Raw genomic sequence first — 115,343 nt, forward strand, 5'->3', positions numbered from 1 at the left:
ATCCATTGGAGTATTGAAATGAGTAAATTCTACATTCTCTTTTTTATCAATATACTGAAAGAAATTAGGCTTTTTACCTTCAAATTCATCATTAATTATTTCACCGATATATTTTTGAATTTTCCTTAACTCACTGCCAATCTTAATTTTATAACTTCTTTTAGCATTATCAATGGAACACATGCTTAGAATTGTAAGAATATCAGTTTGCTTGTAAATATCCTCTCTTAGTTCTCCATCATTGTAATAATGCCAATACAGTGAGTTGCAAAGCTGCCCCTGATTCACTATACTACCAATTTCAGTGGTCGATCTTCCTAGAGTGTGATCCAGTTTGGCCGCACTATGATTTGATAATGTATAGGCTGTTTTATCAGCTTCTAAATCCATTACACAAATGTTGTATTTCCCATAACAATTGTTGGCTAGTCCTAGAAGCTTATCATCGAAAAATACAGCAACAGCATCCGAGTCCATATCTGCCCCAGACAACCGATTCATTACATTTTCTTTAACTGTATTGAATACAATTACATTTGGAGATAAGTTAAAATATTTCTCAATTTCTGCATTGTATGTATTTTTACCAATCCAAATATTTGATGCTGAAGTGTGAGGGTTCCGACAAATTGTAAACTCTTTCTCGAATCCTTCTTTACCGAATAATGTTGTATATACTTCATTACCTTTAAGCACTTCTACACCATCGATTGTTAAATCGTCATTAAGTTTGTCAATTGCATGATACAGATATTGGACTGGGCAACTAAATAATGTTGCGTAATCTCCGAATGTTCTCACATGACCCCTTTTAATATCCTTCACATAGTTGCTAATGGTGTTAGTTCTAAACTTTTTAAATGCACTGTTATGTATAATTTCTTTGTCCAATTCATAAAGCTCAATGAACATCTTATCGGATGAAAAGAAATCGATTCTATTATCCTTGGATTCTTCTTCCTCATCATCTTCAATCTGATCTTTATCATTCAGCTTCGATTTAACATGCTCAATGAATTTATCAGGGTTATTTTTTAAGTCCATGATATAATCCACTTCAAATTGTGTTAACTCTTTAATATCCTCTGGTGATTTAACCTCAAAACTATTTACCATCTGATACGATAGCCTTTGTAACGGCATATTGTTAACTTCACCTTTGCGGTTTGATTTATCATGTTTACAAACACCCCAAATATTTCCGGCATCAATGACAACTTGCTTCCAATGTTCCCACATTCTAGCTTGCCATAACTGCTCATGATCCTTCTCGTTCTCACCTTCCTGTTTGAATAGGTAACTAAACTTGAGTAATTTGATACAAGATTGGTTTAGAATCATCTTCACGTCTTTCAGATAAACATCTTTGTTGAAGACGTCCTTAACAGTCCAAGATTCATAATCAATACCATGCTTTTCAGCATATTCACGGAAAAACAATTGTAAATTTGTAGAGAAACAAGCTACCTTTGTGAAATGGTTACGTAACAATAGCATTGATTGACCTTCATCATAAAATTCACTACTTAGCAATCCCTCACCATCAAAAATACTGTTTTCAATTTCATGATTTTCAGTAGGAACGCTATCAACCTTTTCAACTACTTTATTATTAACAGTCTCTGGTACTACTTTAATAACATTAACTACTTCTGACTCTTTCCAACGTGAGAATACTTCATCTACGACAAGAATCGAATTAGGATCAATTACTTTCACATTTTCAATACTAGAAGTGACCAATGATTGATATGCGGAAAGTGATGCCAGGTCAACTGATTCACCTTCTTCAAACGGTAAAAACATTCTACTCCACTCGATCATATCATCATACAGACTATCCTTGATAAAGAGGCACTGACCTTTACGACTCTTGCTGCTTGATCTCTTGTACATTTTGTAAACATCCTCAGTAATCTCACCTGTTTTCTTATCTACACGTGTGATTGTGAATCCATCCTCATATAATTCATGTCGTAATTTTTCCTTGCTTACACTTTTCAAATTATCAGGTAAATTTCCTAAAAGTCGCTTCCTGCTATACTTGTAAGAATATTCCTTCTTGATCTTCTCAATTTGACTTAATTTTTCCTTATCAGACCATTCATCCCTATTATCCCAATATTCCTGCGTAAGTTTATTTACTTTCTTACTAACATCATCCAACTGTTTTGTGTACAATTTTTTATATTGCTCAGAACTTTTAACCACATTATCAAACTTCACATTGATGACATCACGAGATAGTAGTTTATTTGGACTTCTATTTGATTTAAATGTGGAAAATTTAGGATGATTGATGCTAGACTAAAAAGTAGACACAGATTGTTATAATAAAATAAACAACAATAATGGGGTGTCTACATGACCAAAGGTACTGGTAAACGTTATGATGAAACATTCAAAAAAGAAACAGTGAAGTATATTCTTGAGAACAATAAACCAGTCGCACAAGTGGCTAGAGAAACTGGAATCAATATAAATACTTTACATGGATGGGTCAAGAAATATGGTGAACAGCCCGAGGTAAAGGCTGTACAAACATTTTCATCTCCAGAAGCCGAACTAAAAGCATTACAAAAACAATTGCGTGATCTGGAGGAGGAAAACGAAATTTTAAAAAAGGCGATGCACTACTTCGCGAAAAGCCCTCGGTAAAGTATGATTTTATTCATCATCATCACTCCCAATACCGAGTGGAGAAGATGTGCAAAGTCCTGGGAGTTTCTAAAAGCGGCTATTTCAAATGGATAAAACGACCAAAGAGTAGCCGACAGAAAAAGCATGAGGAACTGTCTCAACAGGTCTTGAAAACTCACATTGAATTCAAGCAACGCTATGGAAGCATAAAAATTACAAAAATGCTAAACAAGCGAGGAATAAAAGTAAGCCAGCGTACAGTTTCACGCATCATGACAAAGAATAATTGGAAATCTTGCACAACCAAAAAATATAAAGCTACGACCAATTCCAAGCACCATCATCCAATAAGTGAAAATGTGTTAAATAGACAATTTAAGGCGGACAAGCCCAACCAGTCGTGGGTTACAGATATTACGTACATCCCGACAAATGAGGGGTGGCTTTATTTGGCAAGTGTCATGGATTTGTATTCCCGCAAAATTGTCGGATGGTCTATGGATAAAACGATGACAAAGGAGCTAGTGATGAATGCTTTAAAAATGGCGTACCATCGCCAGAAGCCTGGTAATGGGCTTATTCATCACTCCGATCGTGGCGTCCAGTATGCATCAACTGAATATCAGAAACTATTAAAACAATATCAGATGATTGGCAGCATGAGCCGCAAAGGAAACTGTTACGACAACGCTTGTATCGAGTCCTTTCACGGTATTCTTAAACGTGAACTCGTTTATCAAACAAGATACAGAACAAGAAATGAAGCCAGAAAATCGATCTTTGAATATATCGAATTCTTCTATAATTCAAAGCGAATTCATTCAACTCTTGACTATCACACACCTAATGAATTCGAGAAAATGTATGTTCAAACAGTGGCATAAAATTTTCCTGCATAAAAAAGTTTAAAAATGGTTTTCTTTTAAACTTTTTTGTGCAGGCCACCAAGCGATAGCGCGGTAGAAAATCTGTGTCTATTTTCTTGACATAGTATCAGATTATCTAACTGTCTTAATTCTAGTGAGTATGGTAAAAATCCGATGTAATCACTTTTAATTTCACGGTTCCTATTCATGTGTTCCCAAATGTCACAACCTTCAATACTAGGAATATAAACACCATTTTCAATTTTATTTTCAACATTAACATTAACATTAGTCATTTATATCATTCTCCTCATTATGTGATTAATTGATTAAATTCGATATGGTATGTAAAACTAAAACTTAAATTATGTAATCGTAAAACTTAACACTGACAATTGAGATGAAGAAAAAAGAGATTCCAATTCGATAAGCAAAGTGGGTTTCTTTGCGTTCGACACCTAGCAACTAGTTTGCGTTGGTGAGAAGATTCTAACGAATCTTCTTGATTATCTTCTTATATTCTTCTTCCAACTCTTCTATTAACTATTAATTAATCTATTAGTATAACTATTATGTAAACTCTTATATTAACTCTTATAGCCGATGTCGAAGCGTCCTCATCCTTACAGCCTCAATGAGTTTGAAACTTCATTTTTCAACCCAATTCCAATTATGTAATATTGATTTCCTATTTAGTAAAATTCATTTCCGTTTATCCAAAAACGTTTTCCAATTCTAAAGAATCTATTTCCTCATTTCGAAAACTCATTTCCTTATTTTCAGAACCAGTTTCCGATTCATTAAAACTCATTTCCTCTTTTTTAGAATCCATTTCCTCTTTTCCAAAATTCATTTCCGACATTTTTAACGGATTGAATCTTGGAATGTATCTAGATGACGGTTCTTCACCTTTTAATATCTGCAATTCATAATTATTTGGTCTGGTTTCTTCTAATAAAGGAACGTCATTTATTTTTACTGACAACAATTTCTCAACATGTTTATGTACAGTTTCAACTAATCTATAATTTAATGCTTCTGCGATGGTGCTTAATTTCCAGTACATCTGCGATCCATCTCGTGTGCCATATTTATAGGTTTTAAGGAAGAATAAATACGTGATAAATTCATTTCTGCTTAATACTCCATTAGTAAGTAAATCAAAGTCCTCAATCGTAACCATGAAAAAGTTTATTGGGACTAACGTTTCGTTCACCCCTTTCTTCTTCACCTGATAACTAGGAATGTAATTTGTGTACCAATGTAATGTCTTTACATTTTTCTTTATTTTAGGGTTGTATGCCACATGCTCTTTTTCAGAAATTAATCTTACTTCTCGTTCCTCAACAATTTGCACCTTGTCCTCATATGGAGAATATTTTGCATTCGTGCTTCCTTTGAAATTCCAAAGTCTTTCTAATGACACTTTTAACTGTTTGGAGCTACATCCTATATAGTCTGCAATTCTCTGTTGCTTTAATGTGAATTTATTTACCATCATAAATTGGAGAAAAATGTATACAACCATATCTAATTCAGTAAATTTCATTTGTCCTTGTTTTAATTCTGTCTCATCTGTTCCCTCGAGCTCTTTTTGAATATAAAGGTGGTCAAAAACTCCATTGTTTATGAGGACATATTTCATTCCATTTTCTTCAATAAGTGTTCTAACCTCATTTCTCATTTCTTCTTTACTACCTTTAATTAAATTTCTTTTTTGACGTGTTCTCATTAATAATCTCCCCTCTGAGTAATTGCTTAAAGTTATGTATTAGCCATTTTGTTTAACATGCTGCTGAATTACTTCATTGACCTGTTCTGTGCGAAAATAAAGCCAGAATCTTTTTTGGTCATTAGATATTGCCGTAGTAACAAAGCGAACCCCATTTGCTTTGAGCTTACGTTGTAACGAAAAATCATAACAGAAAAATAGATGATCCTTTGTTAGTTCCATTCCTCTTCACTCCTTTTAAATCAAATAGTTATTTATTTAGTTAATATAAAATTTCTTAACGGTATATTTCTAAGAAAGGAACAGCAGTTAAGCTGCTCCCTTGATATGTACTTACGCATAATCCCTTGCTATATGTTCCAAGTCCCCATAGATTCCATCGGTATCTTCCTTCATTAATTTCTGCAAAAAAGAATAAAATTGAGACTCTAATTTATGAGTAAATACAAAGTCATAAATAAGGGTGCTGAGTCCGTCCCTTTCCCAGTCAATTCGCTCCTTTTCATCAACAAACCAATCTAACTCATCTTTCCATAGTGTCACTGTTTGGCGATTTGGATTACTTGCGATAGATAATGCCTCTTTGTATTCAGCAGGATACTCCTTTGATGCCCATTTAACGATTGCTTCATGATTGACTTCACCGTTAAAGTGGATTGCTGCTTTAAAGCTTAAATCTCTGTCTCGTACAAGGATGCTGTAGATTGTTTTGTAATTTGGTAAGTTAATAGTGTTTGTTGTCATTGTTTAATCTCTCCCTATAATTTATTTGATTAATGTGTACCAGCGACCAAGTGACAGAGCAACAATTACTAGCGCAGTAAGCAACACTCCCTTCAATTTAATTTGCAAAACGTGCCAATTTTTTAAAAATGAAAAATTGGATCGAAAAATGCTTTACATTGACCATATGTGACTGTATAATGGGCATATAGGTTTTAAAGATAGGTAGATAGTATTTATTGAAAAAGAGAATAAAAAGCCAAGTCATGCTTCAATTGCTATTTTTACGAGCAACCAAAGCAGGACTATTTGTGTTTTTAGAGATACACTCTATATAATATCGGTTGGTTATTACCGATGTTTAGATTTTTGGTAGATTTAATATGGTGGTAGTTGATTTATTATTTTTCTCCGTATATTATTTTTACCTCTATGCTTTATTATATCTTTTTTCCTACTTTCGGCAATTATGATTTTACTAGGTATAGTCCGTGTTTTCGACATATATTCTACTTAACTATCATATAAGTTGTGTTATATACAAGTAAACTTTGTAGAAATTTGTCGCACGATTACCTATCAATGCTCACATTAATTCTTGCCAATCAAATCTGCACTCATTTACAATAACTGATGTTAGATTGTGATTAATGTCCTCCAAGCAGTATGTATTAAGGTCTGTTCCTGTGAACAACCTACTTGCCTCTTCAAAAGCTTCTTCCTCATCATCTGAATTCGGTTGATAACTAACTGCAACAGAAACATTGAAAGTATTATCAGCAATTTGATTTATGAAAATATCTTGTTCCTTCAAAATTACATGGTTGATCAAAAGCTCTTGATTTGGAACTAACCACTCATCACAAATTACCTTGTTTGATTCAACTACCAAATTCATTTGTCCGTATAAAGCTGCCATTCTAATCTCTCCCTTTTTAATTTAGATTTGTTTAGTTTTATCCATCCCAACGAATAATCCGACAACGAATGTAAAGCAAGAAAAGCCAATTAGCAATACCTCAGTCATTCTTGTTCCTCCTCCTGCCTTTCTCCTTCCACTTCGACACACACTTTCAAGATAGCTTCAGCAAACGCTCTAGCATCCTCAATGCTAACACTCACAACTGCATCAATTTCATGACCTTCTTCGTTGCGATGCCCCATTACAAACGATATAGCATCATTTTTCCCTTTTCCTTCCTGTGCATTAATATATTCCGGTTCAACTTCAAGATAAAAAATGACATTATTATCGATTTGTGCAATTCTCATCAATAACCCTCCTTCCTAATTTGTTCGTGCATGAGCTTTTTGTATAATTTCAAACGCTCATTTCTGAATGTGTGGGAACGAGGATGTTTTTTGCTAGGATGGATAGAACTTTTTAGTGCAACTTTTTTTAAATAATACGAAATCCTGTGAGTAACATCCTTTTGCATTCGGTTTCACTCCTTTTCTTAAAATGACAACGTTTTGTTGTTACCCTAATAATACTATATACAACTTTTCGTTGTCAACAACATTTTGTAGTTGTTTGTGAATATTTTTTTTGATAAAATTAAAGTATAGAAAGGAGTGATTTACTTGGCGAAAAGAGTTAAATCTGAACTTAAAAAAATCCTTGATGAAAGAAACATTTCAATACGCCAATTAGCGGAAATGACTGGTCTAAAATTTGAAACAGTTAGAAGACTTTACCATGATGATACAAAGCAATACCAAAGAGACAGTATTGGATTAGTCTGTGAAGCTTTGGAAATTGAGTTATCTGAGTTACTAGTTTTAATAGACGTTAAAGAGGACAGCGAATAAGCTGTCTTTTTTTATTTGTAAGTATACAGATGAGCATTTCCTTTAATCGTTGCACTGTGCAATGATTGAATTTCATCAACTGTTTTTTGTTTACCTGTTGATGGGATGGCATGTTCTTTATTTCTTTCTTCTTCTGGTAGTTTGGATATTAAATATAAGGCATTAATACCTAATTGGTAACCCGAATTTCCATTTGAAAATTCATTGAAAACTTTTACATACTTATTTGCACCCGAGAGCAACTTTGAGTCTCCTAATTCCTCTGCTATTCTGATACGTTCATTCATAAAGTCTCTGTCGATTTTCCAAAAATCCTTACAATAGCTATCAAAGTTGGTGGTTAAGAATAACCGATCATTTTGATCGTACTATGTCGTCACTATTTCAGTTACGACTAAGGAAAGGTCGTAAGATTTTCAATTACGAGGGTATGAGACAGTTTGTCCTAGACATCAAACACACTGAGAAACAGATTGTTCAATTGTTCTCGCTTAAATAGCTTCTTACACACACCGTTATAATAGCCCCTGAGTGATTTAACCTTACCTTGCTTAATTTTATACACCAATGTCTTTAAAGCTTCCACAGCAACGTCTGAGATAGTTTTAGACGGTAGTTTAGCAATTCGCCCATGTATTGTAGCGATACGATAGAGTTCGATAATGTCACTTGAATTATGAAAATAGAAATTTGAAACCCTAGCGAATTCTTTATCAATCCCATTTGGTAATAGATTGGTAAATTGTTCAGTTGATTGATTGCTAGATTCTACGGATTCTGTACGTATAGTATTATTATTTTTAATATTGCTAGATTTAGAAAGATTAATAGTTTTATTATGCTGGTTCAATTTTTCCTCTTTAGGTGGTTCAGTTTGTTTGGAAATAGGAGAATTCTCAACTTCCAGATTTCGGGAATGCGATTGCTCTACACCAGACGTATAGCGATTAAACACATAAACACTATGCCCCTGTTTACCGTTCTTAAAAGTATTATGTACTACTAATAAGCCCACTTCTTTTGCTTTAGTGAGCATACGTTTAAAAGTCGATCTTGAGATTCCGATACCGTTTTGATGGGTAGTTGCAACCAAAGTTCCAATCTTGGCATAGCAAACGCCAGCAATAGATGCTGAGAAGCGTACAAGGCGTTTTAGAGCTATTAGCTCGCTCTTAGTAAACTTATCCTTTAAATCAATCATGTGTTGCTCAAATTGATTGTTAAAGTCGTTTAAATCCTTAAATTGTGATAGTTGTTTGTATTGGTTAATATCTCCCGATTGCATAATAAATAGTCCTCCCTAATTTGAAGGACAATGACCGTTTTTTGGGTATAGTTAATAAGCCTATCTGTTGAAAAAATTTTTCAGATGGGTTATATTGTACTTAACGAATATACGGTATGTCCTTATTGGATGTACAAGGGGTTAGGTCTTTGCCGAGACTTAGCCCCTATTTTTTTTTGGTTATTTTTATATATCTAAATTATTCAATGGCGAATGTTTCTGATATTTTCTTGCCACTTCTTGATCTGTAAAATCCAAGTATGCTTTCATTGTTACATCTACAGAGCTATGCCCAAGCAATCTGCTTAAAGTTGCAAAGTCACCATTACCCTCAATCAGGTAATACTTCGCAAAGTTATTGCGTAGTAAATGCGGATGTATATTAACCCCCACTTTTTCACCTGCAAGCCTCAAGGTTCTTTCGAAGTTTCTGACGTCTAATTTAGTCCCTCTAATAGTCGGAAATAGGTAATGGCTATCTGAGTATCTATCCCTATACTGCATCCATCTCTTGAGGTCGTTAGACATTTTAAATCCAAAATAAACGAATCTTTCTTGATTATTCTTGGGATTTTCAATCAGAATTGACTTATTTTTAAAGTCAATATTTTCTGGAAGTAAATCACAGCACTCTCCTGCTCTTATTCCAGTATCTAAAATAAGTCTTGTCTGAATCCACGATCTATACGAATGGAATTGTGTTAAATCAAAAGTGTCTAAAACCATTTTTAACTCTTCAGGAGTCAATAAAGATTTCTTTTTTCTTTTTGGTTTTATATTCTCGATGTTCTCAACTGGATTTACCTTTATTTCACGTTCACTAAAAAGAAAATTAAAGAACACCTTAATGTTACGTAAATAATTAGCTATCGTTGTATCACTGATTTGCTTATTAAAATCATGTCGGTGATCTGGATGATTAACTTCTTTTGATTTCTGTTTAACAACAACGGTGTATTTACCCCTTTCACGTAAATATTTAATGTAATGTCGGATATGAGAAGATTTTACTTTAACTGCATCTTCAATTTTAAATTCATCTTTTAGATATAGTGCAAAAAGCTTTAGAGTCTGCTCATAACTAGATAAAGTTTTCTTGGACAAATGCTTGGAATCACAGTAGAGCATAAATGAGTCGATTTGTAGTAGGATTTCCGACAACAAAAAACACCTCCAAAATATCAGATTTTTTACAAACCCGATAAACTGTAGGTGTTGAAAATTCAACGGTTTAATTTTAAATATTAGTACACATCCAAAACCTATTTATTGGTCACTTGTGTCAGTGTTCCAATTTATAGGAATCAGCTTCAAACCCAGTCTCACCAACGTTTCTAACTCTTTCAAGAAGCTTTATGTTCCAACCTTAATTTATCAGCGACCATCGCAATAAATTCACTATTCGTTGGCTTTGCTTTTGACATACTCACTGTATATCCAAATAATGATGAGATCGAATCAATATTTCCTCTGCTCCAAGCAACTTCGATAGCATGCCGGATTGCACGTTCAACTCGGCTTGCAGTTGTATTGTATTTCTTTGCTATATCAGGATATAAAACTTTCGTGATCGAACCAAGTAGCTCGATATCATTGTAAACCATGGAAATTGCTTCACGAAGATACATATAGCCCTTAATATGTGCAGGGACACCAATTTCGTGAATAATACTCGTAATGCTTGCATCGAGATTTTTTGGTTTTGATTCCACTTGAGGTCGATAATTTGAGGTTGTAGATTTCCTCATGACCGGATTTGATTTTCCACTTACTTGTCGGATATGGTTACCGAGATTTTCCATATCAAATGGCTTTAAAATAAAATATGATGCACCTAAATCAACCGCTTTCTTTGTAACATCTTCCTGTCCAAAAGCTGTTAGCATAATTACATTCGGCAGACGTGTCTTTTTCATATCGCGCATTTTACCAAGAACAGCAAGGCCATCTAAATGAGGCATAATAATATCCAACACTAGGACGTCTGGATCCTCATGCTCTAAAATATCCAAGCACTCCTGTCCGTTATGCCCCACCCCTATTATCTCCATATCATCCTGAGATGATATATATTCCTCTAAAAGCCCGACTAGCTCTCTATTGTCATCAACTACACAAACTTTAATCTTCTTCACGAATACTTCCTCCTCAGGTCCATTGTGTTCTCTTTACCATCTATTTTTATTCTAAATGAGAAATTCGACAATGCAACTGAAAATCCTTTAGTTTTTTTAAATTTTCTCAAAAATAGGATAAAATCATTAATTTTCTCATATTTACTTTACTATTCGACTTTTTCCGCTAATAATAATAAAAACTCAAATAGATTTGTCGAAATTTTTTTTATATATGATATCATAATCTTTTCAAAAAAAAGAAATCGACTATACGCCGATTTCTTCGAATACCATATTAAACCTCATGAGGCCTTTTCTTTTTGTTTTTCATAAATATCTATTCCAGCTTCATTTAACATCCATTCAATGTGAACGCCGTAGCCTGAAGTTGGATCATTAACAAAGACATGTGTGACGGCACCAATTACCTTGTTATTTTGGATAATTGGACTACCACTCATTCCTTGGACTATTCCTCCTGTTTTGGCTAAAAGCTTCGGATCTGTCACCTTTATGACCATTCCTTTAGTAGCAGGAAATTTTTGAGGAATTGTGCTAACAATTTCAATATCAAAAAGATTTACTTTATCATCATCTACCACTGTTAAAATTTTTGCTGGGCCTTCTTTTACTTGATGTGATAAAGCAATCGGCATCGGCTTATCAAATATGCCATTTTTTAGATTCTGGTTCAGCTCACCAAAAATTCCGAATGGGCTATTTCTAACAATATTTCCGATAACTTCTTTGTCTTCAGAAAAACGCGCAAGCTTTTCGCCTGGATTCCCATTACTTCCTTTTTCGATTGAAGTAACGGTTGAGCGAACGATTTGTCCATCTTCCACAACTATTGGTTTTTTTGTATCCATATCAGATATGACGTGACCTAATGCCCCATACTTTCTTGACTCAGGATGATAAAATGTCATTGTACCTATTCCTGCTGCTGAATCTCTTATATACAACCCTAGCTTATACGAGCCCTCAGTCTTCTCTTTAAGAGGTGTTAATTTTGTTGTAAAATAATTATTTTCACGATTTACGACAATAGTGAGGGGATTTCCAGCTTCCCCCGCCTCTTGTACGAATGGAGCAATATCTAACATTTTTTCAATTTTCTTGCCATTAATTTCTGTGATGATATCGCCAATCTTTATTCCGGCAATTTCGCCAGGTGATGATTTACCATTAATTGTATTTATTTGATGGTGGCCAACTACTAACACACCAACTGTATTTAGTTTTACTCCAATTGACTGCCCACCTGGTATGACTTTAAAATCCTTTAACACATTAACATCGACTTTTTTAATTGGAAAACCTGCTAATTCTAAGAACATTTCATTTTCCCCGCGTTTTTTCGCATTTAGGGATACTGAATGATTGTCTTGCTTAAGTGAAATACTTGAATTATCTGAAGACATCTTTGCTGTTACCATTTCTGCTTTAGCTAAGTCAAACTGCTGACCTTCAAAAAGAGTAATGGATGTCGGAATTTCTATATATTCTTGAAATGGTTTTGAAAAACCAATTGCAATTAATGAAACAAGGAGAATTCCACCAATTATTTTTCTTAAAGCATCTATTGTCAAAATTTTCACTCTCCTCGCTTCTAATCCACTAACGTCAAATGGCTACACCTTTAATTTTGCCTTCAAAGCGAGCATTTATAACCTGTTTGGTGATAAAAAAAGCTATCCTCCTTTGGATAGCTTTTCAATGTATTTTATTTAATCACTTTTGAAGCTTTAACTTGTTCGCAAGCTGAAGAAGCTCTTTAGCATGTTCTCTTGTTAAATCGGTAATTTCCACACCAGATATCATCCTGCCAATTTCTTTTATTTTTTCAACTTCATTCAAAGGCTTGACAGATGTTTTAGTCCTTCCATTTTTAATATTTTTTGCAATAAACAAATGGGTATCGGCCATTGCTGCAACTTGCGGTAAATGAGAAATACATAATACTTGAGAATCAACTGCTACATGATGAATTTTTTCTGCAATCGCCTGCGCGACTCTACCACTAACACCAGTATCTACTTCATCAAAGATGATAGAGGTAACACCTTGATGCTTTGAAAAAATACTCTTTAATGCAAGCATAATTCTTGAAAGCTCCCCTCCGGAAGCAATTTTAGATAAAGGCTTTGAGGGTTCGCCTGGATTCGTTGAAAGGTAGAACTCAACTCGATCGATTCCACTTCTCATAAAGCTCTCAGAATCCGTCTGAAACATTACTTCAAATACAGTCTTTTCCATATATAGTTCTTTTAATTCTTTATGGATTAAACTTGTTAAATTCTGGGCTGAAATTTTCCTCAATTTACTTAATTCCTCTGCCTCAATACGCATGTCCTTTTTAAGTGAGGATATTTCTTTTTCGAGCTTATCAATATGCGTTTCTTTATTTTGTAAAGTTTCGATTTCTTCCTCAATTTTTGAAGCATATTCAAGGATTTCAACAATTGATTTGCCGTATTTTCGTTTTAACTGTTGAATTTCATTTAATCGATCCTCAATGCTGGCCAGCCTCTCTGGATCATATTCAAGAAAATCAAGTTTGTTTCGTAAAATACTAGCTGCATCTTCAAGTTGATAAAAACAATTTGATACATTTTCTGCAAGCTCTTTATAGGACTGATCAAGTCCAGCTGCTTCCTCTAAATGACCCATAACTAAGCCAATCCAATCCAGTCCTCTTTGTTCCCCTTGAAGACCTGCATAGCCTGACTGTAAGGAATCAAATATACGTTCAAAATTACTCAATTTTCTTTTCTCTTCAAGAAGCTCTTCATCTTCATTTAGTTTTAAATTTGCCTTTTGAATTTCATCGTATTGAAATTGAATTAAATCTAGGCGATGCGCCATTAATTGATCATTTTCACTTAAACTTTTCAAGGTTTTCAATATTTGCTCATATGATTGAAAAACTTGCTGGTATTCCAAAAGGGCAGTTGAAATCTTTGCACTACCAAATTGATCAAGTAGACTAATATGCATCGTATCATCCATTAATTCCTGATGCTCGTGTTGTCCGTGAATATCAATAAGCGTACTGCCAACCTCTCTTAAAATCGATATGGTCACAAGCTTTCCATTTATCCTGCAAATGCTTTTTCCAGACTTTGAAATATCTCTTCTAAGTACGACCATTCCGTCCTCAAGTTCTATACCAAATTCAAAAGCTTTTTTGTAAACAGGATGGTTTGTGTCGTCTATTTGAAATAGTCCTTCAATTTCTGCCTTTTCCTCGCCATGTCTAATAAATTCAACAGAACCTCTACCACCGACCAATAAATGAATAGCATCAATGATAATCGATTTCCCTGCACCTGTTTCCCCACTTAATACAGTTAAACCTTTATCAAACGATATAGAAAGGGCTTCAATAATAGCAAAATTTCTAATTGAAAGTTCATTTAGCAAAATAATTCATCCCCACTTACAACATTTCAAGAAAGCGATTTGATATTTCTTCGGTTTCTTCAGGAGTTTTACAAATGATTAAGCAAGTATCGTCTCCACAAATTGTTCCGAGAATTTCTTCCCAATCCAAATTATCAATAAGAGCCCCAATTGCCATCGCATTACCAGGAAGGGTTTTCATAACAAGAAGATGTCCTGCTGTATCAATACGAACGAATGCATCCATTAAATTTCTTCTTAGTTTTTGTAATGGGTTAAAGCGCTGATCTGCAGGAAGACTATATTTATATCTACCGTCTAAAAGGGGAACCTTAACAAGATGAAGTTCTTTAATGTCACGAGAAACGGTTGCTTGAGTTACATTGTAACCAGCATTTTTTAATTCATCGACAAGATCATCCTGTGTTTCTATTTCATTATTTGCAATAATATCTCGAATCTTTATATGCCTCTGACCTTTTGTCATAATGAACACCTCTATATAAAAACATTTGACATACTACCTTTTATGTTAGCCGATTTTACCTATATTGTACATTTTTTCTTTAATAAAATTACTTCTTTCTTCCTCTAATTCGATTAGAAAAATTTTTGTCAAAAAACTTCATCCATTATAAAAGGAACAAGCCGCAGCTTATTCCTCATGGTTTTGTTTTGTTTTCAGTTCTAAATGTGCTTCCTTCACAATTGTATAAGGATCAAACGAAAGCATATTTTCTCCTATTTCTTTTTCACCTGTCCAAAAAAGATGCAGTAAAAACTCAATATTTCCATCTCCACCAGTAATCGGTGAAAACGAAAGGTTCTTTACATCGTAGCCAAGTTGAAGAGAGAGAGAAACCATTTCATGAAGAACGAACTCATGTACTTTAGGATCTCTAACAATTCCTTTTTTCCCTACCTGTTCACGTCCTGCCTCGAACTGTGGCTTCACCAATGCTACGATATCACTTTTAGGTACTAACAAAGTTTTCAGGACAGGCAATATTAGCTTCAACGAGATAAAAGAAACGTCAATGGAAGCAAAATTAGGCATCCCTTTAGTAAGATCCGCTGGCGTTACATAACGGAAGTTTGTCCGCTCCATCACAACTACACGCTCATCTTGTCTCAATTTCCATGCTAACTGATTATAACCAACATCTAGGGCATAAGACATCTGTGCACCATTTTGCAATGCACAATCAGTGAATCCCCCAGTTGATGCACCAATATCAAGGAGGAGCTTATCCTTGACGTCTAGATCAAACATCTTTAATGCCTTCTCAAGCTTTAGGCCTCCTCGGCTCACATATGGCGTGACCTTACCTTTTACTCTTAATGGAATATCACTGTTTACTTTTTCACCTGGCTTATCAAGACGAGTTTCATTGCTGAAAACAAGACCAGCCATAATGGTACGTTTTGCCTTTTCCCTCGTTTCTGCTAAGCCTCTATCTACTAATAAGACATCTAAGCGTTCTTTCTTTATTTTCATTATTTTATGCCCTTTTTTGTTTCTTTCCAACAAGATTACTCATTCGATCGACTACATCACCAGTTGTCATCCCGATTTCTTCCAAAAGCTTATCGACGCTTCCATGTTCAATAAAGTGATCTGGAATTCCCATTCGCTCTATTTGGGCTTGGTGATAGCCTTTTTCATGAGCAAATTCTATAACTGCACTACCAAAGCCACCTTGAAGAACTGCCTCTTCGATTGTAAAAATTGGAAGGTTTTCTTTGAATAGCTCGAGAAGCATTTTTTCATCCAACGGTTTTATAAATCTTGCGTTGATTACCTTTATCGATATTCCTTTTTTCTCTAAAATTGCCGCAGCTTTCATTGCCATAGGGATTGTTGTACCAAATGTTAAAATAGCTGCATCTGAGCCTTTTTTCAATACTTCCCATGTGCCAATTGGAATCGTATTTAATTTCTCATCCATTGGAACACCAATTCCATTTCCACGTGGAAATCTCATTGCAATTGGTCCATCATCATACTTAATTGCTGTGTAAACCATATGCTGTCCTTCATTTTCATCCTTCGGCATCATTAATACAAGATTTGGAACATGTCTTAAAAAGGCAATATCAAATACTCCTTGATGTGTTTCCCCATCCGCTCCTACAAGTCCTGCACGATCAATTCCAATAAATACATTCAAATTCTGACGGCAAATATCATGTACAACCTGATCGTATGCTCTTTGCAGGAATGTAGAATATATTGCGAGAAATGGCTTCATATTTTGTGTTGCTAAACCAGCTGCGACTGTTGCAGCATGCTGTTCTGCAATCCCGACATCATACATTCGATCAGGAAATTCGTTTGCAAAGCCTTCCAGCTTAGATCCAACTGGCATGGCTGGAGTAATCGCTACAATCCTCTCATCTTCTCTCGCTAATCTCCGAACCGTTTCACTCACAAGCTTGCTCCAAGCAGGTGGAACATTTACAGGTTTAACGAAGGCTCCTGTTTCAATTTTATATGGACCTGTTCCGTGCCAAGTACCTGTGGTGTCATTTTCTGCAGGATTATATCCCTTACCTTTTTTAGTAATTACATGAAGAAGGACTGGACCTTCTGATTTCTTGGCATAGCTTAAATTTTCAAATAAGCTTTCAAAATCATGTCCATCAACAGGACCTAAGTAGGTGAAGCCCATTTCTTCAAAAAACATTCCGGTAACGAAAAGATATTTTAAGCTGTCCTTTAATCTTTCAGCTGTAGAAGCAAGCTTTCCACCTACAGCTGGGATTTTCTTGAGAAAGAGTTCTAGTTCATCCTTTACCCAATGATACTTTCCAGCTGTCCGAAGTCTGCCAAGGACATTGTGCAACGCTCCAACATTAGGTGCAATGGACATTTCATTATCATTTAATATAACGATCATATTCTTTTTTTCGTGACCAATATGGTTTAACGCCTCTAAGGCCATTCCACCTGTCAGGGCACCATCCCCAATAACTGGGATAACATAGGAGTTCTCTTTTTTTAGGTCACGTGCAATTGCCATCCCCATAGCTGCAGACAAGGATGTAGAGCTATGTCCTGTTTCCCAAACATCATGCTCGCTTTCAGCCATTTTTGGAAAACCGCAAAGTCCTTTATATTGGCGCAGCGTATCAAATTGACTTGCACGACCGGTTAGAATTTTGTGTACATATGATTGGTGACCAACATCCCAAATGATTTTGTCCTTAGGGCTGTCAAAGCATTTATGCAATGCAATCGTTAATTCCACAACACCTAAGTTTGGACCTATATGGCCTCCTGTATTTGATAATCTTTCAATCAGGAATTTACGAATGTCCTGACTTAATTCTACTAATTCTTTATTAGAGAGCCCTTTTAAAAAAGAAGGGTCTTCAATTTTCAATAGATCCATTCAGTGGATCACTCACTTTCATTTCATTGTCATATATGTTCTATACGAAGTCTTATGATTTATTATAACAGTATGAAAGAAATCCTCAAGAAAATGCATTATTATCCTATCTCACAGAAAATTAATGATCCCGCGTTTCAATTAGATCTGTAATTTCTTCGAGTAAGGATGTATTAAGCCTCGTTTCTTTTAGTTTGCATTTTGCTTGTTGAATATGTTGATGTAAGGATTTCTTCGCTCCCTCTAATGACAAGAGTGACGGATAAGTACTTTTGTTATTAGAGGCGTCACTGCCAACTGGTTTCCCTATAACATCTTCTGTTCCTTCAAGATCAAGAATATCATCCCTAATTTGAAAAGCTAGTCCGAGATGGTAAGCAAATTCAGCAAGTATTTTAATGGTTTCTTTGTCTGCTCCGGAAAGGATCGCCGCAGAAATGACACTGCATTCGAGCAGCTTTCCTGTTTTATGAATATGAATATACTCCAATTCATTTAAAGATAACGCTTTCTCTTCCCCTCTAATATCAGCAACCTGACCGCCAACCATGCCTTCAGCACCAGCTGCCTTCGACAATTCAGCCATTAGATTGAGCTTCATTTCTGCATTTGCCCATTCTGCTGGCGTTTCAGTGATGATTTGGAAGCTATACGTTAATAGTGCATCTCCTGCTAGAATAGCATAAGCATCTCCGAAAATTTTATGATTCGTTGGCTTCCCACGACGTAAGTCATCATTATCCATACTTGGCAGATCATCATGTATTAGCGAATAAGTATGAATCATTTCAATCGCCGCTGCAGTTTGAAGTCCTTTTTTTGTATCTGCACCAAAAGCAGCTAGTGTCGCAAAAAGAAGCATCGGTCTAATTCGCTTTCCACCAGCCTCTAATGAATAGAGCATCGATTCTTTAATTATAGAAGGAGCATTCAGTCGACTAATACTTTCCTTAAGCTCTTTTTCTAATAGTGTTTTATGAGTGTTGGCAAATGATGGAAAGGTTACTTGTTGCAAGATTACTCCTCCTCGGAAATGACGAAATTTTCTTTTCGCCCATCTTCTGTCAATATTTGAGTAAGCTGATTTTCCACACTTTTCAGCTTATCATGACAGAGCTTAGATAGCTCCATACCCTGCTTATATATATTTATAGCCTCTTCTAGAGGAACATCTCCCTCTTCAAGCTTTTCAACGATTACTTCTAATTTCTCCATCGCTTCTTCAAAAGTAAGCTTCTTCTCTGAAGTCAATGTAATCACTCCTCTATATCCGTTACGTAACAATGTATCGTCCCATCGGATACCTTTACTTTAATTTGATCATTAGTATTCACATTATTAACTGAGTTAATGAGCTTATTCTGTGCTGTATAAATAAGACTATAGCCTCTATCCATGATCTTTAGTGGGCTTAATGCTTCCAAATTAGCAATTTTATGTAAAAAATCCTTCTCTTTCTCAGAAAAAATTTGAGCCATCGCTTTATTTAGTTGTTTATGCGCTTTTTCATGCTGCTCTTTGGACGCTCGAATTAATTCATTCATAGACTTTCTTTGCATGCGCTTATGCATAAGTTCCCATTGATTGATTTTCAAATCAAAAAGCTTCTTTGATCCTTTTGCTAACTGTTCTGAGAGACGGTCCACTTGTTCGAGCTTTTGTTCATATAATTTTTGAGGGAAGCGGAATGCATATGATTTTTGGATTCTCGAAAGTCTTTCTTTCCTTAAAGAAATATGTTCCTTTAGCGACCTAATTAAACGCGACTGACGTACAAGCACTTTTTCAGTAAGGTCCTCTATATGAGGAACTGCCAACTCCGCTGCTCCGGTTGGTGTAGGGGCGCGTAAATCAGCAACAAAATCAGCTATTGTAAAGTCTGTTTCATGACCAACAGCAGAAATAATTGGAATTTTCGAGTTGAATATGGCTTTAGCTACTTCCTCTTCATTAAACGCCCAGAGTTCTTCAATTGATCCTCCGCCACGTCCAATAATGAGCACATCTGCATCATTCAATTGATTTGCTATATTTATTGAGTTCACAATAGAAGGTGCTGCGTGTACGCCTTGAACAAAGGCTGGAAAAATAAGGATATCCACTACAGGGTAACGCCGTCTAATAGTTGTTAATATATCCCTAATAGCTGCACCTGTAGGTGAAGTAATAATCCCGACAGTTTTCGGAAATTTCGGGAGAGGCTTTTTATTTTGAGGAGCAAATAAGCCCTCCTTTTCAAGCTTCTCTTTTAGTTGTTCGTATGCTAAATATAAATCCCCAATTCCATCCGGCTGCATTTCCTTAATATAAATTTGATATTGACCAGACGGTTCATAAACTGTGAGATCTCCGCTTATAAGCACTTTCATTCCGTTTTCAGGAGAGAATTTCATCGAACGATTATAGCTCGAAAACATAACAGCAAGAACGCGCGCCTTTTCATCCTTTAATGTAAAATACATATGTCCGCTCGAATGTTGTTTAAAATTAGAAATTTCTCCCTTAACCATTACATCCTGTAAGTGTGGATCAGCATCAAATTTTCTTTTAATATACTTTGTTAGAGCATTCACCGTTAAATAGCGCTGTTCTTTCATGTTATTCTCCTTCTAAATTATGCTTTAACAAATTCACTTTTTTATAAAAACTTGGCGTTCGTTAAGTCCTTTCAGCGAATGCATTCGTTTTACTAATGCGATCTTTTTTTGCAAAGACTTTAACGAAACTTAAAGTCCAGTTATGAACGCTAATAAACTTAAATTTTTTTTATCCAAGCAAAACTGCCCCTTCCATTATAGATATAGAGTCTCAATCCGTCACGTAATATACGCTTTAGGAAAAAAGTCTATAATCAAAAATGGAAAAGGCAGAGTGATCAGAACAGCTTAGCTTTTTAAGAAGGCTCTGTTAAACGTTGTTGTTGATTTCCGCTGCAGGTGCTTAGCGATCGCGGGCGGTCGGGGATCCTCCTCGTCGCTAACGCCCTGCGGGGTCTCCCCTGAACACGCATTTCCCGCAGGAGTCTCGCGCCTTCCGCTACAATCAACAAATGTAAATATCAGCATTAAGCTTTAACAGAGCCTTTAAGAAAATTATGAATGATTATAAATTCTGTTTTTGTCGGATTGATTTAGCAGCTTTTAACGTATTAAACATAAGCATCGTAATCGTCATTGGGCCGACTCCGCCTGGGACTGGAGTGATATAGCTCGCTACTTCTTTCACATTATCAAAATCCACGTCCCCACAAAGTTTGCCTTCATTATTTCGGTTCATACCTACATCTATTACGATGGCACCTTCTTTAACATGGTCTTTTGTTATTAAATTGACCTTTCCTACAGCTGCAACAAGGATATCTGCTTGCCTCGTATACTGCATTAAATCAGTTGATTTGGAATGACAATATGTAACTGTTGCATTTTTATTTAAAAACAATTGCCCAGCAGGCTTTCCAACAATATTACTTCTTCCAACAACTACTACATGCTTACCAGAAATATCTGCATTAATATAGTCAAGCATCTCTATTACGCCAAACGGTGTACAAGGTAAGAAGGCATCCTGACCAGTCATCATTCTTCCGATATTAACCGGATGGAAGCCGTCAACATCTTTATCTGGAGAAATGGTTTCAATGACTTTAATTTCACTAATATGTATTGGTAATGGCATTTGAACAAGGATACCATGAATGTCAGGATCAGCATTTAATTCCATCACCTTCTCCAATAGCACTTGCTCACTAACATCTTCTTCTAGTTCTATTAAAACGGAATGCATGCCAAGCTCTCGACATGTTCTTTCTTTATTTGTTACATAAGTTTTTGATGCTGGGTTATTGCCAACTAGAATAACAGCAAGTCCAGGAACAATACCCTCTTTTTTAAATTTTTCCACTTCTTCTGCAATAAAAGATCTTTTTTGTCTTGCAATTTCTTTCCCATCAATCAAATTCATTGCCATACCAATTTCCTCCTCATGAATTGTGAAAGGAACCGATTGCTGAAAAAATGTTCATAGCTGTTGTTTAATCTTTGAAAGAACTCCATTTATGAACTTGCTTGATTGGTCATCTCCATACCGTTTTGCAATTTCAATTGCTTCGTCAATCGCTACATTTGGAGGCACATCCTCTTTGCAAAAAAGAAGTTCATAAACAGCGGATCTTAATAAATTTCGATCTACGGTCGCCAATCTTTCAATTGTCCAATTTTCAAGATTCTTTTTAATCGTTTCATCAATATAATCTTTGTTTTCTACAACACCATTTACAAGCTGATTTAAATATGCGTCATTTGGTTTATCTTCTAATACATGTTCAATAGCAGAGCTTGGTTCTACTTGACTTACATCAATTTGAAATAATGCTTGCAATGCCTTTTCTCTTGCTGTTCTTCTTTTCATTCTATTTATTACTCCTTTAACAGGGAAAATTTCAGATATTTACTTACGTCCATTCATTTCCTTTTGCATGAATTTCAGTATAATCTTTATCATTTATACCACTTAAATTTCCAAAAATACATTTTAAATAATAACATAAGAAAATGTTGAGCGCATTGATTACATGAAAAATTCTCCTTGTTAAGACAATAACTTTAAAAATTGCTGCATTAACTTAATTATATTTTGTAAAAAAGCCAAAGACAAACTGATGTCTTTGGCTTCTTGAAGTTCTTTTACATTTCTTGCTCGTATTCCACTACTTGTTTTTGATTTTCAAAAACGATTCCGACTACGTGAATATTCACTTCTTGTGCATCTAATGCAGTCATATTCAATAATGCCTGGCGGATATTATCTTGAATTTTTTGCGCAACACTCGGAATAGAAATGCCAAATGTCATTGAGCAATAAACATCTACTATAATACCCTCTTCAGAAAGTTCTACTTTTACACCTTTGCCATGATTTTTCTTACCAAGGCGCTCAACCACTCCTGTTGCGAAGTTCCCGCGCATTTGGGCTACGCCTTCAACTTCTGATGCTGCAATGCCTGCAATAACTTCAATTACTTCTGGTGCAATTTCGATCTTACCAAGCCCCACATTATCATGATTCATTTCCAGAATATTTTCGCTCATCATTACACCCCCAATTAGTCTTCTATTTTCATCACATTATACATTTCTAAAAACTTCGTATTAAATTGACCATCAATAAATTTGTCATGGCTAAGAAGCTTTAAATGAAACGGAATCGTTGTATGAACTCCTTCGATCACAAATTCACTTAATGCTCTCTTCATCCTTGCAATCGCTTCATCCCTTGTAGCTCCGTAGGTAATCACTTTTGCGATCATGGAATCATAATAAGGTGGAATCATATAGCCAGGATAAGCAGCTGAATCAACACGAACCCCTAAGCCACCAGGAGGAAGGTACATTTCAATTCTACCAGCAGATGGCATAAAGTTTTTTTCAGGATTCTCTGCATTAATCCGACATTCGATTGACCAACCGTTAAAAGTAACATCCTGTTGATTAAAATTCAGCTTTTCTCCTGAAGCTACTTTTATTTGCTCTTTAATTAGGTCAACCCCTGTTACCATTTCAGTAACCGGATGCTCCACTTGAATCCGTGTGTTCATTTCCATAAAGTAGAATTTACGTTTGTGATAATCATAAATAAATTCTATCGTGCCAGCGCCTGTATAATCAACTGCTTTAGCAGCTTTTACAGCAGCATTTCCCATTTCTTGACGAGTTTCGCCATCAAGAGCCGGAGAAGGAGTTTCCTCAAGCAGCTTTTGCAAACGTCGTTGGATCGAACAATCTCTCTCGCCAAGGTGAACGACATTTCCATGCGTATCTGCAAGAACCTGAATCTCAACATGACGGAAGTCTTCTATATATTTTTCAATATAAACGCCTGGGTTTCCAAAAGCCGTTAAAGCCTCCTGTTGAGTAATATTAATTCCCTTAACAAGCTCTTGTTCATTCCGTGCGACCCGAATACCTTTTCCGCCGCCACCGGCTGTAGCTTTAATAATAACGGGGTATTCTATTTTATTTGCAAGCTCAATTGCTTCATCAATATCCTTAATAATGCCGTTCGAGCCTGGGACAATTGGAACGCCCGCTGCCTTCATCGTTTCTCTTGCTATGTCTTTTGTTCCCATTTTCGTAATTGCTTCCGGAGTGGGACCGACAAAAATAATATTACATTCACGGCAAAGCTCAGCAAAGTCAGCATTCTCTGCTAAAAATCCATATCCTGGATGGATAGCGTCACAATCTGTAAGCTTAGCAACGCTAATAATATTTGTAAAATTCAAGTAGCTATCTTTTGATGCTTTCGGTCCAATACAATATGCTTCATCCGCAAGCTGTACATGAAGAGCTTCTCGATCAGCCTCAGAATAGACAGCGACAGATTCAATCCCCATTTCGCGGCAAGCACGTATAATCCGAACAGCGATTTCTCCTCTGTTTGCAATTAACAGTTTTCTTATCATCCTGTTACCGCTCCTTACTCAGCTTTTACTAAAAATAGTGGCTGTCCGTATTCGACTAATTGTCCATCCTTTACAAGTACTTCAACAATTTCCCCATTTACTTCAGCTTCAATTTCGTTAAATAGCTTCATTGCTTCAACAATACAAACGATGGAATCTTTTGAAACTTTGGACCCAACTTTTACATATGCTTCCACATCTGGAGATGATGCTTGATAAAAAGTTCCTACCATTGGTGAAACAATCTTATGTAAATCTTTTGTATCTGCTTCAATTTCCTTAATAGGAGCTTGAACAGCAGGCTCAGTAGCAACCTCCTGCTTAACCATTGCAGGTTGAACAGCTTTAGGTGTTGGAACCTCTTCCATTACTGTCATTACAGGCTTTACAACGACTTCTTCTGCTGTTTTCTTTTTCATTTTAATTTTAGAGCCATCTTGCTCATATACAAACTCATCAATATTTGATTGATCAACAAGCTTAATCAGCTCACGAATTTCTTGGACTTTTAACATTTCAGCACCCCTTGTTTTCAATGAGTTAATTTTTTCATCTTATATTTTTGAACCAAAGATAAAAAATAACACATCAATTAATTTATGACTAGATACTAATATCATACGATAAGATCTTATTGAAATTCAATATTTGATTATGAGGATGAATAATATTTCTGTATTTCTAGCCTTTCGAGTTCAGAAAAAAAGGGGAATTTTGATTTAAAAAACTAAAATGGACTAATGGTTGGGGGGTGAAAATAGGATATGAGTTAAATTGATAAATTAATAGAATTAAACCAAAAATAGCGGGAGAGCTCCCGCTATTTTTCAGATTTGACAAGGCGAATGCCAAGTTTTTCTCATTATTTTGGTGCTTTAAATTCCACTGTTACTGCATGCAAACCGTTAATTTCATTGTTTACTTCTCGAATAATATCATTGGCATCTGATTTGGAAAGTTTTTCTGCTTTCACAGTTACTTTGACATTTTTCCCTTCGGCACGGACAAGGACATCCTCATAGTTCATTGCTCTTATTAGCGTTTCAAGCGTATATTCTTTTTGTGCTAGTTCATTTAGTTCATTAATTTCATCCTGAGCTGCACTAATTTCTTCAGCAGGTAACTCTGTTGAAGCCAGTTTTGTTTCCAATTCTTCTATTTTCCTGCTGCGCTCATCATTTAGCTCCAAACGTAATGCTTCAAACATTTCATCGCCTGCTGCATTTGTAATGACGGCACTATCATCTAAATTCTCTGTTCCAGCCTCTTCCTTGAGCTGGTCTGTTTTTTCCTCCACATCTGCTAAGTTTTGACCTTTTTGTTCTGGTGAGGTAATGTAATAAACTGATAATACTACGACTAAGCTAAGCATTGTTAATAACCAGACAGTTTGTTTTTTTAATAGCATCTATTATTCCCCCTTAGTTTTTTTAGGCATAACAGCCACTCTATGGCTTGGAACATCAAGTACTCTTGATACCGCTTCTATAATCCACTTCTTTACTTGTATATTATCAGCCCCTTTTGCAACGACGAGGACTCCACTAATTTTAGGTTTCCTCGTTTCTATTTCAATAGGAACCTCTTTTTCTCCATTTCTCGTGATAACGAGCTGCTCTTCAATTGACTGATCTTCGACTTTTCTCTTACCGCCTTCTCGATCGGTTTCATCGGTAATTTGTGTTTTATTGGTTCTGTTTTTCTCGAGAACCTTTTTTTCTGTTCCTTCAACGTTAACAACGACCGTCACATCGTCTACACCGATTATGACATCTAGTGCTTCTTTGAGCTTAGCTTCATATGCCCTTTCATAAGCAGCAATCAAGTCATTGCCTTCCTTCTGCTTATGTCCAAAAGCTTCTATATCTTCCTCATTATTCGCCTTTTCTTGATTCTTTAACACTTCTAAGCTTGCATTAGATGGCTCATCCTTAAAGAAAATATTACTTACTAGCATAATAGCAGCGCCAAAAAGGAGGACGAGAAGCAAATACTGATATTTCCCTGGCTTTTTGTCAGTGTGATCTTTTTTAGAAAGCCATTTTTTCAATAAATTTAAAGGCCCTTTTTCTTTATCCATTGTTATTTATCTTCCCTCCTTCAACAAGAACTTCGATTTTTTCTTCATTTACATTCCATTTTTGGGCAAGTAGAGAAGCAACTTTTTCTGTATCTTTGTTTGGCCTATTCGAAGGAAGAGTTTCTCGGGCATTAATTTCTACTTTTTTGACCACCTCAACAGCCTCTGCTTCTTCATCTTTCATTTTTAATTGAACCATTACCTTTTGTAGATTTTCTGGGAAGTCACGTGTGTCATTTACATTTACATCAAGATCAATGTTTACGATTTCTAATCCGTACTGTTCCATCAGCTCCTCTTCTGCTAGCTTATTTAAGTGGACAGCCATTTCTTCTAAAATATATGCATCTTGCCAGGCTTGTATTTCTTTTTTCTGCATTTCAATTGAATTTTCCATATTTTTTTCACCAGATGCTTCAATTGAAGGAATAGATGCTAATGCTTCTTCAAAATCATTTGAAACAAGCTTTAAAATTGGGGTTAATATAACCGCGATAAGCAAAAGACCTGTCACCATTTTTGTATATTTTTGTAAATTTGAATTAGGAAGGAGCATATCAATGACCGTCGCTAAAAGGATGAATAAAATAATATTGGTAATCCATTCTTTAATAAATTCCATTTAGCTTAACCTCCTACCTGACCATCATCGTCAAATTTCCGGCTGCGATTATGACAGTGATACTAAGGAAAAACATGAGAGATACAACAGCTAGTGCAGCAAACACATAAATAACACTTTTACTAATAATGTCCAGACAGGCAATAATAGGTCCTCCACCTAATGGCTGAAGAATAGCTGCTGCAAATTTATATATAAATGCAATCATTAAAATTTTGATTGCAGGAAATGCGGCGATAATTATGAGGATTACCAGCCCAACAATACCGACAGTATTTTTTAATAAAACTGATGCACTTATCACGGTATCTGTTGCATCAGTAAACATCCTTCCTATAATTGGAATAAAATTACCTGTTATGAACTTCGCTGTTCGTATCGCTACACCGTCTGTCACTGCTGTTGAAGCACCTTGAACAGAAATGACCCCTAGAAAAACCGTTAAGAACAGACTGAGAAGTGCTATGCTCCAATTTCTTAATAAATTGGCAAGCTGGGTCACTTTGTAATGTTCAGATAAGATACTGACAATGCTTAACAGAGCCGCTAGAAATAGTAAAGGCAAAACGATATATTGGATTAATAAACCACTAATATTCATTAAAAAGAGAATCACTGGATGAAAGAATGCTGCTGATACGAGCCCTCCTGAGGAAGCAATAAGTGCAAGTAAAAGCGGTATAAGAGCTAAAATAAATGAAATCATTGTATCGATTACATCTTGTGCATAACTAATTGCGATATGGAAGCTGTTAAGGGCAATAATAATTAGCACCATGAACACGATTGCATAAGCAACTTTGCTTACCGTACTTTTCTCAAAGGAATTTTGCAAGGATTGGAGAAACATGCTAAAGATCGTTAACAGGATTAAAGATCCTAATAATTTTCCATTTACAATAAATTCATGAAATATAAACTTCATAAAGCCAGAGGCCCATTCTTGAAAAGAAAATTTCTTTTCTCCTTTAATAAAGTCGTAAAGACTTCCTTTTTGGCTCTCAGGCAAAAACCCTCCATATTCACTGCTTATTTTCTCCCAGAATTGCTTTAATTCATCTAAATTGAGAGAGTCAAGCTGTGAGTTAACGATCGCCTGTGGATTGATTGCTTTATTTACATCTTCTGTTTGTGGTGAGGCTTGTACACTTGGAATTAGTAATAAGAAGTATAGTAGATTCAGAAATAATATTTTCTGCAGCCGCTGCTTCATCATTTACACCCCGTTTTAATAAAGTGAAACTTCCATCAGTGAGGGGTTTCTTTCATCCCCCACTGATGGTTAGTTGCGGCCCACAGGAAGTGGGTCACGCAGACGTTACCACACGATGTGGCGCTTTTAGTCTGTGTTCATTTTATGGGCCTTTACGGGCAGTTGATTCCCCACTTAGGTTTCTTTAATTCTCTCGCAACCTTGAAGTGGGGGTCTTACTGCCCGTTAATCTGCGATAAAGGCTGTGTGAAATTGACAAATTTTCATTCATTAACCAGGTATCATTTGAATAATGGTCTCGATCATAACGGTAAGAATTGGAATCGCCATAGCCAGGATTAAAATTTTTCCTCCTAATTCTATTTTGGAGGCAATTGCTCCTTGGCCCGCATCCTTTGTAATTTGAGCAGCAAATTCAGCAATATAGGCAATTCCTATAATTTTTAAAATGGTTTCAATGTAAATCATATTTACCTTAGCGTTCACAGCAATTCTTTCGATCATATGGATAATGGCATAAATTTGATCGACTAGAAAAAGGAAAATAGTGCAGCCAACGAAAACGATAAGAAGGAAGGCGAAGTTTGGCTTTTGTTCCTTCACGATTAAAGCTAGAAATGTAGCTATAAGTGCAACACCGACTATTTGAATAATTTCAATGGCAAAGACCTCCTTTAGCCTTGAAATAAGAACACAGATTTAATTTTTTGAAATAGTTCATCTACTATGGAGGCAACCATAAATAAAATGTAAATAAAGCCAAACAGCGTTACCCATTGGGCATATTCCTTTTTTCCAACCTGATCGAGAATTGTATGTAAAAACGCAACAACAATTCCGACACCGGCAATTTTAAAAATAATATCTACCTCTAGGCCCATGTATTCTCCTCCTAAATAGAAATGCGCAGGGCGCTCGACCATTCCTTTAAAAAATTAATCCATCCCGATTCTTGCTAGAAAAAATCTCGTTGGTGGATATAGCAAAAACTATCTAACAGCTTGTCTACATCAATAAAATGATTAATAACAGCCCTGATAAAAACCCAAGGCTTTTAAACATCTTTTCGTATTTAGCTTGCCTTTCATAAGCATCGGCCTCTTCACGCTCTAAATGAGAGAGAGCCAGCATGATTTGCTTTTGCTGAGAATGGCGGTCATGTCGGCCCAAGGTTTCACCGAATTGCTTCATGATTTCAAATTCTCCTTGTTTGAAAGCAGTCATTTTCCAAATATCCTTTAGGCTTTGCTCCCATGCCTCTTTTACAGTCGTTTCCGAACCCATAAGTTTTTCCGCAAAATTATCGAAAAATCTTGATAACGGCATCGACACTTGAACTGAAATCCTTCTTGCCGCTTCATGAAGTGGTGTATGACCATACATTATTTCAGCTTCTAATGATTGTAATGCCGATTTAAGTTGGCGCAGCTGCCGGGGTCTTTCATTTAAACGTCTAGAAGCTTCAAATCCCGCCCAGGTGGTGGCAACAATAATGAATATGGCTCCAATAATTTTTATCATTCATGTCACCCGCACTTCGTATTTGATCTCATTACCATAACTATCCTTTATACTTGCTACACTTCCTGGGCCATTTTTTCTATTTAATTCTATAAAACGCTGGAAGATTCCCATTTCAATGATTGGCTTTATCGTAGGCCGTCTTCGTATCTCCTCGAAAGAAGTTCCATGCGTTGTCATCATTAATTTAATCCCTGCATTTACAGCCTCCAAAATTGCATCTGCATCTTCTTTTCTTCCAATTTCATCTACAATTAGCACATCGGGACTCATTGAGCGAATCATCATCATCATGCCATCAACTTTAGGACATGCATCAAGAACGTCTAGACGAGGCCCAAAAGTCATTTGCGGAATTCCTTGCACACTTCCTGCAATTTCAGAGCGTTCATCAACGATTCCAACTTTTTGGGCAGGAAAACGGCCATTTTTATCTCCGGTTGAAATAATTCTTGCGATATCACGAAGCAGAGTCGTTTTTCCTGTTTGGGGTGGACCGATGATCATTGTATGAAGCCAAGATCTACCATTAAATAGACTAGGAACGAGCTTATCTCCTATGCCAATTTGTTCTCTAGCAATCCGAATATTAAAAGAAGAAATATCTCTAATCGCCTTCACATTTCCAGCTTCAAGAATGACTTTTCCGGCTAAACCAACACGGTGTCCACCTTCAATCGTGATATAGCCCCGACGTAACTCTTCCTCTAGGGTGTAAATGGAGAAATGACTTATTTTGTTTAACAAATGCAACGCATCCTCTTGTTTCACGATATAAGGTAAAAAACGCGGACTTCCCTTCATTGTTAATTCAAGGGGTCTATTGATCCGGACGCGAATCTCTTCTAATTCAACCAATTGAGGAGGTGGAATTTGCAGCATGTATTCTGAAATCTTTTTTGGCAAAAAGGCTAAAATGGTTTCCAATGCATTTTTCCTCCGAATTTTTTTCTTTAATAGCTCTAATTACTCCACAATTTTCTTTGTCCATCTCCAGATGCTATACGCTTTTCTTTGTCTAGCTCCGAGCACCATCGGCTCGAGCCCATAAGCGGGTGCTCTACGCTTTTCTAGTTGGACTAGCATCTTTCTACTTAAAATGTATGCCTGCTTTGAAACAATATGACTTTGTTTTATTTTCATTGTTTTTTATTAGCCTATTTATAAAATATTTGAATGTTATTTTTCTTACAGTCGTACATTTTATTGAGACCATGTTCAATGAAAGTGAGGAGAGTATATGTATTATCAACAGCCATCTAATCGGAATACTCAAACTATTGGCAGTAAGCGGAATATAATAAGAGTCACTGGAGAAGGAAAAGTATATGCTAAGCCCGATAAAGCAGAAATCACATTGGGTGCTTCAACAGAGGATAAGCAATTAGAGGTTGCGCAAAAAAATAATGCAATGATTATCTCGAAGATTAAAAAAGGACTTAATCAATTGGGTATTCAAGATGAGCAAATCAAAACCGTTAATTATTCAATTTTTCCACAATATGATTATGTTGAAGGTAAGCAGATATTCAGGGGATATAAAGTAGAGCACTTGCTTCAAATATCTATTAATGATATTGAAAATGCTGGTTTAGTAGTTGATACGGCAGTAAAAAATGGAGCCAATGTCGTTTCAAGAATTAGATTTTCCGTTGGAGACTCTATTCAATATGAACAGCAGGCATTATCAATAGCTGTTATCAATGCGTATCAAAAGGCCGATACAATCGCCCGAACTTTAGGAGTTCAATTAAATAAAGTACCAATATTAGTTGCTGAAATTGGTCGGCAACGCGGAGAACCAATCCCGTTTCAGATGACTGCACTCGTTAAAAGCGAAGCAGCTACCCCAATACAACCAGGTACATTAGAAATGAGAAGTCAAGTTTCAGCCGAGTTTGAATTTCATTCTTAAAAAGTAGGTTATATTAAACTTCCCTGTTCGAGGAGTCTCGCGCCTGCAGCGAGAATTAACAACAAAATAGCATGATCAACACTGAGCTTTAACACAGCCAAAAAGTAAAAAAGCAACAACATAAAATATCCCAGTCTTTGCACACATTTCAAGTACACAAAACTCCCGAAAGTATTTACTTTCGGGAGTTTTTGTAAATCTTTATGGGTAGCGTCAGGAAAATTACGATTTCCTGAGGCAACCCATAAAGTGAAACTTCAATCAGTGGGGCTTTTCCTCATCCCCCACTGATTGTTAGTTGAACTTATCACGCTCAAAACGCCACGTCCTGTGGCTTTCGCCTGACTAGGACATCGTGTCCGTCGTCGGGCCTTTACGGGCAGCCCGACCCCCACTTACTCTTCTTTGTTTTACTCGAATCATTGAAGTGGGGGTCTTACTGCCCGTTAATCTGCGATAAAAGGTTTATTGATTGGTTATATCGACATGGCCATACTTGTTTTTCAGCTCTACAATCCCTTCCTTACAAACCCCATATGAGAGCCATGAGCAGCCTTTACATAAATAATCTAAATCCTCCATTACTACCTTTTGGGCTGTTAAGGACACTAAAAAAGATTTCTGATAACTTTTATTTTTTTCAATTCCGAGATGACGAATGGTTTTTTCGTCCATTGATAAGACATGCTCATCAGAGCCTTCATTTGCTTCACATTCCGTCTTTCCTTGATGTGGGCATGTAAAGCAAGCATCATCAAAAGCAGCAATTACTTTAATTGAAAAATCCTTCTGTTCATCTCGAACATCATTTACGATCTCATACATTTTCTCAACAAATTTTGTACTGTAGTCCATTCCTCGAAATCCATGGATGCAAAGAAGGTGATGACCACGTAACACTTTATCCATTTAATCACTTCCTAAAAAGATAATATATCAAACTTCGTGAACATTCGAAAAAAATCTTTTTAGGAAATTAGTTTAATGAATCAACGAACTTTCTTTTATTTTTAATTTGAATTTTTCAGTTAAGCGGTTAGCTGGCTTCTTCAAAAATACTCCAAGCAAAATCGTTAGTATACCGAATAGACTGAGGATAATAGCATCCCTAATAACGATATCCCAGATGATTCCACCTACCGCCTCCCTCATCATACTGATAGCATATGTAAAGGGGAGAAACGGATTAATTGCTTGAAAAAACTCTGGGACAACTTGAATCGGAAAGGTTCCTCCCGATCCAGAGATTTGCAATACTAATAAAACAATCCCTAACGCTTTTCCTACATTCCCAAATAAAAAAACGAAAGTGAACACCATTAGCATAAAAATCCCACCCATAAATAAAGCAAACAGCACAAACCAGAGCTTATCAACAACAAATGTCTTTAATAAAAATATATCCCCTAGTGTAACAATTAGCGCTTGAAGAAGAGCAATTGTCAAAAAGATTAAAAACTTTCCAAAATAGAAGTGTATAATGCTGTCGTTTGTCGTCGTATCGATTGATAAAAGGGACACTAATAACATTGCTCCTACCCATAACGAAAGAGTGGTGAAAAAAGGCGACATTGCTGATCCATAATTAGGAATCGGAAATAACTTATGCTCTTTCAGTAGGACTGGCTCAGCAAAGAAATCACTTTCCTTTTTCATATCATTTTTTAATAAATCAATAATTTCCTTTATATTTGCATTTGCTTCAAAGGCTCTAATTCTCTGAGTAATTTCTTTTAGTTTCCGTTCTATTTCTGGTAAATCCTCTTTAAATTTTTGAAGCTCTTTCGTTCCGAATGTTATTCCTTTTTGTGCTTCTCCTAATATGCTTTTTACATCTGGTAAACTCTGTTTTGCTCCTTTTAAAGCTGTCGTTGAATCTTCGATTAAACTCTTTGTTTTCTGAAGTTGTTTATCGATATTCGGAACTGTTTGATTATCATAATTATCTAGTACTTTGTTTAGTAGCTCAGAAGTGCTTTCGGAAAATTGATTGATTTGATTTGTTATTTTGCTCGTAAGCGGTTCCCCATTTTCAATTAAGTTCATTGTATTTTTTAAAAGTACTTGCGCCGACATAAAATTTTTCTTTACCTCTTGCAGCCTATTTAGCTCTACATCAAATGAGGAACTAGAGGATGATTTAGTTAAATGTTCAAAAAAACTTATCATATCATCAATGACTTCTACACTCTTTTCAAGCCTTTTACTATGTCGTTGTAAGAAATTAATTTTTTCCTCAGTAGGTATTTGATTGTCCAATAAGAAGTCGGTAAGCTGATTTGTTGAATCTGCTGTTTGCTTTAAAATGACGAGATTTTCTTTTATTAATGGTGCTGAGTTATTTATTAGTAAGGTAGCTTTATTTAAATAGCCAGTGAAACTCTCCGCAAGCTGTACCCCTTCATCGGAAAGCACTGCAATGCTCTTTACCTTTTCTTGTGTGGTACTAATAACTTGATTCGCCTTCTCTACATCATCTAGCACTTTATTGGTTGTATCCCGAATAGTGGGAAGTTGTTTCTCTAATTCAAAAATCAAATACTTTACTCTTTCAATCGTTGGTAAATCTCTTTCTAGTTCAATCCCAATCTCATTAAAAACTTTAAAGATAGCACCATTTGCCGTTTTAACAAAGTTTTTACTAATTTGCTCAACCAAACCCGTAGCACCTGTTGAGGTAATTTTAGGAGCAACAGCATTTATTTTTTCATTTACATAATAAGAAAGCGTAGGTTTTTCTGGATCATCCGTTAATACTGTCGTAATTTTTTCAGAAAAATTCTCCGGAACCGTTATACTTGCGTAATATTTACCTCGTTCAACACCCTTAATGGCTTCCTTTTCATCAATAAACACCCAATTGAAGTTTTCATCTGTTTTCAAGGAGGAAACCAGTTCGTCCCCTACATTAATTTTACTTCCTCTAATGTTTGCTCCTTTATCCTTATTTGAAACAGCAATCGAGATATCACTAGTATGACCATATGGATCCCAAGAAGCTTCAATATTAAACCAAGCATATAAAGAAGGTAGGAGTGTTAATCCTGCAATTAAAATAAAAACAGCCCAATTTTGATAAATATTTTTCAAATCTGTTCTATAAATCCTGAAAATGGTTTTCATCATTTCGTCCCCAATTTTTAAAGTTGTCATTAGTATTATTTAAAAACTTGGGTTCATACATCATCTTGAGTTTTTAACGGATGGGACAGTAAAAAAGTCATCTTTATTTTTCACTTAACCTTGGGACGTACTAAAAAACATTGAAATACAAGAGTTCTTATCCTTAACATTGTAAAACAGCATTTATCCTGACGCTACTCCTATACAACCAGCAACCAGGTACAATAGAAATGAGAAGCCTAGTATCACAGAGTTTGAATTTCATTCTTAAAATAAAAACTCCCGAAAGTATGTACTTTCGGGAGTTTTTGTAAATCTTTATGCACGAGATACGTATGTACCTTCATCCGTATTAATAATAAGCTTATCACCTTGGTTAATGAAGAATGGTACCTGAACGATAAGGCCAGTTTCAAGCTTAGCAGGTTTTGAACCACCTGAAGCTGTATCCCCTTTAATCCCTGGTTCAGTTTCAATAACTTCCAATTCTACAGATTTAGGAAGCTCAACTCCAAGTGTTTCAGTATTATACATCATGATATGGACTTCCATGTTTTCTTTTAAAAACTTCAGCTCATATTCAATAGATGCTGTTGGCAATTCAATCTGTTCATAAGATTCATTATCCATGAAAACATGCTGATCGCCATTTGCATATAGATATTGCATTTTTCTATTGTCAATTTGCGCTTTTGCAACTTTCTCACCAGCACGGAAAGTTTTTTCTTGTACCGCACCGTTTCGAAGATTACGCAGTTTTGAACGTACGAAAGCAGCTCCCTTTCCTGGTTTAACATGTTGGAAATCCATTACACGCCAAATGCCATTATCTACTTCAATTGTTAATCCGGTACGAAAATCATTAACTGAAATCATTTAAAATCCTCCTAAATATTGTCTAGCCCATGTTTTCTTGGTCCAGCTTCAGCGCCTAGGCCCGACGTACAGGACGTACTATTGTCAACAATGCAACAGGACAAAGAAAGCCCCTTTGAATAATCATCGCAGGAGCAATCTGACCTTTGATTTTTTCGAAGGCGCTTCCGCTTTTCTTAATTAAAGAATAATCAGTTCCTTCGTTGAATGTGTCAGTGCTTCATTATGATCCTTTGTTATGACAGTATCGTCTTCAATCCGAACCCCGCCGAGTCCAGGTATGTAAATGCCTGGCTCACACGTTACAACCATTCCTGGTTCAAGAATGATATCAGATTTAAACGAGAGGGATGGTCCTTCATGAACTTCTAAACCAATTCCATGACCAGTTGAATGTCCAAAATATTCACCATATCCCTTTTCGGCGATATAATCACGTGTTAGAGCATCAGCTTCTACTCCGCTAATACCTGGCTTGATGCCTTCCATTCCACGTAATTGTGCTTGAAGAACGATATTATATATTTCTTTCAGCTTGCTATCAGGTTCGCCAACTGCGATAGTTCTAGTAATATCGGAAACATAACCTTGATAATAAGCACCGAAATCAAGAGTAATGAAATCGCCTTTTTCAATTACTTTGTCACTTGCAACCCCATGTGGAAGTGCACCACGAAAGCCAGATGCAACGATAATGTCAAAAGATGATGAAGTTGCGCCTGCTTTTCTCATAAAGAACTCTAATTCATTGGAAACATCAAGCTCAGTTAAGCCTGGGCGAATGAAATCTAGAATATGTTTAAATGCAGCGTCTGCAATGTTCGCTGCATCCTTTAATATCTTAATCTCTGCATCAGTCTTTATCAAGCGTAACTTTTCAAGTTCACCAGAAACAGGTACTAATTCTGCTTCCAGCACCTTCTCATATGCTTTATACGAGGAAAAAGTTAAATGATCCTGTTCAAATCCAAGCTTTTTTATGCCTAATTTTTTTGCCTGATCTGCCACTTCATCTGGAATTGAGCCCGTATGCTTCACGATTTCATATCCTACGCATTGTTCAGTAGCCTGTTCAATATAACGGAAATCTGTAATAAATTGTGCTTTTTCCCCACTTATCAGTACGACACCTGAAGAACCGGTAAAATTCGCCATATAACGGCGGTTATACGCACTTGAAATAAGAATTCCATCAATTCCTAGTTTTTCAAAACTAGAGCGAAGCTTCTGTAATTTTTCCATTTTCTCTCTCCCCTTTATGTACTTTTTATCAGGCTGCCTTTAATATTACTTACCCGTGACATCCTTTTATTGAATAACAAGAATATTTTATCATAATTGAAATTAATTTAACTACCACGAACAATCGTGCTTAAATATTACATATTTAAAGTTTTACATTTTTGAATATAAAACATTAAAATTTAGCCCCTTTCTTTTTTTTATAGTTCATTTCACCTTCTTCATATGAAATCGAATATCCTACAAATACGCCATATAAAACATATAAACATACAGAAGTAATGATTGTATTTCTTCCTAGTTCATTGAAAGGACTTATCCCTGGGAAAATTGGATTTAATACGATAAAGACTAACAAGAAAAGAATAATCCCATAGCAGATTCCAACCCACATACTTGGAAATCTGCGTAGTACTGCATAATAAAAAAGTGCGGCAACAATAGACACAACTCCGATCATTACAATCGATATGACGGTCCCTAGCCAGCCCTTTTTCCAGCTTCCAAGTGCCCATGGCTCTAATAACACATTAGGACTGATTTCAGTTAAATTAATGACGTACGCAAAATAGCTTAGTCCACTCCAGAAAATTCCGCCAATTAAACCTGTTAGGATCACCGTATTCATATAGGACATCGGTCTATCTCTGTGATTTTCTTCATGCTGTTTTTCTTCCGACATTAAAAACCACCTCCATTAGCTATTATGCCCCCAGTATTTATTCCCTTGCATACCAAAATTAAATAAGTGATTAAATTAAAAATACATGTGATTCCTAGAGGTTTTATTGAATTTTTAGTAGAATAAAGATAGGTATATACAGCTTTAGATGGATTGATGCTTTGAAGATCAAAGTGTACCATGCCTAGAAAGTATTGTGCTTTATAAATCTACAGTATTAATGTCAGATTTAGCTGTGAATTCCGAGTTCGAATTAGGTTGGTGCAAACGCATGTCAAAAGATCAAAAACCTGTTTATGGTGGCCAAGCTGTTGTAGAAGGTGTTATGTTTGGTGGGAAACATCATTATGTGACCGCTATTCGCCGAAAGGATGACTCAATAGAATATTTCGAGCTTCCTCGAAAATCTAACCCTTCTTTAAAATTCCTAAAAAAAATTCCTTTTATACGAGGAATTGTTGCCATTATTGAAGCAAGCGCAAATGGTTCTAAGCATTTAAACTTTTCAACAGAAAGATATGATTTGGATCCTAGTGAGGATCATAAACTGAAAGAACAAGAAAGTTCTAAGTTAACATTGTGGCTTGGTGTAGCTGCAATTGGAGTGTTATCATTCCTTTTTGGTAAGTTTATTTTTACACTCGTTCCTGTCTTTTTAGCAGAATTGACTAAGCCAATTTTTCCTGGTCATCTTGCTCAAATATTAGTCGAAGGTTTTTTTAAGCTTCTCTTATTGCTTGCTTATATATACTTTGTATCCCTGACACCGATTATTAAAAGAGTGTTCCGGTATCACGGTGCAGAGCATAAGGTAATAAACGCATTCGAAAATGGGAAAAATCTTACTGTTAAAAATGTGCAAGCTCAGTCTCGTCTACATTACCGATGTGGAAGCAGCTTCATTTTATTTACAGTTTTAGTCGGCGTTTTTGTATACTTGCTTGTACCGACTGAACCATTATATGTCCGAGTCCTTAATCGCATAGCCCTTATTCCTGTCGTTCTTGGCATCTCATTTGAAGTTTTGCAATTAACAAATAAAGTTAGAAATGTGCCTTTATTAAAATATTTAGGTCTTCCTGGTCTCTGGCTTCAGTTGCTAACAACTAAGGAACCTAATGATGATCAGGTTGAGGTTGCGATTCTTTCTTTTAAAGAATTATTAAAAAAAGAAGAGGAAACTGAAAACCTTCTCAAAACAAAAGAAATCGTTTAAAAATATTTGCAATAAGTTTAAAAGATTGGAAAAATGCTCATCATGCTCATAGGGAGGTGGCTTTCTTGAAAAATCGGATTTCCTTATTCGTTATCTCTGGTATTATACTTCTGGCTGTTTTAGGAGTTTCATCCAGTTTGATTTCAAATCCCGCCGGTTTTTTGCGGAGAATAGCTGTCATTTTATTAGTAGGTGCTATTGTGTACTTTATTTTTCAACGCTTCTATAAAGCTAGCCCTAAAAAACAAGAGCAACGAGCATTCAATCGTGCGGCAAGAAAATCGAAAAAACGATTTTTGCCTAATGATCCTGCAAAAAACAGTAATCGCAAAACAACTACTGGTTCATTAACATCTATTAAGAGAACCAGAAAAAAGTCGTCTTCGCATTTAACTGTAATCGAAGGGAAAAAAGGAAAAAAGAAAGATCGGGCTTCTCTTTAAACGCTCGATCGAATTAAGGATTAGCAATCGGCGAATAGCCGATTGTTTTTATTTTAATAACTCCATTGACTGAAAAATTGCTTTGCGCATTTCCTGCCTAAATCAACAAGTGCTTTCTTTTTCTCATGTGTTAATTGAAATTCTGTTAATAGCACACCTTCTGTTGGAATGAAAATAATATTACGCGCATGTTTTCGAGAAATATAACGAGAATCATGGGCATCCTTCATTGTCTCAAACAAAGCTTCAAACATTTGAATAGCATTATTAACTTTGTTTTTTGGCCTTTCTATAGAATTGTGACTTAACTGTACACCCAAAACAGGACGAACCTTCTTTATGTTTTCTTTATCAAATAGCCACATCGGAAAATTACTTAATACCCCACCATCAACAATAAGATTCGTGTTTTTTTTCACATTAAGCTTTACAGGTTCAAAGAAATAAGGAAGGCTGCAGCTCATACGGATTGCTTTAGCAATTGAAAATGAGCCTGGCTCAATCCCATATTTAATAAGATCATCTGGCAACACGATAAGCTGGCCATTCGTTAGATCTGATGCAATTATACGCAAAGCTTGTGGAGGTAGATCTGAAAACTTCCATATTCCTTTTTCTCCGAGCTTGTTAGCAATCCAATTCTCAAGCTCATCCCCTTTATATAAGCCTAAACGCCAATAAAGGAGTAGCCATTTCGTGATTGCAAAAGGGACGAAAGTCTTGCGCGTATCCAAAAATTTCTTTAGATCCAGTTCATCAATTAATTGATAAATTTCTTTACTTGTATACCTAGCTGCTATTAATGCAGCGATAATTGATCCAGCGCTAGTACCCGCTACCCTTGTGAAGCAAAAACCTCGTTTTTCAATCTCCTCATAAGCACCAATAAGTGCAAACCCTTTTATACCTCCTCCAGAAAAAACACCATCGATATTCACGGCAGACACCCCTGTTGCTTTTTAATACATCTTTAATCAAGAGAATCTGTAAATAGTACAGTGGACAATGAAATTTTTTATAACTGTAATAAAGGTAGATCTGTCCAAAAAAAAATTCATTCCTGAATTTTGTATTCAAATAATTGATAGATTTTCAGAAACGCAAAAAAGGGGCGCCTCTTTGCCTATAAATCGACTTATGAGACGTCCCCTATTTGTAGCTTTAAATTAAAGTTTGATCAAAAATACCTCAAAAAACCCATATCTTACGTTAATTTAAAAGAATCCGTTTTGAAAAAAAGATTGATCAAAACTGGTTCTTTCTTTGTGAAACATTGTACAATTTTTATAAAAAAGTTTGATAATTTTCTGTTATCCGCTTTTAAACAAAAGTACCCGTTATTTTAGGTGTGATTCTTCACAATCTTCAATTTCTATTTAAACTTATTCGATAATAGACTCTCAAAATTGTAAGTACAAATCCAATGATGAATACGATCGCCAAAAAGATCATCGCAGCGGGGAAAAGACCGAACGCATCCATCATCGTCGAACTGTTATCCTTTAGTGTAGGAACAATAAATAATAACCATCCGATTCCTATGACAGGTATCAATTGTGGGAGTAACCGAAGATAGAATCTCCAAGCTGGATGTTCTTTACGTTTATCCGCCCATTTCTTACTTCTCAATATTCCTCTGACTCCTAAAATCAAATAAGCTAATGTTATAATACCAAGTGATAAATCAATGATTTTAGATGTTGGAGCTTTTAATTCTGGAGCGTGACCCTCGGTCAATTGTATGATTCCTGAACTAATCTCATACGCATGTTCGAAAGTAGGCGTGAAGCTATTGAGTAAAACGGCAACAGCATAACCACTACTTGGAACGATATCTTGTTGAGATTGGAAAGTAGAGATTGAACCACTATGAGAAATACGGGCTGGTTTAATATTTGGCGAGCTTAACGACCAGCCAAGTCCATATTTTTCACTGCCAGCTTGGGGAGAATAAGATTCTTTCAACAGCTCTCGGGATAATAATGGTTCCCCATTTTTATTTTTCCCCTCGTTCGTATGCATAGATAGCCATTTTCCCAAATCACTAGCTGTCGTAAAGATACTCCCTGAACCACTGAACATTTTTTCAAGCTCACTCCATGGTATTGCAGTACCATATAAAGTGACATATCCTCTAGGTATTCCTAATTCTTTTACAATATCCCCAGAGTTAACTGCTGAAATGGAGTCCGTCATTCCGAGCGGTTGGAATACCTTTTGTGTGAGATAGTCATTAAACTCCAATCCACTAATTTGTTCGACTAAATAAGCAAGAGTCCAGTAGTTCGCATTACTATAAAAATATTTTTCTCCGGGATCAGATTGTAGTTTCCAATCTTTCAGTCGCACTACACCATCTTTTAACGTATTTGCAGGGGATACAATAGTAGGATCTGGCAGTCCTGATGTATGACTCAACAGCTGACGCACCGTCACCTGTTTCCACCTTGGATCATCAAGGGTTATTTCTGGAAGATAATTTACAACAGGTTCGTCCAGTATAATTTTACCTTGATCAACTAATTGTAAAACAGCAAATGCAGTAAACGGCTTAGTACCTGAAGCAATACCGATTTTAGACTTTGCTGTCAGTGGTTTTCCGTTAGAATCATGCCCATATCCTTTTTCATATAGTACTTTCCCATCCTTTACGACGACAATGGCTGCTCCAGGCAGTCCGTTTTTTTCGATATAATTCTCAACATATTCATCAACATCTGCTGTATCGAACGACTCTTCAGCCTGAGTTAATAAAGGTTGGTTCCATAAGTTCAATAAAATCATTGATATTAAAAGAACAATACCTAGTTTCTTACACATATTCTATACCCCATTCTATAAATATTTACTCCGCTGCTTTCCATTCACAAACGATGGATAATTGCTCATCCTTTAGATGTCCCGTAATCTTCCCATTCATTTTTTCCATTAACCTTTTCACAATCGACAACCCTAGTCCGCTACTTTTACCTGAACGGGATTGATCGGACATATAAAATCGGTCAAACATGTGATTAACATCTTTTTCAGTTAATGAATGTGCGTCGTTTTTCACGATAAGTCTTACCCTTAAATCTTTTTCCTCCAGACTGATGATGATATTCCCATCTGAATGAGTAATCACATTGGACATTAAATTTTCAATCACTCTCGTTACCGCTGATTCATCTGAGAAAATAAATACATCGTGTTCTGGCATATGAATGGTCGTCTCCATGTTCTTCTCATTAAGACGGTCATAAAAAGTCATTAATACATCGATAGCGACATCCCTAAGATTGATGCGCTCAGATTTTAGATGATGATCCGTAGATTCAATGATGCTCAGCTCAAAGAATTCCTTTAACAATGTTTCCAGTCTTTTTGCCCGGTTGCTTGCAATCGATAATAGTTCATTCTTTTCCTCGTCCGTCACATCATCCGCTTCTGCCATTTGGATATACCCTAGTATAGAAGTTAATGGTGTTCTCAAATCATGGGACATATTTGCGACAGCCTGTTTGTGTTCATCTTCAAAACGTACTCTCATTCTATTTTCTGTCACGTATAATTCAATTAGCTTATTAATTTCTAATCCCAGGTTTTCGATATCTTTATCAATAAGAGCCATATCAATTTTTTTGTTTGTTTTCCGATTATTATAAAATTGCAGCTGCTTGTTAATCTTTTTCACTTCTTTTTTTAGAGCGAATAAACGAGAGAGCAAAAATACTGTCACTAAAGATAGGATTAATACCACAAACATCAATGCTCTCACCCGCTAACCTGAAAATTATTTAATTTCTTTTCGATTGACCATAAAAATTCCAAGGAAAATAATGATAATCAAAGATATGACCCCAATGAAAATGGATTTTATCATTTCTCCACTTGTCAATGTATATTTGAAGGCTTCACTAAACTGATAAAAGATTGTATTTTCATACATCATTTTGATGAATGGTACCGTAATCAGTTTTTCGATTGCAAACATCACAATGGAAAGCAAAAGGGGAAAAAGAATTGTCTTCCCACTATCTTCTGTAACAATCGCAATCAACAACACGATACCCGTAAAGCTTAAAAATTGTAGGGTAAATAAACCATATGCTCTTGCTAAATACATTAGATTTGTAGGGCTTAATGTATCCCCTTGTCCAAAGAAAATGATTAAGATAAAAGCTGTTATTAGTGGAATCAGTATCGTAACAATGAAGGCTCCGAGCGAGAATACAAGATACTTTGCCATAAAAATATTCGCTCTTTTATTCCCACTCATCATTTGATTTTTGATTACACCGCTTTGTGAAAATTCAGTTGAGATATAAAAACCAGCCAACGTGCTCACGATAATATTAAAGAATAATGGTATTGTAAAAGTGGATAAAGCGTTTAAATCGCTTAACTGAGCTTTATCAAATTCAGTTCCTGATAATTGCCACCAGTCCAGAATAATTAACAGATGTAATAGTGCACTAAAACCTGTCAGGCTTGTGATTAATACCCAAAATGTTTTATTACGTGATAATTTATATAGTTCTGCCCTGATTAGATTAGTCATGCTCTACACCTCCAACAAGCTTTGAAAAATAGCTTTCAAGACTGTCACCATTTTGTGAGAGATGTTCGATCACAAGACCATTATTTGTGAGTGTTTGTGAAACTTTACGCACATCATCAATATGACTATAAAGCTTGATCACTCCATCTTGCATAACTTCGAAATCGGTTGTGAAGAGGATCTGTTCTAGTACGATTGCTCCTCTAGTGGGATCATCTACTTTGATACGTAAATGCTGCCTGCATTTTTCATCCAGCTCTTTTGAGGTGAGTTCTTCTAACAGCTTCCCTTTATGGATAATACCGAACTTCGTGGCGAGTTGATGAAGTTCACTTAATATATGGCTTGAAATTAAGACAGTAAGACCTTTTTCACGATTTAATTTTTTGATTAATTCCCTCAACTCAACGATTCCCATTGGATCCAATCCATTCGTCGGCTCATCTAGAATAATGAATTCTGGATCACTCAATAAAGCAATCGCCAGTCCCAGCCTTTGTTTCATGCCTAGTGAGAAGTTTTTCGCTTTTTTCTTTCCTGTATCCTTCAGACCTACAAGTTCCAGTGTTTTATCGACACATTCCTTTCCTGGAATACCCTTTTGCAAGCGATGAACTTCCAGATTTTCACGAGCCGTCATATTGAGAAAAAGCGCAGGATTTTCGATTATGGCTCCCATTCTTTTCTGCACGCCTGTTAACTCATTACGGTTATCATTTCCAAATAGTTCGATTGATCCGCTTGTCGGGAAGGTAAGACCGATTATTAACCGTAACATCGTTGATTTACCTGCGCCATTTTGACCAATGAACCCATAGATATCACCTTGTTTGATGGTGACATTAATATTTTCTAATGCGAACTCATGTTTATATTTTTTTGAAAGCTTATTGGTTTTTAAAATGTATTCACTCACATGAATAACCTCCTTCGCTCTTCATTTAGTTTAGGGGTTATATTGTAAGAAACCTTAAGGAGAACCTTAAGAAAACCTTAAGATTTGAGACGATAGCCCATCCCCCAAATGGTTTCGATATAGTCTTCATTTGGATTGGCTTTAAAGAGCTTGTTCCTTAGGTTACTCATGTGGACGTTCACTGTATTGTCATCACCTTGAAACGATTCATTCCATACACTTGCAAACAGATTTGATTTTGAGAAGATTTTATTGGGGGATGACATAAGAAGGACTAAAATGGCGTACTCACGGACGGTCAATGCCAGTTTTGTACCGTTTACAACCACCATTTTCGCTTCTAAATCAATTTGAATGTCTTTATTGGTTAACTGATTGCTTGAAGGGGTTTCCTTATTTTGTTTGGTTCTTCGTAACAGTGATTCAATTCGTGCCGATACTTCTTCCACATCAAAGGGTTTTGAAATAAAGTCATCTGCCCCCGATCGTAAACTAGCAATTTTTGTTTGCTGTGTGTCTTTCGCCGAAATAATAATAACCGGAGTAGGATCCTTCGAGGTGATCTTTGCAAGAATCTCTTCACCTGTCATACCTGGTAGCATTAAATCTAGCAAGACCAAGTCCCACTTTTGTTTTTCTAAATAAATGAGCGCTTCCGTACCTGAATAAGCTGCTTGGGGGTTAAAATTGCTCTTTTTAATAATTTTACATAGCAATTGATTTATATCATTATTATCTTCAACGACTAAAATGTTTATTTGTTGTTCCACTTACTTTCTCCCTTTCCTATCTGATCATTTCACTCCGATAGGGCAAAATTGAAATGGTAACCGAGTGGTTTCTGTATTATTTTTATTTAGTATAATCCTTTAGTTTTCCCTGGTACACAAATTGAAAGTTAGAAACTTGCTGCAACTCATTCGTTGTAATAAGTGATATAACTGCAGCTACCATATTATAAAGACTGATTTATTTTACTCCCTTTTTGTAGGTATGAAATTCCGAACAAACCGATATTTTTTCTGGCCGTGCCGAGCGTATAGATAGCCGAATACACTAAAGACAATAGCACCAAGCAGGTTGACAAATAAATCCTTCATCGTATCAATAATTCCAATATCAAGATATCCACCGTCAATAACGGTTTCAGTTATATTTCCCGAATCGTCTTTTCTTTCAACAACTGTGCGCTGAATATTTTCAATATGATAAACGGCATTGTTTTCTAAACCAATACTTACACTGTTAATTTCCTGAACGATTCGGTCTTTCTGCATATCAAGATTCATCCATCGGTCTGCAGAGAATTCAAGAAACTCCCACATCACACCAACGGTCATAGAAAAACTGAAAGTGACTATTGCAAGATACAATGGGGTCAATTTTATACCCTCGGCATTCTTATTTAACAAATAGACAAGTGAAAAACCGACACCCGCAGCTAGAAAGCCATTGAGCGTATGCAGTGCTGTATCCCAAATTTTAAAATAACCGTAAAAATCGCTCAGTTCTCCTAGAATAGTCGAACTAAAAATAAATAATATGATAATCAGTTCCAACAAGTTGGGAATTTCAATTTTAAACACTCGTTCAATAAAAAGCGGTATAGCAAATAAGGCAAGGGTCAGTACAAGAAGAAAAGCATTCCCCCATCTTTGCATAATTAACTGATTGATAAGCATAAAAATTGCAATTGTACGAAATAAAACATACACTGCAACGATATTCTTATCGGCTGTTCTCGTGCTACTAGTAAAGAATCTTTTTATGATATTCATGACCAACATCCTCTAATTAATTTAAATATTTTATCTCTTTTTATTATATTTTACTTTTAAATCCCTTTGAGAACACTTGCTTTACCCAAAGAAAACACCCGGTGCAGTTCAATTCTGTGACTTAGAACAATAACGAATACTTTCAAAAAAATTCAAGCTAACAATGCGAAGCGCTTATATCCAAAGGGAGAAAGCATTATTTGAATCTATGTTTTCCACCGGTTGCAGAATTGGTGAAATTGTACTTTGGGTCGCAATAGCATTAATTTTCCAATCATAGCTATAGCAAGAGAAAAAGGAAAAGGAGGTAAAGAGCGGGAGTTTACTTCAATATTCGTTGTGATATTTGGCTAAAGCGATATGTTAATGATCGTGAGGATAGTGATCCCGCCATATTTGTAACTGAACGAAATCCTCATAGAATGAGAATAACTCAAATGAAATACATCATAAAGCGCATTTCTAAACCGAGCTGGCTTTAATAAGACGATTTATCCCCATCAGCTTAGACACAAGTAAACTAACCAAAATAAATATTGGACTATATTTAGGAAACATTCATAACTGTATTTTTCAGAAATATAAAAAAACAACCTCTTACGGCCATAATACCGAAAAGGTTGTTTTTTATCAAACTTCAAATTATCAATCTTTTTTATAATTATCAATCTTTAATTCAAATCTACATATAATTCAAATATTTAATTTTATAGACCGCACTTTAATTGGGAATTACAATTTGTACAAGTGTTGCAGCCACCAATTTCTTCTACTTTCCCTTTACGACAAACTGGACAAGTATTGCCTACCTCTGAACCAATCACGTTAGTCGATTGCAGCTCATTAATTGTATCAACTAGAACAACATGATGTTTTGTTTTTTCTTTTTTGTCTACTCTTGTTTCTTCAAAATTGTTTTCTTCTGCTTTTAAGGTTAGAACTTGAGAATCACGTGATCCGTCAACGTAAACCGTTCCGCCTTTAGCACCACCGCGATATAAACGCTCATATACTTTTTCTACTTGTTCAACACTATATCCTTTTGGTGCATTAACAGTTTTACTTATGGAGCTATCAATCCAGCGTTGGATGATACATTGAACATCCGCATGTGCCTCTGGTGCTAATTCCATCGCAGATACAAACCAATTTGGAAGATTTTCTGAATCTGCTTCTGGATGCTTATCTAAATATTCCTGTACGATATCTGCTTTCACTTCAATGAATTTTCCAAGACGTCCGCTTCGGAAGTACGAGAAGGAAAAATATGGTTCTAACCCAGTTGATACCCCAACCATTGTCCCTGTTGATCCTGTAGGAGCAACAGTTAGCAAGTGAGAATTTCGGATTCCATTATTTAAAATAGATTTACGAATATCTTCTGGCATTTTACTCATGAATCCTGTTTCTGTAAAAGCTTTACGTAATCTGTTTGTTCCTTCTTCTGTCTCCCCTGTTAAGAATGGGAAACTTCCTTTTTCTTTTGCAAGCTCTACGGAAGCTCGATAAGCTGTTGTTGCGATTGTTTCAAATACCCTATCGACTAGTTTATTGCCTTCTTCTGAACCATATTCTGATTCGCAATAGATAAGAAGGTCATGCAGCCCCATCACGCCAAGGCCGACACGGCGCTCGCCAAGGGCTTGCTTTTTATTTTCCTCAAGGAAGTAAGGAGTAGCGTCAATGACGTTATCTTGCATTCTAACTCCAACTTCGACTGTTTTCTTTAATTTTTCAAAATCAACTGTTTTGTTTTCCTTATCTGCCATTTCAGCTAGATTCACAGCAGCTAAATTACAGACACTGAAAGGTGCGAGAGGTTGCTCTCCGCATGGGTTTGTCGCTACTACCTTTTGTCCATATGCTTTCGCATTCGTCATGTCGTTTGCATTATCGATAAAGAAAATTCCTGGCTCAGCTGAGTAAGTAGCACATATGTTGATCAGGTTCCAAAGCTCTTTTGCTTTGATTTTGCGATACACTCGAATCTTATGACCGAGCTTTTCCCATTCACGAACATCCCCAACTTTATGCCATTCTTCGTTATAGGTCAACATTTCATCTTTTTCATAGCTTTCGACATCTGGGAAGCGCAGCTCATATTCTGCATCATTTTCAACTGCGGCCATGAATTCTTTTGTTAAACAAACAGAGATGTTTGCACCTGTTAGGAATTCAGGATTGTGAACAGAATAAGTACCGCCATTAACAAGCTTTTCTTCTGCATCGCTAATAATTTTCTCATTGAAGCCACCGTGTCCAGGAATGCTCTTATAGTTAACAATCCCTTGATACATAGCTAATTCTTGTTCAGTGAAAGGAGTAAATTTTAGTTTTTCTTTTGCGTATTTCTTAATGGTTTCATCATTTGTTGTTTCAAGAAGGAATCGTAAAATTCTTGGATTTTGCATTTTCGAAATGATGAATTCAATAATATCTGGATGCCAATCCGTTAACATGATCATCTGAGCACCCCTGCGGGATCCACCTTGCTCAACAAGATGTGTTAATTTCGCAATATCATCCAGCCAAGATACAGATCCGGATGATTTGCCATTTACGCCTTTAGCAAGTGTGTTGCGCGGTCTCAAGGTAGAACCGTTTGTTCCTACTCCGCCACCACGGCTCATGATTTCCATGACCTGCTTACGATGTTCGGAAATACCTTCACGAGAGTCCTGAACAAATGGCATAACATAACAGTTAAAGTATGTTACATCTGTATCTGCTCCTGCACCGTAAAGAACGCGTCCAGCAGGAATAAAATTAAGGTTTACTAGCTCCTGATAAAACTTTTCAAACCATTCCTGTCTCTTCTCTTCCGTTTTTTCTACTGAAGCTAGGCCTGTAGCATTACGTTTTGCGATTTGCTCATAAAAAAGCTCTAGCGGTTTTTCAATGACATCAAGAGATCTCTTAATGATTCCAGTTTGTGATTCTTCTGTGTCATCAAGTACCCCTCTGTAATCTTCTTCCACTAGAACGGTTGCTAACTTTTTTTCCCAATCGATATCTAAAATGTATCCAAGTCCACGTGCAGGAAATTTAGGATCTTCTTTGATGGTTAATACGATAAAGTCCCCATTAGTCAAAGTAATCTTTTCAGTATCCTTAAATGTATATCTGTCCAGCATGACCAAACGGGAAACCCCTTTGTGGGTCATTTTCATATCAGAGGTAATTGGATGTACCTGAGGAAATAATCGGATATCTTCGTTTAATCGTTCAATGTTTAAACTCATTTTTTGTCCTAATGCTACAGACATTTTTACAACTCCTTCAAAAGAAAATATTCAATTTTAATACTAGATTCTGTTTATTCTAGTTGATATTTAATAATCTTAAGTTATCATAGTAGATATTTAAAATCAACAACTAAATCTACATGTAGTAGCGAAAATATTTTCAGAGCCACTATATATTGTGTTTAATTCACGTTTCACTTTTTTTGTCAAAATCAAAAAAAACTAGAATCCCGAGAAAAAAAGAGAGAATCTTAGATTCGCGACAGATTTTGATAAATTTTAATAAATTTCGAGGCTTGCACTTTAATTAGGTAACAATTCCTATAAAAACAATTATTATGAATAAGAAAAACACAGGCTTTTTACCTGTGTCGATAACTCATTCCTTATTATTTTCCTTTGGAATAAAATCAAAAATCTTTCCTGATTCAAAGCTATCCACCAACCGATTTAACCATTCATAATATTGAAGTGCTGCATTCATTTTTTCAATGTCTGTTTTTGCTGCTGTTCTAACTTCTTCTCCAAGATCTTCAGATTCTATTATTTTTTCAAGCTCTGCTATCGCTCTTGACATCGCGGAAATATTCATAGAAATCCCTGAACGCCATTTAATAGTAAAAAGGTCTATAAAAGTTTGATGCCAGTCTTCCTCTGCTTTATATAAATCCTTTCTTGTTCCTTTTTTCCACACCTTTTCGACCATTTTAAGCTCCAATAAGTGGCGGATAGAAGTACTCATACTTGTTTTACTCATCCCGAGCTCTTCCTTCATCTCATCAAGTGTCATAGGATGATTTTGAAAATACAACATCCCATATAACCGCCCGATGGAATCTGTTACTCCATATAAATTCATATTATTAGCTATCGTTTCGATGACCCGTTCTCGTACATGATCAAGCTGTTCTTTCTCATCCATTTAATCATTCACATCCATAAATGAAAAATTAACTTTTTTCTGCTTCCGCCCTCAGGCGCTTCGAAAAAATGAATTATCCATGTAATAGACTACCATGTTTTTTTTGAAAGTAAAGAAGCAATTGAGTGAGCATATGAGAGTATACGAAAGGAATTGTAAGTAAACCTTTTTTACAGTACGTTCAGTTTATTCTGTACGTACATTACGTCTGAATATGCCTAATTACCAGCTTTGCCCTCTTTTTCTATTAATACTACAATTAAAAGGTCGCATAGACCGGTGTGGTTATGAACGGAGGGACTATTTTGAATGATAAACATGTAAAATTAAGTGTCAAAAGCGTAACAAAAATATTTGGGAAACAGCCTAAGAAGGCATTACAGCTATTAAAGGAAGGAAGTCCGAAGGGAGAAATACTGAAAAAAACCGGCTCGACTGTGGGTGTTAATCAAGCTTCCTTTGACGTTTATGCAGGTGAAATTTTTGTCATCATGGGACTTTCAGGAAGCGGAAAATCAACTTTAGTCCGTACATTAAACCGGCTCATCGATCCAACTGTCGGAGAAGTCTGGATTGATGGTAAAGAAATAACAAAAATGAAAAAGGATGAACTTAAAAATGTTCGCCGCAAAAATATAAGCATGGTTTTTCAGAAATTTGCTTTACTTCCGCACAGAACAGTTCTTGAAAACACTGAATATGGCTTGGAAGTGCAAGGGATTGGAAAAGAAGAAAGAAAACTAAAAGCAATGAAGGCATTAAAGCTAGTCGGACTAGAAGGCTATGAAAACCAATTTCCTAAGCAGCTAAGCGGAGGAATGCAGCAGCGTGTTGGATTGGCAAGGGCTCTTGCCAATGATACAGATATTCTTTTAATGGATGAAGCATTCAGTGCATTAGATCCTTTAATTCGTAAAGACATGCAGGACGAACTACTTGAACTCCAGTCATCGATGGAAAAAACGATTATCTTTATTACCCATGATTTAGATGAAGCACTTCGAATCGGGGATAGAATTGCCTTAATGAAGGATGGGGAAATTGTACAAATCGGCTCTCCAGAGGAAATATTAATGAATCCATCTAATCAATATGTTGAGAGATTCGTAGAGGATGTCGACTTGTCTAAGGTGCTGACAGCAGGTCATGTAATGAAACGAGCTGAAACCGTCCAAATTGATAAAGGCCCTCGAGTTGCTTTGCAAATGATGAAGGATCTTGGTATCTCAAGCATCTATGCAGTAGATAAGAAAAAGACGCTTATTGGCACCATTCATGCCGCAGATGCTAAAACAGCAGTTGAAAAAGGTCAAAGCTTACATGAAATTGTAGATCGGGATGTAAAAAAGGTTGCTAGCGGAACATTGTTAACGAATTTATTTGATAAAGTTTCAACTGCTACAATTCCGGTTGCCGTTGTTGATAATAATCGTCTTCAAGGCATTCTTGTTAAAGGAGCTGTTATTGGCGCGCTTGCAGGAAATAATGAGGTCATTAATGATTTAGAAAGAGTGAATAATCAAGTTCCTATTAGTCAGTCCGATAAGGGGGGTGTTTAAATGGAAAGCTTAATGCCAAAACTCCCAATTGCCGATTGGGTAGATCGATTTGTTGATTGGTTGACCATTACTTTTGAGGCAGCATTTGACGGTATAACAGTAGGGCTTGAAAGTGTTGTTGAAGGTCTTGTTACAGGCTTAGGATTCATTCCTTCTTATTTATTTATGATTCTATTAGGCTTGTTAGCATGGAAGCTATCATCAAAAGGAATTGCACTTTTTACCATCATTGGGTTGTTATTGATAAATAATTTAGGCTATTGGGAGCCAATGCTTGAAACACTGGCTTTAGTATTAACAGCTGTTTTCCTTTCAGTCATTATTGGTGTTCCAATTGGAATCTGGGCATCACAAAGCAAGAGAGTAAAGCAAATTGTGACACCAATATTGGATATTATGCAAACAATGCCTGCATTTGTTTACTTAATACCTGCAATCTTCTTCTTTAACATTGGTGTTGTTCCTGGTGTAGTAGCATCTGTTATTTTTTCCATGCCACCGACAATCAGATTGACGATATTAGGAATCCAGCAAGTCCCGGCAGATATTATTGAAGCAACTGAGGCATTTGGTTCAACTACAAGCCAGCGGCTATTGAAGGTTCAGCTTCCACTAGCTATGCCAACAATTATGGCTGGGATTAACCAAAGCATCATGCTGGGATTATCTATGGTAGTCATCGCGTCCATGGTTGGAGCTCCAGGACTTGGTGCTGATGTCTATCGTGCAGTTACTCAGATTCAAATCGGTAAAGGTTTTGAGGCTGGTCTTGCGATTGTGGTCATTGCCATCATCCTTGACCGGATTACACAAAATATAGGAATCAAAAAACAAGGGGGAAACTAAATTGAAAAAAAAATGGATGTCTGCCCTAATGATGCCTGTTCTAATATTAGGACTAGCGGCTTGTGGTTCAGACAAAGCAAGTAATGATGAAGGTAAAACAGATAATGGTTCTGCAAAAGCTTCGGTTGGGGAAAGTGTTGATTACAAAATCATCGGTATTGATCCAGGTGCAGGATTAATGAAGGCAACGGCAGCGGCTGTCGAAGAATATGAGCTTAGTGATTGGGATGTAGTAGAAGGCTCAGGTGCTGCTATGACTGCAGCATTAAAAAAAGCATATAATAAGAAAGAGCCTATTATTATAACTGGTTGGACACCACACTGGAAGTTTTCCGAATTTGATCTGAAATATTTAGAGGATCCGAAGGGCGTATTCGGCGGTGAAGAAAATATCAATACGATCGCACGTTTAGGGCTAGCAGAAGATCACCCATCTGCCTACAAGGTTCTTGATCAATTCAATTGGACTGCTGATGAAATGGCAGATGTAATGGTAAAAATCACTGATGGAGAAGATCCAGAAAAAGCTGCCAATGAATGGATAAAAGCGAATGCTGACAAAGTATCTACGTGGACAGAAGGTGTAGAAAAGGTAGATGGTGATAAAATAACATTGGGCTATGTTGCTTGGGATAGCGAAATTGCAAGTACAAATGTTATCTCACAAGTATTAACGGAGCTAGGGTATAATGTTACTCTTCGCCAAATTGAGGCAGGTCCATTATGGGCTGGAGTCGCTGACGGAAGTCTTGACGCTAGCGTCGCGGCGTGGCTCCCTATCACACATGCTGATTATTACGAAAAGTTCGAAGGCAAATTTGAAGACTTGGGCCCAAATTTGAAGGGAACTAAAATTGGATTAGTTGTTCCATCTTATATGGATATTGATTCAATTGAAGATTTGAATAAATAATAGTAATAAAAGGGCAATGTCAAATCGACATTGCCCTTTTACATGATTAGATTCTAAATATCAAAACAATAAAGCTCCATTTCCTTTGATTATCAATAATAGAGGCCTTCATTTTCCAACTGAAATTAATCTCCTATATCCAGCCTTTCTCCGCTGCAACACTAATCGCTTCTATTCTATTTTTCACTTGCAGCTTACTTATGATTTCAGACATATAATTACGGACGGTCCCTTGTGATAGAAAAAGGATTACAGAAATTTCTTTCGCTGTTTTCCCGTCCGCAACCATTCTTAACACTTCACGCTCACGTTCAGATAATGGATTTTCTTCCTTCAGACTTCCAAAAACTAATTCAGGAGAAAATTCCCGTTTTCCTTTCATCACATTTCTTATCGCTACTGCCAGATCATCACTTGATCCATCCTTTAGCAAATACCCATGTACGTCAACTCGAACTGCACGTTCAAAATATCCAGGTCTTGCAAATGTTGTTAATATAATAATTTTGCAATCTGATCCAAGCGTCTTCAATTCACATTGCGCCAATTCGCTCACGCACTTTCCTTTCCTTTGGCTGCATATTAAAAATTTGCACATGACCACTTGTTGGCTCAAGCAATCCAAGCATCATCATGATAGTAGTTGTCTTTCCAGCTCCATTCGGACCAAGAATTGCCACAATCTCACCCTTTTTTATAGAAAAAGAAATCTCATCAACTGCTTTTTTATTTTTATACGTCTTTGTAACATGATCGAGCTGTACTATTGTTTCCATTGCTTCCACCTCCGCCATTTCTACCCTCATTATAATTCGGAGGAAATTATTGGTTTAGTGGATAATGTCATTTCTTACAGATGACATTTGTCATTTTGCTTTTACTACGTTTGGAAAAAAACAAAAAAAGAGCCGCATACAGCAGCCCTTCTCACTTCTTCATGAAGTCTATCCCATTATATGATAGCCTGAATCTACATATACAATTTCACCTGTTACCCCTCTTGAAAGATGGCTCAATAAAGAAAGAGTCATATCCCCAACTTCTTCTTGGGTGACATTTCTTTTTAGAGGAGATTTTTCTTCAATTAAATGAAGGATTTCATTAAAAGAAGGAACCCCTTTCGCTGCAAGAGTACGTATAGCCCCTGCGGAAATGGCATTTACGCGAATATTGTGCTTCCCTAAATCTAGAGCCAAATATTTCACAGCTGCTTCAAGCGACGCCTTTGCAATTCCCATTACATTATAACCTTCGACTACCCGCTCGGCGCCAAGATAGCTCATCGCAATAATGGAACCTCCCTCTGTCATAAACGGCTTTGCTTCTCTTGCAACAGCAATTAATGAATATGCACTCGTATCCTGGGCAAAAGCATATCCTTCCCTCGTTGTATTAATAAATGCCCCTTTAAGGTCTTCTGCATGGGCAAAAGCAACCGAATGCACAACTCCGTGTATAGTACCAGCAGCTTCTCCAATATTCGAAAAAGCTTCCTTAATACTTTCATCACTATTTACATCGCATTGAACGATTAATTTCGCTTCGAATTGATTCTCACTTAAAAGTTTACTTAATTTCCCTAAAGAGCGTTCTTTTCGATAGGTAAAGATTATGTTCGCCCCTGCTTTATAAAGAGACTTTGCTACTCCCCAAGCAATGCTTCGTTCATTAGCAACTCCCATTATTACGATATTTTTGCCTTTTAATTTTAATAAATCTTCCATTTTATCCTCCAATTATTAAATAGGTTAACACCTAATAATAGTATCTACTATCAACATTAAATTATATCATACCTATTTGAATATGTACTCCATTGTTTCTTTATGAAAAATACTTCTCTTCTATTATTAGAAAAATTTAGCATTCGCCAAGTCCTTGTTGGTTAATGCCTTAGTTTTACTTATGCGATATTGTTTGCAGGGAATCTTATAGAAACTTGACATCACATTAGTACGTTAATAAACTTAAACTTTCCTATTAGCTAAAAAAAGCGGCATATGCCGCTTTTATCTTTTGAAATTCCATTCATCCTGTTCATAACGCTCTTGAGCTATTTTATTAACATACTCAAGCTCTTCAGCTGTCAATTCGTATGGCTTGAGCTCGATATTGAGCCCCTCTTCAAAGCCTTGTTTAAAAGCTTCCTTTGCTTGTTCAAGTGTAACTCTTTGTTTACTTATTTCGTTTATGGCAACAGCCTTGTTTTTAAAAGCCTTTTGCATCCGTTCTTTCACCCGATCATTCGGATATTTGAAAAGGCTAAAAAGCTTGTCCTCCTCTATATCGAGTAAGATCGAACCATGCTGCAGAATAACACCTTTTTGCCTTGTTTGGGCACTTCCAGCTACTTTGCGACCTTCAACGACAAGCTCATACCAGCTCGGAGCATCAAAGCAAACGGCAGAGCGGGGATTTTTTAAGGAGTCTCTTTCCTTATCTGTTTTTGGAACAGCGAAATAGGCTTCCATTCCTAAATAGTGAAATCCCTTTAAAACCCCTTCAGAGATGACTCTGTACGCCTCAGTCACTGTTTTTGGCATGTCCGGGTGCTCTTCAGATACGATGACACTATATGTAAGTTCATGCTCATGAAGAACCCCCCTTCCCCCTGTAGGCCTGCGGACAAACCCAAGTCCATTTGCCTTAACAGCTTCCATATCAATCTCTTTATCCACCTTTTGAAAATAGCCTATCGAAAGTGTAGCAGGATTCCAACCATAGAATCTAATGGTTGGAGGAATTTTCCCCTCGCTATTCCAGTCAAGGAGTGCTTCATCTAATGCCATATTAAATGAGGGTGATCCAGCACCCGTATCAATAAAACGCCAAACTTCTTTTGCCATTCATAAAACCTCTTTTTCAATAGTTTCCATGCGAATTTAAGTCTATCAAAATTAGTCCAAAAAAAAAAGTTTTGCGATTTTTGCCATGAAATTTGTCTGATTTCCTTTACTCGAATGATAGAAGACTTATATAATATTATTGAAACCTCCACCTGTAAGTGTTCACTCGTGGTTAGTTGAACATATCACGCCTCAGAACGTCCTGTGGCTTTCGCCTGACTAGGACTTCCTCGTAAATGCTATCGCTTTTCATTCGTGCGATGCTTATACTAGAGGTCATCCTTGTTCTGTTCGTCATCAGGTCATTATGGGCAGTTTCCCTCCACAAATCTTATCAATATCATTTTAGATCTTAAGTTTAGTGGGGCTATTGCCCGTTATCTGCAAAAGGTTTAGTAATGCTTGAAAGGAGAAAAACAGATTTGGATACACTTTATTTCCTTCTTATCATCTTAGGTGCAATTATTGTCTATTCGGTTATTAATTGGCTATATCAGCGAAAAATCGTTAAGACACTAACAGAAGAGCAATTTCGTGAAGGTTATCGAAAGGCTCAATTAATCGATGTTCGTGAACCAAATGAGTTTGAAGCAGGACATATTCTTGGAGCCCGTAACATCCCGCTATCACAGATGAAAGTACGATTAAAGGAGCTTCGCCCGGATAAGCCTGTTTACTTATATTGCCAAAGCGGCATGAGAAGCGGCAGAGCTGCCCAATTTCTTTACCGCAAAGGCTATAAAGATTTATCACACCTTAAAGGTGGTTTCAAAAAATGGTCTGGAAAAGTAAAAACGAAATAATATAAAGAAAACTCGCCGATTGGCAAGCCTTGGAAAGGCGAAGACAGAGGCGTAGTTGCACTTACACTTAATTCCTAAAATTAGCAACTGCGTCGAATCATCTTTGCGCTGCCAATTTATACTTTCTTAATGTGGAACAAATGCGCAAGCGCCTTCGGAACAATTAAAGGACAAATTGTTCCTGAGATGAATATTCAAAGAAGCTTTCCTTAGTGCTCACCTCCGACAAGCACAAGACTAGCCTCACGGAAAGGTGTTCTTTACCTTTCTGGGAGGATTGATCGAAAAGTGGAGGCGACTGTTTAGGGACGACAGCATAAGACGAGCTCAGCTAGAAGACGTTCTTTGTCTTCTGGCTGGGATTGGCTAGACATTCGTCCCTAGGAGCCGCAACTAGCCAAGCTTGTGACCTCGAGGTCGACAAAAGCGCGACGTCCTCCCAAAAGCTTCTCTTTTGGTCGTGCGATGTGTCGCTGACGTAGCTTTCCTTGTCCTGTCGCATTGTCGACACTAGTACGTCCTGTACGTCGGAGGTAGGCGCTGGAGCTGAACGTAGATAAACTATATCTCAAGTTATCAACAGATAGCGAAAATTATATTTTCCTATACAATAAGAAAAGACCTCTGCAAAATGAAGAGCAGAGGTCTTTTTAATTGAATCGATCATTTCTTATTGCTTTTGGTAGCGAAGAACAGGCTTTCGGGCTGCAAGTGTTTCATCAAGACGTCCGATAACTGTGTTATGCGGTGCTTCTTGAACGATTTCTGGATTTTCTTCTGCTTCCTTCGCGATTTGCAGCATGGCATCACAGAATGCATCAAGTGTTTCTTTTGACTCTGTTTCAGTAGGTTCAATCATGATACATTCTTCCACATTTAATGGGAAGTAGGTTGTTGGTGGATGATATCCAAAGTCAAGAAGGCGCTTTGCAATATCAAGTGTACGTACACCAAGTTTCTTTTGACGTTTGCCGCTCAATACGAATTCATGCTTGCAATGTCTGTCAAATGGAAGATCATAGGCATCTTGAAGCCTTCTCATCATATAGTTGGCATTTAAAACTGCATATTCTGTAACAGCTTTAAGTCCGTCTGGACCCATTGTACGAATATACGTATAGGCACGAACATTAATTCCAAAGTTTCCATAATAAGGCTTAACTCGGCCAATTGCCTGTGGACGGTCATAATCAAAGACATATTTCTCGGCTTTCTTCACTAAAACTGGCTTTGGAAGGAATGGAATCAAGTCTGCTTTTACTCCGACAGGACCTGAACCTGGGCCTCCGCCTCCGTGTGGGCCAGTGAAGGTTTTATGAAGATTTAAGTGAACTAAATCAAATCCCATATCCCCTGGACGCGCCTTAGACATTACAGCATTTAAGTTAGCTCCGTCGTAATAAAGCTTTCCGCCAGCACTATGGACAATTTCTGCCATTTCAAGAATATGCTCTTCAAATAAACCTAATGTATTTGGATTTGTAAGCATTAAAGCAGCAGTATCTTCTCCAACTACTCGTCTTAAATCCTCTAAATCTACAAGACCATTGTCATCAGATTTTACCGTAATCGTTTCAAATCCCGCTACTGTAGCTGAAGCAGGGTTCGTTCCATGTGCAGAGTCAGGGACAATGACCTTTGTACGTTTAAGTTCTCCATTTGCTTCATGGAATGCACGAACCATCATTAATGCTGTCCATTCTCCATGTGCACCAGCAGCAGGTTGTAGAGTAACTTGATCCATACCAGTGATTTCAATTAAATGCTCTTGTAAATCGTACATAAGCTCCATTGCCCCTTGAACAGAGCTTTCATCCTGTAGTGGATGAACATGAGCGAATCCAGGGAAACGAGCAACATTTTCATTGATTTTTGGATTATATTTCATTGTGCAAGAACCAAGCGGATAAAAGCCTGAGTCAACACCATGATTTCTGTTAGAAAGGGCTGTGTAATGGCGCATAATATCGAGCTCTGCTACTTCTGGTAGCTCTGCCTCTTCTTCCCTTAAATATCCTGCAGGAATCAGTTCATTAATATCAGTTTCCGGAACATCCATTTCCGGGAGACTATAACCGATGCGGCCAGGTGTGCTTAATTCAAAAACGAGTGCCTGATCGTCCTTATGCATGGTACTCCCCCATTTCTTTAACAAATGTATCGATTTCTTCTTTCGTTCTTAGTTCTGTTACAGCAACAAGCATATGGTTTTTCAAATCAGAAAAATCGCGTCCTAAATCGAAGCCGCCAATGATGCCTTTTTCAAGAAGCTTTTGATTCACTTCTTTTACTGGCTTATTCAATTTAACAACAAATTCATTAAAGGAAGGTCCTTCAAATGCAAGCTCAAAGCCATTTTCTTTAAATAGCTTTTTCGCATAATTTGATTTTTGAATGTTAGCAAGTGCCATTTCCTTAACACCTTTTTTACCAAGAGCTGTCATGGCAACTGAAGCTGCAAGTGCATTCAATGCTTGGTTGGAACAAATATTTGAAGTCGCTTTGTCACGGCGAATATGCTGCTCACGTGCCTGAAGCGTTAATACAAAGCCTCTGCGTCCTTCCTCATCTACAGTTTGTCCAACAAGGCGTCCAGGAACTTTTCTCAGCAATTTATTCGTAACAGCAAAATAACCACAGTGCGGTCCGCCAAATGCTGTTGGAATGCCAAAAGGCTGTGCATCCCCTGCAACAATATCAGCACCGAATTTCCCTGGAGATGTTAAAGCTCCAAGAGAAAGCGGATTGCTTGAAACGACGAACATTGATTTTTGCGCATGGATAATTTCTTCCAGTTCTTTTAATGGTTCAATTCTGCCAAAAAAGTTTGGGTATTGAACAATAACAGCAGCAATATCATCACTGATCATTTCTTTTAATGCTTCTAAATCTGTAACCCCATCATTATGCGGAATTTCAATGACTTCGATATATTGGCCTTTTGCATATGTTTGAACAACATCTTTGGATTCAGGATGAACTGCACTTGAAATAAGAACTTTTTTACGGCGAGTTTGGCCTGCACTCAGCATTGCTGCTTCTGCCAACGCTGTGCCCCCGTCATACATAGAAGAGTTTGCAACATCCATACCCGTTAATTCACAAATCATTGTCTGGAATTCAAAGATTGCCTGAAGCTCTCCTTGAGAAATTTCCGGCTGATACGGCGTATAAGCTGTATAGAATTCTGAACGTGATAATACATGATCAACGATGACAGGCATGTAATGATCATAAACCCCTGCTCCTAAAAAAGAAGTGTTGCTTTTAAGATCTGCATTCTTCTGAGCCATTTTAGTAAGCTCTTTCATCAGTGCTGTTTCGGTTGCAGCTGGTTTAATATTATATTCCCCTTTAAATCTAACACTTTCAGGAATATCGCTGAATAATTCATCGATTGAGTTTACACCGATTGTTGCAAGCATTTCTTTCTTATCTGCCTCAGTCATCGGTAAATAGCGATGTTTCATCATAAAAGTCTCCTCTCCTATTTTTTCTCTCTTTTATAAAATGGCGTAGCTGCTACTACTGCCTTTAGGCGCTTTCCACGAATTTCAACTTCTACTTCTGTACCAACAGCAGTATTTTCGCAGGATATTAAAGCTAGGCCAATATTTTTCTTTAATGTTGGCGATTGTGTGCCTGTTGTCACTTCTCCAATTTGCTCTTCACCCTTGAAAACCGGGTAGCCATGACGTGGAATTCCACGGTCAATCATTTCGATTCCAACTAATTTTCTTGATAGTCCATCTTCTTTTTGCTTTAATAGCACTTCTTTACCAATAAAATCAGCTTCTTTATTTACTTTCACTGCAAAGCCAATGCCAGCTTCTAACGGTGAAATTTCTGGAGAAAGTTCTTGGCCATAAAGAACAAGGTTAGCCTCAAAACGCAATGTATCGCGAGCACCTAATCCACAAGGAATAACGCCTTCTTCTTTACCCGCTTCTAAAATATCCTTCCAAATTGAAACTACATCATTATCATCGCAATATACTTCAAACCCATCTTCCCCTGTATAACCAGTTCTAGAAACAAGGGCTTTTTTGCCATTTAAATCAACATCATTTTGGAATTTAAAAAAGCCAATATCTGATAGATTTGTTTTACTAGCTAGCTTTTGTAATACACTCTCTGCCAAAGGACCTTGGATGGCAACTTGTGCTGTCTGATCAGAAAGATTTTTAATTTCTACATCACCCTCAAGATGATCAGCAAGCCATTTGTAATCTTTTTCAATATTAGATGCATTTACAACAAGTAAAAAATGATTTTCTGTAAATTTATAGACAAGTAAATCATCAACAGTCCCGCCATTTTCATAACACATCGCAGTGTACTGGGCACCAAATTCTTTCAATTTTGAGATATCATTTGTCATCATTTTTTGAAGATAGGAAAGGCTATCTGGCCCCTTTACTTCAATTTCACCCATATGGGATACGTCAAACAAACCAGCTTTTGTACGGACTGCTTCATGCTCTTCTTTAATGCTAGAAAATTGAACTGGCAGATCCCAGCCGCCAAAATCAATTGTCTTTGCGCCATAGTCCTTGTAAACATCGTATAACGGTGTACGTTTTAACTGTGACATCCACTTGTCCCCCTTATAATCTAAATTAAAAGCTTGAAATTTGAACCAAAAAAAGGACAGAAAATCCCCTCTATTTCAAGAAGATCCCTGTCCTTGCACCTGAAAGTTTACCGAATAACGGTTTTCCCCTTTGGTGGCTCCAAAAAATTAGAGCGCTCTCCAGAGTTACGTCAAATAAGGGTTCTTTTGCCTGAGAGATTCACAAATCCATTGCTTGCTCCTTCGGCGCCACAAAAGTAGTCTCTCCCCTTATCATCATCCGTATTTATAAAATTTTTCAAGTTGGTTCATACTAAACAAAATGGCGTCTTAAACGTCAAATTGCATGAATATGAGTTAGCTAGCTTTCAGCTTTCAACTCGAAACCAAATTTGAAAATCAATAAAATTATATTTCGATAAACTAAATGATTGTGGCAAATTTCAAAACTTTCAAAGCTATTCTTATCCTACCATTCGAAGGCCATTTGGGCAATGGGTAATCTGATTTTAACTACAAAACGAATACTTCCAATTTTTTAAAGGAGCTGTTTTTAATGACAGTGCGGATTGAATTTGATTCCTCTTGGCAGGAGGAGTTATTAACTAGAATTGAAAATGACGGACCTTGGGGGAACTGGGAGCTATATAAATTAGCAGTAGCAGTAGAAACACATACTACAATTCCTGATTTTGAAGGATTGCAAGCTCCAAAACACCTTTCTGGCCTTACCCCATTGCCACATCAACTTGAAGTTTCCAAGCAGGTTGTAGAAAGTATGAATGGAAAAGCTATACTTGCAGATGAAGTTGGATTAGGGAAGACAATTGAAGCAGGATTGATATTAAAGGAATATATGATTCGAGGATTAGTTAAAAAAGTGCTCATTCTTGTGCCAGCCTCCCTTGTCACCCAATGGGCAATTGAGCTGAACACTAAATTTTTCATTCCAGCAGTAACACAGCGAAAAAGCTATGTATGGGAGCAATGTGATGTGGTCGTTTCATCCATTGATACCGCTAAGCGCAATCCTCATAGAGATATCATTTACAAGCAAGATTATGACTTAATCATTATTGATGAAGCACATAAGCTTAAAAATAATAAAACGAAAAACTATGAGTTCGTTCAAAATTTGAAAAAGAAATTCTGTTTGCTCTTAACAGCTACACCCATTCAGAACCGTATTAGCGAAATCTTTAATTTAGTTTCTTTATTGAAGCCAGGGCATTTAGGAAATGAGTCAGCTTTTTATCAAAAATACAATAAAGATTCCCGTAACTTGAATGATCATGAACATTTAAAAGAGCTTGTCAATAAAGTTATGATCCGTAATAGGCGAGCTGATACAGGAATTGAATGGACGAAGCGAAAAGTAGAAACCATTCCAATAGAATTCAATAAGGAGGAAAGAGACCTTTATGACGCAGTCAGCAGTCTCCACAGGGAAGGTGACTGGTTAAGCTCTAGCCAATTTTCTATTATGACACTTCGGCGTGAAGCGTGCAGCAGCAGGGAAGCGGTCTATTTCACTCTTAAAAATATGCTAGAAAAACAAGAAGAGCCATCAAAGAGTTTCCAAGACCATATACAAGCATTAATCGCGAAGGTAGAAGCTGTTCAGCAAAATTCAAAAGCTGAAAAAGCACTTGAATTAATTCAGCAAATCAATGATAAAGTAATCATTTTTACTGAATATAGGGCAACGCAAATGTATTTGCAATGGTTCCTCAAACAATACGGAATTACCTCCGTTCCATTTAGAGGTGGTTTCAAACGAGGAAAAAAGGATTGGATGAGGGAGCTTTTCCAAAAAAACGCGCAAGTTCTTATTGCTACTGAAGCAGGCGGTGAAGGTATTAATCTTCAATTTTGTAATCATATTATCAATTTTGATCTGCCATGGAATCCGATGAGGCTTGAGCAGAGAATTGGTCGTATCCATCGCCTCGGACAGGAGAAAGACGTCATGATCTATAATTTTGCCACAAAGGATACTGTTGAAGAGCATATTTTAAAGCTGCTATATGAAAAAATTCATCTCTTTGAAAAAGTAATTGGCGATTTGGATGATATTCTAACAAAACTAGATTTTGGTAATGTAGAGGATCATCTAATTGATATTTTTGGCAAATCGGCTTCAGAAGGAGAAATGAGAATCAAAATGGAGAATTTAACAGCAATGATTCAGTTTGCTGAAGAAATAAGGGAAGGTGAGAAAAATGCAGCAACAGGAAATTCATAATTTCCTCGAGAAATATTTCAATGCGAACGGATGCGAAATCATTCAGAACGGGCAAGGCTATTTAACTGTACAGCTTACAATTGAACTAGATAAAGAACTGATGAACAGGCCCTTCTACTGGCATTATTTAGAGAAAACTGGTGGAGTGCCTAATCCAATGCAGCTCACATTGATTACGAATCCACAACTTGCTTCTGATCAATTGAAAGGGGAGACTATTCACTTTGGATCGCCTCGCCTCCACCAAATTTTTGAATCAACTAAAAATTTAGCCGGCTCAATTCGTTTATATGAAAAACACAATAAACCACAAGGACAGCAGACTCCTTTAAGACCATGGCTTGGTATGAATATTCGGATCTCATATGAATGCGACAGGAAAAGAGATGTCTTTAAATCAATTGGGTTACAATTAATAAATGGGCAAATGGTTGAGGGTTTTCATGATAAACTTCTAAACTTACCTCTGACACCGAAAATTCCTGACTATTCATTTACACTTTCTCCATTAATAATGCCAAAGAGCGGCATATCAAGAGTGGAGAATTTCTTGAGATATGAGATTGAACAAGAGGATCACTCATGGGCTGATGATGCAAGAAATCGTTGGCAAAAGGATTTAAAATTGCTGGAACATTTTTACGAGGAAGCTGATGAAAAAGATGAAAGTTATGAAATCGAAAAAATAGCTTTAAAGGAGCAATATGAGCCAAAGGTTAAAATCTCAATCGTAAACGGTGGTTTGTTTTATTTAACAGATCAAGCTGTTTAAAAACATTAAGAAAAGCGCAAGCGCCTTCAGAACAATCATAGTTCAGATTGTTCTTGCGATGATTATTCGGAGGAGCTTTCCTTAGTGCTCACCCCCGACAAGCATAAGACAGGCCGACGGGAAAGTTGTTCTTTAACTTTCTTGGCGGACTGACTTATGACCTCGAGGGGGTAGGCGCTGGAGCTAGACAATTCTCAAATTCGAAAAAAACTTTCTTATCTTTCTAGAAAACTTGGCATTCGCCAGTTCCTTTACTAGCCAAAAGAAACCGATCATTTGACCGGTTTCTTTTGCTGTTCACTTTCCTCTTTTTCTTTTGACATAATAGTACAAAATATAAGGAATCACACCGAACCACCGAAATAAAAATGGCTCTTTCATATCTTTTTTTTCTAGACGATTTCTTTTCCGTTCATTTTTGGGCTGATCAATATATTTAACTACTGTTTGGGTAATGTATTTTACGTAATCATTCGATTTCAATGGCATCACCTGCTCATTTACATATACTTTTTGATCAATTATCTTAGCTTTCAATTCAAGTATGTCCTTTAACAAAAATTAATAAACAGATGATAAAAAATGTGCAGCCAAATTAATTTCTTTCTACCCATTTAATCATCTTACCTGATTCTTCATCAAAATAACCAAACCCTTTGATATCAGGATAAGATCCTATTTTTACATTGAAGGTTACCATGAACAGAGTTTCAGTAAGTTGGGACGATTCATAATGAATCGTTCCATCAGTATACGTAAAGAAGCCTGAAAAAAGTTCTTCATCCCCCTCTATTAATATATTTTCTACCCTTTTCATTGAACTTAACAAATAGTATTCTTGCTTTAAAATCGCCTCTGATTCTTTTAAAAAACGTACTTCTGCTAAATAGGAGTCAATTTGAATAGTAAGCACTAGAGTAGCTAGCAAAATAATGCAAAATGTAAGTGGATACGTAAAGCCCTTTTCATTCCGCAGCATTTTCTTCCTCCAGTTCAATATAAGAGAAAAGAAGCGCTGAGTGGGATTGATGATATAGATCTTTTACTGTAAGTTTCATCCCGTCTTGAATTGGGGTAAAGTTGAATGTATCCACTTTCTGGAGCACAATTTCATGCCCTTCATAGTTTACTCTCCGACGCAAATTTGTGCCATATTTCTCATAGATGACATTTTGACCGTTCTTTCTTAAAATTACCTTGTTTTCATATACCTCCAACCCTTCTGACAACCTTAACTCTTTTTTCAACTGACTGACAAATACTTGCCATTCCATCCTGCTTACTCTTGCTTCAAGCCCCTCATTATCTAATAAATATTTCATGCATAAGGGAAAAAAAGAAACAATAAGAAGAAATATCGAAAATGCATAGAGCATTTCAAGCATTGTAAACCCTCTATTATTCAAATATTTCACACTTCTTGTATTCATGTTCGAGAATATCTTCATATTTCACGCAAACCTCCAAACTACCATCATTAACAGACTCTTGATAGACTTCATAAACAGTTTGATTTATTTTAATTAATTCATGAACTGGAACCCTTTCTTCCTTCTTAGCCTTTTGTAAAGTCTCATATAAAAGTTGAGTCCCATCATATTCCTGATGCAATTGAATAGATCGATTGATAACTCCCATTATCAGGGGGAAAAAGACCATTGCTATGATTAGCCAAGCGGATAAAGATAACAGCATTTCAGGCAAGAAAAAGCCATTACTCCTTCTGCACATAAAACCTTCCCTTTCCTATTAAAAAAGTAAATTTGTAACTTTCCTTATCATCAAAATTGATCCAGAATGAGCCAAATCTATTAATATTCCCATCAGCCTGAAATTGAAAAAAAAGCTTCATTGATCCCGGCTGAATCTTAATCCTTTCAGGTATTTTCCTTTCGATTAAATATTGGGAACTAACCTTTTCATGTATATAATAGGCAGCATGTCCAGATGGAAAATGCACGATTACTTCAGTATGATGAGAAATAGCATATTGTTGTGCATACAATAGATCTGATTTTAATTGGGTTAAAAATTGTTGTTTTTCAACGGAGCCAAATTGGGGCTTTATAAGAAAGGCTGATATCGAGGCAATTATGAGAAAAACACTCAATACAAACAAAGATTCTATCAAGGTGAAGCCAGCTTCTCTGCTTCTCATTCAGAAGAAGACCCCTGTTTGACTGCTATTACTTTTCCATCTTCTGTAATCGTGACCTTTGCTCCATTTGGACATGAGGTTTCCCCTTCATTTAGATATTTATCATCTACAAGTGCTTGAATACTGGCAGGAGGCTTTTTGTGCTCGATTTCATATGCTTGTACCTGGGCTTGTACCATTTTCACGAATGCTTCACATCCTGTACTATTTATCTTCGAATTATGCTTCGTAATATTTGGAATCGTAATAATTAGAAGAACTGATATAACAAGCAAAACAATTAACATTTCTATTAATGTAAAACCCTTAGTATTTTTTAAAAATTTCATTTCTAAATTCCCTCCAATAAATGAAACATTGGTAATAGAACTGCTAAATACATCGATACAATTAACAAACCAATTACAGAATATAGACAAGGCTGAATTGTTTTTAGCAATTTTTCTGACCTTTCTTCAATTAAATTTAAACAATGTCTGCTAAAGAAAAATAATTCTTGATCAAGTTTTCCGTTCTTCTGTCCGTGTCTAATGATGTGAAGCAGATCACGATCAAAAAACGGATAAATCTTTAATATTTCTTCCAGCCTCTCCCCCTTTCGTAAGCTCTTTTTTATTTCTTGGCCTAATTCTTGGTACAGCGGCTGCTTATCATTTTTTTCAAATAGACTCAGGGCTTCGTGAATCGATAATCCCCCAGCTAATAAATAACTAATCTGTACTGAAAAATATTGCGTATAAAATAATTTTAGGAAGTACCCTATGATAGGAATTGAAACGAGCACATTTTTTTGTTTAATCTGGGAATGTTTTTTAAATATCAGGCCGTAATACCCGAAGAAAATGAGGAAAAGAGAACCTATGCCCCCTATTAGAAAGGGCATCATTTTACCAAACGAGGAAACGATCTTCATGAAAAAGTTTGGCTCTAGACTCATTGAAATAAACAAGGAGGAAAATCTCGGCAGTATAATATAGTCAACAAATAGAAACAAAACAACAGTAATAAAGATCAACATAAGAGGATAAACTAGTAACTTCTTTAGTTTTTCAAAATCTTTATCCCTTTTAAGCATCATTTCGCTGCCTTCTTGGAGAGCACTCGCTAAGCCGCCATGCTGCTCTGCAAAGTATACATAGCCAATTAAATTTTTATTGAAGTTTAATTTTGATAATATTTGATAAAAAGGATAACCCTCTTTTAAATCTGCTAGACATCCTCTAACCTCCTCTTTTTTGTTTTGCGGCAACTGAAACAAGATCGATTCAATTGCTTCTGATAAGGGATAACCTCTTACTAGCAGCTCGCTTGTTCTTTTTAAAAAATGACTTTGCTCCTGCAGATTCCATTTACGCTTTCGCATGATCTAGTACCCATCGGTCATATTCAGATTCCTTGATATATCCAAGAGCAATGCCCTTTTTAATAACCTCTTTCAATGTTAAATAATCTACATTTGCTTTTTCACCCTTCGCAACCATCATCGCTGCATTTAAAGCACGCCCTGCAAGTAGCTCAAAAACGCTTGCTCTCTTCCATCTGCCATAGCTATAGCAGAAAGGAGAACACTCCCCTTGGCAAAATGGACACCTTAACTCGACAAGTCTTTGTGCTGTTACCGCAACAAGCGTTTGTTCAATCTCGACCCAATTTACTCCGAATTCATTTAATCTGTAGATAGCTCCTTTTGCATCTCTTGTATGCATAGTGCTTAAAACAAGATGTCCCGTTAATGCTGCACGAACTGCGATTTTTGCTGTTTCAGCATCACGTATTTCCCCGACCATAATAATATCTGGGTCATGCCTAAGAATTGCCTTTAAGCCAGCAGCATAGGAAACACCTGCTTTCTCATTCACTTGTACTTGAAGAACCAAATCATTATCTTTTTCAATCGGATCTTCTAGCGTTATAATATTGCGATTGAACATATGGGAGGTTTCGTTTAAAAGGGAGTACAATGTTGTAGTCTTTCCTGAGCCGGTCGGTCCAGTAAATATAATTAAACCGTGTGCATGCTTTAATAAAGCGAGCATTTTTCGTGTCATAGCTGGGAATAAAGAAATTTGGAAAAAAGGAATTTGTTCCTGCTGAGGGAGGATTCTAATAACGAGACTTTCATTATGACTAGAAGGAAGGGTGGAAAATCGAAGTCCAATCATTTGCCCATCTACTGGATAGGAGTATGCCCCACTTTGAGGCCTTCTTTTTTCACCAATGTCCATGGAAGCTGTGAATTTAAAATGGGAGATTAGTCTGTCACATTCTTCTTTCGGTAAATATAGTCTTGGAATTAATTTGTTAGCGAGTCGCATCTGGATGAGTGTGTCTTTCCTTCGGGGAACAATATGAATGTCTGAGGCTTGGTTTCTTACTGCATCTTTAATAATTCTTTCAGCTAGTTTTTCTATTATGTTCAATTGAACATGCCACCACCTTTTTTAATATTCGACCTTATTATATATTTTCCATAATTTTTTGACAAATATTTTGCATTAAAAAAATACATTTTCATATAAAACCTTTCAACATTTGGAGAAGTTTTTTAACTCATTAAATACTTCCGAGAAGCATGGGGGATATTTGTGAACATTTTATAAACTTATAGTGAATACAGTGTTAACTCTTAGGACCTGTATTATAATAGAATCAATATCGGTCTGAGGTGAGCCAAGGTGGAACAAACTTTAAAAATTACAAATGTTTTATCTGATCCAACACGCTACTATATTTATCAATACATAACAAAAAGACATACAGAAGTAACTGTTCAGGAAATTGCGGATAATTTTAATATTCATCCTAACGTTGCAAGACTTCATTTATCAAAGCTAGAAGATGTTAATATGCTTGTATCAGAAACACAGAAAACGGGAAAAGGAGGCCGACCGAGTAGACTTTATCGCTTATCGGATGATGTCATTCAGCTTCATTTCCCGTATCGGGACTACCAGCTTTTATCAAAAATAGCGATGAAAACACTGCTATCCCTTGGTGAGCAAGCTAAGAATGCGTTATATGAAACAGGAAAAAAATTTGGTCTTGAATTAATTGATCAGGAAAAGAACCGCTCTTCCCAATTTAATGAATCACTTTCCTTTGATCAAAAATTAAATATCATTAAAAATGCAGCTACTATGTCAGGCTTTCATCCTGAGTTTGAAACAAATGAGGAAAAAACAAAGATCTACTTCCAAATATTTAATTGTCCTTTTAAAGAAGTAGCTGAGGATCATAATGAATCAGTATGTAATATGCATTTTGAATTTCTAAAGGGTATGTTTGAAGCCCTATTCGATGAAATTGAGTTAATTGAAAAGGAAAATATGCTCAATGGCTGTGAATCATGCTCCTATCATGCATTCGTCACAAACTAACTAGAAATGCGGAAGCGCCTTGACCAGGGACGACATGCATAAGACGAGCCTGCAGCAAGGTTGTTTTTTAACCTTTTTGACGGATTGGCTTATGACCTCCGGCGTACAGGACGTACTAGTGCCGACGTTGCAACAGGACAAGAAAAGCTGCGGCAGCAAAACATCGCACGACCAAAAGCATGCTTTTGGGAGGACGTTGCGTACTTAGTCGGCGAGTCCCTAGGCGCTGCAGCTAGACAATAATATACAAAGAGTTATTTACTTTTAAGCTGGAAATAACTTATAATATGTAATGATGTACTTATAATATGTAATGATGTATTTTTTTGGGGTAAAAGGAGGGATACATATGGATCGTATGTACAGAGTATTAGGCTTCTGGACGGGGATTTTTGCTATCATGTTCTTTGTAGGCGACATGTATACAACATCTTTAATCTTCTTCGGCCAAACAGGATTTTTCCTACTTTTAAGTTACTTAAAGCTTTCAGAACGTATGTATATGTATGTTTTTGGCGCATATTTAACAGTGTTCTTTATTGGCTTTACATACTGGACTACATTTATGATGACTCCAGGTGTAAGCGGCCACTAAAAAGTGAATACGTACATAATAAAAAAGCGATGGATCATCGCTTTTTTATTTTTTCCGATTTTCTTTTTCTTGCAGGATAACATGAAAGGATGAGCTTATTCCAGAAGGCATAATTAGACTGCGAATAGCCCTATTTCTCCTACTCACTTCAGAAAAGGGATTTGGATCATAATGATCCTGTAAATCCTCTAAAATTCCTGATGTTAGTAAAAATTCATCTTGCCTCCATTTCTTCGTAAACTGAAGTCCATACTTACTTCCTTGACGAATGAAGGCATCAAAATGAACATGACTCGTTATATCCATTTCTCCGGGATATAGAAGGATATTATTCATTTGCTGATGTCGATAATAGCCTCTTAGACTGCCTTCACTTCTCCATGGTTTCTGCCATTCCTCATTCGTATAGCCATAATCAACGGTCAGAACCATTCCATTAGCAAGTACATTGGCAATGCTACAAACCATATCCTCCATTTGTAAAGGAATCTCAATTCTTTGACCGTCTTTTATTTTCAATCCACTTTCTTTTAAAAAGGTTAATATTTGCTCGTTTCCCAATGGAACTACAATCTCCGTAAGCTGATCATTTTTAACTGTGACCATTATTTCCATTAATTGTCCATTTTGATTTTCGATGACGTGAACGGGAAAAGCATCAAATAGTTCATTCGAAAAAATCAGTCCTTCAAACGGAGAAATTTCCATTAAGCTATCTATTTGTTTTACTCTTTTAGAAAAAATGATTTCGTCCTGCTGTAGCTTTCGATGATGTGGACTTTCCTCTAAAATAAAATAATGAAGCGGTTCAGTTGATATTTTATTCCATTCATCAATAAATGCTTTGGCAAAACGCCCTGTTCCTGCACCAATTTCACATATAGAAGCCTTGAGCTTATTTGCATTCACTTGATTATAAAACCATTTTGCTATTGATCTCCCATAAATATCTGACATATTGCTTGAAGTAATAAAATCCCCATCGCGTCCAATCTTACACTTATCTTGCATATAATATCCATATTGAGGATGATAAAGGGCAAGCTTAATATATTCTTCATATGTAATTCTTTGTAATGGGCTTTTCAATATCCATTCTTTAAAAAAATTTATCATATTTGCTCCTTTTTACGTTTTCACCATTGACATAGTGATAACTTTATTATATTTTTATTGTAGTAGCTTAACTATATCCCCTCCCATTATATGAATAGAACATCCCCCAGAAAAGCCCTTCTCTTTTGAGAAGGGCTTTTCTATTTTGAAAAATAAGATGGAGATTATCTAGAAGTCTGTTGTGAGCATTAAAAGAATCATGAGATAACCTATTTGATTATTTATATTTTATTAAAAGCCATTAAGAAATGGATTGGAATCCATCTCCTGTCCAATCGTTGTAGCTGGTCCGTGTCCAGAAAGAACGATCGTTTCTTCTGGGAGTATTAATAATTTATCATGGATACTTTTTATAAGTTGATTATGGTTTCCGAAAGGAAGGTCTGTACGCCCAATACTCCCATTGAATAGCGCATCACCGGCAATGACTAAGTCTGAATCTTGGAAATAGAATGATAAACTTCCCGGAGAATGTCCTGGAGTTTCTAAGATTTGAAAAGTGAAATCTCCAATTGTCATTTCTTGTTCTTCAGAAATAAAATAATCTGCTGGCTTTCCACTCACATTCTTAATCATCTCATAACGCAAGGAGCCATTCAATGCTGGATCAAGCAACCAATCAGCCTCCTTTTTATGAATATAAACAGGAATGCCGAATTCTTCTTTAATATCCTCTACCGCTCCAATATGATCAAAGTGGGCGTGTGTAAGAATTATTGCATGAGGCTTCAATTGGTTACGAGAAATAAAGTCGCTAAGCTTATCACTTTCTTCACCTGGGTCAAAGATTAAACATGAATTGTCTTTCTTTGACAATACATAACAATTTGTTTGTAATGGTCCTAATGGTATCTGATTCCATTTCATGTGAATACCTCCATTCGATCGATTGATTAGATTTATTTTACACTAAAGTTAATAAAAATTTAAAGAAAACTCTCTCAAGAAAAGATAATCTGTTCCTACTTCTTTTTTTCTAATGGCTGTGTTTAACCTCAGTGTTGATAATGCTATTTTGTTGTTGATTTTCGCTGCAGGCGCGAGATCCTTGAAAATGCATTCGCATTTCCTTCGTGCAGTGTTTATTCGGGGAAGATTATTCAACGTCCTGCGAGAGAAGCGAGTCAAAGGGAGACCCCGCAGGAGCGCTCTTCGACGAGTATGGCTTCCGGCCCGCCCGCTACGCTTTAGTGCCTGTAGCGGAAATCAACAGGGAAGATTAACATGAAATAATAATCTCAAGGAGAAAAATATGAAAATAATTTTTGCTGTTGAAGCAAACAATATCATTGAAGAAGTTCCTGAATTTATGGAACTCCTTGTAAAAGAAACAAAGGTATTTGATTTTCATGATCTAACCTTTATGTTTGAAACATATGCAGAGGCAAGTCATGCAGAAGAACTACTGCGAGAGGCTGACCTATTAGAAAATCATTTCGAACTTCTTCTCGTAGATAATGGAGAAAAGGGAGAAACTTTTTTTGACTTTGGAATTGAGACTCCCAACAGAACTTATCTTCTAAAGGATCTGCTTTGCTCTTTTTCAATTATTGGTGGAGATTATGATTCCATACGTATGGCAGTATTACAGGTCGATGAACATCTCATTTATAAAACAGTCCATGAAAAAGAAACAGTATATTTCGTTGAATCTCATTTAATTGAATTAGTAAAAGGGATTGCAGATGCTTACGACATAAAAGTGTCATTTTTTGAACTCGACAAACAAGTGAAAAAAATATAGAATATAATACGAGTGTATAAGTAAGTTTACATACAGTTTTTTATTTTCAATTAAAAAGGCATTTGCCTGCTGATTATTATTTAAAAGGGGGCTATAAATAATGGGACTAGTTATTATCTTCGCATTAGTTGCAGTTCTCGCTGCAATTGGTACATGGACTGCGCTTAAAAACAAGAATATCCTAGGCATTGTATTCGGAGCCGGTTCGTTTGTTGTTTTCGGCGGTTTTGCTTTATTGACACTTATTAACAGTGGATACCCTGCAGTACACTAAGAGATGCGTAAGCGCCTTCGGAATGTTCCGAAGGCGCTTACGTTTGTGCCAAGCCCTTATTAGCATAAGACAGCCTTACGAAAAGATTGTTCCTTTTGACAAAGACACGACCAATGCCTAACTTTTTGGTCGTACGATGTGTCGCTTCCAAAGATTTCCTTTCCCTGTCGCGCTGATGACTAGTTCGTCCTATACGTCGGGGGTAGCTGCTTGTGATAGATAATTTTCTAGCTTGAAATAGCTATAGTTTTATAAAGTTGAGGGCTGTCCAAACTATCTTAGACAGTCCTTTTTCTATTCATCATTTAATTGACTGACAACTCTTTCAACCTTTTCTTCCATCCTTCTTTTTACATCCCTACGATCATCAATACGGATATTTGTCGCTACCCTCATTAACCCATTTTCAAATGGAACCTCATGCATGGACTGAATGACTTCGAATAATACTGGCAGCTCTCCTTCGATAATAGTATTCATCGGTGTTAACTGATATCTGATATGCCCTTTTTCTTCATACCCCTTTAATACACGTTGAATATCGGCTACATAGCTGCTGACACTCGGTGTACTTGTTCCTATTGGTATTACAGTTACATCAACAATTGCCATGCTAAATCATCCTTTTTCTTTTTTTTAGAAATCCTTTATAAGTGGTAATACTTTTTTTGATTGTATGTCAATCAGCTTTTCAAAATTAAAGCCATATAAACAATACTTCCCATCAGGTGAACAGTTCAACGGTTCATTTTTTAAATTTTCCATGACCATTTCTTTCTCACCTTTTACTGCATCAAACGACCATAGCTGAAATCCATCACGATATAAATCAGCTTCTGTACTTAAAAGAGGCTGTAAGGTAAAAAGTTGATTTTCTGCATCAAAATCAAAATAAGGTACAAGCCAATCAGAATAGCGTGTCAAATGCGGAACAGTAAAGGACGAAAGCTCTTGCAAATCTTTAGAGAGAAAGGTATAAACAGCCTCATCTGATGCGCTTGAGTTTACAGTAATCGTCATAATTAAATCCTTAGCGGCTTTAGCATAATAAACATCTTCAAGGAGCATTTTTTCATTTTGCTCGTTTATGCTTTTTTTTACAAGTGGAGCAAAGAGAGAAACATCTTTTTGATCCCAATTTAAATAAATGATTTCATCCTTCCCTATCCAATTAACAAATGGCTCCTTATTATGGATCTCGTCAAACTTTTTCTCTTTAATATTCATTTGAAACATCGAAAAATCCCAATTCTCCGCAAATGCTGAAATAAGCATCAAGTTTTCATCGTAAGGATTCCACTCGAAAGCAAACTCATATGCACTGATCCGCTCAGACATTAATTGTTCGCCTTTTGGATTAATAATCGAAATAATTCCTTCATATGTACTTGGAGCGGAATGGATTAGAATGTAATTACCTGATGGACTAGGGACTACTGAAGATATTGGTACCTCACTCTCAAAGATTAATGAACTATCGCCTGTAAAAACATTATAAGTATATACATTTGACCCTAGCCCTACGTTTGTCATGTAAATAATGGTTTCATTATTTAACCAGCCATATATTGTATTAAATTGCCCATTTTCAATTGGTATAGGGGTCATAATTTCATTAGAAATAAACGAGTGAGGAATGGCTTCTTTACCTAGTGAATGATTATGCTTCTTTACAGGCTGCACCCCAACATCTTTTTCATGTTGGCATCCAAATAAGATAATAAGGGGGATTGTACATAAAAAAAGAAACATTCTGATGCTGCTATTTTTCCTTTGCTCCAATTCCTCACCCCATTTTCCTATCATATACTTATTACGAACGAAAATACAAATTGTTTCATATTTAACAAAGAAAAAGCCGGAATAACGGCTTTTTCTTAATCCAAAACTAATTCTACATGTATAATGCTGCTAGGTAAATACCGAGAACCTCTTCAAAAATTTCATCAAATTGTGATAACGGTAGAGGATTAATTCCTTTTCCCATTTCTATTGTAAAACCTGGTTTACGAAATTCCTTTATAAACCAATCTTTATACCCGGCAAAGCTATAAATATATTGTACTGATTTATAACCGCTTACTCTAGAAAATTCTGCAGCAAGAACTCTTGATTCAGGAGGCTCTAAACCTTCATAACCCCAGTAAATTTCTTCACCCTGAGTATGAAAAGCAAGAACACGATTAAATTGGCGATTTTTTGTCAAATCCGCCATTGCAATTGCCTCAGGTTCAGTCAATGGCGCTGTCCCTGGGTAGTCTCTTGGTGCTGGAGACTTCTCAGGTGATCTTTCTTTCTCGATCTCCCATTTTGCCGGAAATTGATCGTTTAAATCAACCCCCCTTATGTTTGCTTTCCAACCTGAGAAGTTTGTACTTCCTCGATTAATATTTACTACTCGCTCTCTAACTTCTGGAGAGGGCCCGTTAAGAACTAAATCGACTCCATCGGGATTAACCATCGGTACTATTGAAATATTTACCGATTGATATAAGGGCATTGTTTGAAGTCCTCTTATCGGTTTGATATTTGTTAGCGATAAGAGAAAATAATTTAATAACGCCATTAAAACACTAGAGGTAATCCATTCATTTGCATGAATGGAAGCATTAAAATGCACTTTTTTCGTTCCGTTACCAAGTTGAATCTCGTAAATAGGCATCCCTAATATAGTGTTGCCAATCGTAGTCACCTTAATAAACGGAAATATTGCCTGTAGACTTCTTATATCCTCTGTTACTGCTTCGTAATTATAATTCTTCATTCCAGAGACTATAGGTGTGATGACCCTCTTAGGAATAAGTATTGTTGAATCTGTTTGCAGCTGATTTGGGTTTATATTTTGATTAATTAGGAGCAAAGCATCAACTGACAGATGTTTTGCTACACTTATCTTCCATAATGTATCGCCTTTTTTTATTTTATACGATTGTGTAGAAAATCCGGGTATATGTACCTCCTGTCCTATAAACAAGGAGTTCGGTTTGATACTGGGATTAGAATCGATGAGCAAATTAAACGGGATCATAAAAAGGCGACTATAATACCATAAAGTATCTCCAGAACGTACTTGAACTCTCATTTCAATCACCCTTCCTTATCCATTCATTTTTATGTAGGATTGTAGAAAAAAATGACAGGACTTTATGTAAAACATTAGCGGTAAAGAAACTGTAAGAGGACAATTGTTCTTGCAATATTTATTCGCAGCAGGCTTCCTTGTGAGTAATACATTTCTTTAACTCGAGATAAGTATTTGAAAAAAGAAAAAACCTGCAAATCGCAGGTTTTCTCACTAATTAGAATCAATTTTAATATCATTACCAAATGAATTTGAATTTCTAGACTCTACATCTTCATAGAACCGAAGCAGATCTCCATAAATAATCTTATCAGAGTATTCTAACTCATTTTTCGCTTTTTCAATATATGGTTCACATGCACTGTTATCTGTAGGTTCACCTGTTTCTTTGTTGTAACAAGTCTCACGAGTATAAATATTATTTTTTGTAATAAAGCTTCCATCTCGTAATACAGTAAATTCCAATTTATCCTCAGAGAATAAATCTGATCCAAAATTAATATTATTTTTCGTATTAATTCCTAATAAATGAAGAATAGTTGGCTTTATATCAATTTGACCAGAAACAGTTGAAATTGTTTCACCTTTTTGCCCAGGTATATGGATGATAAAAGGTACTCTCTGCAACTGAGTGCTAACAAATGGAGTCACTTCTTCTCCTAAAAATTCACCCATTGCTTTGTTATGATTTTCAGAAATACCATAGTGGTCTCCATATAGAACGATGATTGAATCATCATATAGCCCTTCTGTCTTTAATCGTTCAATGAATAGTTTTAAAGCTTCATCTTGATAACGGACTGTCGGGAAGTAATTATTCAGCGTTTTATTATTCGATGTATACGGCTCAATAAATCGATCTTCTTGATCTAATTCAAATGGAAAGTGATTCGTTAAAGTAATAAATTTCGCATAATATGGCTGTGGCATTTCCTTCAAATGCTGAATAGATTGCTCAAAAAAATCAATGTCCTTTAATCCCCAGCCTACAGAATTTTCATCTGTCACTTCATAATCAGGAAGTGAATAGAATCTGTCATAACCCAATGATTGATACATAATATCTCTATTCCAGAAGCTCTTATTGTTGGCATGTAAGGAGGCTGTGAAATAACCATTATTTTTTAAAATATCAGGTGTAGCAGTATATTCATTACCAGAATGTGTAAAGAAAACAGCCCCACGACTTAATGGATAAAGAGAATTTTCTACAAGAAACTCTGAGTCTGATGTTTTTCCCTGAGCAGTTTGATGGTAGAAATTATCAAAGTAATAGCTTTCTTTTATAAATTCATTCAAAAACGGCGTTATTTCTTGACCATTTACCGTTTCATTAATAACAAAACTCTGAGTAGACTCCAATGAAATCAAAATGACGTTTTTATTCTTCGCAATTCCAAATAAATCATCATTTGGTTTTTTATAATTTGCATTGATATAGTTATCAATATCTACTAACTCACTGCCATCTGCCAATGCCCTCTGGGCAGATGATTTGGATTGAAGAAAAGCATCATAAAGATGATAGTTATATGTCCCAATATTTTTGACTAGCATTTCACGGTCAAAGGTTCTAGTAAGAAGCTGTGGACGTTCAGTTTCAGCTAATCCAAGATTAAAAAAAGCAATGGCGATTGCAATAAGGAAAAATGCTCTTCGATCCACCTTGGAAAATTTTCTTTGTATGACAAATTTAGGTTTTAAAAATACAATTAACACCAAAATTATAACATCAGCAAAATAAAAAATATCAGTGAATTTCAATAATTCACTCACACTACTACCTAAATCATTCATATTACTCGTTTGAAAAAGAACTGGAATCGTTAAGAAATCATTAAAGAACCTATAAAAGACTACATTTGCAAATAATACTACGGATACGAGAAAGCTTGTTATGAGTATGTAGCGTTTTTGATTCTTTTCTTTCAAAAATAAGCTTATTCCAAAAACAAAAAGCAAAAAGCTTAATGGGTTAATAAATAAAATAAATTCCTGTTTCCAATTTTCAATTTTAATATCAAAGCTAGTTTTGTACGTAATGTACGTTTTTAGCCAAATGAGCACTATTGCAATACCTAAAAGTGATATCCTTGACCACTTGAAATTCTTCATAATAAGTATTACCCTCCCTGTTTTCAAAGAACAGATATGGAATTTTTTGTCGTTTTTTCACAATATTAGGATAGATCATTTTGAATCAAACATTATCTTAATACTTTTTTTACAAAAAATCAAATGAGAATTTACCATATTTTTATATAATTATAGATTGTCTTTTATTCTCTTTTCCCTAAGTATTAGACGATTGAAACCTTTAAAAGTTTCGTATTTGTCCACTTTTTGGAAAAATAATTCCTCCGTCATGAATCATTTTTCCTTCAAATAAAAAAGAGAATCCGCTTTGATCACGAATTCACTTGAATTTTTCAGACCTAAAGTCCTATACAGTTTATGTCAGCCAAATCGCCACAATAAGCCCAAAAAGGATCAGCCTTTTTCTTTTAAAAACTGAGCCTCATGTCTTAGTAATAAAATTGCAGTTTGGTAATCTTTTGTTTCAATGAGCTGTGATTGATAAAGCTCCTTAATTTCAGCCTCCATCAGCTCTAAATCTGCAACCCTGTCACCAATATAGATGATTGTTCCAAACCTTTTTAGGAGTTGTTGAATATCGTAAATTGTTTTCATTCTGTTCCCTCGTATCAAAAAAAGTAAATTTTATTGATTATTCTGTTCGTTAATCCGTTGCCATAATTGCTTATATTCCTTTTGATCCGGCATTAATTCAACGGCCTGTTTGGCATATTTTTTAGCTTCCTCAATATTCCCCTCCTGGATATAGATAAGGGCTAGATTATAATATGCCTCATGAAAGTCTTTCCTTTTCTTAATCGCTAGATGCAAATGCTCTTTTGCTTTTGAGAGATCATTTGTTTTGATTTCTGCATATGAAAGCAAAAAATAAACTTCTGCAGATGCTGAGCTTTCGTTAGAATATTCATGCAGTATGCTTTTGACTTTATCATATTCTTCCATCTTCAAATAGTTATCAGCCATAACGATTGCAGATTGCTCATTCAGTAATCTTCCAGGCTCATTAAAGCCAAATTTCAATAATCCAGTTATCGTTAAAGCAGTTATTACCAACAATAAGAGCTGCAGCCATGGCTTTTTTTGCTTTGGAAAATGTACAATACCAGTAGCCAGAAAACCACCGATTAGCCCACCAATATGTCCAGCATTGTCAATACCAGGCATAGTAAATCCGAAAACAAGATTAATCCCTAGAACAATGATCATATTAAAGCCCATTGTTCTGAAAAAAAGATTTGGATAAATGACTCCAAAGTAAAGCATAGCACCAAAACATCCAAATATGGCTCCACTTGCTCCCGCAGATAAATTCTGACTAAAGATAAAACTTGCTAATGAACCACAAAACCCTGCGGTTATATAAATAAATAGAAATCTCATATTGCCAAATATTCTCTCTACTGCTGTTCCTAGATAATAAAGCGCCAATGTATTCATCAATAAATGCAGCAAGCCAATATGAAGAAAAATCGGAGTGAAAAAACGCCACCATTCACCTTCTAGTATTAGCGGGTTAAACTTAGCGCCGTACTTTATTAAGTTAGATGTATCTGTACTTCCTCCCTTCCATTCCAAGAAGAGGAACATGGCTATTTGTATAGCCATAAACATATATGTAAAGAACGGCTTTCCATACTCAAAAAGAGATTTTTCCTTCTTTGAGCGATTAGATGCTGCTGATAATGCAGCAAGCTTAACTGAGTCTACTTCTTGCTCTGTATACCCTTCCTCATTAATAGGAAAGGTTATTGCTTTTTTGAAAATCGTGCCGAGTTCATGGAAACCTTCTCCGTAATGCGTTCGATCGAAAATAATGGATTTTACCTTTGTTTTTTCATTACCTGGTTGAACAAAAGGTTTCTCGATTCTAAATGCGTATTCATCAACTGGAGGATGTGAAGACACGTATAAATTAATGACATTCATATCTCCTTTTAGTAACTGCTTACGAATTCTTTCACCATTCATTGCGGTAAGCTCAATATCTTTTTGCATCCAGTTGCTCCAATCTAAATTATAGCGGAGCAGCCTTATGACCTGTGCCTCTTTATTCTCCATTTTTTCAAGCCATAACTCATTATGCTCTTCCGATAATTGAACAATTCGGTATTCATGAACTGAAATGAAATAATGTGCAAGCTTCCAAAAAACATATTCCTCTTGAAATTTCAAATTTCCCCCTACTCTCTATCAAAACATACTTCATTTTTATTAGTCTAGATTCAAAATAACTACTTAAGATTTAGAAAAAACTTGGCATTCCTCAAAATATCCGACAAATGCTTAACTTTTTATATGATCTTCTCTGAAGAAACTTAATCAAAATTTCATTTTTTACTTTAATACATTAATAAAATAAACCAAATCTAAAAGAAATTAAAATGATATTAAAAAGCTTTATTTTAAATATAGGCAATATCGCTTCTTTTTGTAAAGTTAAAAGAAAAAAAGACCTTAAACAGGTCTTTTCTAATGCAGCTCGGCAGGGCCTGATGGGAAAACCATTTTCATCAGCCTATTCCTTACCCAAGGAATCCCCATGAATACGCTGACAAGAATACGCCGTAAAAATGCATTCTTAAAAAGCATATTCATAGCGCGATAACGGTTTTGGAAAATAAAATAACTGCCTAAGCCTATCAAAATGATAGAAAAAATGCGTCCCATAATCATCCCTCCTACATTTAGTTTGAGATGAATGTCTCGATTTTATCCATCATACTGTCATGTACTTATTCAATATTCTAATAAGCATACATCAATAGTGTATGAAGAAAATCAATGAATGAAAAGCATCCCAAGTAATGCAGCGAAAAAACCAGAGAGAAAGTTTACAAAGTCGTTATTCATAATTAGTATGCCTCGTTTATGGGTTGTTTTAGCACCACAATGATGAATAGCTTCTACTTCAGTTCTACATATTTCACATTTATATACAGCCTGAACAAAAGCCCCCAGCAACGTATCTATTACATTGCCAATAAACCCGAAAGCAAAAATGATTGTCATTTCTCCAAAAGAGAAATGAAAAAAATAATTAGCGAAAATCACAATTGTAAATGCCCCGCAAATAGCTGCAAATGTCCCAAGCATGCTCATTGCCCCAGATGTGCCAGCTTCAATCCGTTTGAATGAGCGTATATAAATCGGGGGTCGTTTACTTAAAGATCCAATTTCAGAAGCCCATGTATCCGAGTTAGCAGCTGCAATGGAAATGACGAAGCCGTAAATCCAAAGTGAATCGGGAAAAAAAATATTTAGTAGACTGATTAAAGCAGCAGTACCTCCATTAGCTGCCACCTGCTGCCAATCTCTGCGGGAACCTTTTTCGTGTCGGTCCTCAATTTTAATTTTATTTTTTCTCTTGTACTTAGACCAAAAGCTAGAGCTTGCAAAAAAGAAACCAAGCAAAAGCAAACCTTCGGCCCCAAAACTAAGACCGACAGTGAGCCCAATGATGAGGGCTGCAATACTGCCAGATTTCGTAAGTAATTTAAGAAAAAATCCACAGACAGAAGTCGCTCCAATAAATAGAATAAGAAAAATGACTTCAATCATTCACGCTCAGAACCTTGCTCGGGGTTATGATCTTATTAACAGGCCTATCATGATACTCAACTGGCAAATCTGAAATGATTTGAGGTTGAAATGCGAGGGAAGCTGTACGGCATTTATAATCTGTTAGATAACGGTCATAATAGCCTCCTCCAAAACCAAGTCTAAAACCTTCCTCGGTAAAAGCTAGGCCAGGTACAATTAACAAATCAATATCACTTTTGGAAACTTCTTTCGTTTCAGCTTCAATTGGCTCAAATAACCCTGAATAAACAGATTCTAATTGATCAAATTGACAAAATGTACGAAAGACCATTTCTCTTATCTTAGGTAGACATTTAGGAATGACAATTTGCTTTCCCTCTTCCCATGCCTTTCTAATTATTTGATATGTATCAACTTCTGGTTGTTTAGAAATGGTTATTCCTATCGTCTTAGATTCTTTCCAATAAGGATCTTGAAAAAGATTTTTTGCAATTAAATAGGAAAAGTGTTCATACAGAGGCTTTTCTATATTTTCGAGCTCGCCCATTACTTCCTTTCTCAGGAACTGTTTTTCATTTTTCATTTTTCCTCAGCCCTTTGTTTTCTAGATATGTGCAATAGCCATAAAGGCAATTCTATTGATTAGAAAAACTTGATGCTCACCAAGATATCCGTCGAATGCAACAAAAAAAGCAGTAGGAATAACCCCACTACTTATTTTGTCTCACGATGAGTTGTAGAACGCTTTTCTCTTGGGCAGTATTTTTTAAGCTCAAGACGATCTGGATTGTTTCTTTTATTTTTTTTAGAAATATAGTTACGATCTCCGCATTCTGTGCAAGCTAACGTAATATTCACACGCATGTAATTTCCCTCCAAACTATATATGACTAGTTCGTTCATACGACTTTTCTATAATAGCATTTTTCAATTGGAAATGCTAGTATGTTTTTAAAAGTGCCTCGTTTAATTTTATTAATTCTACCTCATTTCTCCCTTTTATCATCCATGTTTTCCCTTCAAAGGTTTCTATTCCCTTAAAATTAATATTGTAAAGAAGTATACTTGCTGCATTGCCGTTAGCCATCGGGTTATATTTTAGCTTTCCCATTTTTGAACAGGACCAAATTCTATCCATATAAATATCCCAAATTGGCTGCACCGAACAAGCTTCCCTCACCATCCCATGACAAAATCCATCTATTAAATAAACTTGATTATCAATCAAATGGAAGACAGCATTTTCAGTAGGTGAAATAAATGAAAAGTGATTATAGTCTTGATGTTGATACCTATTTTGTATGAGCAGCTTAACATTTTTTGATTGCTGATAATGATTCGTGATATTTATATTAAATGATTGTAAATCCGATCGACTACTCTCTTGCTCTACATCCACAGAAATGCCTTCTTCTTGCATTAGTTCTTCTGTCCCAGATGTCAGCCAATACGTTTTCCCTTCAATCCAGATGCCTGGAATCATTTCTAATCCTTCTTTATTGCTACTTATAAATTTTCCCATCCTATATGATGGAATATAAGTATTTAATTTCATCAGATTTCACCTCTAGAAAATTTTGTATGTATTTAGTCATAATGGGTTAATATCCCCTACTACAGATGATGAATTTACCTTATTATTTATAATTGCTTCTTTATAAACTTTATTTGTTTCTTTTGCGATTCTTTCCCAACTAAATACGCTCTCAACCATTTTTCTTCCATTACTTCCTATTTTCCGAGCTTTAGATTCATTTTCTAAATAGGTAACTACTTGTTCGAGCAAACTATCTGAGTTACCAGCTTCCATTAATAATCCATTTACTTCATGCTGTATTATTTCTTTCAAGCCTCCTGTATTTGAGGCAATAGTTGGAATTCCTTTACTTAATGACTCTATAGCAACAATCCCAAAGGGCTCATAGCGACTAGGAAAAACCGCAATTGTGCAGTTAGAAAAAAGTGCGTTTTTTTGTTCATCTGTGACAAAACCTATAAAGAAAACGACGTCTTGGAGACATTTCTCAATCACTTTATTCCTGTATTCATTTAGCATTGGTCCCTTACCAGCAATAATAAAATACAAATCTGGATAGATGAGGTGCAGTTTATATGCTGCTTCAATTAATGTATCAAAGCCCTTTTCCTTAACAATGCGACCAACAGAAAAAATAAGCCGCTTGTTTTTTTGTATAGGGATTGCTGATAAAACTTCTTTAGTTATTCCTTTATGACCTTTTTCTTCAATTCCATTTGGTATCGTCCATATCCTTTTATCTTTCTTCATTGAAAATACATGATGGAGTTCTTTTTTCATATAGGTACTGCAGACAATTAGGTGTTTCGTATGATGAATCAATTGCTGTTCCTTTTCATAAATAAACCTTTGAAGCTCATTGTATATTCCATTGTTTCTACCAAACTCAGTTGCATGAATGGTTACAACAAGAGGTGCTGCTATGAATTCCTTCAGAGTAAGTCCACAAGCTCCCACAAGCCAATCATGCGCGTGGATTAATGAAAAATGATGGATTTTTGATAATTCCATTACCTTTTGAATCATCGCTAAATTTAGCCCACCAATCCAGCTCAGAAAATCATTGTCTTTTTCAAGTAATGGGTTTACTCGATAAATATGGATTCCATCACTGAATTCTTCCTGTATCTGATGATTAGGATTTGCAGTGATTACATGTACTTCATAGTCTTTTTTATGTAATCCTCCTGCAAGGCCATGTACATGTCTTGATAAACCTCCAATAATGTATGGCGGATACTCCCATGTCAATAAAAGAATCTTTTTTCGTTTGTGATCTTCATGTAGAAAAATAGTCGTTTTATCAAATGGTTTTTTTAAATAAATATTCGGTTTTTTAATTTGACACGAGAACTGTCCTCTCTCATAGATAAAGGAAGGATAGCTCTTCCCATAATATGAATATGTGCTCACTAAATCGTTCCAATTCCTTCTAGCATCATTATTTTTGGACGAAGAAGATACTTCAATTTCATTTTTATCCTCAAAGATAGCCTTGTTTTCCCAAGTTCGAACAGTATTGGATCGTAGCAATGGGAAGAATTGATTTTCTGAGATCTTAATTCCTACTTCTACACAATAATTTCGATTTGCCTTTAGATTTTTAAATTTCCAATTTTCTTGGCTTTCCCCGATCATTGCCTCTAAATAATAGTGAGCGTTACTGCCATCAAAAATAATACTTGTAACATCATAGATCCTTATTGCACTTATCATTGATGTAAATAATAGTTCAAAATAATTTTCAACTAAGCTTATGATAAAATCTGGAACTTTCCAAGTAATAGATAATATATCCTTTGATACCAAACTTACATTTATTCCTTCTTCCATCATCCCTACACCTCAATGTTTCTTTCACGTATCTCAAATTGATTCCATCAATATTGTCCTAAATAAGTATGATATGAGTAATAGAGACAATTTATTCCTCTTTTTTATAGTTTAATGTTATCATTGAAAACTAACTCTCACAACGAACGGAAATTGTCGTAATCTGCGTTTCTATCTAAAAAATACGACAAAAAGGATTCTTTCTTTCTTCATATGAATATTTTGAATCGAAGTTTGTCGTAAATAATGGTAAAATATTTAAGAAAGGGAAATATCCTGAAGAATTAATTGAGGTGACATATTTGGAATTTGTAATGATCAGCTTACTTGCTTTTGCTATAATTCTTTTAATTTTTTCCGCTTTTATGAGGGACCCATATAAGAGCATTCGAGAAGAAATAGACCAGCTCACTATGCAGCAAATACAAGATATGTATGTGATAAAGAAGAAATTAAAGGTTCTTGAAGAAGAACTGCTAGTCAATGACGTCGATTTCCAGCCTGCTCTTTCAGTTCAGCAATCACCTAGCCCAAAGCAGAAAAAAGACATTCATGAAATAATAAAAAATCAAGTTTGGTCTTTAGCACAGCAAGGTTTAACCGTTGACCAAATCGCTAAACAATCTACTTTGATGCCAAGTGAAGTCGAATCTATTTTAGTGGAAAAGATCGGAAGAGGGTAAAAGTATGAACAAAAGGAGCATCCGTGCGTTTGCATTCGGAATTCTGATTACCGTATGTATTCTAGGTTCATTTTATTATTTTTTTGAGGATGGAAAAAAGGAACAACTAAATATTAACGAAGCAAAAGCATTGTTAGATGAAAACGGATTTATTGCAGTAGATAAGGAAAAGTATGGTAAAATGGAAAACACCTTAAAAAAACTAGATAAAAAGGAAGCTGAAAAACCACAAAAAAAAGAAACGGATAATCATCCAAAAGATGTGGAACCAACCTCATCTTTCACCCTTGAAATTGTTAGTGGCATGGTTTCACATGACATTGCTTCTATGCTAGAGGAGAAAAAATTGATTGATGATGCAGACCGTTTTGAAACATATCTTGAAGAAAACGGGTACAGCAAAAGAATTCAGCTCGGAACCTTTGCAGTAAAAAAAGGAATGAGCTACAAAGAAATTGCTAATATCATAACAAAAAGCTAAAGAAGCACATATATGCTTCTTTAGCTTTTTTCATCATTTATTTATTCAAATCGTACTGTCGCCCTTTAACAAGAAATAAAATACTTTCAGCAATATTGGTTATGTGGTCCGCTGCTCTTTCAAGATAACGGCATATAAAGGATAGCTGTAAAATTTGGGGCAAATATTCAGGCTTCTGTAAGTTGATTTGCATTAAGTCTCTAATCGTCTGACCATATAAATCATCTACCGTGTCGTCCATATCAGCTAGCTTCTTTGCTTTTATAATATCTTCATCATTAAATGCCTCTAATGATAGTTTTAGCATTTCTAACGTAATTTTATGCATTTCTTTTATATGAACAATCGGTTTAACAAGCGGCTCAGAACCAATTCTAATCGTCGATTTTGCAATGTTTACAGCAAAATCGGCAATTCTTTCAATATTAGCCGCAATTTTTATGGCAACAATGATACGTCGGAGATCAATCGCAACAGGCTGCTGCTTTGCAATTAACAAAATGGCAAAATCATTGATGTCTTCATACATAAGATTTGCGTTAGAATCATCATCGATAATTTCAAGAGCCATTTCAATATTTTGTGTTTCAAGTGCTTCAATTGATTTGGAAAGGGCTGTCTCTGCAAAACTTCCAAGCTCCAGCAATTTTTCTTGTAATTCTTTTAAATCTATATCAAATTTTCCACGTACTGGCATTGGTTTGCATCTCCTTCATTAACCGAATCTACCTGTGATATAGTCCTCTGTCCGCTTATCAGATGGGGTTGAGAAAATTTTATTAGTGTCAGTGAATTCAATAACCTCTCCATTAAGGAAGAATGCAGTTTTATCAGAGATCCGCGCTGCTTGCTGCATATTATGAGTAACAATAATAATACTGAATTCCTTTTTTAATTCTTGTACGAGTTCTTCCACTTTTAAGGTTGAAATCGGATCAAGAGCTGATGTTGGTTCATCCATTAAGATAACATCTGGTTCAATGGCAAGACATCTTGCTATACAAAGACGTTGCTGCTGGCCGCCTGATAGCCCATAAGCATTCTGATGTAGCCTATCCTTAACTTCATCCCATATTGCAGCACCTTTTAAACTTTTCTCTACGATTTGATCAAGAATTTTTTTGTCGCGGATACCATGAATTTTTGGACCGTATGCTACGTTTTCATAAATAGATTTAGGAAAAGGATTCGGCTTTTGGAATACCATTCCAACTTTTGTGCGCAGCTCTTCTACACCGTATGAGCGATCAAAAATATTGCGGCCGCGATAGGCAATTTCACCTGATGTTTTCACACCTGGGACTAATTCTATCATACGGTTTAATGTTTTAATATAGGTCGATTTCCCACAGCCTGATGGTCCAATAATAGCCGTAACTTCGTTCTCATAAATATCTAAATTAATATTTTTTAGAGCATGATTTTCCCCGTACCATAAATTAAGCTGGTCTGTTTTATAGACTATATTTTTATTTTCCATTTCAACCTGTTTTTCTTCACCTTGAACAATTCGAACCCTTTGTTTTTCCATTGTTGCATTCATATTAAAATATCCCCCTCATCCACTTTAACTTTAATGCCTAAAATCTTTTTTGATATTTATTTCGAATTAATACAGCAATAGAGTTCATTATAATTAGCATAACAAGAAGCACGATGATTCCAGCAGCTGCTAGAGATTGAAATTCTGCTTGCGGCCTTCCAGTCCAGTTGTATATTTGCATAGGCAATACAGTAAACATATCAAAAACTGATTTTGGCAAAAATGCTAAGAATAACGGAAGACCAAGCACTACTAAAGGAGCCGTCTCGCCTATAGCTCTTGATAATGCTAGAATCCCGCCTGTCAATATACCTGGAATTGCAGCAGGTAAGACAACATGAACAATTGTTTGCCATTTTGTTGCACCCATTCCAAAAGAAGCCTCTCTTAATTCTTTTGGAACGGATCTTATCGCTTCCTGTGAAGCAACAATAATAATTGGAAGAACTAGTAAGCTCATTGTTAAACCGGCAGCTAAGACGCTTGTTCCAAGTGAGAGAGCACGAACGAAAACAGTTAGTCCCAATAAACCAAAGACGATTGATGGAACGCCTGCTAGATTTGAAATATTCACTTGAATAAAACTTGTAAAGCGGTTTTTCTTCGCATATTCTTCTAAATATATGGCCGTTCCAACACCTAAAGATAAGGAAATAGGCGCCACTACCGCCATTAACCAAATTGTTCCAACCAAAGCAGTTTTAATCCCAGCCTGTTCTGGCTTACGTGAAGGAAGGCTTTGGAGAAACTGCATATCAAGATAAGCGATTCCTTGAGTGAATATCCGATAAAGTAAAATTCCTAAAACTAGCAAACCAAACAATGTAGCTGCAAAAAACAAAGATTTAAAGAGAATGTTTATTACTAGTCTAGGTTTCATATGCTTAACAACTGATGTGTGGTTAATTAGTTTCATTTAATACTCCTCCCTGAAACGACGAGAGATAAACTGGGCAAATAAGTTCATCACTAATGTAAAGACGAAAAGTGTAAATCCAACCGCATAAATGCTGTAATAAATAGTTGTTCCATAACCAGCATCACCTTGGCTTACCTGAACGATATAGGCTGTCATCGTTTGAATTGAACTAGTTAGATCCCAACTCATACTAGGTGTAGATCCGCCTGCAACTGCTACAATCATCGTTTCTCCAATTGCCCGGGAAACAGCGAGGACGACTGAAGCGATAACACCAGAAATAGCAGCTGGCAGAACAACTTTTAAGGAAACTTCCAGCTTAGTTGAACCTAGGGCGAGTGCCCCTTCGCGCATTGAATTTGGTACTGAAGACATTGCATCCTCAGACAAAGATGCGATCATTGGTGTGATCATAATCCCAATAACGATCCCTGGACTTAACGCATTAAATATTTCAAGGGAAGGAATGAATTCTCTCAATAACGGTGTAACAAATGTTAAGGCGAAAAATCCATAAACGATAGTAGGAATTCCTGCTAATACTTCTAATATCGGCTTTATGATTCTGCGAGTTCTATCTGATGCATACTCACTCAAAAAAATCGCTGTAGCTAATCCGATTGGGATCGCTACAATGGCAGCAATCCCTGTTACTTTTAAGGTTCCTACAACAAGTGGCAAAACGCCATACGATCCTTGAGTAGGTGAGAAAGGATACCATTTTGTTGACGTAAAGAATTCTACAATCGAAACTCGGCTAAAGAAAGTAAATGTTTCAACTATTAGTGTAAGTACGATTCCAAGAGTTGTTAGTACCGAAACAATAGCTGTAAATAGCAATAGTATAGGAACGATTTTTTCAATCGTTGAGCTTGTATTCTTTTTTTGTTTTTTTACCTGAATCATTTCCTGTACGGAAAACGTCTTTGTTGAATTTTGCAAAATGAAAACCCCTTTCACCCTAAAAGCGGAAGCGCCTTGCTCACCCCCGACAAGCACAAGTCAAGCCTCTCGGAAAGGTGTTCTTTACCTTTCTGGGAGGATTGGCTTGTGACCTCGAGGGGGTAGGCGCTGTAGCTAGACAATTCTCTAACTCAAAAAACTTTCCCCATATATTATCAAAAACAAGAGGAGAAGCACTAAAAACGTGCTTCCCATCATTTCTGTTTTGGATCTTACTTCAGACCTTCAAGTGTTTCTAAGGCCTCTGTATATTCTTCATCCTTTAATTTAACGTAGCCAACATCTTCTGCAAGCTGAGCTGCATTTTCAATTGTAAATTTAACAAATTCATACACTTCTTCTTTTTTAACAGAATCATTTTTTACATAAGTGAATAATGGACGTGATAATGGAGCATATTCTCCACTTTCAACAGTTTCATTTGTAGGCTCAACCGGGCCATTACCTGCATCGATTGGCACTACCTTCAATTTATCTTTGTTTTCAGCATAGTAAGCATAGCCGAAATAACCAATTGCATTTTTATCCCCTGAAACGCCTTGTACTAAAATGTTATCGTCTTCAGAGAGTGTTGCTTTTTCAACTAACGGTTGTTCTTCTAGAATAACTTCATCGAAATAGTCGAAAGTTCCAGAATCTGTACCAGGTGAGTAGAATTTAATTTCTTCTTCTGGCCATCCCTCACGAATATCAGACCATTTCTTAACTGTTCCATCTTCTAACCACATTTTCTTTAATTCATCTACAGTTAAATAATCAACCCAAGTATTGTCCTTGCTTACAACAACGGATAGTCCATCATTTGCTAATTTTAATTCTGTATATTCAATTCCTTTTTCCTCTAACTGTGCTTTTTCTTCATCTTTTATTGGACGAGAAGCGTTACTCATATCAGTCGTTCCAGCAATAAAGGCTTTAAAACCGCCACCTGTACCAGAGGTCGCAACAGAAACTTTTACTCCAGGCTGCTCCGTATTAAATTCTTCAGCTACAGCTTCCATAATCGGAAATACAGTAGATGATCCATCAATATTTATTTCACCTTGAAGTTGCTTTCCTTCTTCATTAGCTTGCTCAGTATTGTTTCCTTCAGTTTGAGAACCGCTGTTTGTTGTTTCTTCTTTTGACCCACAAGCTGAAGTGAATGCTAGCACTGCTCCAATCATTGCTGAAAGTGCCAAGAATTTAAAGCTTTTCATTTCTTAAATTCCCCCTAAAAGATTTGGTTGTTTTGTCCTACATTTAATAGAATAATACTCAAGCATTAATCTGGTTTTAACAAATTGTAAAGGTTTTGTAAATTACGTTGTAAAAACGAATGTTTTTATAAATAAATAAAAATGGAATAAAAAAAGCCTGCCCCCTAATAATTAAGAGACAAGCTGTTTGCAAGCTATACTATTGTGCTTCTTCGCCTTCTGGCACATTTTCTTTGTTTTTATCATCTTGGCTTGATTGTGCGGCATTTTCATTCCCATTTTGTCGCTGCTTTTTTAGGTCAAAATAAGTATCCATAACACGTTCCGCAATTTCAAGATTCATATAATGGCCTCTTCCTGAATCATATGCCCATGGAACGAGAACAGCAATCGCAATTTCTGGCTCATCCGCTGGTGCATAGCCAACGTAGCTTAAATTAATGACTTCATGAAGCTCTTTTCCATATTTTTCTTGTTTATCAGGTCCATCGTAAAATGCTTGAGCAGTCCCGGTCTTTCCAGCAGGGTTATAGTCTTTGTCTCCGAACCAATGGTAGGCTGTTCCACCTGGCTCCTGTGTAACTCTGCGGAATCCGCCTTGAACCCTATCGAACCATTCGTCTTTCCCATCAGCACGGTTAAGTACTTTCGGAGAAATTTCCTCAACAATTGGACCGATCTCATCATTTTCCATTAAAGGCTCATGAATCGATTTCACAATATGGGGCTCCATCCGGTTGCCGCCATTAGCAATTGTAGAAACATATTGGGCTAGCTGCATATTTGAATACGTATCATACTGACCGATGGAAAAGTCAAGAAGTAAACCTGTTGTTTCAGCTGGCCCTTTAAATCCAATTTGTTCATTCGGAAGGTCTATTCCAGTTCTCACACCAAGACCATATTGTGCAAAGGAATCCCTCATTGTTTTCATTCCATACTCAAGATTCAATGGTAAAGGACCATTTGGTATATACTTACCACCAGCTATGTTAATAACCGTGTGGAACATATATATATTCGAGGACATTTTTAGTGCATCACTATCATTGACAGGACCAAGGTTTTTCCAGGATTTTTTCACAGGTGTATTTAGAATATGCATCGGCTTGTCATAAAAAGTTGTACCTGGCTTGATTGCCCCAGTATTATACCCTGTCATGATTGTTGCTCCCTTGACTGCTGAACCGACGTTATATGTCATCGAAATATTGCCGAGTGCGTCATCCTGTATTTCCTTTTTTCCTGTTTCCTTATCTTTAACTATTTTCTTGCCCGCCATTGTAAGTACCTCACCAGTGCGCGGGTCCATAACCACAACATTAGCACGATCAAGCAATGACGTACCACCTTTAGTTTTTTTTGTTTCATTTATCTCTTCTTCAATGATTTTTTCCGTTGCTTGCTGTAACTCCATGTCTATACTAAGGACAAGGTCGTTTCCTCTTTTCCCTTCCGTTATAGGAATCGTTTCAAGAACATTACCCGCCTTATCAGTAACATTTTTGACTTTCGCTTTATGACCATTCAGAACCTCTTCATACTGCTGTTCTATATAGCTCTTCCCTACCCGATCATTTCGACTGTAACCCCTTGCTAAATAATAATCAAGCTGCTCTGCTGGCAAACCTTCATCAGAATCTGTTACCTTCCCTAGAACAGACTTTAAAGTTGAACCAAATGGATAATATCTTTCCCAATCTGTTGTTGTATCAACACCTGGAAGAAGCTGTAGATTTTCACTTACAACTGCAAATTCCTCAGGCGTTACATCTTTATTTTTTACAATTTGGGGTGTCAAAGCATATCCAGTTGAAAACTCTCTATATATGGCAAGAATCTCTAAATCCTGTTCTGTGAGCTCATTCAGCTCTTCCTCTGTAATGCGATTAAGCTTTAATTGATAAATCTCTTTATCTAATTCTTTTCCCTCATATTTTCCCTTCAATTTATCAATTTCTTTTTTTGAAACCTTTTCATCCGCTCGCTCCTCATTTTTCATAATCCAGTAATCTTTTTTATCTCTCTCTTGGACCTTTTTTGTGTCCATTTCTATGCGCATAGCAAGGTCCTCTGCTACTTCAAGCATTTCATCCTGTTTAACTCCCGTACTCTTCGTATAGGTAATGGCATTTTGCGGTTTATTATCAACGACTACCTTTCCTGTCCGATCATACATCTTTCCCCGTGGTACAGGATTATTGACAGTTACATCCTCTGTTCGCTCTATCTCCCGTTTATAATCGTCTCCATACACAATTTGAACAACACCTAATCGAAGAATCAATATAGAAAACAATATAAACACCATCAAAAATAAAATGTTCAAACGGAATGGAACATGTGACTTTTTCTTCTTTTTATTTTTATTCAATTTGAATCTACACTTCCTTTAAAAAGGTTAACTTGTTTATTCCCCTCATACCATTCTATAAGAAATCATTCATTTATTCTAGAAAGAACCTATAAGAAAATAGCTGGATATTTTTTAAAAATATGTGAGCTGGTTGGATTTTTAAGAAATCGGCTCTTATCCTAAGGCTGTGCTAAAGCTCAGTGTTGATAATTCTATTTTGTTGTTGATTGTAGCGAAAGGCGCGAGATCCTCGAAAATGCATTCGTATTTCCTTCGTCCAGTGTTTATTCAGGGAAGATTATTCAACGTCCTGAGGGAGACGCGAGTCAAAGGGAGACCCCGCAGGAGCGACAGGGACTTCCAGACCGCCTGCGATCGCGAAGTGTCTGCAGCGGAAATCAACAAGGAAGTTTAACAGAGCCTATCCTTAAAAAAGAGAAGAGGATCATACTCTTCTCTCATGTTGATTGAAAATGGATTTTTCGGATAAAGAAATAAATAATTGAATGGCCGGCACCAAGAAAAAGAAGAAGAATAGGAATGCCTTTTTGTTCATCAAAAAAGGTAATTACTACTAGGAAGCACAGGACAGAAAAGACTCTGCCAGAATTGACGAATAATTCTCTTACGACAATATATTCTATTCGCATTTCTGCAGCCTTCCATCCTGTTCCGATCACATCATAGGTCATTGATATATACGGGACAAGTAAAAGAGGATACGCGATGGCGATTGTAGCTCCATAGATAAGCAATTTGGAGTAGCTTATTTCAAATATGATTAAAAATATGGCGGCAAACAATATGATTCCACCAATTAATATTGCCTTTTTCCGATACTGTTTCTTAAGTAAACGTGACACAGCATAGTATGCAATAAATGAAACCCCGGAATTAACTAGTCCGTAAGCCCCTAAAGCTAATTCACTGCCGGTTGAAATAAAGACGAAGACTGATATGACAAAAGCAAAGGTACCTTCACGAAGACCTTGAAAAAAATGAGCATTTGTAATGAGCCGCCAATTCATATTATTTTTTCGTTCAGAAACTATTCTTCTAAACCAATACTTTCCTTTTGCAGGACGTCTTTTAATAAAAAAACTTAAAAAAACTGCAAGCGAAAATAGACCAAGTGAAATTCCAAAAATGATTGAATATCCCGTGAATTTTTCCAATTTCGAAATAATGAAGCCAGCAGCAATTGGGCCAATCATTCCACCTATAGAAGTTAAAATTCCAAGAAACCCGTTAAAGAAATCTCGATTTTCAGGTTCAGTAATTTCAAATGTTAGTACGTTGAATGCCAGCCAGTAAAAACCATAGCCTATTCCAAGAAGCGTTCCTAACAGAAATAAAAATTTCGAAGCATTCGTTCCAATGATTAAAACAGCTAGGTAAAATGCAGTTAGAAAAATAACTCCGATCCTAAGCACGATTACACGGTCCACTTTTTTCGCCCATCTGCCCGCTAAGATAAATGTCAATGGCTGTATCACAACGACTGTTAGATTATATAAACCTAAATCCCTGAACTCTCCTGACTGCTTCCAAAGATAAATATTCACAAATGTATTGGATAGAGCGACACTTAATGAATATAATCCACCAATTATAAGTAATAATCCTAAATCCTTTGTTATTTCAACATCACCGATCAATTTCTTTACCTTACTCATAAAAAAACTCCCCTTTGCATCTAAAGGGTAGTTTCCAACAAATCCAGTTCTCTTATACAATTTTTTAGGGTTTAGTTAGAAAAACACGGCAGAGACACTCTCTGCCGTGTTAAGTAATGACATTATTTTGCAGCACTATAGCGTTTTGAAACCTCATCCCAATTCACAACATTCCAGAAAGAATTGATGTAATCTGGACGACGGTTTTGATATTTTAAATAGTAAGCATGCTCCCAAACGTCTAAGCCTAAAATTGGCGTCTTACCCTCCATTAAAGGAGAATCTTGGTTTGGAGTACTTGTTACTTCAAGCTCGCCATTGTTTACTGCAAGCCAAGCCCAGCCAGAGCCGAAACGTGTAGTAGCTGCTTTTGCAAACTCTTCCTTAAAGCTTTCAAAGCTGCTGAATTTGCTATTAATTGCCGCTGCTAAATCACCAGTAGGCTCTCCCCCGCCATTAGGAGAAATAACTTGCCAGAATAATGTATGGTTTGCGTGTCCGCCGCCATTATTACGTACAGCAGTACGTACAGCATCAGGTACAGCATCCATATTTGAAATAACATCTTCTACTGATTTAGAAAGAAACTCTTCATTTCCTTCTAAAGCGTTATTTAAATTTGTTACATATGTGTTGTGGTGCTTTGTGTGGTGAATATTCATTGTTTCTTTGTCAATATTTGGTTCTAATGCATCGTAAGCATAAGGTAATTGTGGTAATTCAAATGCCATTATACATTCCTCCTATGTAAATAATTATTAGCCAATTAAATTATTCTAGAGTTCTTATTATTCTGAAATTAGAATGATTCTTCATGGCTATATTTGTAGATTACCAAAGAAAGAAAATCGTTTCAATCAAAATGCTTAATTCCAAATATACATTTCCCGATTTTAATAAAATATATCCAATTTTTCAATCTGCCATTTTATTTTTTATCCTAGATTATGGTTTTCCCTCTAATTGTTAAATAACGAGAAAAAAATAAACAATCATTATGATCTGAATGATTCCTTTTGTAACAACACTGCTGATAAATCCAATAACTGATCCAAATCCGATTTTGACAGCTTCTTTCCATTCTTTTTTGTTTACAGCAAATTCAGCAATGATGGCTCCCAAAAATGGGCCGATTAGAATACCAAATACAGGGATCACAAAAGGTCCTAAAATAATTCCAATTGTACTTCCCCATATTCCTGCTTTTGAGCCGCCAAACTTTTTAACCCCAATCATATTTGCTAAATAATCTGCTCCAAAAAGCAAGACAACAAACAGACCCTGAATGACCCAAAATAACCAGTTGAATTCATCAAAAGTAAACACAAAGCCGTACAATAAAAAGCCAGCAATGAGGAAAAGCACACTTGGAATAATCGGATATACAAGCCCAACAAATGAAACAATAAATAAAATAATAATTAAACTCCAATAGAAGTGTTCCATTTTTCACCATCCACCATTATTAGTTTACTAATGAACATAAGCTTTCCCAAATAGCTTAATAGAGCAAGGAGGGACACCCTCCTTGCTCTTTATCATTAACTAATTTTCTTCTCCTAAAACAGCTTCGGCAATATTTACTGCATGATCACCAATTCTCTCAAGATTACTTACAATGTCTACATATACAATACCCGCTTGTCCAGAACATAGTCCTTCATTTAAACGCAGTATATGCTGTTTACGTAGCCTTCTTTCCATTTTATCAATTTCTTCTTCTTTTTGCACAACATGCGCAGCCACTTTTTTATCATTATGATCAAGCGCTTGTATTGATTCTGATACAGTAGAAATAGTGAGGTTAAACATCTCCTCTAAATCTGCCATAGCAGGTTCTGTAATCTTTACTTTATTCGCTTGAAGATATTCAATAAGCTCAATAATATTTTCGTAATGATCCCCGATTCTTTCAATATCTCTAACTGTATCCATCAGCATTGTATGCTCTTCTGATTCATGATCAGACAGTGAGCTAGTAGCTAGTTCTATTAAATATTCCGTAATTTTTCGATCTAGATTATTAAGTGCATCTTCAATTTGTATGGCATTATCTGAATGCTTTTGAAGTCTAGTCTTTAAGAATTCATGTGTTTCCTCTAAACCATGTATCGAAAATTTGCCCATTCTTAATACTTCCTCTTTTGCTTGTCCAAGCGCAATAGAAGGTGACTGTTCGATAAATACTGGATCTAGATGTTTGGCTTTGTATTCCAAGACAGAATCTTCACCCGGAATCAATTTTGTCACAATCCATGCTAATACCGCGACAAATGGCAATTGAATAATCGTATTAGACGCATTAAATATTCCGTGGGCAAAAGCGATTGTCATTTCAGGATTAAGACCCAAAGCATCCTGTATATTTCCAACTAATAACGTAAATGGTTTTAATAATATCAAGAAAATCGTTGTTCCAATTAAATTGAATAAAACATGTACTGCTGCAGCTCTTTTCGCAGCGACAGAAGCACCAATGGATGCTAGTATCGCCGTGATCGTAGTTCCAATATTATCTCCAAAAAGCACAGGTAATGCAGCATTTAAATCAAGAAGGTTTTCAGAAAATAGCCCCTGCAATATCCCGATGGTCGCACTTGAGCTTTGAACAATGACAGTAAAAACTGTTCCGACAATGACTCCTAAAATTGGACTTGAACTCAGATTTACTGTTAGATCATGAAAAGATTCAAGGGAGCTTAATGGTTTCATCCCTCCACTCATTAACTCTAAACCATAAAACAGTGCGCCAAATCCGAATACGATCTGACCAACATTATGAACCTTTTTATTTTTGAAAAAGAATAGTAAAACAGCACCCGCTGCAATAATAGGAAGTGCATATTCACCAACATCAATACCAATAATAAATGCTGTAACGGTTGTTCCGATATTTGCCCCCATTATGACGCCGATTGCTTGGCGCAGCGACATAAAACCAGCACTAACTAATCCAACTGTTATGACTGTTGTAGCCGAACTGCTCTGTATGAGGACTGTTACGAGCATACCCGCCAATACACCCATAAGAGGATTTGTAGTGAAACGATCAAGTAAATCTCTTAAACGGTCACCTGCTGATTTCTGAAGACCATCTCCCATATATTTAATTCCAAATAAGAAAATTCCAAGTCCGCCTAAAAATTCAAAAAGCATCTGCTGAATATTTAGTTCCACTTTCCCAACCCCTATTAAGTAATTAATTCGACATTTTTCTTCAAACACCATACAATTATTAATGAAGTTTTATTTCAAAGTAAAGAGTTCTCGGTCTAAATTTACAATACCTTTACAATAGAGCTTTATATTACAACTATATTACATTATTCAAAGGTCTTTTGCAGATCAAATACTTGTACTGCTGTATTTATCCGGTTAAAATAATGTGATGATCATTTTTAAGGGTGTGTCAAAATGAATATTTTCAAGCAATTTATTAAAAGTTTCTATTCTCCTAAGGACATTGCTATGTTCCGCTTTCAAGGAATAGGGAAAACGATTTTATACGTGTTTTTTCTTGTTTTTTTATCTATTATCCCATCTGTATATTATTTTAGTTCGGCTTTGATTAATGGTGTTAATGCAATTGAGGAAAGTGTAAAAAATGAACTTCCCCCTTTTCAAATTGAAAACGGTGTGCTGCAAGCAGAACAAGATGCTCCAATTATTATTAACAAAGAGGATTTTACGATAATTTTCGATTCTACTGGAACTGTAGATACTGAGAAGTTGGCAAATAGCGATAATACTTTAGCGATATTAAAAAATGATGCCTATTTTATAGCTGGAGGACAAGTTCAATCTTTGCCTTACTCCATGTTTCCAGATCTATCATTAACAAATGAGAGTTTGCTTGAATTATTAGCTAATGCAGATTCATCGTTACCTATTTTCATCCCATTACTTGCTGTTGTGATTTACATTTTTGCTAGCGGAATGAAATTTATCGAAATATCTATTCTTGCTTTATTCGGATTGTTTATGAAAAAAATGATGTTTAGAAATCTACAGTACAGTCAGTGTTGGAGATTGGCAGCTTATAGTGTTACACTTCCAACTATGTTTTTTACAATCATGAATAGTCTTCAAACTGTCGTACCCAATGGAGCCATCATCAATTGGTTCGTTGCCATTATGATCCTTTTCTTAGCTATAAAAGAAATACCTCAGCCGAGAAAAAAATAAAACGCGCGAAAGCGCGTTTTATTTTTTAGCTAAAAGAAAGTTTCAGCTATTAAGGTAATACGTAATGAGCAGCCTTGATAAATTACTGCTAATAATATCGCACAATAAAAACTAAGGCATTTCTCCAAAAAGGATTTTGCGAAGGCCTTAGTTTTTCTAATGTAAATTAATTGTTTATGGAATAACTGAACTCAGAGCTATGTTTTGCTAATGATTGCGATAAATCCTTTAACTTTTCTCCAGTCTGATGATTCATTCTCACATTATTCATTTGCCTTTGTGAGGCTTCAAGCATTTGTTCTGCACTCGCAAGAGTTTGCTGGGAAACTGAAACAAAGTTTTCTGCAGAAGATTCCATCTTTGGCATCGCATGATTAAGAGTTACTAACTCATTCTGGGCATTTTTTATCATGCCACTAACTTTTTCAATTTCAATCATTAGTGAATCAAATGATTTTCTACTTGCAGATGCCGTTTCAAGATGTGATTGGAAATTCCCTAGCATGTTGCTAAATTCACTGGATGCCTTAGAGGAGATCATCTCCATTTGCTCAATTGTTCGTTTTATTTCCTCAGTTGCATTTGATGATTGTTCAGCTAATAATCGAACCTCATTTGCAACAACTGCAAATCCGCTTCCAGACTCGCCTGCCCTTGCAGCCTCTATTGCAGCATTCAGGGCTAAAAGCTTTGTCTGTGCAGAAATTTGTTGAATAAAGGTAATAATTTTTGCAATGGATTCCGAATGATCTTTTACTTCTTGAACCGTAGATGCAACTCCCTGAAACTCTTGTCCAAAATGATCAAAAGCCTGAATTAGATTGCCTACACTCTTTTCACCATTATGTGCTGAATCATTCATAGATTGTGCTTTAATCATGACATCATTCATATGTACGAAAATATTTTCAATAGAGTTTTTCATATTTTGAAACATTTGAACGCTTTCCTCTGAACTGCTTGCCGTTTGTTCTGCACCTGTTTTAACAACTTGAATTGCTTCCATTAGCATTTCGTTCTCTTCCAATACCGTTCCTGACAGACTCTGAAGATCACCACCCGTTTTAGAAAGATCCATTGTCGTGGAGGATATTTTGTAAAGGAGAGCACTCATTTGCTTAATCATCGCGTCAAAGCTTTTGACAAGAGATGTTATTTCAGGAGTCGATGTATTTGCTTCAACATGAACATCTAAATTTCCATTCCTAGCTTCTCTCATTACTTCTCTTAATCTAGATAGCGGCCTCGTAAGGTTTCTCACTAAAAGACTAACTATGATAGAAGTAATTGTGAGACTAATTAATACAACAATAAATATGTATTTGGCCGTTTCATTATTTTCTTTTAAATACTGCTTTTGCGGGATAGCAATGGCATATATCCCTTTTAATTCTTGTACAGACTGGAATGATATTGTATACGGCTCCCCATTAATATTTTGATGGAAAAGACCATTCTCTTTTTTTCTGATTTCATCAATAATTGACTGAGAAAATTTGATATTTGTATTTTTGCTGATTTGAAATGGAGTAGCACCTTTTTCATTAACTAAAAAGAAATTCCCCGATATTCCATCTTGTGCAAGCTCCGCATCCTGGCTTTTTATTACTTGATTCATTTTTTTATTAAACTTTTCTTCATCACCTACATAGAGAAGCATCAGATTCTGTGCCATATCATAAATGGTCTGAACCTCTTTTGTTAAACGCTGCTCTATTAAGTTTATCGTTGTTTCTTTTGATTTTGCATATGAGATATACGCTACAGTAGAAACACTTACAAGAAGTAAGCCTAAAATCAAAACTAAAAGCCTTGTTTGAAGAGATATCTTTGTTAAAAAAATGTGAAAATTCTCTTTTATTTTCTTCATTTACAAATGGATGCCCCCTTCTATTCCCTGCGATCATTATTGCAAAGAAATATTAATAAAATGTAAAGAATAAGTAAATAAAACGTAATGATAACGTAATGATTATGTTAATTTTTTCTATTTAAAATATTTATTCTTCCTACGTTCTAAATTCTTTGGACAAGCATACTTATTTGTTATACAGCCATTTATTCTTGGAGGTTAATGAATATGAAGCGTCTAGCTGCATTTCTTATTTCTATCCTTATTGTATATGTGATATATTACGATTTAACCCAAGGTACATTGCCAGAATCAAAAGAACCAGTCATAGAAGCAATGGCACCAATAAACGGTTCCCTACCGTTTTTCGAAAAAAAGGTTAGTCCAGGTGAAACTGTTCTATCAATCGTTGAGAAAAAAATAAATGGACCCCTTCCAGTCCCCATTAACAAGGTTATTTCTGATTTTACAAACTTGAATAAAGGTATAAAGCCAGAGGAGATAAAATTTGGATATACTTATAAATTTCCGAATTATTAGGAAAACTTGGCATCCGTTCTTTTTTAGTTTCTTATGCGATCTTTTAGGAGTTATTTAATTAAACACTAACTTTACTTTAGTACTTTAATAAATTTAAACCTTCCTATTGCTCAAAAAACTAGTCATTACATAGTCCTTTCGGCAATTGCATCTTAACAAAGTGGAGTGCCTTTTAATCAGCGATTAAAAAAATCCTATTCATGAACAGCCAACATTCTTGTCAATTCCAGAGAATCATTGATACAATATTAATGTGAAGTTTTATTTCATTATTGGAAACAACATAAATAAAATGATCAGTAAAAAGGAGCGAATCTCCATTGAGTGAACTTATACATCGTACAAAAACTCGCCCTGTTAAAGTTGGACCTTTAACAATCGGCGGCAGTAATGAGCTTTTTATCCAAAGTATGACAACAACAAAAACACATGATGTCGAAGCTACAGTTGCTGAAATAAAACGCTTAGAAGAAGCTGGCTGCCAAATCGTGCGGGTTGCTTGTCCTGACGAAAGGGCGGCAGATGCTATTGCAGATATTAAAAAACAGATCAACATTCCTCTTGTTGTAGATATACATTTTGATTATAAGCTTGCTCTTAAAGCAATTGAGGGCGGTGCTGATAAAATCAGAATCAATCCAGGGAATATCGGAAGACGTGAAAAGGTTGAAGCCGTTGTAAAAGCGGCAAAAGCAAAGGGTATTCCGATTCGAATCGGTGTAAATGCCGGATCGTTAGAAAAAAAGATTCTTGAAAAATATGGATATCCAACTGCAGATGGAATGGTGGAAAGTGCCCTTCATCACATAAAAATTCTTGAAGATCTAGATTTTCATGATATTATCGTCTCAATGAAAGCATCAGACGTTAACCTAGCTATTGAGGCTTATGATAAAGCAGCGAGAGCCTTTGATTATCCATTGCATTTAGGTATAACTGAATCTGGCACTTTATTTGCTGGTACTATTAAAAGTGCAGCAGGATTGGGTGCTATTTTGAATAAAGGCATTGGAAATACACTTCGTATTTCATTAAGTGCGGACCCTGTGGAAGAAGTTAAAGTTGCGCGTGAATTACTTAAGGTATTTGGCCTTTCTTCGAATGCAGCCACGTTAATTTCATGCCCAACTTGCGGTCGTATCGAGATTGATTTAATTAGCATTGCAAATGAAGTAGAGGAATACATCCAAAAAATAAAAGCCCCTATTAAAGTAGCTGTTCTTGGCTGTGCTGTTAATGGCCCTGGAGAAGCCAGAGAAGCTGATATTGGTATTGCTGGTGCAAGGGGAGAAGGCCTTTTATTCCGCAAAGGAGAAATTGTACGCAAAGTTCCTGAGGCCACAATGGTCGATGAATTAAAAATTGAAATTGACAAAATAGCAGCGGAGTATTTTGCAAAGCAAGAAGAGGAAAAGAAAAAAGCTGAATCAGTAAATTAAACCTTAAGCCTTCAATATGGAGCTAGACATAACTCTAACTGAAGAAATATTATTAATTCATAAAAAGCCTGGCATTCGGTGCCAGGCTTCTTTATTTTTGTTAAAAATTTTTTAAAAAAATGGTAGGATAAACATCCCTACAATTATTGATACAACTCCGATTCCTATTGCCCAGTTTCCAAGGGTTCTAGCCCCTCTCGCCCGTGCAACAAAGCCAAGCACAATGCCTGTCGCTCCTAACAGGATTGGTAACACAAACAATGAGATGATGGAAAGAACCAAAGCAGAAATCCCTATTCCCCTACCTGCTGTATCAGTCTCATCTTCCTTCTCATTTTCTATATCCCTGTCCCTGTCATATGAAACAGGTGCAGCAAGTTCAGCAGAGGTTTCTTCTGTATAATCTGCAACTCCATATTGGTTCTTTTCTTCAATTTCTTTCGCTTCACGAAGATCATAATCTTCGTATTCACGTTCTTGATCTGCCATCATGATCCCTCGCTTTCAAATATGGAAACAATTCTTTCCATTTAGCAACCCTTGATGCATTTCTTTTGGAGCATTAATATTGTTTACGAAAATGTTTTATTTAATGATGTTAATGTTTTACTTTAGCTCTTGTTTTTACTAAGATATAGATTGAACTTTGTTATAAGGGGAGTATTTTATGAAAAAGCGGTTTGGTATAGATATTGATGGGACCGTCACTTGTCCATCATCTTTAATTCCATATTTAAATCATGCATTTAATCTTAATATTACATTAAATGATGTAAAACAATACGACCTTAACCATTTAGTCGATATTTCTGAAGAGGAGTTTGCTAACTGGTTTGCTGAAATAGAGCCAGTTATTTATGCTGAATCCCCACTTGCAGACGGAGCTAAACATATTTTGAATAAATGGGAAAAGGAGCATGAATTGTTTTTTATTAGTGCACGAGGATCACATCTGCTTAATTTGACAAAGGAATGGTTCTTAAAAAACGCATTGAGCTTTCATCATATTGATTTAATTGGTACCCATAATAAGATTAAAGCAGCTAAAGAATATAAAGTAGATATCTTCTTCGAGGATAAACACGACAATGCTGTAATGATTCATGAAGAATGTAAAATACCTGTCGTTTTATTTGATACTCCATACAATCAGGAGCCAATTCCAAGTGGGGTCATCCGTGTAAATAATTGGGCAGAAGCAAATATTTGGGTAGAAAATTGGCTAAAAGGAGAAATAAGACAGAAAAACGGCAGTTAAGCCGTTTTTCTGTTTTAACTAACACATTCAGGACATCGGCCATATATTTCAAACTTATGTCCTGATACATCATAGCCTCTTAAATTATCCTGCAGCTCTTTCATTGGACAGGTTTCAATTTCTTTCGTTTTTCCGCAATCTAAGCAAATGAAATGATGGTGATGATGATCATGAGAACAAGTAAACCGAAAATGCTTTTCTCCTGATAGCTCCGTCATTTCAAAAATACCAAGTTCAAAAAATAAAGACAAATTCCTATATATTGTATCAAAGCTTAATCCTGGATAATCATCCTTCATCCATGTAAGAACATCTCTTGCTGTTAAATATTTATTGCTTTTAGCAAATAATTGCAGCATTTCTTCTCTTTTACCCGTATGCTTATACCCTTTATCCTTTAGCAGCTGTAATGCTTCATTAATATCCACATCATTCACCTCTTTATAAAGTAACCCTTCGTCTATACCTATTTTAGCTTAATTGTCAATTTTTTCATAAGAATTGTTATAATCAAAATAAGTACTGCGATCATGACGATCGTTCCACCAGGTGCTATATCTAAATAATAGGAAAGCGAAAGCCCACTTAACACAGATATTTCTCCGAATAGAATAGAAAATAAGATTGTTTGTTTAAATCCGGTAGCAATTCGGATACTTGCAGCAACTGGTAAAGTCATTAATGAAGAAACAAGTAAAATACCAACAATTCTCATCGAGGCTGCAATCACGAGTGCAACCATTATGATAAAAATAAAATGAACACTTTTTGCTGCAATTCCAGACGCTTTCGCATGCTCTTCATCAAATGATAATAAAAATAATTCTTTATATAATAAAATAACCAATGTAATAACAAGAATGCTTATGATCAAAATCGTCCAAAGATCGATACGGCTTACCGCACTCACACTTCCAAATAAATAACCCATTATATCCGTATTAAGCCCATCAGTAAGAGAAATAAAAATGGCTCCTAAACCAATCCCCCCTGATAAAATAATTGGGATAGCAAGCTCTTGGTAATGCTTATATACAGCGCGTAGTTTTTCAATAAATAATGCCCCCGTCACTGAAAAGGCCATTCCCATATACATTGGATTCAAGCCTGAGAAAGTCATAAAATTTTTCTCTAAATAAAGACTCGCTGCAATTCCTGCTAGAGTCACATGGCTTAGTGCATCTGCTATTAAAGATAATCTTCGAACAACAATAAAAACTCCTAATAAAGGAGCAATAATACCTATGATAATGCCTGTTAAAAAGGCATTTTGCAAAAATTCATATTGTAAAATCCCTGCTATCATTGCTCTGTACCTCCATGGTGATGATGGTCATGATTGTGTGTGAGAATATGGATATCATGACCATAAAAATCCGACATTTCATCCTTTTTCAATTCCTCAAATTCTGCCGTTTTTCCATGGAAATGCAAATGCTTATTTAAACATGCCACATGTGTAACTTTATCAGAAATGGCACCGATATCGTGAGTCACTAATAAAAGAGTAATTCCTAGATCCTTATTTAGGCTATCGAGCATTTGATAAAACGATTGAACATTTTGAGCGTCAACTCCTACTGTTGGCTCGTCAAGAATCAAAAGTTTCGGATCACTCACTAACGCTCTTGCAATAAATACACGTTGCTGTTGTCCCCCTGAAAGCTCACCTATATTGCGATTTTTAAAAGGGTGGAGGCCCACAGAATCTATAGCCTGAATAACCTTTTGGTGATGCTCTTTTTTTAGAAATTTAAATAATCCAAGTTTTTTCGTTAATCCGCTCGCAACAACCTCAAATACAGTTGCAGGAAAGCCTGTATTAAAGGAGTTTGCCTTTTGGGAAACAAAACCAATCTTTTGCCAGTCTTTAAAACGGCTAATATCCTGTCCGAAAAGGTGAATTTCTCCCTTTTGAGTTTTTATCAATCCAAGAATTAGCTTTAACATTGTAGATTTTCCAGACCCATTTGGTCCAACAATTCCTAGAAATGCCCCTTCCTCGATAGACAAATTAATATTTTCAAGCACATTTTCTTTATCATAACGATACGAAACTTGCTTTAATTCAATAATTGGCTTTTTTTGAGCCTTCATTTTGTATCACCTTTTAATATTAAGAATCATTCCGATTTAACAATGGTTAGTATACATGAACTATAAAGGAATGTAAAGAAACAAGATTAGATTGGAAAAGATCTGATTTAATCGCTGTATTACATACTTTAATCCTCTGCTAAATAAAGTTTAACACTAAACTAAAATGTTTTTCGTTCCATATAACTGTCACGATTTTCATTTCGCCTACATAAAGTACATTGGAGGAGTGATAAGAATTGAAAATATTTGAGAACATCATCAATTATAAAATAAATAATATGACTGCCGCTGAATTATTAAAATATGCTGAGCAATTTCAAATTTCTATTACAAAACAACAGGCAACTAAAATAGCTGAGTATCTCAGAGGAAAACAGATCGATATTTTTAATGATACTGAACGCTCCAAAATTGTGAAAGAAATTGCAAAGATTGCTGGACCAGAAACCGCTAGGGAAGTAAATCGACTATTTATTGAATTTACAAAATAAAATGAAGCAAAAGCTGTGAGTATCATTCCACAGCTTTTGCTTCATTTTGATCATAGCTGGCAATATTTGATAATTACCCTTGCATAATTATATCTAATAGATTTTCATTAAATTCTTCTGAACGAAGCATTGAAATTTCATGTTTATACGGTGCCTTTTTATTATTCTTATCCTCACCGACAAAAGGAGTTTCAAGAATTTTTGGTACATCCTTCAACTGCGGATGATGGACTATATAGTTTAATGCTTTGAAACCAATATGGCCAAAACCAATATTTTCATGACGGTCTTTTCTCATACCCCGTTCATTTTTACTATCATTAATATGCAAAACTTTTAATCGATCAAGACCAATAATCCGATCGAATTGCTCTAAAACACCATCAAAATCTTCAACGATATTATAACCAGCATCATGTGTATGGCAAGTATCAAAGCAGACAGATAAGTGATCATTATAGTTAACACCATCTATAATCATAGCAATTTCCTCAAAGGATTTTCCACATTCAGAACCTTTACCTGCCATCGTTTCAAGAGCAATCTGAACTTTCTCATCTCCAGTTAAAACTTCGTTAAGACCTTCAACAATTTTCTTAATACCAGCCTCAGTACCAGCTCCAACATGAGCACCAGGGTGTAAAACAATCTGTTTAGCTCCAATTGCCTCTGTACGATCAATTTCCGTTCTTAAAAAATTTACACCTAAATCGAATGTAGCTGGATTTGTCGTGTTTCCAATATTAATGATATAAGGAGCATGTACGATAATATCAGAAATACCATTTTCCTTCATGTGTTTCAACCCAGCATCAATGTTTAATTCTTCAATTTTTTTTCTTCTCGTGTTTTGAGGTGCTCCTGTATAAATCATAAATGTATTTGAACCATAGGAAACAGCTTCCTCACTAGCTGCCAAAAGCATGTTCTTTCCACTCATAGAAACATGTGATCCAATTTTTAACATTTTATATCTCTCTCCCTGTTAAATGCTTATTTTTTACGCTGCAACCTTTTTTGTCGTTTTTTAAAGCTCTCTATTTCGGATTGCATTTTCTTTTTGTAACCAGGCTTTACTTTTTTTGGTTTTTTAACAATAGATTTTGCTTGTTTATCAATATCATCGGCTTGTTTCTGGCGATTTTTTCGTTTATTTCGTTGTCCTAAATCAGTCCATCCATCTTTTTGAAGATCAACATGTTTGAATTCAATTCCCATTTTCTCAAGACGGTTTAACGAATCTTCATCAGCTGGGTCATATATGGTAAGTGCAATTCCTGAATGGCCAGCACGAGCTGTTCTGCCTACACGATGAATATAAAAATCTAAATCTGATGGAAGCTCATAGTTGATTACATGGCTAATCCCTTGAATATCAATTCCTCGAGCAGCTAAATCAGTTGCTACAATAAATTGATACTCTAAATCTTTTATTTGCTTCATCATTTTTTTACGTTCCCGTGGATTCAAATCACCATGGATTCGTCCAACTTTTAAGCCGCTCTCAATAAGCATATCTGCGACCTCATCAGCCATTTTCTTTGTATTTGTAAATACAATAGCTAGATACGGATTAAAAACAGTTAAAGCTTCTTGAACAAGCTTAACTTTTTTTCTATGTCTAGACGGCATAATCCAGTGTTCGATCTTTGCAGCTGTAACCTGTTTTGGTTCTATTTGAATAAATTTTGGATTTTCCATATACTTTTTCAAAAACGGCTTTAATTTTTCCGGAATCGTTGCAGAAAAAACAAGCATTTGCAGTTTTTCCGGCATTTTTGCTGCGATTTGGTCAACATCCTCAATAAAGCCCATATCAAGCATTAAATCTGCTTCATCTACAACAAGCATGTTTGCTGTATGCACGAATAAGGCTTGTTCCTTCACTAGATCATTAATTCTGCCTGGTGTCCCAACTACAATTTGCGGCTGTGTTTTTAATTTTTCAATTGATCTCTGCTTATCCGTTCCACCAATGAAAACTTTTGATGATATTTCTTCTCCAACTCGACAATGCTTCGTAACCTTTAAGATTTCATGGTAAATCTGACTTGCAAGTTCTCTTGTTGGTGCTGTAATGACTGCCTGTACTTCCTGTTTTTCAGGATTAACTTTTTGTAAAATCGGTAAAACATAAGAATGAGTCTTTCCTGTACCTGTTTGAGATTGACCAATTGCACTGTCACCTTTAATAATTGTGGGAATCAATCTTTCTTGTATTTCTGTTGGCTCATAAAAGCCCAATTCCTCCACAGCATTTAGAATAAAAGATTTAAAATTAAAGCGATCAAATTTTGTTTCATTCATATTGTTAACTCCTCAATTCATCTAATCATCCTGTTATTATAATAAAATTCGTATGAAATAACCACAAATTCCTCTTTTATACGAGAAATTAAATCCTCCCAAACGAACAAAAACCATTTCAAAAATAGTGCATACCTTATTAATATTAGAGAAAAGATAGGAGGCAAAGTAAATGAATTATGGATCAAGGATACCATCTCGAGGTGGCATGCCTCCACAGCCATTTATGAACCCAATGCAAGGGCGTCCTCCAATGATGCCTAATTTACCAATGATGGGCGGAGGTTTTAGGCCTCCTGGGGGACCTTTTCCAATGAGGCCTAATTCACCAATGATGGGCGGAGGTTTTAGGCCTCCTGGAAGACCTTCTCCAATGAGGCCTAATTCACCAATGATGGGCGGAGGATTTAGACCTCCTGGAAGACCTTCTCCAATGAGGCCTAATTCACCAATGATGGGCGGAGGATTTAGACCTCCTGGAGGGCCTTCTCAAATGATGCCTAATTCACCAATGATGGGAGGGGGATTTAGGCCTCCTGGGGGACCTTCTCAAATGCGGCCTAATTCACCAATGACGGGAGGGGAATTTAGACCTCCTGGAGGACCTTCTCAAATGATGCCTAACTCACCAATGATGGGAGGGGGATCTAGGCCTCCTGGGGGACCTTCTCAAATGCGGTCGGGTAGAGGAGGAGGATTATTAGCCAAACTCTTCGGTCGAGGCAATCAATCTTTGGGTATGGCGGCTGGACCTATGCAAACTGCCAGCAGAGCTATGGGGTCAGGCGCTGCAAATACAGGAGGAGGCATTCTAAAATCCTTAAGCAATCCAGCGGCTATTAACGGTTTTTTAACCAATTCACAAAAAGTATTATCGACCGCACAGCAATTTGGGCCAATGTTCCAGCAATACGGGCCAATTGTTAAGAATATCCCATCTATGTGGAAGGCTTTTAGAGGGCTAACAAGCTCAACAGATAAATCTGCTGGGGATAATGTCCGAAAAAATAATAACTCGTCTATAAAAACCACTAAAGAAAAGAAAAACGAAATTCCAATTGAGAAACTACCAATACAAAATGTTAAAAAAGAGAAAAAAGGGCAATCAAAACCAAAAATATTCTTTTAGAACCGTTTGACATTTAACATTGGAAAGAAAAAGGTTAAAAGGAATCGTCAATATAGTCGATTTCTTTTTTATTTTTCTGCAAATCTCTATTAGTATTATTATTTACAGATGTCCTATATAATAGTATACGTAATTGCAAATTTTCCTGCTAAAACGTCAATTATTTATAGATCATAAATATTTGGGAGGTAATCATACATGGAAGTTATTAAAATTTCGCCACGCGGCTACTGTTACGGAGTTGTTGATGCAATGGTGATTGCACGAAATGCAGCTCTTGATAAATCCTTGCCACGTCCAATTTATATACTTGGCATGATCGTCCATAATAAGCATGTGACTGATGCCTTTGAAGAAGATGGGATTATTACCCTCGATGGGAATAACCGAATGGATATTCTTGAAAAAGTTGATAAGGGCACAGTCATTTTCACTGCCCACGGGATTTCTCCTCAAGTTAGGGAATTAGCAAAGCAAAAGGGACTAGTAACAATTGACGCTACTTGCCCTGATGTAACAAGAACGCATGAATTAATTGAGAAAAAAGTAAAAGAAGGCTTCCAAATCATTTATATAGGGAAGAAAGGCCATCCAGAACCAGAGGGAGCAGTTGGAGTAGCACCAAATGCTGTACATCTTGTACAAACAATTGAAGATGTTCATGCGCTTAACATCCAAAATGATAAGATTGTCGTTACCAATCAAACAACAATGAGTCAATGGGATGTTAAGCATGTGATGGAAGAAATTAAAGAAAAGTACCCACAGGCAGAGTTCCATAAAGAAATATGTCTTGCAACCCAAGTTCGGCAAGAGGCAGTGGCTGAACAAGCTGGTAAAGCAGATGTGCTAATTGTAGTCGGCGATCCGAAAAGCAATAATTCGAATCGACTAGCACAGGTTTCAGAAGAAATTGCCGAAACGAAAGCTTATCGAATTGCGGATATTTCCGAGCTTAATATAGACTGGATTATGGATGCAAAAACGGTTGGTGTTACATCTGGTGCATCAACACCAACCCCTATTACAAAAGAAGTTATTTCTTTTATCGAGCAATTTGATCCCCAGGATAAAAATACGTGGGTAAAAGAGAAAAAAGTACCATTAAGTAAAATCTTGCCTAAAGTAAAGAGATAAAGTGAAACTTCCATCAGTGGGGGTTTTCTTTCACCCCCCACTGATGGTTAGTTGAACCAATCGGGCCTTTACGGGCAGTTGATCCCCCACTTAGGTTTCTTTGATTCTCTCGCAACCTTGAAGTGGGGGTCTTACTGCCCGTTAATCTGCGATAATTAGAAAATCGCAATTTCAAATGAAAAAAGAACCTGTTCACTTGAACAGGTTCTTTTTAATAATTGGTTATAACTATACAAATTGAAAAGGGTCCGTATTTATTTCTGAAGGGAAGATAGTGACTTTGAATTCCTTTTCTCGACACATTTGAGCCAATTTCTTGGCCACCCCATTTTTCATTACTTTTTCAACATTATGACCGGGGTCGACAATATTTAATCCCATCATCATGGCATCATGAGCAACATGATAGTACATGTCACCTGTAACATAAACATCAGCACCCTTAAATTTTGCAGATATAAAATATTTATTTCCGTCTCCGCCTAATACAGCAACTTTTTTCACCTTTGAATTTAAATCTCCAACGACGCGAACACCTGAAACATCTAGCGACTGTTTAACATGGTTGGCAAAGTCTCTAAGAGACATCTCAGGAATTTCACCAATTCTTCCTAAACCTAACTTTTCTCCTGAATTCTCAAGCTTATAAATATCGTAAGCAACCTCTTCATATGGATGCGATTTAAACATCGCAGAAAGAATCCTCTTTTCAAGATGCTCTGGAAATATAGTTTCAACTCTTTGTTCTACAACTGTTTCCAACTTTCCTTGTTGACCGATATGGGGATTTGTTCGTTCTCCAGGTAAAAATTGTCCTGTACCAGTTGATGAGAACAAGCAATGGCTATAATCTCCAATTGAACCTGCACCTGCGTCACCTAAAGCTTTTTTAACAACCTCTGCAGATTGTTCTGGAACATAGACAACTAGTTTTTTCAATTGTATTTCTGTTGTGGGGTAAAGAACCTCTGTATTTGTTAGCTGTAATGCTTCCGCTAGCATATCATTCACACCGCCAACTGCTACATCTAAATTTGTGTGAGCAGCGTAGACAGCAATATCATGCTTTATTAACTTCTCAATAATTCTTCCTGAGGGTGTATCTGTCGCAATGGATTTTAGTGGACGAAAGATCGGCGGATGGTGCGCAATAATAAGCTGAACATTTTTCTCGATTGCTTCATCAACTACTTCTTCTAGCACGTCTAAAGCGATCATTATATTTTCAATTGGCTTATTTAGCCTTCCAATTTGCAGACCTATCCGATCTCCTTCCATTGCATAACTTTTTGGGGAAAACTGTTCAAATAGCTGAATGATTTGGTGCCCATTTACTACCTTCAATGACTTAATACCTCCTCGGCCATTTCTATTTTCTTTATCAGTTCATTTTTTTTGTTAATTGTTTCTTCTGTGTCAGCAGCTCTTGAGAGTTGATCTAAAATCCTTTGCCAGTTATTCAACTCGGTTAACCACTTCTTCTTAAAAATGTCTGATTTCTCTTTTAATAAAAACGGTCCAAACAGTAATTCCTTTTGCAAATCTTCTCTAGGTTTACTTGTTGCTATTCCTTGTTCAGCTACTATAATCTCATATATCTTTTCATCTTCTTCGAGAATTTCTTCTGCTATTAACACCCAACCATTATTCAAAAGCCAATTTCTAATAGTCACTGCACTAATATTTGGCTGCAGCACTAATCTTTTTGTTGAACTTAACTTTTCCTTTCCTTCTTCCAGAATACTTGTGATTAATGCACCACCCATTCCCGCGATCGTAATACAGTCAACTTCGCCAGAGCTAATTACTTCTAAACCATTTCCCTTTCGGACAGTAATTTGATCATTTAAGCCTTCAATTTCAACTTGTCTTTTCGCAGATTGAAATGGCCCTTCTACTACTTCTCCAGCAATAGCAAAGGAAACTAGTCCTTTTTTTACTACATGACAAGGTAAATAAGCATGATCAGAGCCAATGTCAGCCAACCGAGAGCCTTTAGGTATATAATTCGCTACAGTTTCTAAACGTTGTGATAATTTATCAGTATTCATTCGTTCACCATTCCAATAATTTTAGAAAAGAAGGAGATCTTTCTATCTCTATAGAATTAGAAAAACTTGACGTTCGCTAAAATTCCTTTCTGCGAATGCCTTAGTTTTAATCATATTAGCAGAAACTTAATCAATATTTCAATTTTACATTAACACTTTAATAAACTTAAACTTTCCTACTAGCTAAAAAAAGTCCTTTACGAATGCAAAGGACTTTCTTTATATTAGAACATTATTTAATTTCAGCTAACCACGCAGCCATATCGCCAGCCTTGTCAGCAGGAACTAAACCAGGAGGCATTGTACCTTTACCATTTGTAACAATATCAGCAATTTCATCCTTCGATAGACGATC

Annotated in this window: 117 protein-coding genes, 2 pseudogenes and 1 riboswitch (2 of these 120 running past the window's edge); of the genes and pseudogenes, 24 read left to right on the top strand and 95 right to left on the bottom strand. The window is 36.1% G+C overall.

Features of this window, described 5'->3' with window-relative positions:
• A protein-coding gene (locus KHA94_RS13540) for a hypothetical protein (RefSeq protein ID WP_213102665.1) crosses the window boundary here: on the bottom strand, nt 1-2,226 show its 5' portion. The gene continues 390 nt to the left of window position 1, outside the view; only the first 2,226 of its 2,616 coding nucleotides appear in the window; the start codon lies at nt 2,224-2,226; its stop codon lies off the left edge, out of view.
• Between the two features lie 138 nt (nt 2,227-2,364).
• Here KHA94_RS13540 and KHA94_RS13545 point away from each other — a divergent pair.
• A protein-coding gene (locus KHA94_RS13545) for an IS3 family transposase (RefSeq protein ID WP_249365496.1) occupies nt 2,365-3,524 on the top strand; the annotation gives its coding sequence in 2 pieces (ribosomal slippage) (nt 2,365-2,626 and nt 2,626-3,524; 1,161 coding nt in all).
• A 38-nt stretch (nt 3,525-3,562) separates the two neighbouring features.
• On the opposite strand, the gene KHA94_RS13550 is transcribed toward KHA94_RS13545, so the two are convergent.
• The 6 genes from KHA94_RS13550 to KHA94_RS13575 all read right to left on the bottom strand — a co-directional run bounded on the left by KHA94_RS13550 (nt 3,563) and on the right by KHA94_RS13575 (nt 7,233).
• Nucleotides 3,563-3,802, bottom strand: coding sequence for a hypothetical protein (locus KHA94_RS13550; protein WP_213102666.1), 240 nt, complete (start codon nt 3,800-3,802; stop codon nt 3,563-3,565).
• Between the two features lie 416 nt (nt 3,803-4,218).
• Complete coding sequence (locus KHA94_RS13555; RefSeq protein ID WP_213102667.1) at nt 4,219-5,238, bottom strand: hypothetical protein; 1,020 nt, start codon at nt 5,236-5,238, stop codon at nt 4,219-4,221.
• A gap of 39 nt (nt 5,239-5,277) precedes the next feature.
• Nucleotides 5,278-5,460, bottom strand: a complete 183-nt coding sequence (locus KHA94_RS13560; RefSeq protein WP_213102668.1) for a hypothetical protein — start codon at nt 5,458-5,460, stop codon at nt 5,278-5,280.
• Nucleotides 5,461-5,571: 111 nt separating this feature from the next.
• Complete coding sequence (locus KHA94_RS13565) at nt 5,572-5,982, bottom strand: hypothetical protein (protein ID WP_213102669.1); 411 nt, start codon at nt 5,980-5,982, stop codon at nt 5,572-5,574.
• Nucleotides 5,983-6,547: 565 nt separating this feature from the next.
• Nucleotides 6,548-6,880, bottom strand: a complete 333-nt coding sequence (locus KHA94_RS13570) for a hypothetical protein (protein ID WP_213102670.1) — start codon at nt 6,878-6,880, stop codon at nt 6,548-6,550.
• Nucleotides 6,881-6,984: 104 nt separating this feature from the next.
• Nucleotides 6,985-7,233, bottom strand: a complete 249-nt coding sequence (locus KHA94_RS13575; RefSeq protein WP_213102671.1) for a hypothetical protein — start codon at nt 7,231-7,233, stop codon at nt 6,985-6,987.
• Between the two features lie 312 nt (nt 7,234-7,545).
• Here KHA94_RS13575 and KHA94_RS13580 point away from each other — a divergent pair, with 312 nt between their 5' ends.
• Nucleotides 7,546-7,773: a helix-turn-helix domain-containing protein gene (locus KHA94_RS13580; RefSeq protein WP_213102672.1), complete on the top strand. Its 228-nt coding sequence runs from the start codon at nt 7,546-7,548 to the stop codon at nt 7,771-7,773.
• Nucleotides 7,774-7,784: 11 nt separating this feature from the next.
• On the opposite strand, the gene KHA94_RS13585 is transcribed toward KHA94_RS13580, so the two are convergent.
• The 25 genes from KHA94_RS13585 to spoIIIAA form a co-directional block, all read right to left on the bottom strand.
• On the bottom strand, nt 7,785-8,060 hold the full coding sequence (locus KHA94_RS13585) for a hypothetical protein (protein ID WP_213102673.1): 276 nt from the start codon (nt 8,058-8,060) through the stop codon (nt 7,785-7,787).
• A 158-nt stretch (nt 8,061-8,218) separates the two neighbouring features.
• Nucleotides 8,219-9,058, bottom strand: coding sequence for a hypothetical protein (locus tag KHA94_RS13590; RefSeq protein ID WP_213102674.1), 840 nt, complete (start codon nt 9,056-9,058; stop codon nt 8,219-8,221).
• Nucleotides 9,059-9,244: 186 nt separating this feature from the next.
• Nucleotides 9,245-10,219 (bottom strand): tyrosine-type recombinase/integrase, encoded by a 975-nt coding sequence (locus KHA94_RS13595; RefSeq protein WP_213102675.1) that lies wholly within the window; start codon nt 10,217-10,219, stop codon nt 9,245-9,247.
• A gap of 182 nt (nt 10,220-10,401) precedes the next feature.
• Nucleotides 10,402-11,193, bottom strand: coding sequence for a sporulation transcription factor Spo0A (spo0A, locus tag KHA94_RS13600; RefSeq protein WP_213102676.1), 792 nt, complete (start codon nt 11,191-11,193; stop codon nt 10,402-10,404).
• 284 nt (nt 11,194-11,477) lie between these two features.
• Nucleotides 11,478-12,767, bottom strand: a complete 1,290-nt coding sequence (gene spoIVB, locus KHA94_RS13605; protein WP_213102677.1) for a SpoIVB peptidase — start codon at nt 12,765-12,767, stop codon at nt 11,478-11,480.
• A 142-nt stretch (nt 12,768-12,909) separates the two neighbouring features.
• A complete protein-coding gene (recN, locus tag KHA94_RS13610; RefSeq protein ID WP_213102678.1) occupies nt 12,910-14,601 on the bottom strand; it encodes a DNA repair protein RecN in 1,692 nt (563 codons plus the stop codon).
• Between the two features lie 16 nt (nt 14,602-14,617).
• Nucleotides 14,618-15,067: a transcriptional regulator AhrC/ArgR gene (gene ahrC, locus KHA94_RS13615; protein ID WP_213102679.1), complete on the bottom strand. Its 450-nt coding sequence runs from the start codon at nt 15,065-15,067 to the stop codon at nt 14,618-14,620.
• 168 nt (nt 15,068-15,235) lie between these two features.
• Nucleotides 15,236-16,078, bottom strand: a complete 843-nt coding sequence (locus tag KHA94_RS13620; protein WP_213102680.1) for a TlyA family RNA methyltransferase — start codon at nt 16,076-16,078, stop codon at nt 15,236-15,238.
• Between the two features lie 4 nt (nt 16,079-16,082).
• Nucleotides 16,083-17,975 (bottom strand): 1-deoxy-D-xylulose-5-phosphate synthase, encoded by a 1,893-nt coding sequence (gene dxs, locus KHA94_RS13625; protein WP_213102681.1) that lies wholly within the window; start codon nt 17,973-17,975, stop codon nt 16,083-16,085.
• A gap of 121 nt (nt 17,976-18,096) precedes the next feature.
• A complete protein-coding gene (locus KHA94_RS13630; protein WP_249365497.1) occupies nt 18,097-18,990 on the bottom strand; it encodes a polyprenyl synthetase family protein in 894 nt (297 codons plus the stop codon).
• 2 nt (nt 18,991-18,992) lie between these two features.
• Entirely contained in the window at nt 18,993-19,226 is a 234-nt protein-coding gene (locus tag KHA94_RS13635; protein WP_213102682.1) for an exodeoxyribonuclease VII small subunit, read from the bottom strand.
• A 5-nt stretch (nt 19,227-19,231) separates the two neighbouring features.
• Entirely contained in the window at nt 19,232-20,572 is a 1,341-nt protein-coding gene (gene xseA, locus KHA94_RS13640) for an exodeoxyribonuclease VII large subunit (protein WP_213102683.1), read from the bottom strand.
• Between the two features lie 505 nt (nt 20,573-21,077).
• A complete protein-coding gene (gene folD / locus KHA94_RS13645; RefSeq protein ID WP_213102684.1) occupies nt 21,078-21,941 on the bottom strand; it encodes a bifunctional methylenetetrahydrofolate dehydrogenase/methenyltetrahydrofolate cyclohydrolase FolD in 864 nt (287 codons plus the stop codon).
• Nucleotides 21,942-21,992: 51 nt separating this feature from the next.
• Complete coding sequence (gene nusB / locus KHA94_RS13650) at nt 21,993-22,382, bottom strand: transcription antitermination factor NusB (protein ID WP_213102685.1); 390 nt, start codon at nt 22,380-22,382, stop codon at nt 21,993-21,995.
• A 275-nt stretch (nt 22,383-22,657) separates the two neighbouring features.
• Entirely contained in the window at nt 22,658-23,065 is a 408-nt protein-coding gene (locus KHA94_RS13655) for an Asp23/Gls24 family envelope stress response protein (protein WP_213102686.1), read from the bottom strand.
• Between the two features lie 11 nt (nt 23,066-23,076).
• Nucleotides 23,077-24,435, bottom strand: coding sequence for an acetyl-CoA carboxylase biotin carboxylase subunit (gene accC, locus KHA94_RS13660; RefSeq protein ID WP_213102687.1), 1,359 nt, complete (start codon nt 24,433-24,435; stop codon nt 23,077-23,079).
• A gap of 14 nt (nt 24,436-24,449) precedes the next feature.
• The gene (gene accB / locus KHA94_RS13665) at nt 24,450-24,950 is read right to left on the bottom strand and encodes an acetyl-CoA carboxylase biotin carboxyl carrier protein (protein WP_213102688.1); all 501 of its coding nucleotides are present in this window, start codon (nt 24,948-24,950) and stop codon (nt 24,450-24,452) included.
• 347 nt (nt 24,951-25,297) lie between these two features.
• Nucleotides 25,298-25,843 (bottom strand): SpoIIIAH-like family protein, encoded by a 546-nt coding sequence (locus KHA94_RS13670; protein WP_213102689.1) that lies wholly within the window; start codon nt 25,841-25,843, stop codon nt 25,298-25,300.
• Between the two features lie 3 nt (nt 25,844-25,846).
• Nucleotides 25,847-26,515 carry a stage III sporulation protein AG gene (gene spoIIIAG / locus KHA94_RS13675; protein WP_213102690.1) on the bottom strand — a complete coding sequence of 223 codons (669 nt, stop codon included), beginning with the start codon at nt 26,513-26,515 and terminating at the stop codon, nt 25,847-25,849.
• Nucleotides 26,508-27,137, bottom strand: a complete 630-nt coding sequence (spoIIIAF, locus tag KHA94_RS13680) for a stage III sporulation protein AF (RefSeq protein ID WP_213102691.1) — start codon at nt 27,135-27,137, stop codon at nt 26,508-26,510. Before spoIIIAF ends, spoIIIAG begins: the two co-directional genes overlap by 8 nt.
• A gap of 13 nt (nt 27,138-27,150) precedes the next feature.
• The gene (gene spoIIIAE / locus KHA94_RS13685; RefSeq protein WP_213103249.1) at nt 27,151-28,350 is read right to left on the bottom strand and encodes a stage III sporulation protein AE; all 1,200 of its coding nucleotides are present in this window, start codon (nt 28,348-28,350) and stop codon (nt 27,151-27,153) included.
• 270 nt (nt 28,351-28,620) lie between these two features.
• Entirely contained in the window at nt 28,621-29,010 is a 390-nt protein-coding gene (gene spoIIIAD / locus KHA94_RS13690; RefSeq protein ID WP_213103250.1) for a stage III sporulation protein AD, read from the bottom strand.
• A gap of 14 nt (nt 29,011-29,024) precedes the next feature.
• Complete coding sequence (gene spoIIIAC / locus KHA94_RS13695) at nt 29,025-29,231, bottom strand: stage III sporulation protein AC (protein WP_077213937.1); 207 nt, start codon at nt 29,229-29,231, stop codon at nt 29,025-29,027.
• Between the two features lie 124 nt (nt 29,232-29,355).
• Complete coding sequence (gene spoIIIAB, locus KHA94_RS13700; protein WP_213102692.1) at nt 29,356-29,871, bottom strand: stage III sporulation protein SpoIIIAB; 516 nt, start codon at nt 29,869-29,871, stop codon at nt 29,356-29,358.
• Nucleotides 29,872-30,798: a stage III sporulation protein AA gene (gene spoIIIAA, locus KHA94_RS13705; protein ID WP_213102693.1), complete on the bottom strand. Its 927-nt coding sequence runs from the start codon at nt 30,796-30,798 to the stop codon at nt 29,872-29,874.
• Nucleotides 30,799-31,111: 313 nt separating this feature from the next.
• Here spoIIIAA and KHA94_RS13710 point away from each other — a divergent pair, with 313 nt between their 5' ends.
• Nucleotides 31,112-31,786 (top strand): SIMPL domain-containing protein, encoded by a 675-nt coding sequence (locus KHA94_RS13710; RefSeq protein ID WP_213102694.1) that lies wholly within the window; start codon nt 31,112-31,114, stop codon nt 31,784-31,786.
• Between the two features lie 465 nt (nt 31,787-32,251).
• On the opposite strand, the gene KHA94_RS13715 is transcribed toward KHA94_RS13710, so the two are convergent.
• From KHA94_RS13715 to KHA94_RS13735, 5 genes are all read right to left on the bottom strand, one after another.
• Entirely contained in the window at nt 32,252-32,695 is a 444-nt protein-coding gene (locus KHA94_RS13715) for a DUF1284 domain-containing protein (RefSeq protein ID WP_213102695.1), read from the bottom strand.
• A gap of 72 nt (nt 32,696-32,767) precedes the next feature.
• Complete coding sequence (locus KHA94_RS13720; protein WP_249365498.1) at nt 32,768-34,912, bottom strand: YhgE/Pip domain-containing protein; 2,145 nt, start codon at nt 34,910-34,912, stop codon at nt 32,768-32,770.
• 315 nt (nt 34,913-35,227) lie between these two features.
• Nucleotides 35,228-35,785: an elongation factor P gene (gene efp, locus KHA94_RS13725; protein WP_213102696.1), complete on the bottom strand. Its 558-nt coding sequence runs from the start codon at nt 35,783-35,785 to the stop codon at nt 35,228-35,230.
• Between the two features lie 180 nt (nt 35,786-35,965).
• The gene (locus tag KHA94_RS13730) at nt 35,966-37,027 is read right to left on the bottom strand and encodes a M24 family metallopeptidase (protein WP_213102697.1); all 1,062 of its coding nucleotides are present in this window, start codon (nt 37,025-37,027) and stop codon (nt 35,966-35,968) included.
• Nucleotides 37,028-37,202: 175 nt separating this feature from the next.
• Nucleotides 37,203-37,709: a YqhR family membrane protein gene (locus tag KHA94_RS13735; RefSeq protein ID WP_213102698.1), complete on the bottom strand. Its 507-nt coding sequence runs from the start codon at nt 37,707-37,709 to the stop codon at nt 37,203-37,205.
• A 271-nt stretch (nt 37,710-37,980) separates the two neighbouring features.
• Here KHA94_RS13735 and KHA94_RS13740 point away from each other — a divergent pair, with 271 nt between their 5' ends.
• A complete protein-coding gene (locus KHA94_RS13740; RefSeq protein ID WP_213102699.1) occupies nt 37,981-38,925 on the top strand; it encodes a DUF1385 domain-containing protein in 945 nt (314 codons plus the stop codon).
• Nucleotides 38,926-38,981: 56 nt separating this feature from the next.
• Complete coding sequence (locus tag KHA94_RS13745; RefSeq protein WP_338030777.1) at nt 38,982-39,368, top strand: SA1362 family protein; 387 nt, start codon at nt 38,982-38,984, stop codon at nt 39,366-39,368.
• A 53-nt stretch (nt 39,369-39,421) separates the two neighbouring features.
• Here KHA94_RS13745 and KHA94_RS13750 read toward each other — a convergent pair whose 3' ends face one another.
• From KHA94_RS13750 to KHA94_RS13790, 9 genes are all read right to left on the bottom strand, one after another.
• A complete protein-coding gene (locus KHA94_RS13750) occupies nt 39,422-40,306 on the bottom strand; it encodes a patatin-like phospholipase family protein (RefSeq protein ID WP_213102701.1) in 885 nt (294 codons plus the stop codon).
• A gap of 427 nt (nt 40,307-40,733) precedes the next feature.
• The gene (locus KHA94_RS13755; protein WP_213102702.1) at nt 40,734-42,188 is read right to left on the bottom strand and encodes a serine hydrolase domain-containing protein; all 1,455 of its coding nucleotides are present in this window, start codon (nt 42,186-42,188) and stop codon (nt 40,734-40,736) included.
• A 25-nt stretch (nt 42,189-42,213) separates the two neighbouring features.
• Nucleotides 42,214-43,113 carry a sensor histidine kinase gene (locus KHA94_RS13760; protein ID WP_213102703.1) on the bottom strand — a complete coding sequence of 300 codons (900 nt, stop codon included), beginning with the start codon at nt 43,111-43,113 and terminating at the stop codon, nt 42,214-42,216.
• Nucleotides 43,114-43,140: 27 nt separating this feature from the next.
• Nucleotides 43,141-43,908 carry an ABC transporter permease gene (locus KHA94_RS13765; RefSeq protein WP_213102704.1) on the bottom strand — a complete coding sequence of 256 codons (768 nt, stop codon included), beginning with the start codon at nt 43,906-43,908 and terminating at the stop codon, nt 43,141-43,143.
• Nucleotides 43,901-44,824, bottom strand: a complete 924-nt coding sequence (locus KHA94_RS13770) for an ABC transporter ATP-binding protein (RefSeq protein WP_213102705.1) — start codon at nt 44,822-44,824, stop codon at nt 43,901-43,903. The genes KHA94_RS13765 and KHA94_RS13770 overlap by 8 nt, the downstream gene beginning before the upstream one ends.
• A 77-nt stretch (nt 44,825-44,901) precedes the next feature.
• The gene (locus KHA94_RS13775) at nt 44,902-45,594 is read right to left on the bottom strand and encodes a response regulator transcription factor (RefSeq protein WP_213102706.1); all 693 of its coding nucleotides are present in this window, start codon (nt 45,592-45,594) and stop codon (nt 44,902-44,904) included.
• A 204-nt stretch (nt 45,595-45,798) separates the two neighbouring features.
• On the bottom strand, nt 45,799-46,602 hold the full coding sequence (locus tag KHA94_RS13780; protein ID WP_213102707.1) for a DUF2238 domain-containing protein: 804 nt from the start codon (nt 46,600-46,602) through the stop codon (nt 45,799-45,801).
• A 707-nt stretch (nt 46,603-47,309) separates the two neighbouring features.
• On the bottom strand, nt 47,310-49,868 hold the full coding sequence (locus KHA94_RS13785) for a vitamin B12-dependent ribonucleotide reductase (protein WP_213102708.1): 2,559 nt from the start codon (nt 49,866-49,868) through the stop codon (nt 47,310-47,312).
• A gap of 358 nt (nt 49,869-50,226) precedes the next feature.
• A complete protein-coding gene (locus tag KHA94_RS13790) occupies nt 50,227-50,769 on the bottom strand; it encodes a GbsR/MarR family transcriptional regulator (RefSeq protein WP_213102709.1) in 543 nt (180 codons plus the stop codon).
• Between the two features lie 287 nt (nt 50,770-51,056).
• On the opposite strand from KHA94_RS13790, the gene KHA94_RS13795 reads away from it, so the two are divergent.
• From KHA94_RS13795 to KHA94_RS13805, 3 genes are read left to right on the top strand one after another with little or no spacing between them, the layout of a single operon-like run.
• A complete protein-coding gene (locus KHA94_RS13795) occupies nt 51,057-52,328 on the top strand; it encodes a quaternary amine ABC transporter ATP-binding protein (protein ID WP_213102710.1) in 1,272 nt (423 codons plus the stop codon).
• The gene (locus tag KHA94_RS13800) at nt 52,329-53,174 is read left to right on the top strand and encodes an ABC transporter permease (protein ID WP_213102711.1); all 846 of its coding nucleotides are present in this window, start codon (nt 52,329-52,331) and stop codon (nt 53,172-53,174) included.
• A gap of 16 nt (nt 53,175-53,190) precedes the next feature.
• On the top strand, nt 53,191-54,087 hold the full coding sequence (locus KHA94_RS13805; RefSeq protein ID WP_213103252.1) for a glycine betaine ABC transporter substrate-binding protein: 897 nt from the start codon (nt 53,191-53,193) through the stop codon (nt 54,085-54,087).
• Nucleotides 54,088-54,220: 133 nt separating this feature from the next.
• Here the strand turns inward: KHA94_RS13805 and KHA94_RS13810 are convergent.
• From KHA94_RS13810 to KHA94_RS13825, 4 genes and pseudogenes are all read right to left on the bottom strand, one after another.
• A pseudogene (locus KHA94_RS13810) lies at nt 54,221-54,619 on the bottom strand (response regulator transcription factor); the annotation flags it as partial.
• Nucleotides 54,620-54,623: 4 nt separating this feature from the next.
• A pseudogene (locus tag KHA94_RS13815) lies at nt 54,624-54,863 on the bottom strand (ATP-binding cassette domain-containing protein); the annotation flags it as partial.
• Nucleotides 54,864-55,031: 168 nt separating this feature from the next.
• A complete protein-coding gene (fabI, locus tag KHA94_RS13820; RefSeq protein WP_213102714.1) occupies nt 55,032-55,811 on the bottom strand; it encodes an enoyl-ACP reductase FabI in 780 nt (259 codons plus the stop codon).
• A 285-nt stretch (nt 55,812-56,096) separates the two neighbouring features.
• Nucleotides 56,097-56,933 carry a lipoate--protein ligase family protein gene (locus tag KHA94_RS13825; RefSeq protein ID WP_213102715.1) on the bottom strand — a complete coding sequence of 279 codons (837 nt, stop codon included), beginning with the start codon at nt 56,931-56,933 and terminating at the stop codon, nt 56,097-56,099.
• A 422-nt stretch (nt 56,934-57,355) separates the two neighbouring features.
• On the opposite strand from KHA94_RS13825, the gene KHA94_RS13830 reads away from it, so the two are divergent.
• Nucleotides 57,356-57,736 (top strand): rhodanese-like domain-containing protein, encoded by a 381-nt coding sequence (locus KHA94_RS13830; RefSeq protein ID WP_213102716.1) that lies wholly within the window; start codon nt 57,356-57,358, stop codon nt 57,734-57,736.
• Nucleotides 57,737-58,406: 670 nt separating this feature from the next.
• Here the strand turns inward: KHA94_RS13830 and gcvPB are convergent.
• From gcvPB to gcvT, 3 genes are read right to left on the bottom strand one after another with little or no spacing between them, the layout of a single operon-like run.
• Nucleotides 58,407-59,867: an aminomethyl-transferring glycine dehydrogenase subunit GcvPB gene (gene gcvPB, locus KHA94_RS13835; RefSeq protein WP_213102717.1), complete on the bottom strand. Its 1,461-nt coding sequence runs from the start codon at nt 59,865-59,867 to the stop codon at nt 58,407-58,409.
• Nucleotides 59,860-61,206, bottom strand: coding sequence for an aminomethyl-transferring glycine dehydrogenase subunit GcvPA (gcvPA, locus tag KHA94_RS13840; RefSeq protein ID WP_213103253.1), 1,347 nt, complete (start codon nt 61,204-61,206; stop codon nt 59,860-59,862). Before gcvPA ends, gcvPB begins: the two co-directional genes overlap by 8 nt.
• A 17-nt stretch (nt 61,207-61,223) precedes the next feature.
• Nucleotides 61,224-62,330, bottom strand: a complete 1,107-nt coding sequence (gene gcvT, locus KHA94_RS13845) for a glycine cleavage system aminomethyltransferase GcvT (RefSeq protein ID WP_213102718.1) — start codon at nt 62,328-62,330, stop codon at nt 61,224-61,226.
• 168 nt (nt 62,331-62,498) lie between these two features.
• Nucleotides 62,499-62,589, bottom strand: a riboswitch (glycine riboswitch).
• Between the two features lie 276 nt (nt 62,590-62,865).
• Here gcvT and KHA94_RS13850 point away from each other — a divergent pair.
• Both KHA94_RS13850 and KHA94_RS13855 read left to right on the top strand, forming a co-directional pair.
• Nucleotides 62,866-64,554, top strand: a complete 1,689-nt coding sequence (locus KHA94_RS13850) for a DEAD/DEAH box helicase (protein ID WP_213102719.1) — start codon at nt 62,866-62,868, stop codon at nt 64,552-64,554.
• Complete coding sequence (locus KHA94_RS13855) at nt 64,532-65,326, top strand: YqhG family protein (RefSeq protein WP_213102720.1); 795 nt, start codon at nt 64,532-64,534, stop codon at nt 65,324-65,326. The genes KHA94_RS13850 and KHA94_RS13855 overlap by 23 nt, the downstream gene beginning before the upstream one ends.
• 297 nt (nt 65,327-65,623) lie before the next feature.
• Here KHA94_RS13855 and KHA94_RS13860 read toward each other — a convergent pair whose 3' ends face one another.
• From KHA94_RS13860 to comGA, 8 genes are all read right to left on the bottom strand, one after another.
• Entirely contained in the window at nt 65,624-65,809 is a 186-nt protein-coding gene (locus tag KHA94_RS13860) for a YqzE family protein (RefSeq protein ID WP_057772327.1), read from the bottom strand.
• A 112-nt stretch (nt 65,810-65,921) separates the two neighbouring features.
• Nucleotides 65,922-66,305 carry a competence type IV pilus minor pilin ComGG gene (gene comGG, locus KHA94_RS13865; RefSeq protein WP_213102721.1) on the bottom strand — a complete coding sequence of 128 codons (384 nt, stop codon included), beginning with the start codon at nt 66,303-66,305 and terminating at the stop codon, nt 65,922-65,924.
• Entirely contained in the window at nt 66,292-66,774 is a 483-nt protein-coding gene (gene comGF, locus KHA94_RS13870; RefSeq protein WP_338030778.1) for a competence type IV pilus minor pilin ComGF, read from the bottom strand. The genes comGG and comGF overlap by 14 nt, the downstream gene beginning before the upstream one ends.
• Nucleotides 66,725-67,057, bottom strand: coding sequence for a type II secretion system protein (locus KHA94_RS13875; RefSeq protein ID WP_213102723.1), 333 nt, complete (start codon nt 67,055-67,057; stop codon nt 66,725-66,727). Before KHA94_RS13875 ends, comGF begins: the two co-directional genes overlap by 50 nt.
• A complete protein-coding gene (comGD, locus tag KHA94_RS13880; protein WP_213102724.1) occupies nt 67,041-67,484 on the bottom strand; it encodes a competence type IV pilus minor pilin ComGD in 444 nt (147 codons plus the stop codon). Before comGD ends, KHA94_RS13875 begins: the two co-directional genes overlap by 17 nt.
• The gene (comGC, locus tag KHA94_RS13885) at nt 67,481-67,813 is read right to left on the bottom strand and encodes a competence type IV pilus major pilin ComGC (RefSeq protein ID WP_213102725.1); all 333 of its coding nucleotides are present in this window, start codon (nt 67,811-67,813) and stop codon (nt 67,481-67,483) included. Before comGC ends, comGD begins: the two co-directional genes overlap by 4 nt.
• Nucleotides 67,814-67,815: 2 nt before the next feature.
• Entirely contained in the window at nt 67,816-68,847 is a 1,032-nt protein-coding gene (gene comGB, locus KHA94_RS13890) for a competence type IV pilus assembly protein ComGB (protein WP_213102726.1), read from the bottom strand.
• Nucleotides 68,834-69,904, bottom strand: a complete 1,071-nt coding sequence (comGA, locus tag KHA94_RS13895) for a competence type IV pilus ATPase ComGA (RefSeq protein ID WP_213102727.1) — start codon at nt 69,902-69,904, stop codon at nt 68,834-68,836. The genes comGB and comGA overlap by 14 nt, the downstream gene beginning before the upstream one ends.
• A 255-nt stretch (nt 69,905-70,159) precedes the next feature.
• Between comGA and KHA94_RS13900 the strand changes: the two genes are divergently transcribed.
• A complete protein-coding gene (locus KHA94_RS13900; protein WP_213102728.1) occupies nt 70,160-70,861 on the top strand; it encodes a helix-turn-helix transcriptional regulator in 702 nt (233 codons plus the stop codon).
• A gap of 349 nt (nt 70,862-71,210) precedes the next feature.
• Nucleotides 71,211-71,456: a DUF2626 domain-containing protein gene (locus KHA94_RS13905; RefSeq protein WP_213102729.1), complete on the top strand. Its 246-nt coding sequence runs from the start codon at nt 71,211-71,213 to the stop codon at nt 71,454-71,456.
• Between the two features lie 45 nt (nt 71,457-71,501).
• Here KHA94_RS13905 and KHA94_RS13910 read toward each other — a convergent pair whose 3' ends face one another.
• Nucleotides 71,502-72,572: a class I SAM-dependent methyltransferase gene (locus KHA94_RS13910; protein WP_213102730.1), complete on the bottom strand. Its 1,071-nt coding sequence runs from the start codon at nt 72,570-72,572 to the stop codon at nt 71,502-71,504.
• 231 nt (nt 72,573-72,803) lie between these two features.
• Nucleotides 72,804-73,439, bottom strand: a complete 636-nt coding sequence (locus KHA94_RS13915) for an MBL fold metallo-hydrolase (RefSeq protein WP_213102731.1) — start codon at nt 73,437-73,439, stop codon at nt 72,804-72,806.
• Nucleotides 73,440-73,824: 385 nt separating this feature from the next.
• On the opposite strand from KHA94_RS13915, the gene KHA94_RS13920 reads away from it, so the two are divergent.
• Together KHA94_RS13920 and KHA94_RS13925 are read left to right on the top strand one after the other, a co-directional pair.
• Nucleotides 73,825-74,316 (top strand): hypothetical protein, encoded by a 492-nt coding sequence (locus KHA94_RS13920; protein ID WP_213102732.1) that lies wholly within the window; start codon nt 73,825-73,827, stop codon nt 74,314-74,316.
• Between the two features lie 100 nt (nt 74,317-74,416).
• Nucleotides 74,417-74,590 (top strand): DUF2759 domain-containing protein, encoded by a 174-nt coding sequence (locus tag KHA94_RS13925; protein ID WP_213102733.1) that lies wholly within the window; start codon nt 74,417-74,419, stop codon nt 74,588-74,590.
• Between the two features lie 294 nt (nt 74,591-74,884).
• Here the strand turns inward: KHA94_RS13925 and KHA94_RS13930 are convergent, their stop codons facing one another.
• The 12 genes from KHA94_RS13930 to KHA94_RS13985 form a co-directional block, all read right to left on the bottom strand.
• Entirely contained in the window at nt 74,885-75,202 is a 318-nt protein-coding gene (locus KHA94_RS13930; RefSeq protein WP_213102734.1) for an MTH1187 family thiamine-binding protein, read from the bottom strand.
• 24 nt (nt 75,203-75,226) lie between these two features.
• A complete protein-coding gene (locus KHA94_RS13935) occupies nt 75,227-76,372 on the bottom strand; it encodes a YqgU-like beta propeller domain-containing protein (protein WP_213102735.1) in 1,146 nt (381 codons plus the stop codon).
• A 112-nt stretch (nt 76,373-76,484) separates the two neighbouring features.
• Nucleotides 76,485-77,672: a M14 family metallopeptidase gene (locus KHA94_RS13940; RefSeq protein ID WP_213102736.1), complete on the bottom strand. Its 1,188-nt coding sequence runs from the start codon at nt 77,670-77,672 to the stop codon at nt 76,485-76,487.
• Between the two features lie 213 nt (nt 77,673-77,885).
• Nucleotides 77,886-79,787, bottom strand: coding sequence for an LTA synthase family protein (locus KHA94_RS13945; RefSeq protein WP_213102737.1), 1,902 nt, complete (start codon nt 79,785-79,787; stop codon nt 77,886-77,888).
• A gap of 375 nt (nt 79,788-80,162) precedes the next feature.
• Complete coding sequence (locus KHA94_RS13950; RefSeq protein ID WP_213102738.1) at nt 80,163-80,363, bottom strand: YqgQ family protein; 201 nt, start codon at nt 80,361-80,363, stop codon at nt 80,163-80,165.
• A gap of 30 nt (nt 80,364-80,393) precedes the next feature.
• Nucleotides 80,394-81,941, bottom strand: coding sequence for a rhomboid family protein (locus KHA94_RS13955; RefSeq protein ID WP_213102739.1), 1,548 nt, complete (start codon nt 81,939-81,941; stop codon nt 80,394-80,396).
• 297 nt (nt 81,942-82,238) lie between these two features.
• On the bottom strand, nt 82,239-82,436 hold the full coding sequence (locus KHA94_RS13960; protein WP_213102740.1) for a hypothetical protein: 198 nt from the start codon (nt 82,434-82,436) through the stop codon (nt 82,239-82,241).
• 111 nt (nt 82,437-82,547) lie between these two features.
• Nucleotides 82,548-83,327 (bottom strand): DUF92 domain-containing protein, encoded by a 780-nt coding sequence (locus tag KHA94_RS13965; RefSeq protein ID WP_213102741.1) that lies wholly within the window; start codon nt 83,325-83,327, stop codon nt 82,548-82,550.
• The gene (locus KHA94_RS13970) at nt 83,320-83,892 is read right to left on the bottom strand and encodes a 5-formyltetrahydrofolate cyclo-ligase (RefSeq protein ID WP_213102742.1); all 573 of its coding nucleotides are present in this window, start codon (nt 83,890-83,892) and stop codon (nt 83,320-83,322) included. Before KHA94_RS13970 ends, KHA94_RS13965 begins: the two co-directional genes overlap by 8 nt.
• Before the next feature lie 131 nt (nt 83,893-84,023).
• The gene (gene rpmG, locus KHA94_RS13975; protein ID WP_057771568.1) at nt 84,024-84,173 is read right to left on the bottom strand and encodes a 50S ribosomal protein L33; all 150 of its coding nucleotides are present in this window, start codon (nt 84,171-84,173) and stop codon (nt 84,024-84,026) included.
• A gap of 76 nt (nt 84,174-84,249) precedes the next feature.
• Nucleotides 84,250-84,864 (bottom strand): hypothetical protein, encoded by a 615-nt coding sequence (locus KHA94_RS13980; RefSeq protein WP_213102743.1) that lies wholly within the window; start codon nt 84,862-84,864, stop codon nt 84,250-84,252.
• A gap of 36 nt (nt 84,865-84,900) precedes the next feature.
• Nucleotides 84,901-86,682 carry a glycosyltransferase gene (locus KHA94_RS13985; RefSeq protein ID WP_213102744.1) on the bottom strand — a complete coding sequence of 594 codons (1,782 nt, stop codon included), beginning with the start codon at nt 86,680-86,682 and terminating at the stop codon, nt 84,901-84,903.
• A gap of 299 nt (nt 86,683-86,981) precedes the next feature.
• On the opposite strand from KHA94_RS13985, the gene KHA94_RS13990 reads away from it, so the two are divergent.
• A complete protein-coding gene (locus KHA94_RS13990; protein WP_213102745.1) occupies nt 86,982-87,362 on the top strand; it encodes a hypothetical protein in 381 nt (126 codons plus the stop codon).
• Between the two features lie 4 nt (nt 87,363-87,366).
• Nucleotides 87,367-87,843, top strand: coding sequence for an MltG/YceG/YrrL family protein (locus tag KHA94_RS13995; protein WP_213102746.1), 477 nt, complete (start codon nt 87,367-87,369; stop codon nt 87,841-87,843).
• Between the two features lie 37 nt (nt 87,844-87,880).
• Here the strand turns inward: KHA94_RS13995 and phoU are convergent, their stop codons facing one another.
• The 10 genes from phoU to KHA94_RS14045 form a co-directional block, all read right to left on the bottom strand.
• A complete protein-coding gene (phoU, locus tag KHA94_RS14000; protein WP_213102747.1) occupies nt 87,881-88,540 on the bottom strand; it encodes a phosphate signaling complex protein PhoU in 660 nt (219 codons plus the stop codon).
• An 18-nt stretch (nt 88,541-88,558) separates the two neighbouring features.
• On the bottom strand, nt 88,559-89,323 hold the full coding sequence (gene pstB, locus KHA94_RS14005) for a phosphate ABC transporter ATP-binding protein PstB (protein WP_420828169.1): 765 nt from the start codon (nt 89,321-89,323) through the stop codon (nt 88,559-88,561).
• 100 nt (nt 89,324-89,423) lie between these two features.
• On the bottom strand, nt 89,424-90,302 hold the full coding sequence (gene pstA, locus KHA94_RS14010) for a phosphate ABC transporter permease PstA (protein ID WP_213102749.1): 879 nt from the start codon (nt 90,300-90,302) through the stop codon (nt 89,424-89,426).
• Nucleotides 90,303-91,211: a phosphate ABC transporter permease subunit PstC gene (gene pstC / locus KHA94_RS14015; protein WP_213103254.1), complete on the bottom strand. Its 909-nt coding sequence runs from the start codon at nt 91,209-91,211 to the stop codon at nt 90,303-90,305.
• 269 nt (nt 91,212-91,480) lie between these two features.
• Complete coding sequence (locus KHA94_RS14020; RefSeq protein WP_213102750.1) at nt 91,481-92,467, bottom strand: PstS family phosphate ABC transporter substrate-binding protein; 987 nt, start codon at nt 92,465-92,467, stop codon at nt 91,481-91,483.
• 199 nt (nt 92,468-92,666) lie between these two features.
• Complete coding sequence (locus tag KHA94_RS14025) at nt 92,667-94,778, bottom strand: peptidoglycan D,D-transpeptidase FtsI family protein (protein ID WP_213103255.1); 2,112 nt, start codon at nt 94,776-94,778, stop codon at nt 92,667-92,669.
• Nucleotides 94,779-95,281: 503 nt separating this feature from the next.
• Entirely contained in the window at nt 95,282-96,499 is a 1,218-nt protein-coding gene (locus KHA94_RS14030) for an MFS transporter (protein WP_213102751.1), read from the bottom strand.
• Nucleotides 96,500-96,621: 122 nt separating this feature from the next.
• On the bottom strand, nt 96,622-97,230 hold the full coding sequence (locus KHA94_RS14035) for a superoxide dismutase (RefSeq protein WP_213102752.1): 609 nt from the start codon (nt 97,228-97,230) through the stop codon (nt 96,622-96,624).
• Nucleotides 97,231-97,465: 235 nt separating this feature from the next.
• A complete protein-coding gene (locus tag KHA94_RS14040) occupies nt 97,466-97,945 on the bottom strand; it encodes a DUF456 domain-containing protein (protein ID WP_213102753.1) in 480 nt (159 codons plus the stop codon).
• A 99-nt stretch (nt 97,946-98,044) separates the two neighbouring features.
• Nucleotides 98,045-99,655: a Na/Pi cotransporter family protein gene (locus KHA94_RS14045; RefSeq protein WP_420828170.1), complete on the bottom strand. Its 1,611-nt coding sequence runs from the start codon at nt 99,653-99,655 to the stop codon at nt 98,045-98,047.
• A 258-nt stretch (nt 99,656-99,913) separates the two neighbouring features.
• Between KHA94_RS14045 and KHA94_RS14050 the strand changes: the two genes are divergently transcribed.
• Complete coding sequence (locus KHA94_RS14050; protein ID WP_213102755.1) at nt 99,914-100,684, top strand: DUF1189 domain-containing protein; 771 nt, start codon at nt 99,914-99,916, stop codon at nt 100,682-100,684.
• Between the two features lie 166 nt (nt 100,685-100,850).
• Here the strand turns inward: KHA94_RS14050 and KHA94_RS14055 are convergent, their stop codons facing one another.
• A complete protein-coding gene (locus KHA94_RS14055; RefSeq protein ID WP_213102756.1) occupies nt 100,851-102,554 on the bottom strand; it encodes a methyl-accepting chemotaxis protein in 1,704 nt (567 codons plus the stop codon).
• Nucleotides 102,555-102,764: 210 nt separating this feature from the next.
• Between KHA94_RS14055 and KHA94_RS14060 the strand changes: the two genes are divergently transcribed.
• Both KHA94_RS14060 and ispG read left to right on the top strand, forming a co-directional pair.
• The gene (locus KHA94_RS14060) at nt 102,765-103,076 is read left to right on the top strand and encodes a hypothetical protein (protein ID WP_213102757.1); all 312 of its coding nucleotides are present in this window, start codon (nt 102,765-102,767) and stop codon (nt 103,074-103,076) included.
• 320 nt (nt 103,077-103,396) lie between these two features.
• Nucleotides 103,397-104,515: a flavodoxin-dependent (E)-4-hydroxy-3-methylbut-2-enyl-diphosphate synthase gene (ispG, locus tag KHA94_RS14065; protein ID WP_213102758.1), complete on the top strand. Its 1,119-nt coding sequence runs from the start codon at nt 103,397-103,399 to the stop codon at nt 104,513-104,515.
• 111 nt (nt 104,516-104,626) lie between these two features.
• Here ispG and KHA94_RS14070 read toward each other — a convergent pair whose 3' ends face one another.
• Nucleotides 104,627-105,007, bottom strand: a complete 381-nt coding sequence (locus KHA94_RS14070) for a hypothetical protein (RefSeq protein WP_420828162.1) — start codon at nt 105,005-105,007, stop codon at nt 104,627-104,629.
• 175 nt (nt 105,008-105,182) lie between these two features.
• On the opposite strand from KHA94_RS14070, the gene KHA94_RS14075 reads away from it, so the two are divergent.
• A complete protein-coding gene (locus KHA94_RS14075) occupies nt 105,183-105,773 on the top strand; it encodes a hypothetical protein (RefSeq protein ID WP_213102759.1) in 591 nt (196 codons plus the stop codon).
• A 14-nt stretch (nt 105,774-105,787) separates the two neighbouring features.
• Here the strand turns inward: KHA94_RS14075 and zur are convergent, their stop codons facing one another.
• Genes zur through KHA94_RS14090 form a run of 3 tightly spaced genes read right to left on the bottom strand, consistent with a single transcriptional unit; the run spans nt 105,788 to nt 107,870 of the window.
• Nucleotides 105,788-106,201, bottom strand: coding sequence for a zinc uptake transcriptional repressor Zur (zur, locus tag KHA94_RS14080; protein WP_213102760.1), 414 nt, complete (start codon nt 106,199-106,201; stop codon nt 105,788-105,790).
• A gap of 38 nt (nt 106,202-106,239) precedes the next feature.
• Nucleotides 106,240-107,079: a metal ABC transporter permease gene (locus KHA94_RS14085; RefSeq protein WP_213102761.1), complete on the bottom strand. Its 840-nt coding sequence runs from the start codon at nt 107,077-107,079 to the stop codon at nt 106,240-106,242.
• Complete coding sequence (locus KHA94_RS14090) at nt 107,076-107,870, bottom strand: metal ABC transporter ATP-binding protein (RefSeq protein ID WP_213102762.1); 795 nt, start codon at nt 107,868-107,870, stop codon at nt 107,076-107,078. Before KHA94_RS14090 ends, KHA94_RS14085 begins: the two co-directional genes overlap by 4 nt.
• Before the next feature lie 239 nt (nt 107,871-108,109).
• On the opposite strand from KHA94_RS14090, the gene KHA94_RS14095 reads away from it, so the two are divergent.
• Nucleotides 108,110-108,364 (top strand): DUF2624 domain-containing protein, encoded by a 255-nt coding sequence (locus tag KHA94_RS14095; protein WP_213102763.1) that lies wholly within the window; start codon nt 108,110-108,112, stop codon nt 108,362-108,364.
• A 73-nt stretch (nt 108,365-108,437) separates the two neighbouring features.
• Here the strand turns inward: KHA94_RS14095 and KHA94_RS14100 are convergent, their stop codons facing one another.
• Both KHA94_RS14100 and KHA94_RS14105 read right to left on the bottom strand, forming a co-directional pair.
• Entirely contained in the window at nt 108,438-109,331 is an 894-nt protein-coding gene (locus KHA94_RS14100; protein WP_213102764.1) for a deoxyribonuclease IV, read from the bottom strand.
• 26 nt (nt 109,332-109,357) lie between these two features.
• Entirely contained in the window at nt 109,358-110,671 is a 1,314-nt protein-coding gene (locus tag KHA94_RS14105) for a DEAD/DEAH box helicase (protein ID WP_213102765.1), read from the bottom strand.
• A 172-nt stretch (nt 110,672-110,843) separates the two neighbouring features.
• On the opposite strand from KHA94_RS14105, the gene vrrA reads away from it, so the two are divergent.
• Both vrrA and KHA94_RS14115 read left to right on the top strand, forming a co-directional pair.
• Nucleotides 110,844-111,800, top strand: coding sequence for a VrrA/YqfQ family protein (gene vrrA, locus KHA94_RS14110; protein ID WP_213102766.1), 957 nt, complete (start codon nt 110,844-110,846; stop codon nt 111,798-111,800).
• A gap of 198 nt (nt 111,801-111,998) precedes the next feature.
• Nucleotides 111,999-112,937: a 4-hydroxy-3-methylbut-2-enyl diphosphate reductase gene (locus tag KHA94_RS14115; RefSeq protein WP_213102767.1), complete on the top strand. Its 939-nt coding sequence runs from the start codon at nt 111,999-112,001 to the stop codon at nt 112,935-112,937.
• 228 nt (nt 112,938-113,165) lie between these two features.
• Here KHA94_RS14115 and KHA94_RS14120 read toward each other — a convergent pair whose 3' ends face one another.
• From KHA94_RS14120 to cccA, 3 genes are all read right to left on the bottom strand, one after another.
• Nucleotides 113,166-114,281, bottom strand: a complete 1,116-nt coding sequence (locus KHA94_RS14120; protein ID WP_213102768.1) for a Nif3-like dinuclear metal center hexameric protein — start codon at nt 114,279-114,281, stop codon at nt 113,166-113,168.
• Nucleotides 114,278-114,988 (bottom strand): tRNA (adenine(22)-N(1))-methyltransferase, encoded by a 711-nt coding sequence (locus KHA94_RS14125; RefSeq protein WP_213102769.1) that lies wholly within the window; start codon nt 114,986-114,988, stop codon nt 114,278-114,280. The genes KHA94_RS14120 and KHA94_RS14125 overlap by 4 nt, the downstream gene beginning before the upstream one ends.
• Before the next feature lie 232 nt (nt 114,989-115,220).
• Nucleotides 115,221-115,343 carry the 3' end of a cytochrome c550 gene (gene cccA, locus KHA94_RS14130; RefSeq protein WP_213102770.1) on the bottom strand. The gene runs 240 nt beyond the window's last position, so only the last 123 of its 363 coding nucleotides appear in the window; the start codon falls outside the window, past its right edge; the stop codon is at nt 115,221-115,223.

Origin of the sequence: Cytobacillus citreus, assembly GCF_018343665.1 — a bacterium.
GTDB classification, from domain to species: Bacteria; Bacillota; Bacilli; order Bacillales; family Cytobacillaceae; genus Cytobacillus; species Cytobacillus citreus.

Bases quoted from the DNA above. Each gene is read 5' to 3' on its own strand.
- KHA94_RS13550 (WP_213102666.1), bottom strand. From the start codon at position 3,802: ATGACTAATGTTAATGTTAATGTTGAAAATAAAATTGAAAATGGTGTT.
- KHA94_RS13555 (WP_213102667.1), bottom strand. From the start codon at position 5,238: ATGAGAACACGTCAAAAAAGAAATTTAATTAAAGGTAGTAAAGAAGAA.
- KHA94_RS13560 (WP_213102668.1), bottom strand. From the start codon at position 5,460: ATGGAACTAACAAAGGATCATCTATTTTTCTGTTATGATTTTTCGTTA.
- KHA94_RS13565 (WP_213102669.1), bottom strand. From the start codon at position 5,982: ATGACAACAAACACTATTAACTTACCAAATTACAAAACAATCTACAGC.
- KHA94_RS13570 (WP_213102670.1), bottom strand. From the start codon at position 6,880: ATGGCAGCTTTATACGGACAAATGAATTTGGTAGTTGAATCAAACAAG.
- KHA94_RS13575 (WP_213102671.1), bottom strand. From the start codon at position 7,233: ATGAGAATTGCACAAATCGATAATAATGTCATTTTTTATCTTGAAGTT.
- KHA94_RS13585 (WP_213102673.1), bottom strand. From the start codon at position 8,060: ATGAATGAACGTATCAGAATAGCAGAGGAATTAGGAGACTCAAAGTTG.
- KHA94_RS13590 (WP_213102674.1), bottom strand. From the start codon at position 9,058: ATGCAATCGGGAGATATTAACCAATACAAACAACTATCACAATTTAAG.
- ahrC (WP_213102679.1), bottom strand. From the start codon at position 15,067: ATGACAAAAGGTCAGAGGCATATAAAGATTCGAGATATTATTGCAAAT.
- KHA94_RS13620 (WP_213102680.1), bottom strand. From the start codon at position 16,078: ATGAAAATAAAGAAAGAACGCTTAGATGTCTTATTAGTAGATAGAGGC.
- dxs (WP_213102681.1), bottom strand. From the start codon at position 17,975: ATGGATCTATTGAAAATTGAAGACCCTTCTTTTTTAAAAGGGCTCTCT.
- xseA (WP_213102683.1), bottom strand. From the start codon at position 20,572: ATGAAAGAACAGCGCTATTTAACGGTGAATGCTCTAACAAAGTATATT.
- folD (WP_213102684.1), bottom strand. From the start codon at position 21,941: ATGGCAATGAATTTGATTGATGGGAAAGAAATTGCAAGACAAAAAAGA.
- nusB (WP_213102685.1), bottom strand. From the start codon at position 22,382: ATGAAAAGAAGAACAGCAAGAGAAAAGGCATTGCAAGCATTATTTCAA.
- KHA94_RS13655 (WP_213102686.1), bottom strand. From the start codon at position 23,065: ATGATGAGCGAAAATATTCTGGAAATGAATCATGATAATGTGGGGCTT.
- accC (WP_213102687.1), bottom strand. From the start codon at position 24,435: ATGATAAGAAAACTGTTAATTGCAAACAGAGGAGAAATCGCTGTTCGG.
- accB (WP_213102688.1), bottom strand. From the start codon at position 24,950: ATGTTAAAAGTCCAAGAAATTCGTGAGCTGATTAAGCTTGTTGATCAA.
- KHA94_RS13670 (WP_213102689.1), bottom strand. From the start codon at position 25,843: ATGCTATTAAAAAAACAAACTGTCTGGTTATTAACAATGCTTAGCTTA.
- spoIIIAG (WP_213102690.1), bottom strand. From the start codon at position 26,515: ATGGATAAAGAAAAAGGGCCTTTAAATTTATTGAAAAAATGGCTTTCT.
- spoIIIAF (WP_213102691.1), bottom strand. From the start codon at position 27,137: ATGGAATTTATTAAAGAATGGATTACCAATATTATTTTATTCATCCTT.
- spoIIIAE (WP_213103249.1), bottom strand. From the start codon at position 28,350: ATGAAGCAGCGGCTGCAGAAAATATTATTTCTGAATCTACTATACTTC.
- spoIIIAC (WP_077213937.1), bottom strand. From the start codon at position 29,231: ATGGGCCTAGAGGTAGATATTATTTTTAAAATTGCCGGTGTCGGAATT.
- spoIIIAB (WP_213102692.1), bottom strand. From the start codon at position 29,871: ATGATAAAAATTATTGGAGCCATATTCATTATTGTTGCCACCACCTGG.
- KHA94_RS13710 (WP_213102694.1), top strand. From the start codon at position 31,112: ATGTATTATCAACAGCCATCTAATCGGAATACTCAAACTATTGGCAGT.
- KHA94_RS13715 (WP_213102695.1), bottom strand. From the start codon at position 32,695: ATGGATAAAGTGTTACGTGGTCATCACCTTCTTTGCATCCATGGATTT.
- KHA94_RS13720 (WP_249365498.1), bottom strand. From the start codon at position 34,912: ATGATGAAAACCATTTTCAGGATTTATAGAACAGATTTGAAAAATATT.
- efp (WP_213102696.1), bottom strand. From the start codon at position 35,785: ATGATTTCAGTTAATGATTTTCGTACCGGATTAACAATTGAAGTAGAT.
- KHA94_RS13730 (WP_213102697.1), bottom strand. From the start codon at position 37,027: ATGGAAAAATTACAGAAGCTTCGCTCTAGTTTTGAAAAACTAGGAATT.
- KHA94_RS13735 (WP_213102698.1), bottom strand. From the start codon at position 37,709: ATGTCGGAAGAAAAACAGCATGAAGAAAATCACAGAGATAGACCGATG.
- KHA94_RS13740 (WP_213102699.1), top strand. From the start codon at position 37,981: ATGTCAAAAGATCAAAAACCTGTTTATGGTGGCCAAGCTGTTGTAGAA.
- KHA94_RS13755 (WP_213102702.1), bottom strand. From the start codon at position 42,188: ATGTGTAAGAAACTAGGTATTGTTCTTTTAATATCAATGATTTTATTG.
- KHA94_RS13760 (WP_213102703.1), bottom strand. From the start codon at position 43,113: ATGTTTGTGGTATTAATCCTATCTTTAGTGACAGTATTTTTGCTCTCT.
- KHA94_RS13765 (WP_213102704.1), bottom strand. From the start codon at position 43,908: ATGACTAATCTAATCAGGGCAGAACTATATAAATTATCACGTAATAAA.
- KHA94_RS13780 (WP_213102707.1), bottom strand. From the start codon at position 46,602: ATGAATATCATAAAAAGATTCTTTACTAGTAGCACGAGAACAGCCGAT.
- KHA94_RS13785 (WP_213102708.1), bottom strand. From the start codon at position 49,868: ATGTCTGTAGCATTAGGACAAAAAATGAGTTTAAACATTGAACGATTA.
- KHA94_RS13790 (WP_213102709.1), bottom strand. From the start codon at position 50,769: ATGGATGAGAAAGAACAGCTTGATCATGTACGAGAACGGGTCATCGAA.
- KHA94_RS13795 (WP_213102710.1), top strand. From the start codon at position 51,057: ATGAACGGAGGGACTATTTTGAATGATAAACATGTAAAATTAAGTGTC.
- KHA94_RS13800 (WP_213102711.1), top strand. From the start codon at position 52,329: ATGGAAAGCTTAATGCCAAAACTCCCAATTGCCGATTGGGTAGATCGA.
- KHA94_RS13805 (WP_213103252.1), top strand. From the start codon at position 53,191: ATGTCTGCCCTAATGATGCCTGTTCTAATATTAGGACTAGCGGCTTGT.
- fabI (WP_213102714.1), bottom strand. From the start codon at position 55,811: ATGGAAGATTTATTAAAATTAAAAGGCAAAAATATCGTAATAATGGGA.
- KHA94_RS13825 (WP_213102715.1), bottom strand. From the start codon at position 56,933: ATGGCAAAAGAAGTTTGGCGTTTTATTGATACGGGTGCTGGATCACCC.
- gcvPB (WP_213102717.1), bottom strand. From the start codon at position 59,867: ATGCATAAGGACGATCAGGCACTCGTTTTTGAATTAAGCACACCTGGC.
- gcvPA (WP_213103253.1), bottom strand. From the start codon at position 61,206: ATGAAACATCGCTATTTACCGATGACTGAGGCAGATAAGAAAGAAATG.
- gcvT (WP_213102718.1), bottom strand. From the start codon at position 62,330: ATGTCACAGTTAAAACGTACACCGTTATACGATGTTTACAAGGACTAT.
- KHA94_RS13850 (WP_213102719.1), top strand. From the start codon at position 62,866: ATGACAGTGCGGATTGAATTTGATTCCTCTTGGCAGGAGGAGTTATTA.
- KHA94_RS13855 (WP_213102720.1), top strand. From the start codon at position 64,532: ATGCAGCAACAGGAAATTCATAATTTCCTCGAGAAATATTTCAATGCG.
- comGG (WP_213102721.1), bottom strand. From the start codon at position 66,305: ATGCTGCGGAATGAAAAGGGCTTTACGTATCCACTTACATTTTGCATT.
- comGF (WP_338030778.1), bottom strand. From the start codon at position 66,774: ATGAAGATATTCTCGAACATGAATACAAGAAGTGTGAAATATTTGAAT.
- KHA94_RS13875 (WP_213102723.1), bottom strand. From the start codon at position 67,057: ATGTGCAGAAGGAGTAATGGCTTTTTCTTGCCTGAAATGCTGTTATCT.
- comGD (WP_213102724.1), bottom strand. From the start codon at position 67,484: ATGAGAAGCAGAGAAGCTGGCTTCACCTTGATAGAATCTTTGTTTGTA.
- comGC (WP_213102725.1), bottom strand. From the start codon at position 67,813: ATGAAATTTTTAAAAAATACTAAGGGTTTTACATTAATAGAAATGTTA.
- comGB (WP_213102726.1), bottom strand. From the start codon at position 68,847: ATGCGAAAGCGTAAATGGAATCTGCAGGAGCAAAGTCATTTTTTAAAA.
- KHA94_RS13905 (WP_213102729.1), top strand. From the start codon at position 71,211: ATGGATCGTATGTACAGAGTATTAGGCTTCTGGACGGGGATTTTTGCT.
- KHA94_RS13910 (WP_213102730.1), bottom strand. From the start codon at position 72,572: ATGATAAATTTTTTTAAAGAATGGATATTGAAAAGCCCATTACAAAGA.
- KHA94_RS13915 (WP_213102731.1), bottom strand. From the start codon at position 73,439: ATGAAATGGAATCAGATACCATTAGGACCATTACAAACAAATTGTTAT.
- KHA94_RS13920 (WP_213102732.1), top strand. From the start codon at position 73,825: ATGAAAATAATTTTTGCTGTTGAAGCAAACAATATCATTGAAGAAGTT.
- KHA94_RS13925 (WP_213102733.1), top strand. From the start codon at position 74,417: ATGGGACTAGTTATTATCTTCGCATTAGTTGCAGTTCTCGCTGCAATT.
- KHA94_RS13930 (WP_213102734.1), bottom strand. From the start codon at position 75,202: ATGGCAATTGTTGATGTAACTGTAATACCAATAGGAACAAGTACACCG.
- KHA94_RS13940 (WP_213102736.1), bottom strand. From the start codon at position 77,672: ATGAGAGTTCAAGTACGTTCTGGAGATACTTTATGGTATTATAGTCGC.
- KHA94_RS13945 (WP_213102737.1), bottom strand. From the start codon at position 79,787: ATGAAGAATTTCAAGTGGTCAAGGATATCACTTTTAGGTATTGCAATA.
- KHA94_RS13950 (WP_213102738.1), bottom strand. From the start codon at position 80,363: ATGAAAACAATTTACGATATTCAACAACTCCTAAAAAGGTTTGGAACA.
- KHA94_RS13960 (WP_213102740.1), bottom strand. From the start codon at position 82,436: ATGGGACGCATTTTTTCTATCATTTTGATAGGCTTAGGCAGTTATTTT.
- KHA94_RS13965 (WP_213102741.1), bottom strand. From the start codon at position 83,327: ATGATTGAAGTCATTTTTCTTATTCTATTTATTGGAGCGACTTCTGTC.
- KHA94_RS13970 (WP_213102742.1), bottom strand. From the start codon at position 83,892: ATGAAAAATGAAAAACAGTTCCTGAGAAAGGAAGTAATGGGCGAGCTC.
- rpmG (WP_057771568.1), bottom strand. From the start codon at position 84,173: ATGCGTGTGAATATTACGTTAGCTTGCACAGAATGCGGAGATCGTAAC.
- KHA94_RS13980 (WP_213102743.1), bottom strand. From the start codon at position 84,864: ATGAAATTAAATACTTATATTCCATCATATAGGATGGGAAAATTTATA.
- KHA94_RS13985 (WP_213102744.1), bottom strand. From the start codon at position 86,682: ATGATGGAAGAAGGAATAAATGTAAGTTTGGTATCAAAGGATATATTA.
- KHA94_RS13995 (WP_213102746.1), top strand. From the start codon at position 87,367: ATGAACAAAAGGAGCATCCGTGCGTTTGCATTCGGAATTCTGATTACC.
- phoU (WP_213102747.1), bottom strand. From the start codon at position 88,540: ATGCCAGTACGTGGAAAATTTGATATAGATTTAAAAGAATTACAAGAA.
- pstB (WP_420828169.1), bottom strand. From the start codon at position 89,323: ATGGAAAATAAAAATATAGTCTATAAAACAGACCAGCTTAATTTATGG.
- pstA (WP_213102749.1), bottom strand. From the start codon at position 90,302: ATGAAACTAATTAACCACACATCAGTTGTTAAGCATATGAAACCTAGA.
- pstC (WP_213103254.1), bottom strand. From the start codon at position 91,211: ATGATTCAGGTAAAAAAACAAAAAAAGAATACAAGCTCAACGATTGAA.
- KHA94_RS14020 (WP_213102750.1), bottom strand. From the start codon at position 92,467: ATGAAAAGCTTTAAATTCTTGGCACTTTCAGCAATGATTGGAGCAGTG.
- KHA94_RS14025 (WP_213103255.1), bottom strand. From the start codon at position 94,778: ATGGTGTTTATATTGTTTTCTATATTGATTCTTCGATTAGGTGTTGTT.
- KHA94_RS14030 (WP_213102751.1), bottom strand. From the start codon at position 96,499: ATGAGTAAGGTAAAGAAATTGATCGGTGATGTTGAAATAACAAAGGAT.
- KHA94_RS14035 (WP_213102752.1), bottom strand. From the start codon at position 97,230: ATGGCATTTGAATTACCACAATTACCTTATGCTTACGATGCATTAGAA.
- KHA94_RS14040 (WP_213102753.1), bottom strand. From the start codon at position 97,945: ATGGAACACTTCTATTGGAGTTTAATTATTATTTTATTTATTGTTTCA.
- KHA94_RS14045 (WP_420828170.1), bottom strand. From the start codon at position 99,655: ATGCTTTTTGAATTTTTAGGCGGACTTGGAATTTTCTTATTTGGAATT.
- KHA94_RS14050 (WP_213102755.1), top strand. From the start codon at position 99,914: ATGAATATTTTCAAGCAATTTATTAAAAGTTTCTATTCTCCTAAGGAC.
- KHA94_RS14055 (WP_213102756.1), bottom strand. From the start codon at position 102,554: ATGAAGAAAATAAAAGAGAATTTTCACATTTTTTTAACAAAGATATCT.
- KHA94_RS14060 (WP_213102757.1), top strand. From the start codon at position 102,765: ATGAAGCGTCTAGCTGCATTTCTTATTTCTATCCTTATTGTATATGTG.
- KHA94_RS14070 (WP_420828162.1), bottom strand. From the start codon at position 105,007: ATGATGGCAGATCAAGAACGTGAATACGAAGATTATGATCTTCGTGAA.
- KHA94_RS14075 (WP_213102759.1), top strand. From the start codon at position 105,183: ATGAAAAAGCGGTTTGGTATAGATATTGATGGGACCGTCACTTGTCCA.
- KHA94_RS14085 (WP_213102761.1), bottom strand. From the start codon at position 107,079: ATGATAGCAGGGATTTTACAATATGAATTTTTGCAAAATGCCTTTTTA.
- KHA94_RS14090 (WP_213102762.1), bottom strand. From the start codon at position 107,870: ATGAAGGCTCAAAAAAAGCCAATTATTGAATTAAAGCAAGTTTCGTAT.
- KHA94_RS14100 (WP_213102764.1), bottom strand. From the start codon at position 109,331: ATGTTAAAAATTGGATCACATGTTTCTATGAGTGGAAAGAACATGCTT.
- KHA94_RS14105 (WP_213102765.1), bottom strand. From the start codon at position 110,671: ATGAATGAAACAAAATTTGATCGCTTTAATTTTAAATCTTTTATTCTA.
- vrrA (WP_213102766.1), top strand. From the start codon at position 110,844: ATGAATTATGGATCAAGGATACCATCTCGAGGTGGCATGCCTCCACAG.
- KHA94_RS14115 (WP_213102767.1), top strand. From the start codon at position 111,999: ATGGAAGTTATTAAAATTTCGCCACGCGGCTACTGTTACGGAGTTGTT.
- KHA94_RS14125 (WP_213102769.1), bottom strand. From the start codon at position 114,988: ATGAATACTGATAAATTATCACAACGTTTAGAAACTGTAGCGAATTAT.